We start from the raw sequence: 115343 nt of genomic DNA, 5'->3' as shown, positions 1-115343 counted from the left end.
TGTTCCGGCGGCTCCGGATGCCCGGAAAAACCAGTTGGCCGTTTCCTGTCCGGCTCCGATTTCCGCAAAGGTGCCGTAAATGGTGGAAGCCAGGTTGAGTTGGAGGGCTTTGTCCTGTGTTTGCGCTAGTGCTTTGGAACTCATGGAAAGCGGGAACCGATTCTTGATTTTCAATTATTGGGGGGGAAGAAGCCTGCGGGTGGCGTCGCTCATCCAGCCGGAGTGCAGAAGCTGGTCAATAATAACGGCCCGGTTGCCGGGCAGGTCTTCCGGATAGCGGATGAGCACGCAGGTGCGCACGGGGCCGTTGTAAAGCAGCCTGGTCAGTTCCAGGGCCAGCGGGGAATACCTGTCCACGTACGCATTCAGGCGTTCCCCGTTGGGGAACTCAAGGGTGAAGTTGAGATATGACGTGTTGCGGTAGCTTTCCGCGGAGGATTCCTCCAGGAAAGGGGGCTGATAAATGCCGGACATGCTTAGGATGATTCTGACGGGAACGGGGGTGGAGGGCTTTTTGGCTTCCAGCTCCGCCGGAAGCATGGGGGAATAGCCCTCCCAGGCTTCCCAGTCCAGCTTCCATTTTCCTGAATTCCGGTCATACAGGAAAACCGCCGGGCGGATAGTGTTGTCGTCCATCAGCACGGTGATTTGGAGCAGGTCCCCGTTTTTGGAGCTTCTGCCCGCTTCCTGGGGCAGGTAGTCCTTGTATTGGCCGTAGGAGGCCCAAGAGGCCATTTTGGGAGCTACGGCTGCGGGATTCATCACGTAGTTGAGCCTCTCTTCATCCGATTCCGCCATGCAGTAAAGGGCCAGTTCATTCATGGCCGCCGTGATATGGGGGGAAATGGATTCCGCCTTCCGGTCTTCCTCCCTGCGGCTGTGGGCTATGAGCCGGTATTGCCGCTCCCTCTGCTGCAATTGCTCCAGCAGGTCTTTATTCACTTCCTGTGAAAAGAGCGCTTCATGATCCACGAACCGGTCTGAGATATTCAGAAGTTTGGAGTTTTCCGCTTCCATATCCCTCCCGCGCAGGAACATGAACACGCCCAGAAGGGAAAGAACCAGTCCCGCGACAAAAAGCCATATATGCCAAGTGGGCCGGCGTTCGCTGCGCATGGGGTCCGCGGCGGCAGTGCGGTATTCCGGTTCTTCCGGGGCCAGGGCGGCGCAGCGTGGCGCGGCAATGGCCGGAGCGGCGTTTCCCTCTTTCCTTTTACGGATTTTTGTCGTGGATTTATTGGGGCCCGGAGTGGTAGGCCCGTGAACGGAAATGGTCCGTCTGTCCGTCTTTTTCTTTGGTGCGAGCGGTGTATGCGGAGCGGAGTACGCGGAAGTGTGCGGAACACCGGCGGCAGATGACGGAATAGCCGGTTGTTTCGGATTTCCGGGCGCTTTCTTTGCAACTTCAGGCGTCCGGCCCGGGAATGTTGAAAGTGCTTCTTCCCGTTTGACGGCCGTGACGGTGGAGTGGCAGACGGGGCATTCCACACGGCTGCCTACGCAGGCGGCCCTGACGGCAAAGGGATTGCCGCAAACATGGCAGAGGCAGGGGGCGGCGTCCTGTTTTTCCGTTTCCGGCCTGGGCTTTGCTTCCTGCCTGGCTGTGACTGAAGCGGTGCAGATGGGGCATTTTACCTGGCGTCCCAGAAAAGACGCCTTCACGGCAAAGAGGTTGCCGCATGACGGGCAAGTGCAGGCTACCGTGTCCTGGGATGGGGAAGGCATGAGGTGAAGAAGTTACAGGTGGATGAATTCCGGCACGGGAATGGTGATGGGCCTGGGTGCCGGCAACGTAATGCTTGTATCCGTATGGTCTGAAGAAACGGGATCTGCGGAAAGGGCTTGCGCTTCCGGCACGTTTTCTCCTGCGCCCAGCAGTTCAAAGTTGCGGTTGGCCGGGACCTGGTTCAGCTCCGTATGGTAGGGATCGTCTCCCTGGAGGATGGGCCTGGTGGGCAGGATGGGCGGCAGGGGAAGAATGCGGTTCTGGGCAGTGAAGGTGGAGACGGGAGCAGAAATGTCCTCCCCGTGGAGGTCGCAGAAGGGCAGGCTGGAATCCCCCTTGCGGAGGTATTCGAATATGGTGTGGCGGCGGTATTTTTTATCCGACGGGTCAATGTCATAACAGCTGTGCGTGGCCCTCTTCCCGGTGGTCAGGCAGATTTCCACCCGCTCTACGCTGGGGGGAGGGGCCAGTTCTCCGGCAGGGAACTGCCGTTCCGCTTCCGTGATGGCGGCGCCCAGCACGGAAGCGCAGGTGTCTGACGAGAAGGCTCCGTGATAAATGGGCTTTTTGCCTTCCAGGAAACCTACCCAGATGCCGCAGGTAATGCGGCTGTCATAGCCAAACAGCCAGTTGTCCGCGAAGTCGTACGTGGTGCCTGTTTTCACGCCGCCCTTGAAGTTTTTCGGCAGATGCGGGGCAATGCGCTGGGCTGAACCGTTTTTCAGGGAGGAATTCAGGATATTGTGAAGCTGGAAGGCCGTCGCTGTGGATGTGGCCCCCTTCCGTACCTGGGCATTGTTCCGGGTTTCAATCGCCTGGGTGGATTCCCAGATCAGCTGCCCGTCTTCATCTTCTATCCTGTCCAGATAGTAAATATCCTGAGGGCGGGAACCCCCGTTCGGGATGGCGGTGTAGGCCAGCGTCATTTCCTTCAGGGAGGCAGGTTCCGTGCCCACGAAAATTTTGGGGCGGTAAACGGGGTTTACTTCCGTGCTGCCCGCTTCCCTCACGGGCTTGCGGATGCCGAAATCCGTCAGCTTCTTGACGAACGGGGCCGTGCCCATCTCCATCCCCATGCGCAGGGAGGCGGCGATTTTGGAGGCAGACAGGCCGCGATGGGCGGTAATCATGCCTTCATAACGGTTTTTGGAGTTTTCCGCCCCCCATTCCCCCAGGATTCCTTCCGAACCACCGATGCCCGTCAGGCGGTTGTCGATGGCATCGTCCAGAATGCGGGTGACGGGGCTTTTTCCCGTGTCAAAGGCTGTGGCGTACAGGAAAGGGAGGATGGCGGTGCCGGTGGGGCGGGCTCCGTCCCTGATGGCGTCATACTGGCGCTTGGTGTAATCCCTGCCTCCGTGGTAGGCCAGGACGGCGCCTGATTTGTTGTCCACCACCAGCAGCGCTCCTTCCAGATAGCGCGGCTTGTTCGCGGAACCGCTGTGGTAGTCTGCGGCCTTCTGATGACGGTAACCGGGTTGTTTTTCAATGTTTTCCAGAGCCTGTTCCAGGGCTTTTCCGGTAACTTCCTGGAGCTGCCTGTCAATGGTGGTGTAAATTTTAAGCCCGGCGGCATTGACGCGCTCCTCTCCCAGGTATGCGGTGATTTCTGAGGAAATGCGGTCGTAAATGTGGGAGACGCCGCGTTTCAGCGGCTTGGGATTCAGCCCCAGCTCCATGGCGGAGAGGCGTTCCGCTTCATCCGGCGTAATGTATTTCTCCTTGGCCATGCGGTTGAGAACGTGGTTGCGCCATTTCAGATTGCTAGCCGGATTATTCAGAGGGGAAAGTCCGTTCGGGTTTTTGATCAGGGCGGCGATGGAGGCGGCCTCCCGGGTGGTCAGGTCCGCCGGCTCTTTGCCGAAGTAGCCCAGGGAAGCGGCCCGGATGCCGTAAAACCCGCTGCCGAAGTAAACGCGGTTCAGGTAAAATTCCAGAACCTGGTCCTTGCTGTACCGTTCCGTAATGCGGCGCGCCAGCGCTATTTCCACGAATTTGCGGCCAAAGCTGCCCTCATTCCTGGCTTTGGCACGGTTTTTCAGGTCATACGCATTTCTGGCAAGCTGCTGGGTGATGGAGGAGGCGCCCTGGTTGGCGTCCCCGCTGTTGTGGATATACTCCCGGCCTGCCCGCAGAATCCCCAGGAAGTCATAGCCCGGATGTTCCCGGAAGCGGGAATCTTCCTGGGCAATCAGCGCGTTAATCATGGCGGGGGAGATTTTGTCCAGCGTGACGTAGCTGCGGTTCTCCACATAAATACGGCCTATTTCCTCCCCGTTCCGGTCATAAATAATGCTGGGTTTTTCCAGGTCATTGATGCGTTCCAGATCAAATTCCGCCGCCCAGTTGTTATAACGTTTCCAGGCCATCATGAATCCGAAGTATCCCACGGCCGCGCCGATAGCCGCCATCACCAGGCACCACAGGACAAGCTTTCGGATAAAGCTCCAGAATCGTTTCCTGGGCTTTGCCTTGGGATGCCGCCTTTTGTTGGCCTGCATGTGCCTGCGGGGAGCTTGTGAACTTAATTCAGCCATGAAGATGAAGCAGGATTGGTCCTGAGGAGTGGGGAAAACGTGCAAAAATCCTAACGGATTCCCGTTTGTTTAGCAATACCGTACATGGCGGACGGGCGAAAAAAGAAGGCATGCGCGCCCCCTGAGTATTCCTGGACGCCGCCAGGCGCCTGAGGCAGCCGTATCATCCTGCGGCCCGGGCTGCTCCGGCTTCAGGAAAAAACGCTCTCCGGCCCGTCCAGGGATACGTCATGGCGCAAATGGGGCGGCCTTTCATGCGGCTGTCAGCCTGGAACAGCGTTGAAAATATTGCCTGCCCTGGTAATGCCGTGTTCCATGGTGTACAGCACGGCGTCCTCCGCCTTGCCAAGCGTCACGTCCAGAAGCTCGCGTTCCTCCGGGCGGAATTTGCCCAGCACGTGCCCTATCATTTCCCCTTTGCCACGGGGCTGGCCGATGCCGAAACGGAGGCGCGGGAATTCCTGGGTGCCCATGTGGGCGATGAGGGATTTAATGCCGTTGTGGCCGCCTGCGGAGCCTTTTTCCCGCAGCTTGATCACGCCCAGGGGGAAATCCACTTCATCATGAATGACGAACACGCTGCGGGGATCCAGTTTGAAAAACCGCATCATGGGGCCCACGCACAGACCGGATTCATTCATGAACGTGGAGGGTTTCACCAGCAGGACGCCGGGGCCGGCGGCCACCTCGCACTTGCGCTGCCTGTCCGCCTTGAATACGGCCCCCCACCGGGCGGCCAGGCGGTCAAGCACCATGAACCCCGCGTTATGGCGGGTGTCTTCATAGGTTCTGCCCGGGTTGCCCAGGCCCACGATCATTTTAACGGGTGCATCCACAATGGAAAAAAGGGAAAGAGATGAAAAACAGACGCTTCCTGCAATCCGGGGAGCGTCTGGGTGCATCCTGCATCCGTTCCGCGGAGCAATCAACCGTTCCGTGAGACAGCCGGGCATTTATCCGGCCGCCTTCTTTTTCTGACGTCCCATCAGGAAGCCGGTCAGCACGTCTTCCAGGGAATCTCCGGTTCTGACCAGGCGGTAGTCCGCATTGATATCCGTGCAGATCCGGCGCGTTTCTTCCAGATAGCTGGCCACGATAGCCCGGTACTCGTCCGCGATAAGGTCCGGCTCCGTAATCAGGGAGCCGCCGCCTTCCATGTCCACGAAGCGGATGGGGCGGTCAAAGTCAAAATCTATTTCCAACTGGTCCACCAGATGGAATACGGCTATGTCATGCTTGCGGAAATGGAGGTGGCGGAGGGCGTTTTTAAGCTCCGCCGTATCTGTGAACAGGTCTGAGAAAATCAACACCAGGGCGCGGCGGCCGACGCGTTCCGCCAGTTCATGCAGGGTATCGGGAAGGACGGTCTCCCCCTGCGGAGAATGCGTGTCCATCTGGCTGATGAGCACGTTCAGGTGGGCGGGGCGGCGGGAGGCGGGGATGTGCAGCGCGGCGCCGTCCTTCGTCTGCCGGGCAAAACTCAGTCCCACCGCGTCTCCCTGCCGGATGGCAATGTAAGCCAGGTTGGCCGCCAGCCTGCACGCGCGCATATACTTGGTCTCCACCTGCTCCGGATGATAATTCATGGAGCCGGAAAGATCCATGACGATGTAGGCGCGCAGGTTGGTATCCGCTTCAAACTCCTTGATGTAATACCTGTCCGACCGTGCATACGCTTTCCAGTCCAGACGGCGTGTATCGTCTCCGGCCACGTATTTGCGGTATTCCGCAAATTCCACGGAGGAGCCGCGGCTGGCGCTTCTATGGCGGCCGGATACGTTCCCCGTCATGCTGTGGCGCGCTTCCAGGGGAAGGTTCCCCAGGCGGCTGAGCAGGTTGTGATTCAGGTATTTCATGGGGTAGGGAAAGGGGATTGATGATGCCGGGACGGCGGTCAGATTTCCGCCGCCAGGCGCGCCACGGCCTTACGGGGCGTGATGCCCTGGGATTCCGCGGCGAAGTTGGTGACCACGCGGTGCATCAGCACAGGTTCCACAATGGCGTCTATGTCTTCCCTGCGGACGATGTAGCTGCCCTGGAGAGCGGCGCGGGTCTTGGCCCCAAGAATCAGGAACTGGACGGCGCGGGGGCCTGCGCCCCAGGCTACATACTGCTTTACCCATTCCGGGGAAGTTTCCAGGGTGGGGCGGGTGGCGCGCACCAGTTTCACGGCATACTCGTAAATATGTTCCGGAACGGGAACGCGGCGCACCAGATCCTGGTAAAAGATGATTTCCTCCCCGGAGAGGATGTGCTTGAGTTCCTCGCTCCGGGTTCCGGTGGTTTCCCGGGCGATGCGCATTTCCTCCTCCTCCGTGGGGTAGTCCACTTCAATCAGGAACATGAAGCGGTCCAGCTGGGCTTCCGGCAGGGGGTAGGTGCCTTCCTGTTCAATGGGGTTTTGGGTGGCAAGCACGAAAAAGGGGGGGAGCAGGGTGAAGGTGCGGCCCATGACGGTGACGCGGCGCTCCTGCATGGCCTCCAGCAGGGCGGACTGGGTTTTGGCGGGGGCGCGGTTGATTTCGTCCGCCAGCACGATGTTGGCGAACACGGGCCCCCTGATGAACTCGAACTGGCGCTTGCCGCCGGCGGAATCATCCTGGATGATGTCCGTGCCGGTAATGTCCGCGGGCATCAGGTCCGGCGTGAACTGGATGCGGTTGAAACTAAGGTCCAGCGTTTTTGCCACGGAACTGACCAGCAGCGTCTTCGCCAGGCCCGGAACTCCCATCAGGAGGGCATGCCCGCGGGAAAACAGGGCGATGCTCAGCAGCTCCACGACGCGTTGCTGGCCAATGATCATTTTGCTCAATTCCGAGGAAAGCTCCTTGTAAATGGCGCCGAGCCGGTCAATGGCGGCTACGTCGTCGTCGGGCAGAGTGGGGGTGACGGGTTCCATATTGCAATTTCATAGCACTTTCCGGGCCGTTTTCCACCAAATAATCGCGCCGCGTTCATTTTCCCTGCTTGGAATGGGAAGGGAAACGGGGTAAGGAAGGGGCATGCCGAAAATTGCACTCATTCAACTGTCCGCAGATGCCCGGCCTTCCGTGAACAAGGAAAAGACGGAATCCGCCATCCGTGAAGCCGCCGCCAACGGCGCGCAGATTGTCTGCACCCAGGAACTTTTTACCACGGAATACTTTTGCAGGACGGAGGAATGCGATTTATTCGACTTGGCGGAACCTGTTCCCGGGGAATTGACGGAAGCCCACAGGAAACTGGCGGCGGAACTGGGCGTGGTGATTGTTGCCTCCGGCTTTGAAAAGCGCGCCACCGGGCTTTACCACAATACCGCCTGGGTGGTGGATGCGGACGGTTCGTTCCTGGGCATGTACCGCAAGATGCATATTCCGCAGGATCCCGGGTTTGAAGAAAAATTCTACTTCACCCCCGGCGACCTGGGCTATAAGGCGTTCGACACCAAATTCGGCCGCATCGGCGTGCTCATCTGCTGGGACCAGTGGTACCCGGAAGCCGCGCGCCTGACGGCCATGCAGGGGGCGGAAATCATTTTTTACCCCACGGCCATCGGCTGGCTGCCGGAGGAAAAGCCCCTGCTGGGGGAACAGCAGCACTGCGCGTGGGAAACCGTGCAGCGCGGCCATGCCGTGGCCAACGGCTGCTATGTCTGCGCCGTCAACCGGGTGGGGACGGAAGGGGAAAGCGAATTCTGGGGGCAGTCCTTTGTGGCGGACTACTATGGCCAGATTGTGGCGAAGGCTCCCGTCAGCGATGAAGCCATCCTGTACGCGGACCTTGACCTGGACGCATTGGAAGACCACCGCCGCATCTGGCCCTTTTTCCGTGACCGCCGCATTGACTCCTACGGCGGCATCACGGAACGGTGGGGAAAGTAATGTATCCTATATATTTTTATACAAAAATTTGGTATTTGGAAAATACTTGTTGACATTTTTTATTATCTGACCTTTCCTTGAAAGATATGGATGTGCAATCTTTTTTAGAAAACCCTTGGACCTCTGGGATAGGGGGAGGGATTATTAGCGGATTTATAGTATTTTATGTAACAAGATGGCTTTTGCAAAGGAAGGATAAGAGGAATTATATCAATTCAGTACATAGTGCTAATAAACAAGTTATTGATTTTTTAAAAGCATATGTGGTAGATAAAGGATTGCCGGATTATCAAATAGTTAACGCTATTATTTCTGCTGCAGCCCGTGAATTTTCTGTGAAAAAGGAGGAATTGTATGATGTGGTTGTGGTCTGTGAAGAATTAATAAAAGAAATAATAGGTAATGTTTATGTTTCTGGTGATCAAAAGCAGAAATATTTAGAAGATTTAAGTTTGTATATGGAAAAAGTGAAAAAGGCTCGATGTAGTATAAAATCATTAGATTTAAATGATTTAGAGGATCTATTGGATGAGTCTTTTCATTTGAATGTTAGCCTCATGTTAGGAGGAGTATCGGCTTTGTTTGGATTTATTATACCATTTTTACCTCGTTTGTTTAGATTTTTTAAAGAATCATACATTTTAACAATTACAGTGATTATGATTTGTTTGGTTCTTGTTATTTTTTATTTGATATTTTTAAATAAAGGGAAAAAGCAACATAAATAGAAAAATATTTTCCATGGATTATCTTATGGAGTTATTTTTTACTTATATATTTTTACTGCAATTACAAATGACGGCAATCTTGATGCCTTTCATCTGGACGTTGGTTTCCAGGGCTTCCGCGATTTCATCCAGCTTGAAGCGGTGGGAGATCAGCTTGGTCAGCGGCAGGCCGATGCCGTAGGCTCGCTTCAGAAAGTCGAATGTGGTCGGGTAGTCCTGCGGGGAGTACACCCAGGAGCCTACGGCGGTTACCTCCTTGTTGCAGAGGTCGTAATGGTGGTTGATAACGCTTTCCCCTCCATCCATGAAAAAGCCCACTTCGCACAGGCCGCCGCCGCGCTTCACGAACTTCCAGGCGTTGGCCCCGGCCTTGCCTACGCCCGTGCACTGAAAGACGAAGTCCGCCAGGCGGCCGCCGTTGTCCTTTTTCACGGCATCCAGCAGTTCGTTCAGATCCGCGTACCGGGTGAAGTTATACGTGCGGGAGGCTCCCATTTCCCTGGCCAGTTCCAGGCGGGAGTCATTGCCGTCCACAGCGATGATGGTTTCAATGCCCAGCGTGCGCAGCGTGGCGATTTGAAGAAGGCCGATGGGGCCGCAGCCCTGCACGAGAACCACAGAATTGAACTTGAGGAGCCCGGTGGACTTGGCGCGTTCCAGGGAATGGACCACCACTGCGGCGGGTTCCACCAGAATGCGCTGGTCCAGCGTCATGCCGGAAACATTGAAAAATGTGGAGCCCTTGCGGATGACGAGGTACTCCCCGAAGTAGCCGTTCAGATGCACGTCGTCGTCAGGCATCAGGCCATACACGCCCACATTTTCGCACAGGTTGGTGCGGGCCGGAGTATTCAGGCAGGCGTCACAGGTGCCGCAGGGAATGATGCAGGTGACGATCTTGTCCCCCAGCGCTACGGGATTTCCGGCGGTGTCTTTAGTGATATTCCTGCCCATGGCGACGATTTCCCCGGTGCCTTCATGGCCCAGGACCACGGGGCAGAGGCCGAAGGGGTCCCGGTTGTATTCGTGGCCGTCCGTTCCGCAAACGCCGCAGGCTTCCACCTTGATCAGCATTTCATCGTCTCCGATGGCGGGAATGGGATATTCACGGATTTCAAATGTCTTTGGTGCTGTCAGGACAGCGGCGCGTGCGGTTTGTTGCATGATGCCCTTACACTATCCTTTGCCGCCCGGATTCTTCAAGAACAAATAGTGATGAAAGGAACTCCGCCTGTTGGAACCGGGGGGAAGTTCCTTCCCGGTCCTTCCTGTAATGCACCCTGGCGCCGGATGTCCATGATTCCCGGAAACATGGAGAGTCCGGTCCTCCTGCTGTACGGTTTTCCTGAGAAGGAAAAAAATCATTGTCTGACACGGGAAAAACGGCAGTTTCCGGAAAGGGGCGGCATTCGGGAAAGCATGCCTCTGCGCGCAGCGTTTTTCCGTGAAAGGGTAACGTTTTTCCATGGAAGGCCGTTCATTTGGCTTGCGTGGCGGGGGGATGGAGTGCAAGCTGTGCGCGTTATGCTCGACATCCGTGTAATACGAGAAAATCCGGAAGAAGTGAAAGCGCGGCTAAAGCCCCGCAGCGGCGACGCGTGGAAGCTTGTTGATGACGTTCTGGCCTGCGATGAAGCGCGCCGCAATGCCGAGACGGAAAAGCAGGCCCTGCAGTCCGAGCGCAATGCCACCTCCAAGCAGATCGGCATGCTCAAGAAGAAAGGGGAAGACACTTCCTCCATTGAAGCGCGCGTGCGCGAAATCGGGGACCGCATCCGGGAACTGGACCGTGTCGCGGAGGAAAATGCAGCCCAGCTCACCTCCCTGCTGATGAACATTCCCAACCTGCCGCACCTGGAATGCCCCGTGGGTGCGGATGAAACGGCCAACCCGGAAATCAAGCTTTGGGGAGAAAAGCCCGCTATTGAAAACCCGAAGGACCATGTGGAACTGGCCGCGAATCTGGGCATGATTTCCTTTGAAGACGGAGCACGGATTACGGGCTCCGGTTTTGTGGTGTACCGTGGGGCGGGCGCCCGTCTGGAACGTGCCCTGATCAACTTCCTGCTGAATACGCAGACCGTGGAAAACGGTTATCAGGAAGTGGGCGTTCCTTTTGTGGTGAAAAGGGAGTGCATGGAAGGCACCGGCCAGCTTCCTAAATTTGAGGAAGACATGTACGGCACGGAAGACCAGCAGATGTTCCTGATTCCTACGGCGGAAGTGCCGGTCACCAACCTGTACCGGGATACCATTTTACAGGAAAGCGACCTGCCCATCAAGATGGCCGCGTACACGCCCTGCTTCCGCCGGGAAGCCGGAAGCGCCGGCCGCATCAACCGCGGTATGATCCGCGTCCACCAGTTTGACAAGGTGGAACTGGTGCAGATTTTAAAGCCGGAAGACTCCTTCCGGGAGCTGGAAGTGCTCCGCAGCCATGCGGAATCCATCCTTCAAAAACTGGGGCTGCATTACCGGGTGATTGAGCTCTGCACGGGAGACCTCGGTTTTTCCTCCGCCAAGACGTATGATATTGAAGTATGGGCTCCGGGACAGGGGCAGTATCTGGAAGTTTCTTCCTGTTCCTGCTTTACGGACTACCAGGCGCGCCGCATGCGCCTGCGTTACAAGGATGCCGACGGCAAGAACCAGTTCTGCCACACCCTGAACGGTTCCGGCACGGCTCTGCCGCGGCTGTATGTGGCCCTTCTGGAAACTTACCAGCAGCCGGACGGCTCCATCCGGATTCCGGAGGCGCTTGTGCCGTATTTCGGCGCGGACTGCATCCGTCCTGAACAGGCTTGAACCTGCGTTTTTCCCGTCCCAACCCTGAATCAGCCCATGCCTGACGAGGGCCCTCTGGAACATTACCTGACTGTTTCCCATGAGCCGGAACCGGACATTCCGGAACCGGCTCCGGAACGCAGTCCTGGACCGTGGCGAGAAAGGGGCATCATGCTGGGCCTGGGCTTTCTGCTGGGGTGCATCGGGGCTTATGCGCTGGTTTACTCGGAAATGTCCGGCGGCATGCGGTCGCTGAAGCAGTCGCTTTCAGAAGAACGCGACTTGAACGCGTCCCTGCAGAAAGAACGTGCCCATCTGCGGGAAACGTTGGAACAGGCACGCATGGACGCTCTGCTGGAGGAACGCTCCCCCCTTTCCGTGACGGTCGGCGGTATTCCCAAGACAAGCCGCAAGCCCGTTCCCCAGCCTCCGCCGCTTACGCCATTATCCTCCGGAGGACTGGCATCCCCGTCTTCCGCGCCGGTTCCCGGTTCTCTGGATGACCGTCTGGTCAATCCGGGGCCGGAGGACTGGAAGGAGCGTTACCAGTACGCCGCTTTGAAATATAACCAGGTGGTGGAGGATTACAACAGGCTGAAGAAACTTTACATGAACCTGGTGGGTCGGAGCGGTGCAGCCGGCGGGCTGGTGACGGGGGCCCAGTTTTACAAAGCTCTGCGGAAAGATACCCGTGCGGAGGCGCGCAAGCTGGATGAACGCTACATGAAGGGAGGGATGCGGGGCAGCGAGCTTCGGGAACTGGAACGCAGCCGGGACGAGATGAGGCACCGGGACTGGTGGTTGAAAAAAATGGCACGCCAGTTCCAAATTGATTAGATACGTGGGTGTTGCCGGCGTGAAGTATTGTTTTTGTGAAGCGCCCCTTGCTGAAATTCCTGTTGCATGGAATCTTTTTGCAGAGAGCCGTACGGTCACAAAAAGAAATCCCTTTCCCAAAGAGCCGGGATGAAAAAACAACATCCGAATACGCAGATACCGGTATCTTTTTTTTGCGGGATGCTCCTTGGATATTGAAAATCAGGGAACAAAGTAGCCCATGCCCGCTTATTCCAGTGTCCGGTTCGCACCGGATTCCGCAGACTGCTGATCTCTGAGGCGGAAAAACTATCCGTCAGCACAGTTCCGCTGCGATGGCGTCCACGAGCAGGCGTCCGCGGCCTTTCAGGATGAACCTTTGTTCCGGGGAAATGTCCGCCAAGCCCAGTTCCCGGTATTGTTCCAGCAGAGGACGGGATTCCGGCAGAATGTATTTCAGCGGCAATCCTTCATCCGTCCGGAGCATCAGGGCAATGCGTTCCAAGCGGTAGTCTTCCTCGGTGACGGGTTCCTGTTCGGAAAGGGGGAGGCCGTTTTCCAGCGTGCTGCGTATGTAGGCGTCCGTATCCCGCGTGTTGGAGTACCGTATGCCGTTGATGGTGCTGACCGCGCCAGGCCCTATGCCCACATAGTCCTCTCCCTTCCAGTAGGCCATGTTGTGGGGGGAGATGCAGCCCTCCCGGGCGTAGTTGGAGGTTTCATAGTGGCGCAAGCCTGCCGCCTCCAGCATGTGTTCCGCCAGTTCAAAAAAGGCGGCGTCTTCGTCCGGATCCTGCCTTTTCTCTCCCCTCAGCAGGCTCCGGAAGAATTCCGTGTCTTCTTCATAGGTGAGGTTGTAGGCGGAGATATGGTCCGTTCCGGCGCGGACAGCTTCCTTCAGGGTGGCTTCCCATATGGAGAGGGTTTGCCCCGGAATGGCGAACATGAGATCCATGTTGATATGGGGCATTCCCGCATTTTTCAGCATTTCCACGGAGTGCAGAGCCTGGGCCGGGGTATGTTCGCGCCCCAGCAGATGCAGGATGCCGGAATCCAGGGACTGCACGCCCAGGGAGACACGTGTCATGCCCAGGCTGCGCCAAAAGCGCACTTTTTTTTCCGTAAAGGTGGCGGGGTTGGCCTCAAAGGAGAATTCGTCCAGTTTGTCCACGGGCACGAGACGATCCAGGGTTTCCATAAAATGCCCCAGATGCGTGTCCGAGAGCATGGAGGGAGTACCCCCGCCAAAATAAAGCGTAGCCGTTTCCCCTCCGCGGTTTGTGGCCAGAGCGGCTGCGCGGGATTCCGCCTCCCTGCCCAGAGCACGGATGAATGATTTCATGTCCGTGGAGGCCGGCGTGTGCTTGAAGAAAGCGCAGTACGGGCAAATACGGTGGCAGAAAGGAATGTGGACGTAGAGGTGCACGGAAGCGGGGAATCAGCGTCTCCGGCGGCGTCCGGAGGACCCATTCCCATCGCCTTTCTTGTCCTGGGAAAGCTCCAGAATTCTGTCGGAAGCCTCTTTCATTTCCGACTTGACGCGGGATTTTTCCGAACCGTCAGCCAGAGACATGTAGTTTTTCGTCAGGGCGTCGTAGAAGGGGTGGATTTTCGTTTCCTTCTTATTTTTGGGCTTGTATTTGAACCCGTCCGGACAGGTGTCCAGCATGTTTTTCATCCAGGGGATCAGTTCTTCCTTGGGCAGGGCCTGGCACAGGGCGGCCAGGGAAAAGGACATTTCCTCCTGATCCACATCCTTGGGTTCCTTCAGGGCGTTGCTGTCGTCCCGGTAGAAATTGAGGGCTTTCTTGAATCCCCTGTCTACGGTTCTTTTGAGCCTGTCCGTGCCCTGGGCCTTGGCATACGCTATCTGATAGGCGGCCTGAGGCTCCGGGTAGGAGTTGCGTTTGGATTCAGACTTGAGCCAGGACATGAGTTCGGCCCACTGGAAGGTCTTATAGTCATATTCCTGTTTCAGGGCATTTTCCAGAATCACGGAGCAGAGCACATTGACGTATTCCCTGGCATGGTTGGCCAGCATGTCCTTGCCGTTTTTGTCGCCGCGGCCTACGGAGGAAACGTATTTGCGCGTTTTCCAGAGTTTTCTGATGCCCATGCCGTCCGGCAGGGCCTCCCTCACTTCATCCACCATCTTGGTGGCTCCCATGAGGTCCTGGGGTTCCTGCTTGAAGAGCGTGTACCAGGCTTCCGTGTAGAACGGGTTGGCCTTGAGCACGGTCCTCATGGCGGTCTGCGTGAATTCCTTGGGGAGCGTGGCGGAAGGGTCGGCCGTCTCTTCCGTGGAGGAGCCGGTGGCCGCCAGTTTGTAAATGTTCATGGCGAATCGGCTGTCGATGAACTTTTCATAGTCGATATTCATGGACAGGGCCAGTCCAGACTGGTATTCCGCATTGCCAGTGCGCGGTGCGTTGGAATCCCGGAAGTACCAGAATCCCGTGGTGGCTTTCAGGGTGTCCACACTTTGTCCCACGCTCAGCCAGCAGCCGTTGCCGGTGAAATGGGTGGTCATCAGGTTGCCGTGGCCAGGCTGCCCGGCGGGGGCGGCGGGAATGCCGCGCGCGATCTGGGAATTGCGGGAGATAAGGGACATGGTGCCGCACACGCCGCCTTCATGGAGCTTGCGTTCATTGGATTCCCTGGACCATTCCGGATCCGGGTCAAAGCTGAACAGGATGGGCGGTTCCTTATCGTCATCCGCCCGGTAGGGGCCGTACAGCCACAGGCGGGTCGGGCCCCGCTGGCCCATGTAGCGTTCCCACACGCTGTCGCACTCACGCAGAGGGCGCGTTTCCGAAAGGGCCATCATGGCCGGCCAGGGCGTTCCTTCCAGGGAGACGCCGGTCCATTCCACACGCTTGCGGTCCACGTCGCGCAAATCACCGCAATGTTCATATTTATCCACCAGGTAGGAAAAGAATTCCACCGGAGTGGGGAAGGGATCCCTCTTGCGCCTCAGCTGGCCGTGGCGGTACATGTATTCGTGCAGAAAGCCGGCCAGGTTGTCTTCCGTAATGGCGGAGTCCCCAATTTCCGAGACGGTGGGGTATTTCCTGAGCCAGGCCTGCTTGGGGGTAATTTTTTTGCGGTCCAGATAGGCTTCCACCTTTTTGTAGCATTCCTCATCCACGGTGCGGGGGGCGTTCCCATACCAGTTGACGGGCGGTTTCCCGGCGCAGTACAGGTCCGCTGGCGGAGGCATGACTCCGGAGGATCTCAGATCATTCAGCTTGCCCAGGGCATCAACGTAACGGCCCTGATGGGTAAGGTCGAAGGCTCCCATGCCGAATTCGCGGCGTCCTACTGCGAACGCCAGAACGAGCTGGTCATATTTTTCCGTTGTTTCCAGCCCCAGTTCATCAATCATGAAAGCCACATTGGTGGCGACGCTGGGGTCCGGCGGGAAGAACATGGCGAAGACTTCACGATTGTTTTTCGTGTTTTTCAGCCATTTTTCAAAATCCGGAGAAAAACTGCCTCCGCGTTTTTTCACGTAATCCCGTACGTAGGCTTCCGCGTAATGGGGATATTTATTCAACAGTTTTTCAGAAAATTTCCCTTTGGACGCGATAGCTTCCTCCCGTAAAGCCTTTTCCATGGCAATGACTTCCGGGGAGGGGGAAAGGTCGGGAGCAGGCGGCTCCGGTTCAGGCTCCGGTTCCGGTTCGGGAGCGACCACCACGGGTTCCGGTTCAGGAGTGACCACCACGGGCTCCGGTTTTGGCGGAGCGGGCTTGGGTTTGGGTTTGGGCGGAGCCGGTACGGGCACGGTAACGGCTTTAGCGACGGGTTCTTCTTTATCCTTGAGTATCTGGTAGCCCAGAAATCCGAAGAGGGCGAGCATCCCGGTCACAATGACCGGGATGACCGGAAACCCTCCGGAGTGCTTTACCCGCGGCAGCGGCGTTCCGGGGATGGCGGCGCCGACTACGGGTTTCCGCAGTTGCGGTTGCTGCGGTTTTTTTGCGGGGCGGAGAGCCTGGGCATGCGCTGCAGCCGGCTGGGGCTGCGCCGGAGAAAGCGGGTAAAGGAAGAGCACGGTGCCGAATCCCCTCAGCTTGCCTTCTGCATTGGCTGCGTATTGGGTTTCAAAAGCTTCCCGGGCCTGGGCGAATTGGGATTCATTTTCCGGAGAGACAGCCAGTTCTCCGCTGGCCAGGTCACGCGTAACGAGGCCCCGGGGGCAGAATTCGCGTATCAGGACGGCATGGCCTTCCGGGGAAAGAGCCTGGTACAGATGATAGTCCGGACCGCTTTCTACAAGCGCCGTGATTTTGTAGCCGCCTATGTTGAAATGGGGCGGCAGGGCAGGGGGAGGAGGGATTGTCATGACGAATCAAGAGGTCAAAGATCCCGTATATTCAAAAAGGTTCGGAGCCGTTTGTCAATGCCGGAGTGAGGAAGCTGCGCCATGAAACGGGAGCAGTTATCAGCACGGAACGCTTCCGGACGGCGGGAATACGAAACACGCCGGTTTCCGGAAAGTGTGGCATTTCTGCGGCGCAATGCCGCGCAGGAAACGGCTAACGGATGGTGACCTTGGTGCCGATGGGGGTGTGTTCAAAGAATGTCTTGGCCATGTCCTCCGGCAGGCGCACGCAGCCGTGGCTGACCGGATATCCGGTGACAAAACCCACATGCATGCCGTAGCCTCCCGTAATCCGCATCCAGTAAGGCATGGGGGCGGGGTCGAAGTAGGTTCCTGCCGGCGCTCCGCCAGCCCTGGCGTTGTAATCTCCGTTGACGACGGCTCCGGTGGATTTGCTGCGCAGAACGCCGTATGTGCCGGATTTGTAGTTGGCGTCTTTCTGGATGATTTTGTATGTTCCCCTGGGAGTGCCGTAGCCTTCCTTGCCGGAAGACATGGGGGAAACGCCCACGAGCGTGGTTCCCACGTAGTAGAAGACTTTCTGCTGCTTGAGGTCAATGATGATGTGCTTTTCCCCCTGGGTGCCCGCCGGCAGATCCCAATATCCCTGGCCCAGACGGGCTTCCGGAGGCAGATCCGTGTTGACGCCTGAGGTGGCGCCCACCCCGGACAGATAATCGTCCCGTCCGGACATTCCCTGAATTTTTCCGGTGATTTGGTCAAACAGCGGGGGCCTCTCGTACGATATGCAGGAAACAAGAGCGGAACTGATAGAAACTAACGCCAGTATGCCGGATTTCATGGGAACGGGAAAATGTCAGGCAGGTTATGGGGCCTGTCCTCCTTTTTGTCAAGATTTGCATGCTGTTATCCGTTGCTTATTCCGGGGGTATCTGTTATACACGGCGAACCATTTCATTCATCCCTATTTTCATGAGCGAACAATACGATCTTCTTAAAAGCATTCTTTTGGAAAAATCCGTGCGTACGGGAACTTTTACACTGGCTTCCGGCAAGGTGTCCGATTTGTATGTGGACTGCCGCATGACAGCCCTGGACCCCGTAGGAGCCACTCTGGTGGGCGCTCTGGGCTGGAAGCTGGTGAAGGAGGATATTTTGCCCCGTTTCCCGGAGGTGGCGGCCATCGGCGGCATGACCATGGGGGCGGACCCTATTTCCCTGGCCGTCGGCATGACCAGCGCTCTGGAAGGGGCGGAAAAGACGCTTCAGGTGTTCACCGTGCGCAAAGAACCGAAGGACCATGGCCGCGGCCGCCGTATTGAAGGCAATTTCCAGGCCGGGGATACCGTGGTCGTGGTGGATGACGTTATCACGACGGGAGGCTCTACGCTGAAGGCTATTGATGCCATTGAGGCGGAAGGGGGCAGGGTTGCCGCCGCCCTGGTGCTGCTGGACCGAGAGGAAGGCGGACGCCAGGCGATTGAGGAACGCGGCATTCCCGTTTACCCGCTGTACACCAGGACTTCCTTGTTGGGCCATTAATCTTTTTTCGTCCATGCTCCCTGCCCTGATCGGCATAAGCGGCCATGAAGTGGGCGCGGAGGAGGAGGCTGCCATCCGGCGTTTGCAGCCGGCCGGATTCATTCTGTTTTCCAGGAATATTGATTCCGTGGAGCAGGTGCGCGGTCTGACGGAGTCGCTGCGGAAACTTTGCCTCCACCATCCTGTCATTGCCGTGGATCAGGAGGGGGGGCGGGTGGTTCGCACCGCTTCCCTGGGCTTGAATTTGCCCTCCCCGGCTTCGCTGGCCCGGCTCGGTTCGGTTGGCGGCATCGTGGAACTGGGCGCGGTGACGGCTTTAGCTCTCCGCTACCTGGGGGTGAACCTGAATTTTGCCCCGGTGCTGGATATTTGCCATGATCCGTCCGCAGCCAACGCGCTGCCCGGCCGCTGCTGGGGAGACAATGCGCAGGACGTTATTTCACGCGGCGGCGTTTATGCCTCCAACCTGCGCCGGGGAGGCGTGCAGAGCTGCGGCAAACATTTTCCCGGCATGGGGCGTGCCCTGGCGGATCCCCATTTCAGCCTTCCCGTGATCGGCCTGGATGAACGGGAGCTGTTCAAGACGGATCTGCTGCCTTTTCTGGCTCTGTGTCCGGCATTGTCCTCCATCATGTCCGCCCATATCATGCTGCCTCAGATTGATCCCGATTATCCCGCCACCTTGTCTGAACGGGTGATCAGGGGGCTTCTGCGTGACCGCCTCGGTTTCCGGGGCGTGGTGTTTACGGATGATTTGTGCATGGGGGCGATTACGACGCAGTATTCACCGGATGACGCCGCCTTCCTGTCCCTGAAGGCCGGATGCGATCTTCCCCTGATTTGCCATGACCCTCTTCCCTGGCTGGATGGGTTGGCTTCCCGCCAGGAAAGTTTGAACGCCTATGACCGGTGGGATTCTTTCAAACGGGTGGAAAAGCTGAGCGACTCCCTGTGTTTCCCGTTTCCGGAAAAGGCTTCCCTGTGGGATTCCTGCCTCCGCCGTGCGGAGGCTCTATGCCGCCTGGAAGAGGACGGAAGAGAAAAACTGCCTTCATCCCCAGTCCAGAAATATTGAGGCAGGTGCCAATGACGGTTTTTGCCTGAGAATATGCCGGGAATGTCCCGGAAGATTTATTCCCGCGGCAGGGAGGAACAAAAGGAAAAGGTGTGTGGGCAATCAGTTTCTTTTGCGGCGAGCCGCCAGCAAGGCCATTCCCAACAGGCCCAGCGAAGCCACAGCGGGTTCCGGAACGAGGTGGTTGTAGATGCTTGAGGAATAGACTTTGACATAATCGATGTCGAATGCGGCTCCGGAATTGGCCAGCGTATTTTGGTCGATTCCCTTATTAACTCCTGCGTTTTCCACCCAGCTGCCTCCAATCTGCTGGTCGATGATCAGGTAGAATTCGTTTCCGTCCTTGTCAAAGGGCCAGTTTGCGTTATTGGGCTTTTTGAATGAACCGGTTGCTTTTCCATCCACATAAAAGGTGATGCCTTCTTCCGTCCATTCCATCCCGTAGGTATGCCAGTTTGCTTTTTCGGCACCATCGTTCCAACCGGGGGTGACCCCCTGGGAGTTATCCTGGTTGGGAACGCCGTTTTGCGACCAGTGGATTGTCTGGTAAACACGGCCTTCGTAATTCAGGTGTTCCATGATGTCAATTTCCCCTCCGACAGGCCAGCCGATGCTGTCGGATTTGGGCATCATCCAGATGGCCGGCCAGACGCCCTGCACACAGTCGAATCTGGCGCGGACTTCTACGTATCCATATTGGAAGGAGAAGGTTTTCAGGGAATATACCCCTCCGCAGGCGTATGTCCTGGCTGGGGCAGTCTGGTTGGTTTGGGTGGTGTAGTCCCCGTATTTTCCCCACAGGGTCATGGCGGAGTTGCCGTCCTTTTCCCGGAATTCCACAAGGCTTTCGTCCCGGGATTGGTACTTGCGCCAGTCCGGGGCATTATAGCCTACGTAATCAATGCGGCTCCAGTTGTGTGCGTTCAGCGATGAGCCGTCAAAATTGTCTTCAAAAACGAGTTCCCAGTTCCTGTCAGAAACCCAAGGGGTTGCCGCCATGACGGAGGATCCTGAAAGTGAGAGAAAAAGAATAGGAAAAAGGAGCGTTGTCCTGATGAACATAATAAGGAAATATAGGGGAGGCGCGGCTTGGTGTCAATAGACAAGAAGTTGGCTGGCCGCCCCGGCATGGAGCAGGGAATTTCCTCCCTCCTTAAAAATGGTATGTCCGGTTTTTCCAGCAGGGACACGGCGATTGGCGCCCCTGCCGGGATTTCCTCATCACAAGTTTTTTTTGTTATTCCAGGCCGCAGGTGAAAGCCGTTTAAGACTGGAGAGCCATATTTCTGACGGCGTTTGCCTTGTACACGTGCAGTTCCGCAAGGCGGACTTTTCCGCCCTTCTGGAAGAGCTTGATGCGCAGCCTGTTGGTGGTGACAGGGTCAAACGTCCGCATGCATTTGATAAATCCATTGCCCGGAAGCTGGAGCATGCGCAGTACTTCCGGTTCATTCGCGTACATGGCTTTCTGAGCATCGCTGACGCCGGCAGTAGAGGCCCCCAGGGAGCCCCAGTGAATAGGAATCCACTTGCCGCCTTTGTTGGCTTCAATGACTAAACGGTTGTTGCCCTTTTCAATCTTGATGTCCACGGCGCGCAGGGCGGCAGGGGATTTCAGGGTGAGTTCCAGCACCAGGGGCTCGTCTTCCGAGGGGGACGCGTCCAGTTCTTCAACGGTGGTAGCGTCCCTGTCCAGTAGTTTGGCCGTATCCACACGGCCTCCGGTAGAGGCTTTCAGCTTATAGTCCGCGACTTCCTCCGTGGAACTGCCCAGCAGTTTCAGTTCACGCACGCGGCATTCCAGGCCGTGCCAGTCCGTAGAAACGCGGAACAGGCAACGGGAACCTTGAGTCAGGCAGGAGTCATTCGGGGAAACCCAGGTTGTTTCCTTCTTTTTGTCCGTTTTGTCGTACACCTCTATCTGGTTGCCCTGGGAGGCCGCGGAAATGTAGGTTCCGTCCGGCAGATGGAAGGAGCATCCCCAGTTGCCGTGGTCCCGGATCAGGATGCCCGGCACCCACAGATGGTTGCAGTTGGTGACTGAAAGGGCTTTTTCCGGGCATCCCACTTCAAAGCCGCCCACGGCGATGGGGCGGTCGTATTCCACATCCAGGTCATTGACGCGCCATTTGATTTTGGCGTTCATTTTCTGCACGCCCGGCTGGGTGGGACCGCTGAGTTCCTTTTTATAGGAGTAAACGTTCCACTGTCCGCCGAATTTGGAATTGGGCGTCCAGGAAATGGTTTCCATGGGGGAGAAGGTGGTCGTGTCGCTGAATTGCACCGTGCCGGCAAAGTCATATTTGTAGGCGGAATTGGCTTTTCCTTCCAGTTCCTTGTCGCGGTGAAGCCCCAGGGCGCGGCCGCCCAGCGGCTGCTGGACATCCACGGTTAAAGAATATTCCCCGGGTTGGGGGTTATCGTCCTTGCGCTTGGGTTCAAAGAAAATGCGCACATCCATGCCCAGAACCATTTCCGCGCAGGTGGCCTTGGTGAGCTGGTCCACCCCGGGAATTTCCATGATAGCCTTGGCGATGGGGAGGGCGCGGTTGTTGACGACATTGATAAGCTTAAAGCGGCAGCCTTGTTCCACAGGAATGTTTTTCAGTTCCCGGATGGCGGATTTCAGGGAGGCGGGCGCCTTGGCCCCAAGCGCCGCATTTACCATGGACCAGTTGCGCACGTAGGTATTCAGGAAGCGGGATTCCGTATCGATGATAGGGGGCACCTTCCGGAATGTCTTTGCCTGAAATTCCGGCTTGCCCGTGATTGCCAGGTTCCGGCGTTCCGCGCAGAGGGCCGTGATCCAGATGCTGGTGCGGATGTAGGTGCCGATGACGGGATCCGCCGTCATCAGTTCCAGGCGGTTGGGGTTCTGCATCATGCCGCCGTCAAAGGGGCGCAACAGCGTCAGTTTCCATCGAAAAGCCTCCATGTTTTTGTAATATACTTCCGGATTGGTTCGCCAGTAGGCGGGAAGGGCCCACATGATGGAGAGCGTCTCGGAGGAGTGGCCCTGGTCACAGCCGCCGATGGGGCCTTCACCGTACATGATGCGGCTGTTTTTGGTGTACAGTTCCGGGCCGCCGCAGATGAGGGAAGCAATGTAGTACGGGCCATGGCGGCCGGAGTAGGTTCCCCCGCATTCGCGGTTGGGTTCAAAGGTGAAGGTTTCCGTCATGCGGCCGTAGGGCCCCATGCCGGTGGGGCAGATGGACTGGGCATGATCCATCATTTTGTCCAGCACATCGTCTTCCGTGCGCGCCGGGGTTTTGCTGGCCAGCGCCAGGAACAGGCACATGTGGGAGCCGCCAATGCTGACGCCTGTTCCCCGGTAGCCCGGGTGAATGCCGTGGCCGGTGACGAAGTCCCCGTAAAGGACTTCGTTTTTCATGCGCTGCACGCCGTTGCGGATGGCTGGGAGAACGGAGTTGTCCCGGTAGCGCAGCCAGTATTCACACAGAAAAATACCTGCGGATGCCTGGGGGACGGCCCACCAGCACTGGGAGCCGGAGAAGGCGATGTAGTGCGCCGCCTTTTTAATGACGGGGTCATATTTAGGGTTGCCCGTGGCCATCAGGGCCAGCCCGGCCCAGCCCGTATCATAATGGTTGCCGCAGTAGCCGCCCGGACGTTCCCAGGAACCGTCCTCGCGCTGCTGGGCCGCCAGCCATTCACTCATCATGTGGACAACCGCCTTGCTCTTGGCGCAGTTTTTGGGGAAGCCGAGGGCATAGGAGCCCAGCTGGGGTATTTTAAAGGTGACATTTTTTACGTATTTCTTCACGGCGTCCGGCAGAGTGGAGGAGCCTCCCACCTGTACGGTCACGCCAACGGAGGCAGACCACCTGGGGGTTCCTGTCCCTTTGAGTTCCCAGTCTCCCCTGGGGATGTCAAAAACCAGGGAAGAGACGGCGTGGGCCTGCCATACGCTGCTTTTGGGGTCATACTTGGCCTCCCCGTAACCTACGGTGTATTGCAGGGCCCGGGTCAGCGGAACGGTTCCGCCGGGACCTTCCAGCCTCAGGCCAGACCATTCAAAACCGTCGCTGCCAATGCCGTTGCCGCCGTCATCCACGCGCAGGCGCACCTGCTGGCCGCCCTTTACCGGAATGGAAAGGGAGACGGGCTTTTGGGCCCGTTCCTCCCGTAAAACTTCTTTCCAGAGAGGCTGGATGCCCTGGATTTTTTCCACGCTTTCCGCGGGAATAATATTCAGGGTTATTTTTCCGGCTCCTTCCGCCTTGTCCACCAGTAGGCCCGCGTGCATGTCCAGGCCGCGCCTGTTTTGGTGCTGATAAGGGCCGTAAAGCACGTCCAGGCTTTGAGACGTTTTGAAGGGGTGTCCGTCAATGCCCAGGATCAGATCTCCTTCCTTGATGTATTTTTCAGCGGGGGAACCCTCAATCACCTGGGTGACCGTGTAGAGGTTCGCCACGGGTTCCCCGTTGGGATCCAGCATGGTCTTGGGGAAGAAGCCGCGGAAGTTCGTGTCCGGCCAGGAGGCGTCCAAACCGCGGGCTCGGAATCCCAGGGGGCCGAAGGTGGTGATCCAGCCTTTGGCTACTTCCTCGGAATTGCCGAACCAGCTTGTGTACAGGTTGGCGTATTGCTTTTTCCACTGGTTCAGCGTCATGGGCTTGGCGAATTTCCTCACATAGGAGTTGACGTCTCCCATATTGGTGGTTTGCCTGGAGGCTTTTCCCCGTAGACGCGTTTCAAGAACAGGGGTGACGGCAGATTGTGCCGCCTGTGCTTCCTTCCGGTTGGCGGAATTTTCCGGTTCCGGCTGTTTTCCGTCTGCAGCGTCATGGGCCGGGACATCGGATTCTCCGGCAGTCTGAGCAGGGGAGGCGGCGGATTCATTCTTTAAAATGTCCGGGGCGTTTCCGTTCCTTTCTCCGGAGGAAATAGGCGGCGGTGTTTTTTTCGGCTGTTCCACGTCTCCGGACGGGGAGGCGGGCACGGCGTTTTTCTGTTCCGGAGGGGTTTCCGCCTTTACGGCGGGCAGTACGGCTTTCTTTTCCGGTTTGGCAGCTTTCTTCTTTTCCCTGCCGGATTGGGGGACGGCCGGTTCCTGCAGAGAGACGGATTTTTCCGAAGTTGTCTGGGTGTAATAATAAGTTCCGCATGCGCCTCCCAGCAGGAGCAGGGTAAGGAGCCATAGGCCAACGGAGTTTTTCTTTTTCCGAGGCTGGGGAAGGGAACCCGCATGGACGGGCGCCGCCCCGGTTCCGGGAGTGGACAGCGGCCGTTGATCGCTCCGGAGGGGCTCCGCCGGGGGGATGACCGGACCGGGAGGAGGCTCCGCTGCGGCATGGCTGCCGGGAATGGCATAAGCCAGGTACAGGGTGCCCAGGGCGGAAATTTCCCACAGGGAACCGGTTCGGAACTGGGCTTCGAAGTCATTTTTCAGCGGAAGAACTTCCCGTTCAATATCCGTGTTTTCCGGATAACGCAGTTTTCCGCTTTCCGGGTCGCGCACAGCGAGCCCCTGGGGGCAGAATTCGCGGAGCAGGTATGGAACATGGTTGGCATCCGAAACGTAATAAACATGGCAGAGAGGGGCCGTCTGTTTCAGGGATTGAATAAGATAGCCGTTGATATTAAATCCGGAAGGCAGGGGTGGAGTATGTTCCATGGTCACAGGCGGTTAATTATCGGCTACCTACTAGCATACCCGGGGGACTCTATCAATGTAAAAAGAGGTTTTCCTTTTCCGGAGCGTGTGACGCAATTAATTGATTATTTACTTGAATGCATGTCTGTTCTGTGGTGCAAGCAAGGCTCGATTTTCTGTTTTTTCATTACAATCATGAGTTCCGATATTAGATTAGATGCCTTGCAGTACCATTCCCAGCCCCGCCCCGGCAAGGTGGAAACGCTGCCCTGCAAGCCCTGCTTTTCACAACGGGATCTGACTCTTGCCTATTCCCCGGGCGTGGCCGAGCCCTGCCTCCGCATTAAAGAGGATCCTTCTCAAAGCGCCCTGTACACTGGTCGCTCCAATCTGGTGGGCGTAATCACCAACGGCACCGCCGTTCTGGGACTGGGCAATATCGGTCCGGATGCCTCCAAGCCGGTGATGGAGGGCAAGGGCGTTCTGTTCAAGGTGTTCGCGGATATTGACGTTTTTGACATTGAGCTGAACGTGAAGGAACCGGAAAAGCTGATTGAGACGATCAAGACCATGGAACCCACTTTCGGCGCCATCAATCTGGAGGACATCAAGGCTCCGGAATGCTTCATGGTGGAAGAACGCCTGCGGGAGGAGATGAATATTCCCGTGTTTCATGACGACCAGCATGGCACGGCCGTGATTTCCGGCGCCGCCCTGCTGAACGCCGCGGAGTTGACGGGCCGCAAGCTGGAGGATATGAAGGTTGTCGTCGTGGGGGCCGGCGCTGCCGGCATTTCCTGCGCCAAGTTCTACATGACGTTAGGGGTGCGTCGCGAACATATCTACATGTTTGATTCCAAGGGGCTGATTCATACCGGACGCATTGATCTTCATGCCACGAAAGCGCAGTTCTCCCAGTCGGAAGACTGCTCCCTGGAGGAGGCCCTTACCGGAGCGGACGTGTTCCTGGGGCTGTCCACCAAGGGACTGCTCACGCAGGACATGGTGAAGCTCATGGCTCCTTCCCCCATCATTTTCGCCTGTGCGAATCCGGACCCGGAAATTACGTATCAGGATGCTAAAAAAGCGCGGCCTGACTGCATTATGGGGTCCGGCCGTTCCGACTGGCCCAACCAGGTGAACAATGTTTCCTGTTTCCCCTTTATTTTCCGTGCCGCCCTGGATGTGCGCGCTTCCGTCATCAATGAACAGATGAAGATTGCCGCCGCCCGCGCCCTGGCCGATCTGGCGAAGGAGCCCGTCCCCCAGGAAGTGATTGACCTTTACGGGGGAGCCCCGCTCAGCTTCGGCATCGACTACGTGATTCCCAAGCCCATTGATCCCCGCATTATTGAATGGGAGTGCCCGGCGGTAGCCCAGGCGGCCATGATTTCCGGGGTGGCCCAGTCCCCCATCCGGGATATGGAAGCCTACACGCTGGAATTGCGCAAGCGCATTGCCGCGGCTCGTGAACGCGTCTCCGGCGTGGTGCGCAGCTATCTTTAACTGGTTTCCGGCGGAAGGCCGGCAACCTCATGCCGTGCAGGAACGTATTTAATGGCAAGGGGGGGAGACTGCGTCAAATGCCTCTGGAGGCGGAAAAAAGGGGAGGGCGGCCCGGTGCTTCCTGCCGTATGAATATTAAGGCGGACATGCTGTTTCATGGCACTGCCCTGTTGCATGCGGCTTTGGTTGTTTGTGCATCATTCGTCTGGGCTGTTTCCGCAGTCCCGGCGGACTTTCTGCCGATGAGAAAAAATGCCGGGAGAACGGTGGGAGGAGGCCGTTTCCCGGAAGTTGGAGGATTGCGACCGTGATCCGGCGGAGAACATCCTTTTCTGCAAATTAATGAGGATGTGGAGAAGGTGGAATTCTGATACCTGTTTTACGATAAGTCCGGCCACGGTTCTTCCCTGCTGGCATGCCGGGTTGGAGTTCTGGACAGAAAGAAGTCCTGTTTTTTCAACCGCGCTTGAATGCTGCGAGAGTGAATGAAAACGTACGCTGTGCCCACATGATAGGGAACACCGGGGGCTGAAGTTCCGTACCGGTTTGCAGCCCTATGCAAGGGAGGTCGAGGTTCGGAAGACGGTTGGGGCAGCCAGCTCTGCCAGGTGAAGGCCCTGAGCCTGCGTTGGGGGATGGGCGGAATGCCCAATGACTCGGTACGGCTTTTCCCTCCGCGCGAAAGGCAGTTGGGAAAATCGCAGAAGGCCGTAGCCGTACCGGATATTCCAGTAGTTTGGCGGTTCGAGGTTATCTTCTTCTGCGTGAGACGAGCAGGCCCGCGCACGACAGCGTGACAAGCAGGCATGAAGCCGGTTCGGGGACGCTTTCGGGGTCGGTGACGGTAACGATCATGTTCGGGAAGTACATGCTCGTTTCGTTGCCCGTATTGTAGTAGAGTATGACGGGAGCCCCGCTGTAAAAGGCTGTTGACTGCATGGAGGCGTAGGCAAATCCGTTGTCTACGCTGAATGGGGAGTCAGCTCCCTCTTCCGCCTGAAGGCTCGTGCCTATTGTCAGCCTGCCCAGCATGGCGGCGTCAGAAACGAAGGCGAAGACGTATTCCTGCGATGTGTTCAGAAGGAGGTTGCTGAAGGTAAATTCGACGTCGGTGTAGGAGCCGATATTCACGGAGAGGTTTTCTTCCGTGCGGGATTGCCCGACGACCGTCCAGTCCGCGCTGTCCGACGCCGGTTTGGTGAATACCACCATGGTAAGGCTGCCGGATGTGAAGTCCGCGGTAAACCGGTTGTCCGTCAGCTTGAGCTGTATGGAGTCGAGGTTCACGGCTCCGGGCAGGGCAGTATCAGAAGTAAAGCCCTGGTTCAGTTGCATGGAGATGCCTGTACCGCTGGCATTTACAGCTCCGGTTCCTCCTCCCGTAAGGATGTGGGCCGCATTTGCAGGAAGGGTTGAAATGGCCGCAAACAGGGCCGGCAGCAGTAATAGCAGTTGTTTTTTACTCATCATGTTTCGTATGGACTTTGTGTTGACGCACAGCCCATGCACCGGTTTCCAGAAAAAAGGCTTGCCATTGGCGGTTGCGAGACCGCCGGATGGGAAGGTTCCATTCATTCAGGGGGATACCGGAAACAGGAAAGTCCGGTTGAGACATGGAACCGGAAATAACAGAGGACGCCGTGAATGGGGCGCTCCTTATCCAAAGCGGATATGATTCTGGTGAACATGGTCTATCAAATGGTTTCCCGCCATATGCATAGGCATCCATCAGGCTGGTATTCTGGCTTATCTTCCTGTGGAAGAATTACAGTAGCGGAACTGCTCCGGATTCTAACCGGATTCCCCATCTATTTCCTGACGGCTCCCGCCGTCGTCCCAATGGAGATTCATTTTTCATGAATCGCCGTTAATGTAGTCTCTTCCCTTCGTCTGGCAAGAAAGAAATTTCCCTATGGTTAGATGCAGGAAATGTTATTTTTATCTGGCATTTTCAATCCATTTGGAAGGAATCGCAGGATATGGCCGGGCAAAAGGCCGGCTTCCTTTCGTTTTTGGTGAAGGCATGTTTACACCTGGGCGTTGGCCAGCCGGAGGCGGATCTGTTCCGTCTGCTCCCTGTCCGGGATGAGCTCTACAAGCGTCTGGCTGTTTTCCTCCAGGGAATCAAGCTGGTCGAAGTCCTCCGCCGTGCGGATGGTCAGGTAGCGCATTCCCCATTGTTCCGCAATGGCTTTGAAGGAATGGGCGTGGGGTTGTACAAGCAGCTTCCTCATGGTTTCCGGCTGGCCGTCTGCTCCCGGGAGGGTGCGGAAGATGCCCCCTCCGCCGTTGTTGATGACGCCGAGGACGCGGGTCCCCCTGTCCAGTTGGGGAAGGAGTGCCAGGGCATTGGAATCATACATGGCGGTCAGGTCGCCCACGAGAGCCCAGGAGCGGGAACACCGGGCGGAGACCCCCAGAAAACCGGAGATTTGCCCGTCAATGCCGTTGGTGCCCCGGTTGGCGCGGACGTTTTCCGTGGGGATGGACGTCTGGGCGAAGCTGTTCCAGTACCGCACGGGCATGGAGTTGCCCAGGTAAATGCAGTCTCCGTCCGCGGCAAAGCAGGAGAAGGAGCGCACCATGGCCTGTTCGCTTTCCGGGCAGGTGATGAGCAGTTCCTCCATCAGGGCTTTCCTGCGTTTGTTCATGGCGCGCAGGCCGTTGACGTCGCCCACGGTATCTATATCCCCCAGCGCATGCAGAATGGCTTCCAGGTCTCCGGTTACGACGGAGGAGGGGCGGGCCAGCCCGGAGAAGCCGGTGCGGGTGACGGAGAAGACTTCCGTGGCTGGAATGTCCTCCAGGTCGCGCCAGAAGCGGGCCACGGGCACGTCCCCTAATCTGAGCAGGACGGCGGGCGGGTGTTCCCTCAGCAGGGCGTCTGCGTCCGTCAGAGCCAGATGGGCCAGCTCTTCCCGGAGTCCGGAGGTGGCGTCCGCCACCACGGGGGCTTTCAGTTCGTTGGCCAGCCACCGGGCCGGGGCTTGTTCCGTGGGGTCCAGGCCGCCGATCATGACCACCAGCCCGCCGCGCGATTTGAAGCGCAGGGCCCGGGCCAGTTCTGCCAGGGAGCCCCGGAATCCGTTTTCCTCCGGAGGTTCCGCCGGGTAAAGGTCGCAGCTGCCGGGGTTCCAGGCAGGGTCCGGATCCGGCAGGCACACGTTGATATGGAGGGGTGAGGCGTAATCCCAGTCTTGCAGAATGTCTTCCGGCAGGCTTTCCGGCGTTTCCAGGTCAATCGTGGGTGCGTAAATGCCGAACAGATCCGCCTGTTCGATGGCCTGGGGAGCGGCGGAACCCCGGCAGGCCGCCGGACGGTCCGCCGTGAGCAGGAGCAGGGGGCGGCGCTGGTAGTAGGCCTCCACCACGGCGGGGAGCAGTTCCGCCGCCGCCGTTCCGGAGGTAGTGACCACGGCCACGGGCAGCCCTATATCCTGAATGCGGCCCAGCGCAAAGAAGGCGGCGGACCGTTCGTCAAAGTGAGTCCATTTCACCAGATCCTCCGCGGCAGCCAGCACCTGGAGCAGCGCCATGTTGCGCGCGCCGGGGCAGACCACCCACTCGCAAATGCCGCCCAGGCAGCATTGGGCCAGCAGGGATTTGACGAAGGATGCGGGGGAATTCACGGGAATCAGCCTTGTTTTTTTGCCGCCCTGGCCGCTTTTTCAGCCAGTTTGGCCTTTTCCTCTTCCGAAAGAATGCGGGGAAAAACGGGGGCGGGATCATTGATGCGGTGCCCTGCGGGGAGGATTCCCCACTTCAGCGCGGCCGGCGTAAGGCCCCGGAACAGATCCCCGGCGTTGAGCTGGCCCAGAATGCGGGCGGAGGCGTCAGGGAGGACGCAGCCGATGAGATAGCCCGTTTGGGCGCAGCATTCCAGCAAATGGCGCAGCACGCAGCGGAGGCGCGGGGCGGAGGCTTCATCCTTGGCCAGCTGCCAGGGCTGCTGCTGCTCAATGTACGCGTTACAGGCGGAAACCTGGGCGTTCAGGGCCGCCAGGGCATCGGAGGCCATGTTGTCGTCCATGTATTTGGAAAACAGGGTGACGGCCTGGTCCATGGTGGAGCGCAGGGCTTTGGAGGCTTCGTCATCATATGCCTCCGCTCCGGAGATAACGGAGTCGCAATAGCGGCGCGTCATGTTGATGGAGCGGTTGCACAGGTTGCCGAGGTCGTTGGCCAGCTCCGTATTGTACAGCATGACCAAGCGGTCCGCGTCAAAGTTGGCGTCCTTCCCGGTGGTGATGTCCCGCACCAGGTAATAGCGCACAGGTTCCGGGCCGAATTGTTCCGCCAGCAGGTTGGGGTCCACCACGTTGCCGATGGACTTGGACATTTTTTCCCCGTTGATGTTCCACCAGCCGTGCACGAGCAGGGTGGGCATTTCCTCGTCGGAAAAGCCCATGGCATGCAGCATGGCGGGCCAGTACACGCCGTGGGCGGGCACCAGGATGTCTTTGCCGATGACTTCGCAGTCTGCGGGCCAGAGTTTGGAGAATTCCGGCAGGCCGCTGTCCGGCTCCGCCAGGTAGCCGGCGAAGGAAATGTAGTTGATCAGGGCGTCAAACCAGACGTAGGTGACGAATTCGGGGTCGAACGGGAATTCGATTCCCCAGGAAAGGCGGCTCTTGGGGCGGGAAATGCAGAGGTCCGAGTCAAAGTCAATGGCGTTGAGCACTTCCGCCTTGCGGAAGGACGGAAGGACAAAATCACTGCTCTTTTCCACGAATTGCTTCATCCATTCCACATGGTCGGTCAGGCGGAAATACCAGTTTTCTTCCTCCAGTTCCACCACTTCCCCCCATTCCGGGCCGAAGTTGCCTTCCGCGTCCCGTTCCTTGTCCGTCAGGAACTGTTCCTGGCGCACGGAGTAGAATCCCTTGTAGGATTTTTTGTAAAGCTGCCCCTTGTCCTTCAGGTCCGTCAGGATTTTCTGCACGCAGGCCTTGTGGCGCGGATCCGTCGTGGAGGCCCATCCGTCATTGCTGATGCCCAGTCGGTCCCACAACGCCAGGAATTGCCCTGTGATATTGTTGACATGCTCCTGCGGCGTAATGCCCAGCTTTTCCGCCGTCTGCTGCACTTTCTGCCCATGCTGGTCCACCCCGGTCAGGAAATAGACTTCCTCCCCCTTCATCCGGTGCCAGCGCGCGAGGACGTCCGCCAGGACTTTTTCATAAGCGTGCCCGATGTGGGGCGGTCCGTTGGTGTAGTCAATGGCCGTGGTGATATAGTACATGCGGGGGACGATACTCCTTTCCTGCCGTTTTGCAAGCAAAGTCATGGCGGCATCTCGGGCGTGTTTTTCAGCATGGGATGGGAGAGTAAGGGGGGGCCGCGGGCGAAACGGCGGAAGGGGTTGTTCAGATATTCCCTTTCCACCGCGCCGCAGCGTTCTCCGCAAGGGACTCAACAGGAGAAAATACGGCGGGGCTGGATGTCTCCGGGAAAATTTCCCCAATACATGGTTCCGGAAATGAATTCCATTGCCGGGGAGCGTGATGCGTGTCTTTAATTTTGTGATTGTTGTTGCCGGAAGCCGCGGTTTTCATAGGCTTCCTCCAGCTGGCTGAGCGCCCGTTCCAGGATGGAGCGGGGACAGCCCGCGTTCAGGCGCATGAAGCCTTCCCCTTCCTTGCCGAAGATGGAACCGTCGTTGAGAGCCAGGCGCGCTCCGTCCACAAAAAATTCCACCAGTTCCTTCTGGGAAAGGTTCATTTCCCGGCAGTCCAGAAATACTAGGTAGGAGGCATCCGGCATGATGGTTTTAATTTTTGGCATGCGGCGGCGCAGTTCCGCGTCAATGAAGCGGATGTTTTCCTGAATGTAGTCCAGCGCCTGGGCCAGCCATTCCTCCCCTTCCGGGCCTGAATAGGCGCTGATGAGCCCGTCGTACGCGAAAACGTGCCCTTCCGCAAGCTCCCTGCCGCTGACAAAGTCCTGGTATTTCGCGAACAGGTCCGGATTCTGGCAAATCACGTAGGAACTGCCCAGGCCGGGCACGTTGAAGGTCTTGCTGGGCGCCATGTAGGTGACGGAGTTCATGCGGGCCTGTTCGGAAACAGTGGCGAATACGGTGTGCCTGTGGCCGGGAAGGGTCAGATCCGCATGGATTTCATCAGAAACGACCAGCGTGCCGTTTGCCGTACAGATTTCAGCCACGCGGCGCAATTCCTCCGGACTCCATACGCGGCCTCCGGGGTTGTGGGGATTGCACAGGATGAACATGCGGCAGCCACGCACGGCTTCCTGCATGTGGTTGAAGTCCATGCGGTAGCGGCCGTTTTCCAGAATGAGGGGATTGTTGACGATTTCCCGGCCGTTTTCCCGGATGATCATGGCAAAGGGGTGGTACACCGGAGGCTGGATCATGATTTTGTCCCCCGGTTCCGTAAAGCATTGGATGGCGCTGGAAATGCCGGGAACAATGCCCGGAGCGAAGCCTATTTCCGAGGCGTTCACCTTCCACCCGTGGCGTCGGTCCACCCAGTCCCTGATGGCTTCAAAGAAAGCGCGGGGCTTGACGGTATATCCCAGGATTTCGTGCTCGCAGCGGCGGCGGATAGCTTCCATGATGAAGGGGGGCGTCCTGAAGTCCATGTCCGCCACCCACAGGGGAATCAGGTCGTCCCGGCCCCAGCGGGGAAGCAGCGCTTCATATTTCAGGGCTCCGGTGCCGCGTCGCTCAATTACTTCGTCAAAATCGTACTGCATGGAAGGTTTGTCTGGCGGCCAATGGTCAGGAAAGAGGGGTAACGCCTTTTTTCAGGATGATGTTGCCGTATTTGGCCGTTTCCCCGGTAATGACGACGGCATAGGCCTTTTTGGCCCGTTCATAAAAAGCGTAGCGCTCCATTTGCTCAATTTCCCCGTCATAGTTCAGCGCCTTGCGGTATTTGGCTTCCACCGCAGGGTCCAGAGAGTCCCCCGGAACCGGGGCCATCATGATGACGGGCGTTGCGTAGGCATCCAGTTCGAAGAGGGGAATGACGGCAGCCAGCAGGGCATCCGCCCCCAGGCCGTCCGCCCTCAGCACCGTAGGGTTGAAGGTATGGCCGGGGAAGTGGGCGTCTGAAAAGACGATTTCGTCGCCATGCCCCATTTCCGCAAGAATTTTCAGCAGGGAAGGGCTGATGAGGGGAGAAATATTTTTTAACATGCCTCGCAGTATAGCACCAGCCCGCGTTCCGGTACTATCATAAAATTGGGGTAATGCCGGTCATGCCCTCTCAGCCGTTAACAGTCTGGAAGCATTTCCGGACGCATTCTTCCATTTCAGGCATTTGCTCTTCCATGCTTTCCACCAGCCTGAGCTGGGTGCGGGCACGGTGCAGATTGTGCCGTTCTTTTTTCGTTTTGAAATAAACGTCCCCTTCCAGGTAGTCCGTCAGGAAGCGGATTCCCGTTTCCAGCGTGATAAGCAGACCGGAAAAAGCGAGTTTGGAGACTTCCTGCGGCGTGATGAATTCTCTGGAGGCCTCCAGGTATCCCTTGACGACGGCCTCGAACATGGGCATGCGCAGGAAGGTTTTATCCAGATTTTCTTCATCTTCCGCCGCAGGGGAGGTCATGGTGCGCACCATGTCTCCGAAGTCGTACAGGACGCTCCCGGGCATGACGGTGTCCAGGTCAATGACGCAGACAGCCTTGTCCGTCTCCCTGTCCAGCATCACGTTGTTGATTTTCGTGTCGTTGTGGACGATTCTGACGGGGAGCTCCCCCCGTTCCTGGAGATCCAGCAGCACGTCCACATAACGTTCACGGCGGCGGATGAAGTCCAGCTCCTTGCGGCAGGTATTCAGACGTCCGTGGGAGTCTGCTGCCGCGGCTTTTTCCAAATGGTCAAAGCGCCTGCGGGTATGGTGGAAGAACGGAATGGTTTCATGGATGTCCTCCGGATTCATGTCACACAGGAGCTGTTGGAAAGCGCCGAAAGCGCGGGCTGCTTCGTAAGCCTGGCGGGGATGGTCCGCTACGTCGAACGTGTGGGTGTTTTCTATGCAGTTGTAGCAGCGCCAGAAGCCGGAACCGGGAATTTCCAGGTATTTGCGGCCGCCCCGCGCGGAGTACAGGTTCAGCGTCTGGCGGAAGGGCGTTTTCAGCACCCGGAACATTTTCCAGCGGATATGGTTGGTCACCTTTTCCACGTTGTGCATGACATCCCTGGGGCATGGGAACACGGCATCGTTCACGCGCTGGAAGATGTAGCGGCGGGTGGTGCCGTCCGGCTTCCTGTAGGTGGCCCGGAAGGTCATGTTGATATGGCCGCTGTTAATGACGTCGCAATGGAGGAATTCTCCTGCGATGGCGAATGCGTCGCTCAGGGCGGCCACTTGCTTCTGAAGGGAGGAAGTGTGGAAAACGGCGGACAGGGGCATGGGGAGTTAAGAAAAGCTCCGGCATGATTGATGGCACATGCCGGAGCTTGCGTTGGTTGAGTGAATGACAGTCAGATTGTTAGAAGGTGTAGGCAACTCCTACCCCGGCGACGAAGGTGAAATTGCGGTAAACCTTGGAGGGCTCCCTGTAGGGGAAACGGGCGGAAGCGCCGCGGTGGTTGGCCGCCAGGCCGCCGTTGCCGAGCCAGACCGTACCCACGAACGGAGTCACGGTCAGGTCTTTCGTGGCCTTGACAGGGGCGGAAACCGTCAGGGAAATGCCCTGGGTTCCATTGGCGTTCAGGGAATTGCTGTCAAAATAGCCGGCAGTGGCGTTCCAGGTGCCCGCCACGATGACGGAGGTGGATTTGTTGACGTCATACTTGTACCCCAGCGTATTGGTGAACCACCAGCCAGTCATCCAGCGGAACGTATATTGTACGCGGCAGTCCCAGAAGAAGTTTTCCAGCCCTTTGCCGAAGTCATGGTGAATGTCCAGAACGAAGCTGTGTTCTTCCGGCCTATTGTGGCTGAAAGCAGGGAAGCCGGAGTTGTTGCCTGTATTGTGGATGTTGAAACTTCCGGGGATACCGCCGTGGACAAACTGGTAACTCAGAGCCGCGACAGTGGATTTTCCGAATTTGCGGCTGACGCCTAAAATGGCCGAGCCTTCGTCGCAAATGCCGGAATCATTGTGTTCCAGACCATTATCCGTCATCCACTGATATTTTAATCCGCCTATCAGGGAATATTGATTGTTCAATTGATAGGCGCCGACGGCTTCCAGGGGAATGACATGATCACTTGCGGAATTCTGGAAAGCCAGACCGCGGCTGATGTATTTGGTAGCGTAGCCTGCTCCCAGCTGGGCGGAGAATGTCTTGCCGCCGTTATTGGCGTTTAAAACATCCAGGGGGAGCTGGATATCGGCAGTAGCCATGCCGGAAAAAGCGGCCATGGCCGCACATGTCGCAATAATGGTTTTATGTTGCATAATTAGAGGGGAAAATACAATAACAATATTTTTATTTTTAGCAAGTGTATCTTCAATACCAGAAAAGAAACGGAAAGATATGTTCAATGTATGACAAAAAGTGTTAAACATTTGGCGCATTATTCATCATGCAAGGGCATTTTTTTCCCAAAGAAAACTCTATAGCTTCCACAAAAGCCGGTTTTATTTAAATGTTTCCCTGCCGGAGCTGCGGCAGACGTGTTCACGGCTACGGATTTTATGAACCTGGTGATGCCGTGGATTCTTTTTGTAGCGCTTCCTTTAACTGGGGTTTCAGGTGCTGGAAGAGTTTGATGGAGCCTTTGCTGGACATGTGGTCGCTATCCTTGTACAGGATTTCCCCGTGTTCATAGGCGTTGAACGGCCTGTCTTCCGGTATATAGGGAAGTATGCGCAGGACGGTGCAGATCCCTTCCTGTTCAAGACGGTCAAGGATGGGAAGCACGGCGGCATGATCTTCCCTGTATTTTTGCCGCGTGCAGGTAAGGCTTTCCAGGCCTTTTCCCGTTTCCCCCCTGCGTATGAGGTTCCTGATGTATTTGGCCACATCATTTTGCTTGATGAGCGGAGTGGGGGCCAACAGGATGACTTGCTTGCCCATCGCCCGCAGTTCGGAGATAAACGCACGGAGAGAATCTGAATAGGCAGGTTCTCCGGAGGGAAGCGGCTTCAGCTTCCAGTCCATTACATTTTTACTGTCGTAACGGGTGCTCCAGTGCTGGGCTATCACCACATGGCTGATTTCCGGGTGGACGTTCAGCCATGCCATGAGGGCCTTTATTTTTTTCTCGTCGCAATAGTAGCTTGCATCAAACGGCAGCGCGGGCAATTCCCTGTTCCAGAACGGGGAAATGACGGAAGAAACGTAAATCCCGGAGATATCCAGTTCCCTGCATGCTGCGTCCAATCCGCAAAAGGCCGCAGAGGCGTGGCTGTCCCCCAGCAGGACTATGGATGGAGCTTCGGCAGGGGAACCCAGCTGCAGCAGGCCGGGTTCCGCACTTCCTTTGAAATCGGCTCTGCTGACGAAGGCAAAGATGTTGTTATTGAATTTGATGGCTTCCTTATCAAATCCCCGGGCGGCTTCAGGAGATTTGATTTCCGATGCGCCATGCAGCTGGGGGCTGGAAATGGAGTTGATTTCCTTGTTGATGTAGTTCCGGAATCCTTCCGTCTGCCTTCCTGCAACGCATAGAAGCAACGCGAAAAGGTACAAGGGGATAAACCATTTCATCTTCATGCGCTTTTTCTCTACTGCAAGGTACAGGAGACCTCCCAGGACTGCGGACGCCGCTCCGATGGCAAGCATTCCGGGCCATCCGGGAGCATGGAGAAACCACGAATGATAGAACGCGATGAGGGGCATATGCACCAGGTAAAGGGAGAACGAGATTCCTCCAATCCACAGCAGAAGTTTATTGTTGAACCAGTGGGCTAGCCTGCCGGATTCCGCATACCGGATCACCAGGCATGTCCCCAAAACTACGGCCGCCGAGCAGAGGGAGACATCCTTTCCGCGGGAAAGGGCAGGTACGAGGATGCATAACATTCCAAGGAGGAAGAGGAGAGCGTTTTTCTTGTTGTTTTCGCAACATGTTGAACTTAAGGGGGGGGGGTATATTGCTAACAAAATCCCCGCGCAAACCTCCCACAAACGGGGCAGCGTCATGTAATGGGAAGTGGGGCGGACCTGCTCCCAGACGGGCAGGCCGATTTCCTGCAACAGGTTGTGAATGGGATAGGAATAGGCCCAGAGAAAGGACCCGATGCCGGCGATCCAGAAAAGAGAGGCGGCCGCCCGTTTGGGAAGGTAACGGTACAGGACGCATCCCCCCGCGAACAAAAGATAAATCTGCACCGTCACCGCCAGGTACCACATGTGAAGGAACGGATTGCCGGAAGAATCCTGCGCGAAATAGTCGGACTGGATGACGGCCAGGAACCTGTTTGCGGCGCCTATCAGCGTATATCCGCCTGTGGAACTGGCTGTCGCCAGGTCCGTATAGTCCAGAAGGAACATGCCAGCCAGAAGAGTGAGCGGGACGATGACGGCAACCGGGGTAAAAAGTCTTAAGACTTTTTTACGGGCAAATTCCCCGAGACGGATTTGCATTTGCTGTTTCTGGAGGGACTTCATGAGCAGGTAGCCGGAAATCACCAGAAACACTTCAACGCCGAAGTAGCCGTAGGGGAAATGCTCCGGATTGAGGTGGAAAAGGATGATCAGAATAATCGCGAGGCCTCTGAGTGAAGTGATTTGCTTCATATTGATCAGGATTGCAGATAAATGAACGGAATTATGCGGAATAGCGTTGCTGTAAGATCCTCAAAAGATTCTGGCTTTTAATCTTCAACAAATCGCTCAGATGAAAGAGCTGGGAAAATGAAAATTACAGCGTAACCGGATAGAGGGAATTGTATGCTGTGAACACAGGTGAAATTACCGGTGTACGGTTAATATCCGGCTGACAGGTTTACGAGGCGAAGGCGCTAATCTGAAGTTTTCCGGGCAATCACCGCAGGCAAGAATGCAGATGATGCTTTCATGGTCGGGAATGGAAACCAGCTGCCTCAACCGGATATCCTGAAAGGGGGATACGGACCAGTTCAGGAGGCAGTGGGCTACCTTGTTGGCATGAAGGGCATAACAGAGATTCATCAGAAAGATGCCTGCGTTAGTGTACAGGTCGTTCCTTTCTTCCTCCCAGCGGATGTCGTGGAGATCCGCGGTAATAATGAGCAGCTTATCAGCCAAATGACCGAATCCCCTGTTTCCATTCTGGAGGGAAAGCACTTTTTTCCGGGTTTCCTTGTCACAGATGCAATGGACGCGGGCATGCTGCCTGTTGCAGGCGGATGGGGCATTGCGGGCAAGGGATACGGCCTGTTCTATTTGTTCCAGTGAAACCGGGCCATTGAAGTGACGCACGGAATGGCGGGATGCCGAAAATTCGGGAAAGGAGGATTCCAAATGGGCATAATATTGTTCCCTGGTCATTTCTATCTGACCGTCTTCCTTGACCGCAGGGGGGAAGTCCGCCAGCAGGCTGTCCAGCGCCTGCTGGAGATCCGGACGGAGGCTGAAGTTTTCTTTTCTGTGCATTTCGCGGTAAGCGTCCAAGACGGAGATGGCATGCAGGATTTGATCATTTTGAGGGAACTTTTCTGAATAATCCCTTATCAGACTGATGAGGTTCAGGACGGCATCATGTCCAAATCCCAGACGTCTTTCAGGCATGCTTAATCCTTTTTCCAATACATGGTAGGCCATGATGACAGATGCCAGTTTCTGTTCTTCTTCCTCATGGTGAAGGGAGCCTGCATGGCGGATAAATCTTTTACGGTCGTAGGAATAAAGATACCTTAGTTTATAACGGCTGGAACGCGTGTAACATATGGCATTGAGACGGTTGGAAATTTTTTTCAGGAGATTCAGCATATTCATGGATGTGGATTGCGGTTAATGGGAAGGAAGGTTTTTAAATCAGGAGTGGATAAGGGAGGTAATTCTTTTTTTAAGCTGTTGAAGAATCAGTATTTTTTCCTGGTTATTCAATCCTGTCAGGTAAGTGAGAAGGATGGACAAGAGAGACGTTGAAAGAAGAAAAATAATGCGTTTTCCATACATGTCAGGCAACAGCAGATAAATGGCGCAGTTGACAAGGCAGATCAGCAGGCTGGCGGAAACTGTTTTGAGAACCACCTGTTTAAGAAAGGAAAGTACGGAAAAGCGGAGCATTTTTTTCAGAAGCCAGAGCCTCATGATCAGCGCCATGATGGTCAGGACAATGGAGACGATCAGGAAGGAAACGGGAGGGAACCCCCATTGAAAGACCAGATAGCTTAACGGGACGTTCAACAGGAGAATTGTTCCCACGCTGGCCTGATAAAGGGCGATTTTCCCTGTAGCCAGGAGAACGGTGATCAAATAAGTGGAGTAGCTTTCCGCCAGCACGTTAGCCAGGAGAAGAATCACGAAGATATTGGTGTATGCGGGGATTTCCTTGAGCCAGAGAGAGAGGATGAAATCAATGTTGAAGCACAGGGGAAGCATGAAGACGGCCAGGAGAAAGAAACTGTAGCGCGTTCCGTTGAATACCAGTTTCCACATGTGTTCGTAGTCTCCCGCCGCGTAGCTTTTCGTGATTTGCGGCTGCATGGCGCTGGAAAAACTTCCCATCAGGGAGGTTACTCCGGATGAAACCTGGGACGCCACGGCCTGAGCGGCATTGATGAGTACGCCGAAAAAGAGGTTGATGACCACATTGATGCCGGCCCCCTTCAGCAGCCAGGCGATGGAGCCGAAAAGGTTCCACGAATAAAATGCTCCCATTTCCTTGAGAAAGGGCTTGTCCAGAATGGCCCGGTAGCGGCAGCTGGAGTAATGCCTGCTGCAGTAAAGGGCATAAAAGCCGCTTGAGGCCAGGGTGAGCAGAAAACAGTACCCGGCGAAATAAATCAGCCTGTCCATAGGTGCGTAATACAGCAGGATGACGCATATTACTTTGACTCCTGTCAACAGGATTTCTACTGTCGCCAGCACCCGGAAATTTTCATGCGCTGTCAGCGTTGCGGTGTACGCCACGTTGAGCAGGCTTACCAGGAATGTCATCAGGGAAATCTGATAGACCCAGTTGACGGCATTCATTCGGTCCGCGGGAAAAACCATGCGGCAATTAACCGCCCACAGCCCCACGGTTTCCCCCAGTATGAATATCACCAGGGCAAAAATAAAGAGGATGCTCAGGGAAGAGGAAAAAACCTTGTTCAGCCTTTGGTTATTGTTCCTTCCCAGTTCGTAAGTGATGAACCGGCTGATGGCCGTATTCAGACTGCCGTTGAACAGGCCGAAAAGAGCCACCAGGCTGCCGACGACGTTGTAAATCCCGTAATCCGCTATTCCCAGCGCGTCCAGGGTAAGGCGCGACGTGTACAGCCCGATGACCAGATTGACCAGCGAACGGGTGTAAAGCAGCATGGTGTTGCGGGCAATGCGCTTATTGCTGTTTTCTTCAGCCATGGCGGCAAATGCTTTGTTGAATGGCCTTTTCCAGAAATTCGGCAGAGTGGCCGCGAAGCTGTTCCAGCCTGTTTTCTACGGCTTCCCATTGGATCCTCTGTTCCATCTGTTCCCGCATGAGACCTCTCTCCGGCGCGTAAATCCTGTCTTCCAGCCCCAGGGATTTCAGGAGAGAGAAGAAACGCGTGTTTTGAATGGCCGTGTCTCCTGCCTGAAGAATGCTCAGAAACGGCTTGCGCATGATGATGGAAAAAACCGTACCATGAAAGGAATTGGTGATGATGTTTTTCGCTTCCTTGAAGGCCTGGATGAATTCATAAGGATCAGGGGTGATGATGCTGTCTTCCGGAATGCAGAGTTCCGTTCCCTGCAGGGGAATGATACGAAGAGGATTTCCCTTGAAGGAATCAAGAATCTGATTCCAGTAAATTTCAGTAAGGGCGTCCGTATTGAGGAAATACCCGAGAATGGAGTCAGGAGGAAGGTAGGCGGATTGTGCCGTGACTAGCGAGGTGTATTCTGAAGGATCCAGCAACAGGGTTGGGTCGAGAACGACTTCCACTTGCTCCATACCGGCTTTTTGGCATATTTCCCTGCCTTCAGTTTCCCTGACGGAGATTCCTGTAAAATAAGGCAGCTCCTTTCTGGCTTCAATAAACCATCGTTTGCTTTGTTTTCCCCAATTGGCGCTGGCCGCATAGGCGATTCGTTTTCCCGGAGGAGCAAAATTCAGCAGTTTGTCAAAATCATCAAGGGTCCATATTTGGTCGCTGCCCGCCAGGTAAACATCCGCTTCCGGCGGATGCTCGCGCAATGTAACGCGGTCATAGGTGATGGGGGTGGTGTTAAGGTGTTTGCTGATGAAAGATTCAAAGGGGCGCGGGTGCTCCCGGTTGAAGCGGGCAATCCTCTGTGCTTTTTCCTCAGCTTCCCGTGCTGGTTTTTGGAAAAGCCGGCGGAACAATTGGAGAGGATGAAGAAGATAAAACTTTATTTTCTCCCGGAAGGAAATGGGCTGGCTGATTTCTTCCTGTCTGATCAGGAATGGAAATAGGCCCATTTTTTCCAAGTAACGCTGGAGGGCAAAATTTTGTAGCAGTGAACCGTAGTTTGTTTTAATGAAATAGTAGTGGCTTGTAATAATGCCTGCTTTTGGAAGGTGTGCGTGTTGGTTCATAAGCGAGTCCTGGTGGTCAATGAGAGATTTTGCTTTCTGGAAATGTTTTGATTCCGGCTATTTGTTATTTAACAAAAACGGGAACGACCGAAATTGGGAACGGATAAGTTTTTTTTGATGAAATTTTGAAGCATGTTATTGATTCCACAATCGTCAGATGTTCCTTGCCTTCAGCAGAAGGTGGGCCAGCCGGTACCTGCGTGCCGCCAGCAGACGGCAGACAAGGTGGAAGTAGCGGCCGCACAGGGGAAGCTCCGCCTTGCGTGCGGCCAGTCCGCTGGTAAGGAAGTCCCGGAATACTTCCTTGCGCGCGGCATAGGGCTGCCGCTGGAGGGCATGGAAAATCACGCTGATTTTTTGCAGGATGTAGCCTTTGACAATGGGAATATCTTCCTGCGGGAGGGAAAGGGTGCTGGTCCAGGCCAGGAATTTGGTTGTGAGCGTGTCTATGTCCCGGACGAGATTGAAGCGGCTGCGCTTGGCCGCTCCGTTTTCCGTTTCCTGCGCGCGGTAATGGTAGAAGGCTTTTTTGAGCAGGATGATGTCCGGGGCGCAGACGGAAAGGTAGTCCAGGACAAACTGGAAGTCTTCAAATACGACGGCGGAGGTGTTGAAGAGGATGCCGTTTTTTTTCAGGAGTTCCGTGCGGAACAATTTGTTGCAGGAGGATTCCATGTCCAGGCTGGTCAGCAGGTAGCGCAGGAAAGCCCCCGTTTCCCCCGCGGGGATGTGCTGGTTCCGGCTTGGGAGGGTGGTTTCCGTGCGGATGAGCCGGGAACCCGCATGGAAGTCTTTGCTGATTCCGTAGCAGAGGAGGGCGGCTGCCTGCGCGCGGAGAGCTTCCTCATGGAGGCAGGCCAGCATGTCCGGCTCCACGGTATCGTCCCCGTCCACAAAGGCGGTCCAGTTTCCCTTCGCCAGGGAAAGCCCCGCATTGCGCGCGGCGCTTACGCCCCGGTTGTCCTGGTGGATGGCGGTGAAACGGGCGTCCTTCCGGGCGTATTCGTCCAGGATGGCTCCGCTGTCGTCCGGGGAGCCGTCATTGATGCAGATGCATTCCCAGTCCGTCAGGGTCTGGTTCCTGATGGAGTCCAGGCAGTCCCTGAGGAAAGGGCCGGAACGGTAAACGGGGATGATGATGGAAAAAAGCGGGGACATGGAGATAAAGCGGGGTAATGGGGTCAGCGTACCGTGTTGGCGGAGCCTTTTTTCTGTTTCTCGAATTGCCGGGCATCCACGAGGGTCCTGTACCACCATCCCTGCATGAAATGCCATAAAAATCCTTCCCTGCCATCCAGAAAACCCAGCTTCAGGAAGTAACGGTAGCAGAAGTAGGCGAAGGAACGCCAGAAGAGCGGCTGGCGGGCGTAGCGTTCCTTCATGGCGCGTTTTCTGCCTGCCTGGCCGTCGATGCCGGAGTCCGCCGCGGAGGAGGAGAGGATGTCTTCAATATCCGCCGCTTCCCGGGAGGAATAGTCCACGTGCTTATGCGCCCACCAGCCCAGGTCATTCAGGTTTTCATCCACGAAGTCATATTCGAATTCAACGGAGTGGCCCCGGCTGAGTTCCATGTGTTCGTCCATATGGCGCTGTTCGCATCTGGCCGCTCCGTAGCGGAACAGGCGCAGCAGCTTGACCGGGTAAACGCCGTGCTTCATCCACCGGCCCAGGAAAATATGCCGGCGCTTGTGGATGATTCCGGTGACGTCCGGGGGAAGGGCGGGCAGTTTTGCCTTCAGTTCTTCCAGGGCTTCCGGCATGAACCATTCGTCCGCATCCAGCCTCAGCACCCATTCTGCGGTGATGGGGCAGTTGTCCAGAGCCCAGTTGAACTGGAGGGCGTACAGGCCGGGCCATTCATGCTGGATGACCTGCACCCTGGGGTATTCCCGGCAGATGGCGGCGGTGTTGTCTGTGGAAAAACAGTCAATGACAAAGACTTCTTTAGCGACGGGAAGAATGTTTTCCAGACAGCGGCGGATATGGAGTTCCTCATTTCTGGCGAGGATGATAACGGAGAGGTCAAGCATGGTTTAGCGGAGCGTGCGTTGTTTGATGAATCGGGCCGGGTTCCCGCCCACAACCGTCCAGGGGGCCACATCCCTGAATACGGCGCTGCGGGCTCCTACCACGGCTCCCCGGCCAACCGTCACCCCCATGCCCACAAAGGCCTGCGCCGCCACCCATGCCTGGTCTTCCACAGTAATGGGGGCGGAGATGAGGGCGTGGGCGGGATCCGAGATGTCATGGGAGGCCGTGCAGAGGAAGGCCCCCTGGGAAATGACGGCGTGGTTTCCGATGGAGATGGGGGCCTTGTTGTAAATTTCTGTATCAGGGCCGATGCAGGCGTATTCCCCTACGGAGAGATTCCATGGCGCCCAGATATTGCTGCTGGGGTAAACGAGGGAGGCAAGCGGTATGTTTGCCCCGAACAGGCGGAGCAGCAGGTTCCGGGGGACTTTCATGGCGTTGGTGACCATGAGCCGGAAGAGCGTCCGGTTGACGATGTACCAGCCATACCGTTTGAGGCGGTGGCTGAGGGAGTAGTGTTCCTGGTAACGGGAAAGATCCATGGCTGGGGATGGGGGTGAGTGGTGAAAGAGGGGTTATGGCCGGGGTGTGGCGGCTGGTTCCGCGTCTGTTTTTATTCCGGTGGAAAAGGCGGCCAGCGGCCCTTCAGCGGATTGGCCCGCCTTCTGGAAATAGATGTTCCGGAAGGCTCCGCTTTCTCCGGCTCCCCAAAGGGGCGCGTTCCAGGGATGTTCCGGATGGTGGAGATGTCCCTTCCATTCCCGCTGCATGTTGGCGAGCCGCGCAGGCTTCGTCAAGGCGAGTGTGGGTGCGGCCTTGGCGAAGACGGAGAGGCTGGGGAGTGCGGCCAGGAGCAGATAACAGACGCACAGTTTGCGCCACCGGGGCGTTCCCACCCGTTCCACGAAGATGCGGGTGAATAGGAGAGCCAGGCAGAAAAAGCTGACGCTGGATGCCTTGTAGCAGAATTCATTGTAGCCGCCCACGGAACCTATGTAAATGAAGTAGGTGAGCGTGAGAATGACCAGGGCTGACCAGAGCAGGGTGTCTTTTTTGAAGCGGCGGAACAGAAGCGCCGCCGGAACGCCGACCGTCAGCAGCCAGGAGCCGGCCATGGCGCCCCAGAATTTCCAGTTGCCGTACTGGAGCAGGTCAAAGGGGGAGTCCTGCCACGTCAGGCGGATGCGGTTGTTTCCGTTGCTGCTTGTAAAATAGATGCCGGCCAGCAGCACCAGCGCGGCGCCCGCCAGCACCGTCCAGGAGGAGAAGTATTGCCTGACGGGAGTACGGTGGACCAGCGTGCGGACGGCGATGAAGACCAGAAGGCCCAGCGAGCCGATGGGAGAGGCGAGCAGGCACAGGGCGGCCAGGAAGAGCTGGTATTTGGGCGGAATGTTCCAGGAGACCGCCATGGCCAGGAACAGCCACAGCAGCGTGGTGTGATGAAAGGTGTAATGAAGCTGCATGGTGGGGGGCACGCCTCCGAAGAAAGCCAGTACCGTCAGGTAGAGTTCGTGGGCCAGGGGCCCCTGCAAATTGAGCAAATGAAGCCCCCACCTGACGATGCCGTCCAGCGGGCCCTGGAAGATGAGCAGGAGCAGGAAGAGCAGGGTGGCCGAGCGGAATCTGCTCCAGAGGACCGTGAGGGTCAGCGCCAGGCCCAACCCCGTCCAGGCGGTCAGGACATAGTTAATGATGAATATGTCCGAACAGGAGAAACATTTGCACGCCAGAGCCGGTGGCAGCCAGAAGGCGAGGTAGTAAATGAAGTGGCTGTCTCCCGCGTCCACCAGCGGCCAGTCGCAACGGATGAGGGTTTCATAAATGGGGTTGCGGACCACAAAGTCCGCGTGCTGGGAAGTGATTCCCGTCATTCCGCCCGCCAGAAGCCACAGGAGGGAAAGGGCGAGGGCACAGAGGTAAATGGCCAGCTGCCGTCTGGTCAGGTGAAGCGTGGGGGCCGGGATTGTTGCGCTCAGCAGGACGGAGGCCGCGGCTACGGCCGCAGCGGCCGGAATGGAAAACAGGGGCCTGACCCATCCCAGCAGGAAAAGGAGGGTGGGGAGCGCCATATAGGCCACGGTGCAGGATGCGGCAAACCTCCCGCTGATGGTTAATGCGATGTCCGTTTGTTTCCGGGTCTGTTCCATGTAGAGAGAAAGGGGGAAGGCGTGTTCAGGAGGCGTCTGGGAGGAAAGCTTTTTCCCACTGGGGAATGATATGTTCCCGCGTGAATTTCCGGCTTTTGGCTATGGCGTTCCTCGCCATGGCGCGCAGGGCGGCCGGTTCCCGCATCAGCCCTGCGGCCATTTCCGCCATCCGATGCGCCTGGAAACCGCCGGCCGCGGGCAGGATGCAGCCGTCTTTTCCGTGGTCCACCAGGTCATAGGCGGCGGAGAAGCTTCCGTAAACAATGGGGGAGACGCCGAAGGACATAGCTTCCACCATAGCGAGAGGAAGTCCTTCATATTCCGAGGTTAAAAAGAGCAGGGAGGCCTGTTCGTAATACGGGGCAGGATTTTGGAAGCCTTCAAAGGAGACGTGCTTCAGGCGGTGTTCCTCGCAGAATTCCTGAAGGGAGCGTTTTTCCGGCCCGTCACCCACCAGGCGGAGAGTCCAGTCCGGGAAGCAGGGTTCCAGCAGCGCCCACGTTTCCAGCACGCGGGAGACCCGTTTCTGGTTGGGTTCCAGCCGTCCGACAAAAAGAACCTCCTTTTTCTTGAGGCCCGGTTCATAGCGGAATTCCGGGTTTTCCACGGTAATGGGGTTGGGAATCGTCAGAAGTTTTCCGGTGTCTTTCAGTCCGGTGATGTTCCGGAAGGCCTGGTGGAAACTGTCTGAAAGGAGGATGTAACGGTCGCTGTGGGCGTAAACGTAACGCAGGCTGGCCCCGGTAGCCATGGCGCAGCCTTTCAGCAGAAGGCGCAGGGACGCCCTGTTCACCGGGTTTCCCGTCCGGGCCATGCGCATCCTGAGGCCTTCCAGCCGTGCGTTGCAGTCCGGGGCGTTATGGTGGACGGCCAGCAGGCGGCAGGGCAGGCCCCTCATGGCTTTCCGGCACAGCCTGGTGACGTGGAAGGGCAGGCACCACTGGTTGATGATGACGTCAATGCGGCAGGTGGCCAGGATGTCCCGCAGGGCATTCCGGTTGGACCGGCTGGAAACGGGGTAGCTCAGCCGGTGCAGCGTGACCCGTTCGTCCAGCGCTGGGGAGGGCTTTTCCGTTACCTGTTCAAAGGAAACCACATGAACCGCATGGCCCCGGGCGGAGAATTCATTCGCCAAAATGGCGGTGACGGTTTCCACGCCGCCTATGGAAGGGAATTTTCCGAGCAAAAAGAGGATGTTCATGGGAGATAGACAAATTCCGGTTTGGCTTCCTGCCCCAGCAGATACCGGTACAGGCGTTTCATGCGGTCGGCCGCGTGGGGGGCGGCGCAGGTTTCCATGACGAGGGAGCGTCCGCGGTCTCCCATGGCGAGCCTTTCCTGCGGGGAGAGGTTGAAGGCGTTTTCCAGGGCTGCGGCCAGGGAAGAGGAATCGTTGCCGCACCACCAGCCGCACCGGCGGGTGTTCAGCGCTTCCCACGGCGTTCCCCGGCTGGCGATGACGGGCGTTCCCGCCAGCAGGGCCTCCGCAATGCTCATTCCAAAGTTTTCCTGGTGGCTGGGGGCGCACAGGACGTCCAGGGAAGAGAGCATTTCATATTTCCGCCTTCCGGAAACAAAGCCCGTGAAGGAGATATTGGAAATGTTTTCCTCCCGGACCAGTTCTTCCAGCCGGGCCTTGTATTCCGGGTCTCCGTCACCGATGAGCAGAAGCTCCGCGTTCGGGAGGCGCAGCTGACCCCAGGCCGTGATCAGGGCCTCCAGATTTTTGATGGGATGGAGTCTGCCCAGGAATCCGGCCCGGAAGCCCTCGTGCCCGGGGCGCCTGATATCCGCAAGATATTCCGGGATCCGCACCGGATTGGGGATGACGGCCACGGGGTTGGAAAAGCCCATGTCCCTGTAGTATTCCATTTCCTTTTCGCAGGTGACGTGGACGCAGGCGGCTCCGGAGATGTCTTTCCGGTGTCCCAGGGCGAGCATGAGTTTCTTTTTCCAGCCGCCGCGCTCCAGCGCCTGGGGGTACAGCATGCCGTGCAGGGAAACGACGCAGGGGGCATCCGTTTTGCGCGCGTGCGCGCATGTGGCGTGGTTGACGTCCAGCCACAGGCCGTTGGTGTGGTAGAGGCGGTACCGGGAGCCGGCCAGAAAGCGGCGTATGTTCCGGGAGACGGCGAGAGGGGTGCGGGCGTCAAACGGGCAGGCATGGATAAAGCTGTCTTCTCCCACCATCCGTTCTTGTGGGGAGCCGGGCTGGAGGGTGAGGATGTCCGTGGGCATGCCGGAAGCGTTCAGGGCTTTGACCAGGTCATAAGTGCAGGTGCTGGTGCCGCCCGAACGGGAGTCAAGGGACGCGATGGTTTGTAATATGGGAGCCATTAATCTAAAAGGGAGGTGTATGCCTTGAGCTGCGTTTCCACGCGGCTGTTCCAGTTGATGTCCGCGACGCGGCGCGCCATGGTTTCATAATTCTTTTCAACTTCATGAATGGCGTTGCTCAGGCCGTCCGGCGCGGACAGGGAAAAGACGGCGCCCGTTTCCAGAGCGGCAACCATGTCGGCCGCGCTGCCCACCTTGTCGCTGGCGATGACGGGCAGCCCCCGGAAGAGGGCCTCTTCCACGACCAGCCCCCACGGCTCATAGCGGGAGGGGAGGATGAACACGTCATGCCGTCCGTATATTTCCGGGAGTCTGTCGTTGGGAACGTGGCCCAGAAAGCGGATATTATCCTTGGCCATGTTTTTGAGAAGTTCTTTTTGAGGGCCGTCCCCCACGATGGACAGAGGCCGCCCATTGGAGTTGAATTCCCTGATGAGCAGTTCCAGATTCTTTTCCGGCGCGAGACGCCCGACGTAAATGTAGTTCAGGGGAGCGGACGGGGAATGGCGGAGGGCACGGCGGCCTTCCATGTTAAAGATGCCTACGCTGCCCGTGACATGGATGTCTCCCGGATAACGAATATGCTCAAACAGGGCGCGGTGGGGGGAACCGGAAGGCAGCGCCGCGCTCATGCGGCGTATGACGGCTTTTTTAAGCAGGCTTTTCCAGCCGCTCATGCCGGAATCAATGGCTGACGATTCGCAAATGACGGCATTGCGGCGCCTGGGGGAAAAAAAGCTGTATATGTTGTATTCCGGCGCCATCCAGCCGGAGAACAGCACTCTGCGGGCCCGAACCCGGGCCATCAGCTTCAGGAGCCTGAGCAGGACAAGAGCCTTGTTTCTTTTTCCCGCATCTCCCTCATGCAGAAAGAAGTAGTCAAAGCCTCCCTCATTGCCGGAGAGCTGGGTATTGACCGCTTCCGCCCCATAGCCGTAAAGAACCAGGAGAACGGAGTGTTTTTTCGCCAGTTCCTCACAAAGCCTTACTTTGTAAAAGGAAGGCGTATTGGTCAGGTAGATGAAGTCATATTGCTTGTTCATAGTTAAAGCAGCGCCTTGAATTCATCCGGAATGCGGGTGCTGTCCCCCAGAACGGCTTCCGGAACGCTGTTCCGGTATACCCGCTTGAAATGCCTTTTGTTGAACAGGATGGGGCGTTCCCCTATGAACGCTCCCCAGGCGGAGAATGTGGAATCCGAAGCAATGACCCATTTGCACCTGCTGATGGCGTACATATCCGCGTAGGCGTTGCCGTAAAACGCGCGCCTGACGTTGGGGAGGGCCAGCAGTTCCCGAAGCTCTTCGTCCGAGCCGTCGGAAAAGATGAGGAATTGCTGGGACGGCTTGATGGACAGGATTTCCCTGACGAGATTCACGTACCAGAGGATATCCACCCGCATCTCCGGAGAATAGTCTCCCAGCCGCACGTGAATGGCGATGCAGTCCTTCAGGGCTTCCGGACGCACGTTTTCAATGATTTCCTTCCTGGTGATTTTTTCTATGAATTCATGCACCAGATCCATGTGTTCATTGAGGTCGTCAAAGTATTCCCCCATGCCGCGGATTTGCTTCACCTTCCCGGAACCGGGGCGCAATTTTTCCGCAAGCAGCAGTTGGACTTTTTTTAATCCTTTGATTCCCAGCTCATTGAAAATTTTGAAATAAACTCTTTTATCTTTCTCCCGGCGAAGGAATGTCCCCGGGCTGAGTTTGGTCCAGGTGGGGGAAATGTAGCCTGCGTTTTCCCGTCTGCTGAGTATGTAGGCGCGAGCCGCCACAAACATGCAGTTGGCAAGCCCCGGTCCTGATAAACGGAACCAGCCGAAGTCATAATCCGAGAGGACAGGGTAGAAATATGTTTTTTCAGATTCCATGTTTAAGGTCTGTCATGCGTTTTTGCAATACGGCGAAGGAGGTGAACAACAGGGTGGTGACCACCTGGTTGATTCCCCATAGATATGATTCGAAGTTGGCGGCGATTAGAACGGAGATGATGACGAACAGGTGTATCCTGTCATAATCGCAGGCGGATTTGTGGAATTTCCGCCAGACGGAGCAGGTATAATACGCCATGAACGCAAACAGGAAAACAGAGTAGGGAATGCCTATCATTTTCATGATGTCAAGATAGCCGTTGTGGGACCCCAGGCCGCTTACCGCCTTGGCTTTTTCGCTCTGTTCCACGTCAAAGCCGTTTCCCAGGATGGGGGATTCGGCGATCATGATGAGAGTCGCTTTCCGTTCGCCTTCCCGGGAGGATGAGAAATCCATATTTTCCACGGATTCCGTGAACCGGTTCAGGCCGGTGGAAGAGATTCCCGCCATGGGCAGGATGATTTGCCAGGCGAGCACTCCGGCCAGGAGTACTGCCAGAAATTTGGCGTTCAGACCGTATTTGATGACGAAGGTCAAACAGAGGATGCCTATGGAAGCCCGGCTTCCGGAGAGGAAGGTGGCCAGGACGCATAGAAGGATGATGGCGATTTTTTTCTTTGAGCGGTCGGAAGAATCCAGAATCATGGCTCCTGCGCATAATGAGGAGATGGCTCCCAGCCCATTCGCGTTGCAGAATCCCAGGGTGTGGCGGCCCTCAAAAATAACGTCGTTGTGAACAAAACCGAGAAGGATGAGCAGGCTGGTGACTACCGACAGAATCGGCATGAGGCGCTGTAAATAGAATGACAGGTCCTTCTGGACGGAAAGCGCAATCATCAGGCAGCAGACGACCTTGGCAATCAGATAAATTCCCGTTTTCTCATTAAGGTCAAAAATACCGAATGTGAATTGATACAGGATGAAAATGAAGACGAAGGAATAAATGAAAGGAGATGATGAGACCGTCTTCCGGTCAAATACGCGTCCGGAGTTGATCAGCAGCAACAGAGCTCCCAGCCCCAGAAGAAGAAAAGACCCCATGGAGCCAATGCCGTTTAAGAGCATGTGCTGCTGGCCAAGCTGGCAGAGAATGAAGGCGAAAGCCCAGTATTTGCAGAGTGCGGCCATGTCCGGATTCGCTGGTTTTGAGTGAAACTGAAAAAGATTGTTACTGCATATATCCCAGTTGGCGCAATTGTGGAAGGAGACGGGTCATTCTTGTCTCCCATGATGCGTTTTCCCGGGCGGCGGCCAGGTTTTTGTCCGCCAGTTCCTGATAGGTGGCGATGTTGTCCAGAATCTGGGAGAGCCGGTTGCCGATGTCCCCGTCTGTCTGGAGTTCAATGACGGGATTGTACCCCAGCAGATCAACCAGTTCTTTGGGGGCTTGGCCGACGATGAGCGTTCCGGAGAGCATGCATTCCCAGTAGCGCTGCGTCAGCGTTTCCACATCGCCCGCCATTTCCGGGTGGGTTCGGCAGCGAGGATAGCAGATGACGATTTTTGTGGAAGCCAGCCCTTCGCACAGCGAAGGAAAATCCGGAAAGACAAGGCGGCCCGGTTCTTCCGGGTAAAGATAGCTGAGGTGTGGCGCCTCCTGCCGCATTTGAAGGATGGCCTCGTGTACAGGCTGCATCAGGCGCCCGATCTGGAGAATGTCCGTCCGGCGCCCCTCCAGGGCTCCTCCGTCCCTATAGCCGGTGGGGTCTATGCCTTCCGGAACGTGAACCGTGTGAATATGCGGAAGTTTTTCAGCCACGTATTCGCAAACCTGGGATGACGTGCACAACAATGTTTGCACATGGTGGCGTTTCAGGGAAGAGATGAGACGCGGCCAGTACCGGGGCCAGACGTCCCACAGCATGGGCACGATTTCATTGGTATAGCCGAACGGCCACGCGAATGAGTCCGGGTATCCGGCCCCCGGAACCAGCAACGCCTTGCGTGAGCTGGTGAACAGGGGGAAATTCCTTGAGAGTCGGGATTTGGCGATCAGCAGACGCAAATTCCATGGGGCGCGAATTCCCCTGACCGTTTTTCCCCCGCTGGCTGCCCATGCGTCCGCGAACCATTGCATGAAGAATTGGTAATTGCCTTCTTTCCTGATAGGTTCCAGTAATGTTAAATGTTTCATGATTTTACTGCGTTGAACATGTTTTCCCATTCAGAGACAGTCTGCTCCAGATTGAACAGAGGCGCCGCGGCCAGGCCGTTTGCCGCATAGGATGAGAGGTCTGAGGCCGTCATTTCACGCATGGCCCGGCACAGGTCTTCCGGATTGTCCGACTCAAAAAGGATGCCGGCGTGATGTTTTTCCACTATTTCCCGACAGATCGGTATATCCGCCGCCAGAATAGGCAGCCCGCAGCACATGGCTTCCACCTGGACGAGTCCGAAGCCTTCGCAGCGGGAGGGAAAGAGCAGGATGGAATGGCGGGGAAATTCTTCCTCCATATTTCCGCAGGGCCCGTGCAGAATGATTCTGTGGTGCAAACCGTTGGAGGATACATATTCTTCAATCCATCCTTTCAGCGGGCCTTCCCCATAGATGTGGAGATTCCATTCCTGATCCGTTTCAATGAATTTGTGGAACGCGCGGACGGCCAGATCAGTCCCTTTCTGGTGGGAGAGAGCCCCGACGTAAACGAACGTTTTGCTGGTAAGGGTCGATTTTCTGGCCGGGTTCATCGTGTTGGGGTTGTAGATTCGACGGGCGGGGAGATGGTGTTTTTCTCTGAATTCTTTTTCGTCCCCGTCAGACAGGACGATGATTTCATCGAAACGATGGTAATATGCCTTGATGGCTTCCTTCATGTACCGGGAGAAGAAGGAACCCATGTTGGTGAAATAGTTGTCATAGGAAGCATGGGACCACGTCAGTATTCTCATGCTGGGCAGGAGCTTGTTTTTGGTGAGGGCGAGAAGCAGGGAGTCTTCAAAGCCGGAACCGAAAATGACCACATCATATTGATGTTTATTGAGATGGTTCGTCAGCGCCTTTTTGAAGCCTGACGTGTAGCGCGCGGCCGCGTATAGCCGGCAGCCAAGGGCGGAGCTGAACAGAGGGGTTTTGCAGACGAGAATGTCCGCCGCGGAGCGGCGAATTTTCTCATATAAATTCATTTCCCTGCAGTAAATATGAATTTGTTCCCGGTTGATTCCTTGGATGCCTGACGGCGGAAGGTTTTTCAGGGAGTAGAGGCTTACGTCATGTTTGCGTGACAAGGCATCCATCAGGCAGGTCAGAACTCTTGGGACGCCTCCTATTCCGAAATCAGACCATGCGACAAAACAAATTTTCATTTTTACAAATGGTTTGATGAAGTTTTTTTGATTTTACAGAATGGCGGCCCACCTGGCCGCCAGGTTTGAGGAGCTGAAGTTTCTGGATGTGACGAGGCTGTGCCGGCTGAATTTTTCCAGTTCGCCGGGATTGTTGATAAGGGATGTGAGGGCGTTCGAGTAAATTTCTTCCTGAAAGGGGGGAACGAGGATGCCGTTTTCCCCGTGGGAGATAATATCCCGGACGGCAGGGTAGCTGTCAAAGGCAACAGGAACGCACCCGTGCTGCATGGCCTCTACAAGAACAAGGCCGAACCCTTCAAACGTGGAAGTCATGCAGAATACGGAGGCTCTGGAATAGTAAGGCTCCGGATTCTGGAAGCCGTGAAAGGCAATTCGGGAAAGCCCCAGTTTTTGGGCGGAATCCTTAAGCATATCTGCATCCGGTCCGTCGCCCACAATGTCCAGATGCCATTCCGGACATGTTTTTTCCACTTTTTCCCATATGCGCAGAAGCCTGTCCACTCCTTTTGAGGGGTTGTCCAGCCTGCCGACAAACAGGCAGCGCGGTTCTTTTCTCTCTTCCTTGGAGAGAACGGCCGGTTCCACGATATTGGGAATGCAGACGAGCTTGTTCCCGGGGACGGAGGGGCACAGTTTTTTGAATTCTTCAATGCCCCCTTTCGAAAGCGTCACTATCCGGTCATAGTCTGAAGCCAGTTCCCGGAACAGGCTGCGCTGAAGCAAAATTGCCCTGTATTTTTTTAATGCCAGTATAAGCGTATGATAGAAAAATGAACATGCCTTGCCGATGAGGCCGCGTCCGGAGGGCCTCCGGTTGACGGTCCGGTAATGTTTCAGATAGGTATATTGGGAACTGTGCTGTACGGCAATGAGTTTGACGGAAACCCCGTTCATGTGCCCGCGATGCCGGAAGATTCCCCACCGCCCCACAATCCCGCCTTCCGTCTGGTCAATGATGCTCTCAATTTCTCTTTCCCGGATAAGGTTAAGCAGGAAATTCTGTTCTTCCTTCCGGCTGAGGGCTGCGGGAATGAACACGAGATCCGTCGGAGGCACGTATTCTTCCCCCAGCCTGTTTTTGTTTCTGCAGAGGAGCGTTACCCGGTGGCCTTCACCGGCAAGCATGGCGGCCAGCTGATGAGTGGCCCGTTCCATGCCTCCCTGTTTGCCCAGGGATTCATTGGGAAGATAGATGACGATGTTGCTCATGGCTGGTCCTGCAGGCATTCCATCCACAGGGGAATGACCTTTTCCGGGTGATAGTTCGTTAATACTTTGGTGCAGGGCGGGATGTAGGGGCCGCTCATCAGTTCATCCAGTTCCCGCGCGAAGAGGCGCAAGCTGAAGGGCGGGATGAGACGTCCCGTCTCCCGGTTCGGCAGCATGTCTTCAGCAGCGTGGAAACTGTTGAAAACTACAGGAAAACAGCCGTAGGAGAGAGCTTCGTTAATTACCATGGGCATGCCTTCGTGGGTGGAGGTGAGGCAGAGTATTCTGGCCTTGCGGTAATAGGGCGCGGGTTCCTGAACTCCCTCAAAATGGACGTTTTCCAGTTTCAGGCGCGCCGCCATCCGCTCCAGATTGCCGCGTTCCGGGCCGTCCCCCACCAGGTACAGATGCCAGTCCGGATGAAGCGGCTGCACTTTCTTCCAGACATTCAGCAGGCGATCCACCTTTTTGGGAGAGTCCGCCATCCGTCCCACATAAAGAACGGCGTTTTCCTTCCCGGAAAGGTCAGGCTGGACGGGATCATAAGTCAGCAGGTTGGGAATGGCGTACAGCCGGGCCCTTTCCGGGGGGCCCGCCAGCTGGAGGGCGTCTTCCGTATACCGGGGGGAGAGAAAGACCACCTTGTCCGACCCGCGGAACATATCCCTGTATTTCCTCCTCTTGTTGCTGACGGCCGCGTGTTTTTTACAGGGTAGCAGCGCATGGCGCAACAGCGTTTTCATGGTATTGCCCCAGGTGGAGAAATCCTTCCGGAGCAGGCAGGAGAAATAATCCAGCCCTGTGCGGACGTCAAAGGAAATCCAGGAAATGATGGAAGCCCGGATGTCAAGGTGTTCATGGCTGAAGAAAAAGGAGTCATCCTGATTGGCCCCGCAGTTGATGATGCCGTCCGTCTTTTGTGCGGAGCATAGATTTTCCACATATTCCCTGTTTTCCCTGCAGAAGAGCGTGTCCTGCCGCGGAAGGGTGAAATAAGGCAGTCCGCCGGGAGGAACATCCGCCTGTTGGAGAGACAGAAAGGAAATACGGTGGCCGTGCCGCGACAGGGCTTGCGCCAGAAGATATGCCGCCCGTTCCGTTCCTCCCGCATGGGGCAGGATGGGTTGGTCAAAATAGAAAATCAGGTTCATGACGGCGTGACGGAAAGGAATGGGAACAGAAAATTTAACGGGTTTTGAACAGATAAAGGATGGGATTGCGCATACTGCCAGCCTTGGCCAGCAGCCGGGTTACTCCGTAATGCCACGGGTAAGGGATGCCGTTTTTTTTGAATGCCTGCTTGTTCTGGCGCGTATTCCTCAGAATGGCTCTCAAGCCCGCCGTACTGGAGCCTCCGGTGCGCATGAATACCATGTCGCGGTCGATATAGGCGGTGGAAATGCTGTTTTTTTCTATAAAGCGCATCATCAGCTCAAAGTCCGCCGCGCTGCCTATAGCAGGATCAAAGCCGCCGTAACGGGTAAAGCAGTCCTTTTTACAATAGAACGTGGGGTGCGCCGGGTTCCAGCCGCGCTGGAAGGAACCGGGAGTGTACTCCGTTCCGCGCCATGTGCGTACGATTTCCCTTGCTCCGTTGATGTAGTGCAGATTGCCGTGCACAGCGTCCGTCCCATGCCGGGCAAACGCTTCGGCGATGGCTTCCAGCACGTTTCCGTCCTGGTAATAGTCATCCGCATTCAGAAAGCCGATGACATCTCCCGTGGCCATGCCTATCCCCTTGTTCATGGCATCATAAATTCCCTTGTCCGGCTCGGATAGCCATTTCATGCGGCCGGAAAATTGATGACTGTATTTTTCAATCAATTCCACGGTTCCATCCTTGCTGGCCCCGTCCACCACAATGCTTTCCACGTCCGGGTAGGTTTGCCGCAGAATGCTTTCCAGCGTGTCTTGCAGCGTTGCAATGCTGTTATAACAAACCGTAATGACTGAAATTTTCATTTTTGGCGGGGGGAGTGGAGGATTTTTATTGGACGCTTTTCTGACGGCTCCTCATGATAAGCTGGGTATTTGCCCTAAGGCCTTTGGTCGGCAGGTCTTTGGGGGTCAAGGGATGGTCGGGTACGCTCAAGGATGGGACGGGTTCTTTTCGGATACTTCTTAAGATGAGTTGCGTATTTTCTTTTAATCCGTAGGTCATCAAATCCCTGGGCTTCAGTACACGGGCCGGTGTGCTCAGGGCATCCGGTCGCTGTTGAATGCCTTCTCTCTCGACAACCTTGAGGAAGGTGTAAAAAAGGATATTCAGGTCGTACCGAAAGGTCAGGTGGCGTTGGTAGCTCAGGTCATAACATACCCGCTGGCGGAAGGTGAGGTTGTTGCGCCCGCGAATCTGGGCCAGCCCCGTGATGCCCGGGCGCAGGGACATTCTTTTTTTCCGGGTGGAAGGGGTAAAAATGGCCATTTGATCGGGAATCCAGGGGCGTGGGCCGATAAAGCTCATGTCCCCCAGCAGAACGTTGATGAGTTCAGGCAGTTCGTCCAGGGAGGTGCTGCGCAGCAGGGAGCCCAGGACTGTTGTGCGTTCTTCGTCCGGGAGCAGGTTCCCTTCCTTGTCCCTGGTGTCTTTCATGGTTTTGAATTTGATGATATGAAAGGGTTTGAGGCCGTGCCCGATGCGCTTTTGCAGGAAGAAGGGAGATGTCCGCTGGACGATGGCCAGCAGAATAGCCAGAATGGCTAATACCGGAAACAGGCATATAAGGCCGAAGAGTGCACCCGTGAAATCCAGGGCGCGTTTTCCGTAGCGTCTGTAAAAATTATGATTACGATACAGCGGGTTGCTGAAGGGGATATTAGTTATAGGGGCTGACATGGGTGTAGTACGAGAGGTTGTTGATAGGGTAGGCGGAGTTAGTTTTTCAGAGGCATGCGTTTGGCCATGGCGATGTTGTGGCTGTCTGTCCCCCACCATTCGTAAAGTTGACGGGTGTGGAACGTTTGTGCCAGGGCTGCGGCGGATTTGCCGTAAAATCCTTTCAGGGAGCCGACATTGCCCTGATATTTGACGCCTTCCTGCCGGGCCAGTTGGAGGAAATCTTCCTGTTGCAGGAGGCGGCCATAGCGTTCAGGGTGCGCCAGGACAGGGACGTATCCCATGTCCCGAACGGAGCTGATCATGTCCTTCCAGGCGCCGGGAAGGTAGTACTGGGGCAGTTCCACCAGCAGGTGGATTCCGTCGTAGGTCAGGGGAGTGTATCGGCGCAGCTGCTCATGGAACTGGTTGTCCAGCATGTATTCCGCCGCGAGCCGAAGCTGGAATTGTTCTTCCCTGGTGTCGGCAAGCAGCTGGTCGAAACGGCGGCGCAGGAAATCGGGCGTATTATCCGGGTAGCGCGCCATGATATGGGGGGTGCAGTAAGCTCCTTTGAGTCCCATGGCCTTGAGTCGGCGAATGATGCCCAGGCTTTCTTCAAGGCAGGCGGCTCCGTCGTCCACCCCCCATAGAATATGGGTGTGCATGTCCATGCCGTCCGGAAAAAGGCTGGATGTCGCATACCGGGGGGTGAACAGGTTGCCGAACATGATTGCTGCCGAAAAGAGTAAAAAGCAGGGAAGAAAGCCTGGGCTTATGTATGGCCTGCGCCTTATTTATCTTGTTTCCTGCTGGTTTGCTGCGGTTCTTTGGTCCCGTAGCCATACTGGTAGCCGTAGCCATAGCCATAGTAGCTGTAGCTGGCGGACTTGAAGTTGACGCCGTTGATGATGTACGCCATATTGGGCAGTTTTCCCTGATCGGCCAGTTGCTGGATTTGGAGCAGATACCGTTTGTCGATTTTTCCGCTGCGCACGGCGTACAGGGTAATATCGCTCAGGGATGCCAGAATGGCGGTGTCTGCCAGAATGCCGTAGGGCGGAGCGTCGATGATGACGGCATCATACTGTTTTTTCAGGATGCCGAGGATATGGCCCAACAGGGGATGGCTGAGCAGGGTGACCGGATTGGGCACCATGGGGCCGGTGTAAAGGATATCCATGCCGCGGGAGTTTTCTCCCAGGGGGCGAATGATGCCGGTGGTGTCGGTGGTCTGTTGGAGCAGGATGGAAGTGAGTCCTTTGCGTCCGGAACCGCCGAGACGCCGGGTCAGGGAGGATTTGCGGAAATCCCCGTCAATAAGCAGTACTTTTTTGCCGGCATAGGCGAAAGCGGCGGCCAGATTGGCGGAGGTGAAGGTTTTCCCTTCTCCGGGGAGGGTGGAGGTGACCAGAATGACGTGTCCTCCCTGTTCCGGCCTGGGGAGCATGGAATCTACGTTATTGCGCAGAATGTGGAAGCATTCCGCGATGACGGAATGTTCGTCCTGAATGAAAAGCTTGGTGTTTTTGCTTTCTTTTTTGCTCATTTGAGGCAGTTCGGCAATGACCGGCTGCCTGTTTGCAGCGGGGAGGTCATGCTTGTTGTTGACCTTATTGTTCAACATGGCCGCTCCCATGAAGGCCAGGATACTGAGCAGGGCTCCGCCTGCCGTTCCTCCGGCGACGTATTTAATGGTTTTAGGAGAGATAGGGAGGTTGGAGCCATGGGCGGTTTCCAGTACCCGGGCATTGGATTCCGTTACCGCCATGGCCAGGGCGTTTTCCTGTTCCTTGCTCAACAGCATCAGGTACAGTTCTTCCTTAACCTTGTGTTCACGGATAAGCGGAATGATTTCCTGTTCCTTGATGGCAGTTTCCGTCAGGCGTTCAGTCAGGGAATTCCTTTTGTTAATAAGCTGGTTAAGTTTGAGATCCAGATTGCTGCGGTAGTTGGAGAGAGCTTTGTTAGCCGCCGCTCTGGTGGAATTCATCCTGTCCCTCAAGCTCACGGCAATCGGGTTTTGGGAGCCGGCGCTTCCGGCGATTTTCTGATATTCCAGATAAGCCTCATTGTAATGTTCTATCTGCCGGGCGATGCCGGAATCGGGAAGACCGGTTTCTACGGAGATCAGCCCATGTTTGCGTTCGCTTTCCTTGAGATTGTCAGCAAGGGTGGACGCCAGTTTGATTTGGGTTTCAAGATCAAAGATTTCCTTTTCCAGCGCCTGGGAGGTGCTGAAGTCCGCGCTCATGGTTGTGTCCGCATCTTTGACGATGTCACTCTTCGTTTTAAATTCGGTAAGTTTTTTGTCCACGTCGCTCAGGGAGGCTCCAAGTTCTTTTAGTCGATCCCTAATGAAGATTTTCGTTTTAAGGGACGCCTTGTTCCGTTCGTCCTTGGAAATTTGGTTGTAAACCTGGATAAGGTGGTTGAGCGTGTCTTCGGCTTTCTGGGGATTGCTGGATGTCAGAGTCATCTCCAGAAGGCTGGATTCCTTGGAGTCTGGACGGGTAATTGTCAGGCCACGGAGCAGGGCGTTGGCGGTTTCAAGAACGGGAGAGTGTCTTACGATGACGGTTTTTCCGTTCCATGCGTCGGTCATCAGGGAGGTGGGATGGACGGAAATGGTGGCAAAGGGAAGCGTAAGCGGTTTTCCGTAAAAACCTTCCAGCAGGATGAGTTCCCCCTGATCATTGGGATGGCCAAGCATGAAGCGTTTTTCATCCAGCGGCGTGATGTTCAGGGTGCAGGCTCGTTGTTTGTCGATCTGTTCAAAGTGCACCAATAAGGGGGTGGCATGGTAAAGATCAAGCTCCCTGAAGTCTTTTTTTTGCCAATAGGATGTGTTGAGGCTGAGGTCTTCCACCACTTTGTTCATTAATGCGGTGGATTTGAGAACGAGGCTTTCATTGGCCAGATTAGCGGCGTTGGGGTCTATGTTCAATTCCGCCATGATGCGTTCGGAAGAGGCGTCGCTGCCTGTTTTGGCATCGCGCATCAGGACGCTGGCCGTTTTTTGGTAAATATAATTCTGTTTGCCGGCCAGGTAATAGGCCGCCGTGCCTCCGGCGAGAGCTGCCAGAATGATGATGAACCAGTAACGGCGCAGGATCGTCAGCACCGTGTCCAGGGAAAGAGCTGTTTCTTCTGTGTTTTCCGTAACAGGCGGAGTGGGAGCGGTATTATTTGTCATGGAGGAAAGAGGGTGGAATGTTGTGTGGAAATACTGAACCCCTGGGGAAGCGGTCCGATGCAATCGGACCGTCCCTATATTTCCGTTCACAGGTATGATTAAGCCGGACGAGAAAGAGGCGGAATGTCCGTTACAGGCACAGGGCGATCACGGCCAGAGTGACACCAAGCCCGGAGAGACCCCAGCCGTACCATTGAGCAGCGTCGCTGCGCGTGTTGACCTTGCGGTCTGAGGGTGTCACGTAAATGATGTCGTTTTGCTGGATGTAATAATAAGGAGAAGTGAACAAATCCTTGCTGCGCAGGTCGATGCTGGCGATTTGACGGGTTCCGTTGGTTTCCCTGATTAACGTGACGTCCCGGTTGCCGTCAATATTAAGGTCTCCGGCCCGGCTGATGGCCTCAAGAATGGTTACGCGCTGGCCTTCAATAGTGTAGGTTCCGGGAGCATTGACTTCGCCCAGAACGGAAAATTTGAAGTTCATGATCTGAACATTGACGGAGGCATCCCGGATGTAGTCATTGCTCTTGAGAGTCGCGGCAATGTCGGAGGCCAGCTGGGAGCAGGTTTTGCCCGCAGCCTTCATTTTGCCGATGACGGGCAGGACGATGCAGCCCTGGGCATCCACCAGATATCCTTTGGGTTTGTTGCTGGAGGTGCCGCTGGCGGAACCGATTTCAGACATGGCAAAGGGGGCGGTGAGCTCCGGCTGCTTGCTGCTGACCGCGATATAGAGCTGGTCATCCTTCTGGATGGTTGTCTGGTAGTTTGCCTTGATGGTTTCTCTGGAGTTTCCGGAAACATCCTGGATATAGAGGACTTCCTTGGGGCTGACGCAGGAAGGCAGGAGAGCGGCTCCGGCCATGGCCAGGGAGCACAGAATGGCTTTATTGATGAGGTTGTTTGTATTCATTTGGTGAGGAAGGAGGAAACGTTGCTTTTAGGAGGAAAGATGATGCTAAAAACAGGGAAAGAGGCCATTCCGGCTCAAAGGATTTTCTTCCTTGCCCCGGAAGCACCACGGGAATGGCGTGATGCCTTCCATGCTTTCAATCTTCCGGAAGTTTGAAAGAAAAAGGCCGCTCTATGTTCAGTCATCATTTTAAATTTGATGATTTTGATTTTTTTTGTTTGAAATAAGAAAGTATTTGAAAAAGGCAGGTATATTTCCCCTCAGATGAAAAAGCAGGGAAATGATCAGCAATAATAAGGGGAGGCTGTCAAGATTGGTTCCGACAGGTAGGCTGGGGAGAGATTGACTGACGCTCCTGCACATAAGGGCCGTATCTGTTTAACAGATTGTAATTGCTGTATCATGGGAAGAGGTTTCTAATTAGCGGATTTCAAATCCTATTAAAAAAATAGGAATATTGTAGTTTAATATAATTAACTAATTGTTAACAACTTAATAAGATTAAACACATAATTTCTACAAAATTCTCCTCTTATCGTTATATCCATAAATAATAATAAACAGTTTTTTTTAAGGGATTACTATTGACACCGAATTTGAAATCCGCCGGATGTTTCATGAAGCATAAAAAATGTCGAACGATACATTTTTTTGTAATAAAAATTTATGCTAATAATAAATAATCAAATAGATATGAAAAATAAGTATTGAAATTGCTTCGGTTTTATTGATTTGGAGATGCGGGACCAGTATTTTCTCAGGTAGGGAAAGGGCTTTTTTCAGAGATGCTCTCCTAGGGAGGAAAAAGTACATAAAGACCGTATTTCCGAGCCGGAAGTTGGCGCTTTCAGGCTTGCGGGAAGTTGATTCGAGCAATTCCTCTTCTTTCCGGTTTGGCCTTGAGTTTGGGGCGGAGAGTTGCTAGGATAGGAACAGGTATGGCATTGGATATGCAGGAGCATCATGCATTTGAGCATGAAGAGGGGCGTTCCCCTGTTTGGATTGGAATGGTATGGGGCGTCGTGTCTTTGTTGGGGGGGGCGGCTCTTCTGGCTGCTATGCTGACATTTGATGTGCGGGAAATAGGCTGGAGTTATTTAAATGGTTCCGGGCAGGTAATTCCGGGTACCTCCAATGTGCTGGGAACGGTAGGATTGTATGGTGCGGGGATTTTTTATTGGACGCTGGGAGGCATGGCTTGGATGCTGGTTGTTCTGTTGGAGTGGTGGGGGCTTTACCGTCTGCTCCACTATGGAAGACTGCCCCGCAGCGTGGTTTACGGCGGTTTGTTCCTGCTGTTGTTCGGATGCCTGTTTCTGGCAGCCGGGCATGTGCCGGGAAATGAGTGGGTGGCTCGCCACCAGGTCCAGGGGGCCGGGGGGCTGGTGGGTCATTTGCTGGGAACTGGTTTGTTTTTTCCGTTGGCCGGCAGATCCGCTGTGCTGGCGTTTTCCGGGCTGGGCTATTTGCTGGCCTTGGTTTATGCCGCCGGGATGCGTCCCCGGCCGTTTTGCCGGGCCATGCTGCGGGAATGGCGTGCCTGGCGTATGAACAGGAAGGAAAAAAGACTGGCGCGACAGACCGCTCTGCTTGCCAGGGAAGCTGCCCGCGTGAGGGCCAGCATGGAAGATGCCGCTTTGTCCGCTCCCAGACCGGTTAGAAAGGGCCGGGCTTCCGTTCCCCGTCTGCAGCGCACCGGGGACGATCTGGAAAGTTTGTATCATGAAGCAGCGGCGGTTGCTCCGTCCAAGCCGGAGGATTCTGTTCCGCCTCCCAGCGCCCCGCGAACCCAGGGCCGCCTTCCCCTGGCTCCGCGCCCCAGGATTACCGTTGCGGAACCGGCGGAAATGAAGCCCGCGCCCAAAGAACAGCCTTTTTCCAAATTGTCCACTCCGCCCACGGAGGAATTCCGCGAGTATGAGCTGCCTCCATTTGAACTGCTGCATTATGAAGAAAAGCCGGAAGGCCCTACGGCAGAGGACAAGGAAGAAATGCTGGAAATACAGCAGAAGATTATTGATACTCTGACGACATTCCGCGTGGACGTGACGCCTGGGGATATTACCCGAGGCCCGACCATCACCCGTTATGAAGTGTATCCCGCGCGCGGCGTGCGCGTAAATACTTTTGACCAGTATGCGAAGGATATTGCGCTGGCGACCAAGGCGGAAAGCGTGAACATCGTGGCCCCCATTCCGGGCAAGGATACGGTAGGTATTGAAATCGTCAACCGGAAGAAGGTGGCCGTTCCCCTGCGGGAACTTTTGCAGGATCCCGCTTTTTGTTCCCCCAAGAAAAAGATTCCGCTGGCGCTGGGGAAGGACGTGTATGGACGTACCGTGATCGGGGACTTGGCGTCCATGCCGCACCTGTTGGTGGCCGGCGCCACCGGATCCGGAAAATCCGTGTGCATTAACAGCATTATTTCCTCCATGCTCCTGAAATTCCGCCCGGATGAACTGAGGCTTATTCTGGTGGATCCGAAAGTGGTGGAAATGCAGCCTTATTCCAAGCTGCCGCATCTGATTGTTCCGGTGGTGACGGATCCCAAGAAAGTTCCCAATGCCCTGCGTTGGTGCGTGAATGAAATGGAGCACCGCTATCATTGCTTTGCCAAGGTGGGTGTGCGAAACTTTGAAGCTTTCAACAAGCGCCCGCCGGATGTTCCTGCGCAAGAGACGGAGGAACCGGAAGACGGGCAGGTGGATGAAGCTTTGGCGGAATCCATTGCCAGAGACCTGGAATCCCAGGGGGAATGGCCTGTGGAAGAAGATGATGAACTGGATCTGGAGGACGACGGAGTTATTCCTGAACGCTTCCCCTACATCGTCATTATTATTGACGAACTTGCGGACCTGATGCAGACAGTAGGAGCGGACATAGAAACGAATATTGGACGTCTTACCCAAAAGGCCCGTGCCGCAGGCATCCACCTTATTGTGGCGACGCAGACGCCAAGAAGGCAGGTGGTGACGGGGACGATCAAGGCCAATATCCCGACGCGCATCGCTTTCCAGGTGGCGAGCGGTACGGATAGCCGTGTGATTTTGGACAGGCAGGGGGCGGAAAAACTGGTGGGCAAGGGAGACCTTCTGTATTTGCCGCCGGGTTCCGCCCAGGTGGAGCGGGCGCAGGGAGCCTTTATCTCTGACGATGAAGTGGAAGCCCTGGTGGCCCACTGTGCTTCCCAGGCCAAGCAGAAATTCCATGAAGAGGTTCAGAAGTCTCTGGACGAGCCTTCCCGCGGAGGTGCGGACAGTCCGCTGGATGACGCGGAAGAGGAATGCTATGCCAAGTGCCTGGAAGTGGCTGTTGTGGAACGTAAGGTAAGCACCTCTCTGCTGCAGCGGCGTTTGAGCATTGGATACGGCCGTGCAGCGCGCATGATGGATTTGCTGGAATCCCGCGGCATTATTGCCCCGGCGGATAATACCAACCGTCCACGCAAGGTGCTGGTGGAATGAAACGATGAAAAAACTCCCCATGAGACGAATTGTTTCCCTGCCTGTTCTGGCGGCGTTTGTGGTGCTGGGGGCCTCCTGTTCCCAGCAGGTGCAGCAGCCCGTTAAGAAAGCAGCCCCTCCCCCCGTATATGTGGGCAAGGTGGAGCAGGTGTATCCTAATCATCATTATGTGCTGATTGCTCTGGCCGGGAATGTTTATGAACCGGGAACCGTGCTTATCTCCCAATCTCCGGGCCGGGAAGAAAAATGCAGAGTCGCCAACCTGATTGTGACGGAGGAGCGAATGGGGCGTGCGCGCATTCCTGCGGATATCCGCAGCGGCGCTGTGGAGGCGGGGGACCTGGTGTTCCTGTATCGGAACCTGGCTGTTCCGGAAAGTACCGGAAAGATGGATGAGCAGAAGCCGGTCAGCCCTGAACCGGAAACGGATGAAGACAGCAAGGTTGTTGCTCCTCCGATTGCCCCGGACGGCGGCAGGATGGCGGACGGGCTGATGCCTCTGCCCGGGGAGCAGCCTGTTCCGGCCTCTGCGGATCAGGAGCGGATTTCCCGGGAGCGGGAGAAAATACTCCGGGAGTTGGAAAGCGTCCCGGACAGGCTGGAAGAACCGTGGAGCGGGACTTTCTCCGGAAAACCGGTGGAAAGATAACCGGATGCGGAGGTATCCGCCATGTTTCCCAGGGCGGGAAGGAGCTCCTGAAGATGAAGCCGGGTATTGGGAATTCAGATATCAGTTTCTTTGAAACGGACGGATGACCTGTTCCAGTATTCCTGATAAACCCGATCCTCCTGTCCATCCAGATTCAACTGGTACAGGCGGAAAGTGACCGGAATATTTTTGGGTTGCCACAGCTCTTCATAGGAATATTGGTAGCGCATGCCCAGCTGTTTCATGACGCCTCCGCTGCGGGGATTCCTGATATCGTGTGTGGCCGTGATGTAGGGCATGCCGTCTTTCTTCAACCGGGCGACAACAGCCCTGGTCGCCTCCGTGGCAAAGCCTCTGTGCCAGAACTCCTGAAGCAATCCGTAGCCGAGGTCATGGCTGTCGTCCGTGCCTGCGTGGATATACCCTGCCGGGAGGTTGCTGTTTTTCGGGCAGATGGCGTAATGATACCCGTAAGGCCGTTTGTACACTTCCCGGTACTTTTCTTTGAACAGGGCCGCCGCTTCTTCCAGGGAAGTTAATGGAAACCACGGCAAATACGTGTTTACCTCTTCATTGCTGTAAATGTTGAACAGGGCCTCCAGATCATTTTCCGTGAATTTTCTCAGTATTAATCTCTCGGTTTCCAATAAGGGGGTATTGGCGGAATTCATGGGTGGAGCTTAAGGTTTTTTTTCGTTTAATTTTACTGTTTGCACAGGGGGTGTCAAATGATCCGGTTCATGCTTAGGCCTGATGCTGCGGTACGGGTTCCTGCCTGTTTCCCAGGATGCCGTTTTGCTGCCGGCGCGTATGGGGGACAGCAGAAGCGTGTATGGCGACAGTTTTCCCAAATGGGGAAACTGCCGTATGTTTTTCCGGATATGCACATTTTTTAGATTCATTCAATATTTGCTTGTTTTTTCACGGCGTCTTATTAGGATGCTTTCGTTTACGCAACCAGATGACTAATTTATGAAATCCATCAAAGGAACAGAAACAGAAAAGAATCTTCTCAAGGCTTTTGCCGGGGAGTCAGAAGCGCGCAACCGCTACACCTACTTTGCCGGCGTAGCCAAGAAGGCCGGTTACGAACAGATTGCCGCTATCTTTCTGGAAACGGCCGACAATGAGAAGGAACATGCCAAGGTATTTTTCAAATTGCTGAAAGACGCTTGCATTGAAGTAACGCACGCCGTCTGCACGGCTCCCCTGGAATCTACGGAGGATTGTCTGCTGGCCGCCGCCGCCGGTGAACATGACGAATGGTCCGACATGTATCCTGCATTTGCCGAAGTAGCGGACAGGGAAGGCTTCCCCGCCATTGCGGAAACTTTCCGCAAGATTGCCTCCGTGGAGCAGCACCATGAAGCCCGCTATCTCAAGCTGGCTGAAAATGTGCGCGAAGGCAGGGTTTTTGCCAAGGAAAAGGAAATCCAGTGGAAGTGCCGCAACTGCGGTTATGTACATACCGGTTCCACTGCCCCCAAGGTATGTCCGGCCTGTGCGCATCCCCAGGCATTCTTTGAAGAACTGGCGGATAACTTTTAATAACCTTTTCTCCAGGAATATGATTGGGGCCGGTTTCACGAGTTGATCGTGCAATCGGCCCTCTTTTTGGACTACGGACGCCTTACGCTGATGGACAGGGAACGAACGGATGCGGTATGGAAAAAATATGGACGCAGCCTCTGGAATTTTGCCGGAAGCTACGGCTTAGGCATTGCCCTGATGCTGATCCTTCTGGTGCTGACCTTTGCCGGGACGCTGCACCAGGTGCGGTTGTCTTCTGCCATGGGGTCGGAGGCTGCCATAGAGTCTTTTTTCGGGGCGGCTTATGTGCTGATACCGCTGGGCGGGGAGAACTCCCTGATTTCCCTGCCTTTGCCCGGCATGGGCATTACTTGTGTCCTGCTGTTCGCCAACCTGCTCATAGGCGGGGTATTCCGTATCCGGTGGACCTGGAGGCACGCAGGCGTGCTGGTGGCTCATGGGGGAATTTTGCTGCTGCTGGCCGGCATCATGCTGGGCAACAAAATGACGGTGGCTGTGGAACAGGTGGAACTGCCCCAGGGGGACCGGGTGCACGAGTATTCCCTTCCGTTTGATTTGCGCCTGAACCGCTTTGTGCCGGAGTTTTATCCGGGGACTTCCAAGCCTAAATCCTATGAATCCCAGATAACCGTTTTTCCGGAATCCGGCGGTCAGTATGACGCCGTTATCCGCATGAATGAGCCTCTGCGCCTTTCCGGCTGGACGCTGTACCAGATGAGCTGGGGCCAGGATTCCCTGCATCCGGGCAGGCTTATCTCCATTCTCCGTGCTTCCCATAATCCCCTGGAGCAAATGCCCAAATGGTCCTCCTACATCATCGCTGTAGGGCTGCTGTGGCATTTTGCCTGTGTTTTTGGCAGATACCTGCGCCGCAAACCCGGTCTGGCATCTGCCGGAACGGCGGCGACGGATGAACTGCAGGCCGTTTCCGCCCCCGGCGGAAAAAAACGTCTGCGCCTGGCTGGCATTTGCCTGCTGGTAGCGGCCATCTTCGGCATCGGCATGCTGGCGGCGCGGCCTGACGTCCATCCGGTTCTGGTGGAACATTATGTGCCCTGGTCTCCCTTTTTGGTGGAGCGGGCCGGGGCCATGGCCGTCCAGGACGGCGGCCGCCTGAAGCCTGTTTCTACTTATGCGGGCTTCCATCTGCTCCGGACACTGGGCAAAAGAAGCTTTGTTGTTGATACGCCGGAAGGGAAAAGGAAGCTCTCCCCGGTGGAATGGATGCTGGACTGCATGTTCCGTCCGGAACTGGCGGAACAATACCCTGTTTTTCTGGTCAATCGGGAAGAGGTGGTCAGGCGCCTGCACCTGCCGGACCAGAAAGACAAGCGTAAAAAATACTCCTACGCGCAGCTTGCGGAACGCTGGGAGGAAATGACCCGTGCCGTCCGGGAAATCCGTTTGCTGGGAGAAACTAATCTGACAGAAGCCCAGAAGGAAATTTTGTCCCTTGCCCGCAACTTTGATGTGATGCGGGGCTGGATGCTTGTCTCCCGGATCATGCTGGAAAACCCTGCCGCCATGGAACGGATGGAATTCCCACGCTGGTTTCCTTCTGCCGGCCGCGATGGAGAACGCCTGTGGACGGCTTCCCCGGATAAAGCTGCCGGAGCCTTTTTGGCAATGGCGTCCCTGCTGGAACGCAAAGCTATCGGCATGGCAGGGGCGGAGGCTTCCGCACTGCGGATGAAAGCGGAAGGACTGCTGCTGGAAAAGCTGGCGCAACCCAATGAAGCCGCCTCCGCCGGAGAGCGGCACAGCCTGGAAAGAGAAATTTTCTACTACCGTCTGGATCCGCTTTATGTTTCCCTGGCCGTTTTTGTGGCGGCGTTCGTGTGTCTGCTGCTCTGCGCACTTTTCCGCCCAGCCGCCAACGCTCCCCTCTGGCGGCGTTTTCTCCGGCCCGGAGGTTTCAGCCTGGCGTGGCTGACAGGCGCGGGCGGAGCCGGAGTGCTGGTTGCGGCGCTGGTCATCCGCGTGCTCATCACCATGAGGTCCCCGGTGGGCAACACGTATGAAACCATCGCCTTTATCGCCTGCATGGGAGTTCTCTGCGCTCTTGTGGTGGAACTTTTCAGTAAAAAGGGAATTGTACTGGCGGCCGGGCTTTTGCTTGGGGCTTTCTCCTGTCAGATGGGTATTTTGTATGAATCCTCCCAGGCTGTGGACCATATGGATCCCCTGGTGGCCATCCTGCGCTCCAACTTCCTGCTTTCCACCCATGTCATTACCATTGTGCTGGGGTACGCGGCCGGGTTGCTGGCGGCGGTGCTCTCCCATATATACCTGCTGGCTTCCCCCTTGCGCCTGATTGGCGGAAAAACGGAACAATCCCTGGACCGCATGGCTTACGGCATCTTGTGTTTTTCCCTGGTGTTTACGCTGGTGGGAACGGTTTTTGGGGGGATTTGGGGCAATGAATCCTGGGGGCGCTTCTGGGGCTGGGATCCCAAGGAAAACGGAGCGTTGATGATTGTACTGTGGCAATTGACCGTATTGCATGCCCGGAAAGCCGGATGGCTGTCTTCCTGGCTGCTCCACTTCAGCAATGTAGTGGGCGGCGTTATCATTGCCTTTGCCTGGTGGGGCGTCAATATGCTGGGAGTGGGGCTGCACTCCTACGGTTTCACTTCCGGTCGGGATGCGTTAGACATGTTCTATTGGTCCGAAGCTGTATTGTGCGTCCTCTTCATTATCCTGCATTACCGCGCGCTCCGGCGCGTAGATGTCAGGTAGGGAAACAGGTTTCGGAAATAATACGGAAACATATTCCCGGAAAGGAACAGGAAATCTTTGTCTGCCTTCTTTCCTTTTTCTGTAATTTGCGGTGTCCGGATTTTACAGGCATGGAGAACAGAGAAATGAGGACGCATTTTTTTCATTTTCTCCTTGCCGGTCCTGCTTTCCCGGTATATATTCCCTCCACCTCACGCACGGATAGCTCAGTGGTAGAGCGGCTGTCTTACACACAGTTGGTCGGGGGTTCGAATCCCTCTCCGTGTACCAAAAGCTTTCTTTTTGAATAAAAAGCCCGCACAATGAAAGTGCGGGCTTTTTCGTTGTTTTTTAGAGGGTTAATTAATAAATAGTTTGTTAGGTGACAGGGTATGACGGGATATGAATAGTTGCTTTTTGATGCTAGTTATGATGCTATAACTCCTCGGATTTTTTAATAAAAACGGCTGCCGCGCCTTTCGACGGGGCAGCCTGTATTGGGAAGCGGTTCCTGAATAAGGAACGAATCTAGGCGCCGAAATCAAGGGTTTTAGGCTCGCGGCTCCAGACGCGGTGCTGTTTCATGGCCGTGATGAAGGAGGGCATCAGGGATTTGGTGTCCTTCGGCATGAGCAGTCCGGCATCATCCATATCCTGGGGCAGGGAGGCTGCCTCAAGCATGGCTTTGGCGTTGCCGGGCAGTCCGATGGCTTTCAGGTGCCTGTAGGCCTGGCGCAAATGGTACTTGGCATCTCCGTCTTTCAGGAGCGCTGCGATGCTTTGTTCTCCTTCCGGGACGATGACGGAGTCAAACAGGACGGAAGGAGTGCCGGACAGAGTCCCGTTAACAGGCAGATCTTCCCCTTCTTCCGTTGTTACGCTTCCCATGTGCGGGGCAATGATTTGGGGGTGGATGCCTTCTTCATGCAGGGCCTCGCAGATTTCTTTCACGGATTTCAGGCTGACGCCGTCCGCTGCCAGTAAAGAGACGCGGAGGCCTTTGAGGTTGCCGTCCGTATGGGCATACAGGCTCAATGACGGATCTTGTTCCAGGCCGCAGACGGGCCTGGGAAGTTCCCTGCTGAGCTGTTCCCTGGTGAGTTGAATTCCCAGGTTGCGGGCCACTCCGCTTGCCAGGTCCGGATCAATGCGTGTCAGAAGGTCCACCACGCGTTCCCGAATATAGGGGCGCGTCACCTTGCCCAGCTCAAAGCTGAACGCGTTGATAATGTGCTCCTGTTCCACCGGAGTTTGACTCATCCAGAACAACCGGGGGTGGGAATAGTATTCCGCGAAGGAGGGGTTCCGCAGACGTTCCTTGACACCGCTTACCGTCTGGGGGCTGGTGGTGAAGCCGCCTTTCTCCGGGGGCGTTTCTCTCGGCCAGTTGTTCCCGATGGAATTGGGATCATAGTTGGCCGGAGAGGCGTCTATCTGCATACGGTGGAAGCCGTCCCTCTGGTTGTTGTGGAAGGGGCAAATGGGGCGGTTGATGGGAATTTCCGTGAAATTGGCTCCTCCCAGCCGGTGCCGCTGGGTATCGCTGTAAGAGAAAATACGGCCCTGGAGCAGCGGATCGTCTGAAAAATCAATGCCCGGCACGATATTGGCGGGGCAGAAGGCTACCTGTTCCGTTTCCGCAAAAAAGTTGTCCGGGTTGCGGTTCAGCACCATTTTCCCGACGATTTCCACGGGAACCAGAGCTTCCGGAATGAGCTTGGTAGCGTCCAGAATATCGAAGTCGAGCTGGTCTGCGTCTTCTTCCGGGATGAGCTGCAGACCCAGCTCGTATTCCGGATAATCTCCGGCTTCAATGGATTGCCAGAGATCCTTGCGGTGGAAGTCAGGATCGCGTCCTGTCAATACCTGGGCTTCATCCCACACCAGGGATTTTTTCCCGTACACCGGTTTCCAGTGGAAACGGACGAAAGTGCTTTTTCCTTCTTCATTGACCAGTTTGTACGTATGGATGCCGAACCCTTCCATCGTACGGAAGCTTCTGGGGATGCCGCGGTCCGACATGGCCCACATGACGTTATGCAGAGTTTCCGGCTGCAGGGAGACGTAGTCCCAGAAAGAGTCATGGGCCGTCTGCCCCTGGGGCATTTCATTGTGGGGTTCCGGTTTGACGGCATGAACGAAATCCGGAAATTTGATGGCATCCTGAATGAAGAAGACGGGCGTGTTATTGCCTACCAGATCATAGTTGCCTTCCTTGGTATAGAATTTGGTAGCCCAACCGCGGATATCCCTTACTGTATCCGGAGATCCTCTGAAGCCCTGCACGGTGGAAAAACGCACAAAGACCGGGGTTTTTTCTCCCGGATCCTGCAAAAAAGCCGCTTTGGTGTACTTGGAAAGGGATTTGTACACCTGAAAATAACCATGTGCCCCGGAACCTCTTGCGTGAACCACGCGTTCCGGTATCCGCTCCTGGTCAAAATGAGCCATTTTCTCCAGAAAGTGGAAGTCTTCAAGCAGAGAGGGGCCTCTGCTTCCTGCTTTAAGTGTGTTTTGATCATCGGATATTTTAACTCCCAGGTTGCTTGTGAGGGCCTGTCCCATGCCGTTGGAGCGCATGGCATCCAGCTCCCTGATTTTTTCCGTAGCGTTATCCGGCATCTTCATGGAACCGGGCGCGGAAGGTTCCGCATTGGGCGGCGTAGGTTTTGGAGTGGGTTTGATCAATTCCGGATCAATTGTATCCGTATAATGGGGAGCAGCTTCTTTTCCATTGGGAAAAGGGGCGGCGCTGTCTTCCATGGGCGGTTTCTTTTTTTTCATTGGCTTGTTCATGAGGGACCGGATTTTTCTATGTGGGTAATAGTTCGACTTCCCTTTTTCCGGGGATGTTCCGTCCTGTTTTGTCATCAGTATTTCTCCGGAGCTGATGAAAATTTTTTTATAGAAACTGTTATTTAAGATTTTATGTAATAAAGAACGGGCTGTGCGGAGATGCCTTTTTGATTGGCATGGCTGTGGATGTCTGTATTCCATGTTTCATTGGCGGCAGGGAGAAGCGGAGATAACCGGGGTACGGCCGCGGGCAGGCAGAAAACAGTCGCCTCCTTTCTGAGCGGTGTTTCCTGCATCTGGTTCCGAAGGAGGAACGGAACCGTGTTGCCGGAAGGCAGGGCAGGGACGGTATTGCGTACATGATATGGAACGGAGCTTCCACAAATTTTCATAGACGAGGGGAATAAATAGGTTATGATTTTTATGTCAATCGGGTATTGGAGAAAAGGCTCGCACCGTCCGGCGCGAGGCGGTTTTCCGGTATGGAACCCTTTTCCTATTAATTTAAAGTAATGACGGTGCAAGAAATAGCTGAACAGAGTTTGAAGAGCCTTCTGGCTTCGCTGGGGTTTTCTGCGGATATCGAAGTAACGGAAACGGACGGCATCGTGTGCCTGAATATTTCCTCCCCGGATTCACAGTATATCATTGGAGGGGACGGGGACAGGCTGGATGACCTTCAGTATCTGGTCAACCGCATGATTCAGCGCAAGATGGAAGATGCTCCCCGCGTGAAGGTGGATTGCGACCATTACCGGGAGCGCAACGAAGCCCGTTTGCTGGAAAAGGCCCGTTCCCTGGCCGAACGCGTCCAGGAGAGCGGCAAGCCGATGAAGATGCCTCCGTTGAATGCCTACCACCGCCGCCTGGTGCATAATGCCCTTCAGTCCATGGAAGGAATTGTGACGGAGTCCGAAGAAGGGGACAGCCGTTACAAGCGCATTACCATCAGAAAGGGCTGATGGATGGCAGTTTATTCATGAGGGCTTTAGCGGTCATTGCGTTTTTGGCGCTGGCGTTTCCGGGACGTGCGGAAATGGATGCCCTTTCCGTCTCCTGTTCTGCGGCTCCCTCCCTTCCCTCCCCTGTTCTGGTTGTGTACGGTTCAGAGGAACCCGGTTCAGCGGAAGCCCGTTGGTTGAAAGCTCTCCAGCCGGGCACGGAAGAACGCCGCGCGCTGGATGAATATGTGCGTGACGTGCAGTTTGTCACGGTTCCCAGACATCCTTCCGTGAAGGATTGGGAAGAAGACGGCAGCCTGTCCCGTGCGGTGATGCATGGTGTGCGCATGCTGCCTTCCGTGGTTTTTCTTGACTCCAAGGGACGTGTATTCGACCTGGTGGAAGGAGGGGCCTCTGCAGCTTCCCTACGGGAAAAAGTGTCCCTGCTTGCGGAAAAAGCGCAGCGCGTGCGGCCGGTGACGCGGGTGAATGATATTCCGAAGGGCGGGGACCCTGCGGCAGAAGCCTCCGCCATTTGCCGGGAGCTGGAACAGGTGCCTCCGGAAGCCTGGTTCCGGGATTATCCTGGCACCATGAAGCGTCTGGAAAAATTGAACTGTACGGTTCCGGCTTTTCTGAACGCCCGGGAGGCGGCCCTTCGTCTGGAGAAAAACAGGAAAACGGCTGAATTGCTTGGCGAGTCTTTCCGGGCCAGCAAAGCTTCTTCCATACGAACATGCCTGGAAGCATGGCGTACCTGCGCGGATGACCCCTCGTTATCCGTGGAGGAGCGCCAGTTAATTCTGCTCTCCATGGTGCATCCCCTCTGGGTGCGGCTGGAAAAGGTTCTGTACCGGGAAGCCCACACTCCGGAAAGCGAGGATGCCTTCAACCAGGCGGTTGCGGTTTTGGAAGAGGTCCGGGACATGAACCGTTCCAGCGTTTGCGGCAGACGGGCGCACCAGCTCAGGGAAGAGCTGAGAAGAGCCCGTCTGGCGGCTGCGCGGTATGATTGATGTGTCTTTCCTGAGTTGCCGGAAATGGACAGGAAGGCCCCCCTGCTTCCGTCACGGAATCAAGGGATGCGTTTTCCTCCGTGATTCCTCTTTCCACAGGAAGGACCGGGCAAATTGGCTTGATTTTGCCCCTGTCCGGGGCTAGTCTTCGAACCGTTATGACAGATTCATCCATCCCGGACATGATGGCGGAGGCTCGCCGAGGCCAATGGACTGACCAGCAACTGGCCGCCAAGGCTGTGGAACTGGCGGAGTCCATTTTAAAGCAGTCGAATGCCGGGATGAGAGGGAAAGAGAAGAGGCAGGCGCAGCAAATGGAGCGCATGATGAATGATCCGGCGGGCAAGGCGTTTACGCTGGCACTGGCGGATCGTGTGTTCCGTCCTTCTTCTCCGGTGCGGGGTGCTGAGTTGTTCCGCTATCTTTTGGACGGATATGGCGTTCCCCGTTATTTGTCTGCGGCGGACCGTTTCGCCATAAAAATGGGGGGGAGGTTTTCCGCTCAATTTCCGGGTGTGGTCATGCCCGTGATTACCAGCCAGTTGAGAAAGGAGAGCTCCAATGTAATTCTTCCTGCCGAGGATGGAAAACTGCGCCCCCACCTGCGCCGCAGGCGCAAGGGCGGCATCCGGATGAATATCAACCAGCTGGGAGAGGCCATTCTGGGTGAAAGCGAGGCGCACCACCGTCTTCAGCAGGTCGTGGACCGGCTGACAGACAAGGACTGTGACTATATTTCCGTCAAGATTTCAGCCATTTTCAGCCAGATTCATCTGGTAGCCTTTGAAGAAACCGTCAAATTGATTCAGGAGCGCCTGCGCATCCTGTACCGGGCGGCCATTACCAATGCGGTAACGTTGCCGGACGGTTCCAGAAAGCCCAAGTTCGTGAATCTGGATATGGAGGAATACCGTGATCTTCATCTGACGGCGGAAGCGTTCAAACGTACGTTGATGGAGGATGAATTCATGCAGCTGGAGGCGGGGATTGTGCTCCAGGCCTATTTGCCGGATTCCTGGGAGGAGCAGATGAAGCTGTGCGCCTGGGCGAAGGAACGCGTGGAGCAGGGGGGGGCGCGCATCAAAATACGCCTGGTGAAAGGCGCCAACCTGGCGATGGAGAAGGTGGAGGCCTCCATGCATGGCTGGGCGCAGGCCCCGTATGGCACGAAAGCCCAGGTGGATGCCAATTACAAGAGAATGCTCCATTACGGCTGCATGCCGGATAATGCCAGATATGTGCAGTTCGGCGTAGCTTCCCACAACCTGTTTGATTTGTGTTATGCCATGCTGCTGCGTGAGCGGGAAGGCGTGCGTGACCAGGTGGAATTCGAAATGCTGGAAGGGATGGCGAACCATCAGGCGCGGGTCATCCGCCAGGCGGCGGACGGTCTGCTCCTTTATGCCCCTGTGGTTTTGAAGGAAGATTTTCACAGCGCTATTGCCTACCTGGTCCGGAGACTGGATGAAAATACCAGTGAGGAGAACTTCCTGCATGATCTCTTCGGTATGACACCGGGGTCCCGGAGCTGGGAGGTCCAGAAAAAGAGGTTTTTGAAGGCTTGTCAGGAAAAGGATGAGGTGAAGTACGGCCCCAACCGCACGCAGAACCGCGCTGCGGATCCCATCCAGCCCTCACATTACCGGGACGCCTTTGCCAACGAGCGGGATACGGACTGGTCCCTGCGGCAGAATGCGGAATGGATCAACGGGCTGATTGCCGCGGAGAAGGAAAAATCCGGCGAGGAAATCCCTCTGGTTATAGATGGTGAGGAAATTACGACTAATCTATGGGGCGTGGGGCGCGATCCGTCCCGCCATAATGAAGTTTCCTATAAATTCGCTTATGCGGATTTTGACCAGGTTGAACATGCCTTGGTCACGGCAGACAGGGTCCGCTCCTCCTGGGCGTCCAAAAGCATTGGCGAACGCGCTGAAATCCTGCACCGGGCGGCGCAGGAGCTGTCCAGAATCAGGGGGGAAGCCATTGCTGCCATGGTGAGGGATGCCGGGAAAGCTCCCACGGAGGCTGATGTGGAGGTGAGCGAGGCCATAGACTTCTGCCGCTATTACGCGGAAGGCTTGGACCGCGACGGAATGAACGACGGCGTGGAAATGTCCCCGCTGGGTATCATTTGCGTGATGTCTCCCTGGAATTTCCCCTTCGCCATTCCGACGGGCGGTGTAGCTGCCGCCCTGATGGCGGGAAATGCCGTGGTGTTCAAACCGTCCGAACTGGCCGTTTATACGGCTTGGCAGATTGTCCAGGCGTTCTGGCGTGCCGGTGTGCCTAAAAACGTCCTTCAATTCGTGCCGATGCCGCGCAATGAAATTTCCTGCAAGTTTCTGATGGATCCCCGTTTGAACGGTGTGATCATGACGGGATCCTACCGCACCGGAAAAATGCTGCGCGAACTGCGGCCTGACCTGCATGTGCTGGCTGAAACCAGCGGAAAGGATGCCATGATCATCACTGCTACGGCTGATCCGGACCAGGCTGTAAAGGATTTGGTGAAAAGCGCTTTCGGTCATTCCGGACAGAAGTGTTCCGCCGCCAGCGTGGCTATTGTGGAGGCTTCCGTTTATGACAATCCCGCCTTTTTGCGTCAGTTGAAGGATGCCGCCGCCAGCCTGAAGGTAGGCGGATCCTGGGAAGTCAACTCCGTGGTGACGCCGCTCATCAGGGAGCCGGAAGGGAATCTGCTCCGTGCGCTGACGCAGCTGGAACCCGGGGAGGAATGGCTGCTCAAGCCGGAACCTTCGGAAGACAACCCGTGCCTCTGGTCTCCCGGCATCCGGCTGGGGGTGAAACCGGGAAGCTGGTTCCATCAGACGGAATGCTTCGGTCCGGTATTGGGAATCATCCGTGCGGAAAACCTGGAGGAAGCCATTGACATCCAAAACGACTCCGAATTTGGCCTTACCGGCGGCCTTCAGTCCCTGGATGAACGGGAAATTGCCTTGTGGAAAACTAAAGTGCAGGTGGGCAACGCGTACATCAACCGTGTCATCACCGGCGCCATTGTCCGCCGCCAGCCGTTCGGCGGGTGGAACCATTCCTCCATGGGGCCTGGAGCCAAGGCCGGAGGTCCCAACTACCTTACCATGCTGGGAAGTTGGGAGGAAAAGGCGCTGCCCCAAAAGCTGCGCACGCCGGGTGAACGTATCTCCGGACTGGTGGAAAAACTGTGTTCCGAGCTGCCGGACTGCGCCAAGCGCATCCGTTCCGCAGCTGGTTCCCAGGCCAAGTGGTGGATGGAGGAATTCGGCGTGGATCATGATCCCTCCCGTGTTTACGGAGAAAATAATACCTTCCGCTATATCCCGGTGAAGGGAATTCTGGCCCGTGTGGAAAACATGTCCGACGATGACGTCGCCATTCTGCTGCTGGGGGCGAAACTGTGCGGGGTACTCCTGCACCTGAGCATAGGGACGAGCCGCCCCTGGATTCAGAAAATGCATGGTTATTATGCTTCCCTGACGGTGGAAACGGAAGCGGAATTGATCGGACGGATGCCGGAAGCCCTTCCAGGCATACGGTTCCTGCGTGGAACAGATATTTCCGAGACTCTGGCCAATGCCGCCCGTGCCCGGGATGTGGAAGTACTGGACCGTCCCGTGCTTGCCAATGGACGGTTGGAACTGCTGGGGTATTTCCGGGAACAGTCTGTTTCCGAAACCGTTCACCGCTATGGCAATCTCATCCCGCCACCAGGCAGTTTTAAAACAGACAGCGTGTGAAGGGTAGGGAAGGCCTGAATCCCGGCTTCCGGGTATCTTAGCCATAAAAATGAAGGGAAATCCTCCTGCCGGTCCAAAAGGAAAACATGGGTGTTGAGTGTGTTCCCCTTCCGTTTCGGAATAGCTCTTCACTGAAAGGAGGAAAAAAATTTTTCTTTGCAAGGAGGGAAGAGGAGTATCCTGTTGAATGAAATATGAACTTCGCCGAATGAGAAAACTTTCACCAGGCCTCACGGTGAACAATTCCGGTGGTGTAGGAAAAGGTTCCGTGATTCTTATGGGGGAAGAGGCGTGGAAGCCTGCAGGAAGCGCAGGCTTTCCCGAAGAGTTTTCCCCTGTTGCCGGGAGGGAGGGATTGGGGGCTTTTTGTTTCTTTTCTCCATTTGATGATAGAACGTTTCCGGGAAACGGGTATATTATCAGGAACGTTTGCGATGACGCGGCGCTTTTTTTCCCACGTAACCATGAACACCAACCAATCATTGAACTCCCGCGGCGGCCACATCGCCTGGGTGGACTTTCTGCGTATTCTGGCCTGCTTCCTCGTTGTCCTAGCCCATTGCTGTGATCCGTTCGTTGGAAGTTTTGACGGTTCCTTCAACTTTAAATCCGCTGTCTTCTGGGGAAGTCTGGTACGGCCGTGCGTGCCTTTGTTTGTCATGATCTCCGGAGTGTTGCTTTTTCCCGTCACCTTGGAAATGGGCGCTTTTTACTCCAGGCGCCTCAAGAGGGTGCTGGTTCCGCTCATTGTCTGGTCACTGGCGCTTCCCTTGCTCTACTTCGGATACTTTGCCGCAGGCGTTCAAACGGCCAGCCCCAACATCGTGATGGACACTTATACTTGGAGTGCCACCGTCGGCAAGCTGTATACCTTCTTCTTCAACTTCAACTATGATACCACGCCCCTGTGGTATGTATACATGCTGGTAGGCCTGTACCTCTTCATGCCCATCATGAGCGCGTGGCTGACGCAAGCCAGAAGGAAAGATGTGAAAATCTTCCTGGGCATCTGGATATTCAGCATGACTCTCCCCTACATCCAGATGCTTGCTCCGGCACTGGGTTATGAGGGCAATTACGGCAACATGGGTATTCTGGGTGTTTGCGATTGGAATCCGTACGGTATGTTTTATAACTTTTCCGGATTCCTGGGATACATGGTGCTGGCGCATTACCTGACCAAATACCCACTGGCCTGGAGCTGGAAAAAAACGCTGTCCATTACTATTCCCCTCTTTTTGATTGGTTTTGCCGTTACGTTCTTCGGCTTTCTGGAAACACAGAAGCACTTCCCCGGCCAGTATTCCAAGCTGGAAGTGCTCTGGTATTTCTCCGGAATCAATGTATTCCTGATGACCTTTGCCATCTTTGCCGTCGTCAGCCGGCTCAGAATCAAGGCTGGTCCAGTGCTGAGCAAGGTGGCGGCGCTTACTTTCGGCGTGTATCTGTGCCACTTCTTCTTTGTCCAGTGCTCCTATGACTTCGTGAACTTCATCGGGCTGGGAGGGCTGCCCTCCGCCGTGAAAATTCCGTTGATGGCCTGTCTGGCCTCCGCTGTCTCCGCGGCGTTGGTATGGCTGTTGAGCCTGAACAGGTGGACGCGCAAAAGCATCATGTAAACCGCGGATATTTTCCGCAGGGCGCTTCGGGACCACGGCTATCCCGGGGTGCCTCTTCTTTTGTGGAAAACAGAATAAAACGGTTTCCGGGGAGAGTCCTACAAAATTCTGGACGGGAAAGAGGGAACAGGCTAGGATGTTTCCGCATCGTGCACAGGCCTTGGTTGCCGGAGATGCGGGCTTTTTAACGTATGAAAAGCTCCTCTCCCGGTCTTCCTTCCGCCGACCCCAAGCTCACAGGAAATTTCCGGAATACCGGCGATTTTCGTAATCCGTTGGGGTTCTGATCTTGACAACTATCATCTCTTTTTACGACCTGGAATCTTTGTACCTCCCATGGGAGGTTGGCGCAAAACGCCCGTTGCACTGTTGATAATCAGTGCCATAGACGCCCAGGAGTCGCACTCTCATGAGTGCGTGGATTGAAACCCCCATATATTATCAGCTACAATGGTCATATTATGTCGCACTCCGCAAGGAGTGCGTGGATTGAAACCTGTACCCCGGATTCCGGAGGATAAAAACAATAGAAAGTCGCACTCCGCAAGGAGTGCGTGGATTGAAACTATTGCTCGTTGCTTGTCTGGCCGTCACAACATCCGTCGCACTCCGTAAGGAGTGCGTGGATTGAAAAAGAAAAAGCTCTTCGAGCTTGTTTGGTCTAGAGAGCTTTTTTTGTTCCATCATCTTGTTAAGTTGTCAGGAAGAGGGGTGATTATTGAGATTGAGTTCTGCCGGGGGGAGGGACTGGAGCAGATCCAGGATGGGGTCCTGTGGTGCAGCGCCCATTTCCCGCTGGCGTTTGAATTCCTCCTCTTCCTGCTGAAGGGCTGCCAGTTTGGTGTCTTCCACCAGCGCCTTGAATTTGTCCGCCTGAGAGTATTCCCCGTCCTCGTCCCGGAAAACACGGGCCAACCAGCGGCGTTTTTCTTCCGTACTGAGCAGAGGATTTTTCATGTGCCGGGGAATGTATTTTTATCCAGCAGGTTTCCGGCAAGCTGTTCTCCATCCGCAGTGGGCCGGTAAACATAAGGGCGACCGTCTCCAATACGGTTGACATATCCCTGCGCAATAAGATCCTGCAGGATATTGGTGACGGTATTAGGGTGCAGGCGTGTGGCTTCCGTAATGGTGCTGTGGCGCCTGTATCCGGCAATGACGGCCAGGATGACCTGGGCACTGCTGAGGCGGAAGTCCAGCCTGCGGACGTTGGAGGCAAATATCTGTATGAAATCCAGTGCTTTCATGAGCATGTATTCACAACTTATTATTATGTTATTTGCTTATTATTCTCATGTTATTCACATTCTTCCGTGCAAGAGGGCGATTTGGTTTTTCTCAGCAAATCCAGCAGCGGGTGGGAATCATTGGAAAAGCACTGCACCGCATTGACGGTAGCCGCCTGCGGAAGAATGATTTTATGGAATTCCTGGTTAAGATTCTGGCGCAGGCTTTGGTTGCCCGTCAGGGGCATGGCCAGTTTTTCTGCCAGCCGGGTGGCCAGTGCGTCCATGAAGAGGGGATCGAATTGGTCGGTGTTTTCAATATCGGCAATGTAGCTTAGGGGCAGCGGGGCGCAGGAAGCATGAATGCGGCGTCCCTGCATTTTCCATTCCGAGCATTCCACATCCAGCACGCGCAGGCAGTCTGCGGGCAGCGTGAATTGATAGGGGGTCAGGGAATTGGGCGCCTGTGCGGAAACGGAGTCCAGAGTGGTTTGCGTGGCGGCGAATGTCCAGCGCGCCATGCAAAGGGTTTCCCTGCGGGCCGGATGGTAATGAAGAACGCAAAGGCGGGATGCCGTGGATTCATTGGCAATCAGCGCGTCCAGAGGTGCCTCCCCTATTTTGGAGAGGGCCGCGTTGCAGATGTCCAGCGCGGATGGCGTATCCGGCTGAAGTAAGGATTCATTGATCATAGCGCCCTATGTTTTGGAGGAAACGGATGCGGAATGCATCACGTTTGGAGGCGACCTCTTTGATGCCACCAATGGCATGTATGCGTCCGGTTTTTCCTCAGGTGCATTTTTTGCCGATTTGTTTATTTGATAAATGCAAGCACTTGCCCGGATTGTTCGGGCAGGTGGAGAGAGCTCCCTTTCCTTCCATGGGAAAAGAACGCTCCCGCCGCATGGATTGTCTGTGAGGCGGGCGTCCGGCATCCTCTGGAGCCTTATATCCGGCAGAAGGGAAGGGGAATCAGTATCAACCATGAATAGAAAGCAAAAGAAATTATGGGATTTATGAAACCGTCCACACCTTCCGCTTCTGCTCCAGAGCAGACCATCCCGGTCAAGGCGGAGAGCGTGGAACAAGAAGTAGGGGAAGATTATCAGGCCCGGGAACGGCAGAGGCAGGGAATGATTTCCACCATTCTGGCGCGCCGTCATTCTTCCTCCGGGCAGGGGGAGGTTAATCCGCGGACTCTGCTTAGGAAAACTCTGGGATAGGCGCTGCCATGGAAGAAAGAACTGCGGAATTGAATTCCGTGTACAAGTCCCTGGCCGCCCAGCGCGCGCCATGGGAAACGTGGTGGGACCGTCTGAGGGATTACGTGCTGCCTCGCCGCCTGAATCGGGAAGGGGAGGTTTCCCTACCCAACAGGGACGCCATGGACCGCATGACGGATACTACTGCCGTGGAGGCATGCCAGAAGCTGGCCAGCGGCCATATGTCCTATATTACGCCCAGCCATGACGTATGGTTCAAGTGGTCGGCTCCGGATGACCGGGGAGGCGACGAGGCGGAGGCCTGGTATAACCAGTGTTCGGAAATTGCCCTGAAAGAATTGTCCGTTTCCAATTTTTATACGGAGATTCATGAGTGTTTTCTGGACCGGGTGGCTTTGGGGACCGGAAGCCTGTTTACGGGCACATCCTCGGACGGAAGGCTGTTGTTTACCAATATTCCGTGCGGACAGTTCGCCTGTGCGGAGAATGCGGAAGGCCGGGTGGATACCTACGTCAGGGAGTTTACCTACACGGCTCATCAGGCACGCTCCATGTTCGGGGTGAAAGCTCTGGGGCCCAAGGCTCGGGAAGTTCTGGAGCGCGGAGGCAATCCGTATGCCACAACTCTGAGGTTTCTGCATGTGGTGCGCCCGCGCACCCGGCGCAGCCGCCGCAGGGAGCAGGCCTCCCACATGCCGTTTGAAAGCGTTTACCTGTCTCTGGACGACCAGGTGATCGTGGAGGAAGGGGGATACATGGAGTTCCCTTATCTGGTAACCCGCTTTTTGAAGTGGGGCAGCGGCCCGTACGGTCTGGCTCCCGGCAGGCTGGTGTTTCCCGCCATCCAGCAGGTGCAGTTCCTGAACCGTATTCTGGACACTCTTGGCGAGGTGGCCGCCTTTCCCCGTATTCTGGAGCTCGCCAACCAGATTGGGGAAGTGGATTTGCGGGCCGGCGGCAGGACCGTCATTACCCCGGAGGCCGCTTCCCTTCACCTTCCCCGGGAATGGGCTACGCAGGGCAAGTATGATGTTGGGATGGACCGTCTGGCACAGAAGCAGGATGCGATACGCCGTGCCTATTATCTGCCCATGCTGGAGCTTTGGAGCGGGCACCGCGGCAATATGACTGCCACGGAGGTCATGGCGCGGGAGAATGAGCGCGTCTTGATGTTTTCTCCTTCCTTCACGCTGTTTGTGAGTGATCTGTATTCCACAATGACACGCATTTTTTCCCTGCTGTTCCGGATGGGCAAGTTTCCCAGGCCACCCCGTGCGGTATTGAGGGTAGGGAGGGACGGCTCCGTTGCCGTGGGAGAACCCAGGGTTGTCTATCAGTCAAAGATTGCCCTGGTGCTCAGGCGCTTGCAGAGTGAAGGGATGGACCGCAGCCTTCAGCGGCTGAATATGATGATGCAGGCTGCCCCGGATTTGGCGGATCATGTGGACTGGGACCACTGTTTCCGCCTGTCCGCCCGTGTGGACGGTGCCCCGGAGAGCATGCTGAGGCCCTGGGCCGATGTCCGTGCCATGCGGAAGGAACGGGAGGACCTCCAGCAGGGAGCCTCCCTGGCTCCGGCGGAAGAGGATCCTTATGCTTCCCTCAATCCCTTGCTTGACCAGTTAACCGCGATTCAGAAATGAACCAGGATACGACATTGCAGCAGGAGGCCTCCGTCCGGGAGGCCCGTTTCAAAAGGCGCCAGCTTCTCCGGGTGTTTGACACCCCGGACGGGCGTGAGACTCTTTCCTTTCTGGAAGCCCGTTTCCAGACTGATTTGCCCGTTTTTCAAGGAAGTCCGGGGAATTACGATCCTCTGGACGCCATGAGAAGGGATGCCTACAGGGAGATCTTTCTGTACATCCGCCGCCAGCTCCAATTAGCCATTAAAGAAACCACAGAAGAAGAGAAAAATGATTGATTCCATTGATAACAGCATGGCCGCTCCTTTCAGGGATGCGGTGGGTTCCGGGGCCGTTTCCCCGGAGACGGACGCGCTGTCCGAAACCGCAGTTCAAACTGAACCTTTTCCTCCCCTTCTGGGTGAGGACGGAGGTTTTGCTCCGGATTGGTACGCCCGGTTTGATGAGTTGAAAGGGATGGAGAAATCTCTTTCCAAGTTTAAGACGCCGGAGGCTCTGGCGAAGAGTTACGCGGAGCTGGAACGCCTGCGACGTTATCCCGGTGTGGAGAATGAAGAACAGATGGCGCGGTTCCGCCGGCTGGCCGGATTGCCGGAGTCGGAGGAAGAATACCGTCTGGAACGTCCTGAATCCACGCCGGAAAGCGAATGGAATGCCGGGCTGGCAGAGCGTATGGCCCGCACGGCCTATCGTTACGGAGTACCGCCGGAGGCAATGAATGCTCTTCAGGAGACAATGGCCCAGGCATATGACGAGGCCCGTGAGCACATGGAAGATGCCCGGATGGAGATGGAAATGCAGGCGGAACAATCCCTTCAGCAGGAATGGGGCGCCAATTATGAACGCAACATGGGCAGGGCTGCCGCCGTTCTTCGGCGGCTTGCCTCTGAAACAGGGGTGGATGCGGATGCTTTACTGGATAATCCGGGACTCGGTTCCAATCCGGATGCAATCCGCCTGTTGTACCAGGCATCACGCCTGCTTGATGAAGCTCCTCTCCATCATACAGGAAATGCGGCGCCTTCCCCTGCGGAGGAAGCCATGCGGATGGAATCGGATCCATCCCATCCTCTTTATGAGGCGTATATGAATGTGAACCATCCCAATCATAAATATGCCAATGAGTTATATGATCGTTTGACTACCCGTTAATTTCCCGGACGTTTTAACCGGCGGAGTCTCATAAAAAGCAAGCCCGGCGGAATGCTTTCCGCCGGGCTTTTAATAGTCATTGTTTCATCAGGGAAGGAGGGGGTAAGGGCTGGGGCCTTAAGCTGCCCTCCTACCATTAGCGTCCCGGGAAGGGGCTTGTGTTCAAAAAAAGTTGGAAAAACATTTTTCCCTGTATGGGAGACTAATGAGGTTAAATGCTCATCATATCTTTCACTGTAAGTGAGTAAAGAGGGAGATATCCGGTATTTTTTCTTATCAGCGCAAACTTCTGCATTAACCGTCTCTTTATGCCGGCATTTTTCAATTGAGCCTGTTACGGGGGAAGGCTGATGCTATGTCTATTGACTGGAGGGAGGCAATGAAAAACCCCGTCCGGAAAGGAACGGGGTTTTAAGAAAAATGGTACGCGGTATAGGATTTGAACCTACGACCTCCACCATGTCAAGGTGTTGCTCTACCACTGAGCTAACCGCGCATTTGTAAGTGCGGGCGGATTATTACCCGATTAAGGAGGAAAGAGCAATACTTTTTTTGAGAACGCCTCATTTTGGGGACGGGGGACGGAAGAGTTCCTTCGAGGAAAAAGACACTGATTTCTCTTCCTATACAAAGTATTTCTGCTAGTCTGAGAGGAACGTTTCACAGAGTATGATGAACAGACATTTTATTTTTGCATTGTGTACTGTGCTGGGGTTCAGCGTTTCCGGCATTTCCATGGCTCAAAGCGTTCCCACGGACAAGGAAGCCGCAGCCAAGGCTGCCAAGGCGGCGAAAGTGAAATTCCGCTGGGGCAAGAGCCTGAAAAGCGCTCAAAAGCAGGCGGAGGAAACCGGCCTTCCCATTGTTCTTCTTTTCACGGGAACGTCCTGGTGCGGCTTTTGTGTTAAGCTGGAGAAAGAAATCCTTTCCAAAAAGGACTTCAAACAAGGCATGGACGGCGTGGCCATTGGCGTCAAATTTGAGTTCGGCAGTTCGGATTTCAGCAAGTCCAAGGAAGCCAAGACGTATAACATTACCGGCGTGCCGGCCATGGTGGTGGTGGATGCGGATGGCAAGGAGCTGGGCCGCACGGGTTATGTTCCCGGCCGTACTCCCGCCCAGTACGTTGAATTTTTCAAGAAATACGCACCCAAGACTGCGGAAGGCAAGTAAGGCAGGTGCTCCGGAGAGGAGCTTGATTAACAGGAGCGGCGGACGAGAATCCGGCGCTCTTTTTTTGTTCCGGCAAGAGAGGCTGGAAATTTGTTCGCTGGACTGCTTTAAGGCCACCATCGTATAAAAGTTATGACAAAGCATATTGAATGAATGGGTTACGTATCAGGTCCCATCTGCATGCCTGAATTTACGAATGCATTTAGCGGCCTAAAGGAGGATCGGAAACTCACCCATGACGAATTGGTGAGAGCCATCCGGTTTATGATCGCAGCGGAATATGAATCCATCCAGCTTTATACCCAGCTTGCCGCCTCCATTGATGACAAGCTGGCTCAAGAGGTGCTTTGGGATATTTCCAATGAGGAAAAGGAACACGCGGGCGAATTTCTCCGCCTCCTCCAGGTGCTGGCCCCTGACGAGCAGGGCTTTTATGACGAGGGGATGGGGGAAACCAATGAAAAGATTGACAAGCTGAAGGCGTCCTGCCCGGACGGCGCATGCAGCAGTTCCGCCGCCCATTGACGGTGCTTTTCATCCTTTGCTGTAAAACGTCCGGTTTTCTTCAGGTGAAGCCGGGCGTTTTTCTGTTCCGGTCTTGCGGTATCTCTTTTCCTTATTACGTGCCAGTGGCGGGAATGTATTGTAAAAGCGAGCAGTATAAGTGAAACCCCGTGCTTCATCCGTATTCGGGATGATACTGGCCTTCTTAGACCATTGGTTATGAATAAAAATTCAAAGAATGTCGCTGAAAATATATGACAGGAACATTTTGAATGTATTCATTGCAGTCTGGGTCATATCTGCATGCCTGAATTTACAAATGCATTTAGCGGATTAAAGGAAAACCGGAAACTCACCCATGGCGAATTGGTGAGAGCCATCCGGTTCATGATTGCAGCGGAATATGAAGCTATCCAGCTTTATACCCAGCTTGCAGAATCCATAGACCATAAGCTGGCCCAGGAAGTTCTGCTGGATATTTCCAATGAGGAAAAGGAACACGCGGGCGAATTTCTCCGCCTCCTCCAGGTGCTGGCCCCTGACGAGCAGGGCTTTTATGACGAGGGGATGGGGGAAACGAATGAAAAGATAGACAAGCTGAAGGCGTCCTGCCCGGACGGCGCATGCAGCAGTTCCGCCTCTCATTGACGGCGCCTTGCGTATGGTTAAAGCGCCCGGTTCCCCTGCAAAGGGGGCCGGGTATTTTCATGATGCCGGGCTTTTGCTTCCAGCTCGGCCGCGCAGCGGGCGCAGAAGGCAATGCAGCGTTCACAGGGGCGGGAGGCGTAATAGGCGGCAGTCCTTTCTCCGGGGCGCGCCGTTTCCGCTGCCAGGCTCTCCGGAGACAGCCCCAGCAGTTCCCGGCAGTAAAGAGTGCCGAATTCCTGTTTGAAGGAGGCGGCCAGGGATTGGACCAGGGAAAAGATTTTTTCCTTTTCTCCAGTTTCCGGGGAACTGTTTCCGTACAGGCTCCCCGCCAGCATGCTCATTCCGCAAAAAGCGCCGCATACCTCCCGCATGCGTCCAATGCCTGCCCCCAGGGGAGAGGACAGTTTCAGGGCCGTTTCTTCCGTCAGGCCGCAGACATCTGCAAAAGCAGCAAAAACGGATTGGGAACAATTATATCCCTGGTGGAAATACTCCAGCGCCCGGGCTGCCCGGTCTTCCTTGGAAGGGATCATGGGAAAAAGGGGGGGTTACTGCTCTTTTTCTGCGGACGTGTCCGCTGCGGCTTTTTCCGGCTTGTTGCGGTCCGTCAGACGAAGCATGAGTATGTAACAGACGGCCAGAACCAGCACGGCCAGAATAAGGGGGAGACTTTCGCTCTTGACGGTGCGGATCAGCTCCTCCGGAGATTTGAGCAATTCCGGATGCCGTTCCCCGATGCGGTGCCCGTACCAGGCGAGCACCGTACACCAGGCAAACGAGCCGAGCACGGTGACCAGGGAGAAAATGCCGAATCCCATGCGGACAATGCCGGCGGGAATGGAAATGAGGTGGCGGATGACGGGCAGAAGGCGGGCGAAGAAGACACCGGAAACTTCGTACCGCTGAAGGAAGATTTCCGCTTTTTCCACCTTGTGGGGCGGCATGAAAAAGAATTTGCCCCAGCGCATGATGACCGGGCGGCCCACGATTCGGGCCACGGCATAGGTTATGGCAGAACCCAGCCAGGAGCCGAACGTTCCGGCAGCCACCACTCCCCAGAAGCTCATGGATGCTCCTTCCTGGGCGGACAGGATGGCCGCGGGCGGGATGACCACTTCGCTGGGAACGGGAAAGATGGAGCTTTCCATGGCCATCAGGACGATGACACCCGCATATCCCCAGTCCTGCACCCAGGACATCCAAAGTGAGATCAACTCATGCATAACGGCGCGTATCTTGCATTAAAATCCTTGAAAGGAAAGTCTTTTATTGCGTCCCGGGAACGGGGCTGGTAAGGTAGGGAGGCGTCCGGCGTGCGCCGATGCAGATAGTGATGAAGCTTTATATTATAGCAGGCGAAAAGAGCGGGGACATTCATGGCGCCCTGCTGTTGAAGAATCTGCTGCGCCTGATGCCCGGCATGGAGGTCGCAGGGTTGGGCGGCCAGGGCATGCACGCGTTATGTCCCGGCGTGGAAGACTGGGCGGATGAAGCCGCCGTTATCGGCGTGGTGGAGGTGCTCAAAAAATACGGATGGTTCAGAAGGCGTTTTCTCTCCATTCTGGAAAGGATACGGCAGGACCAGCCGGATTGCCTTGTTTTGATTGATTATCCGGGGTTTAATCTGCGGCTGGCGGAGAGGGTCCGCAAGTGCTGCCCCCGCACCAGAATCGTTTATTTTATCTCCCCGCAGGTGTGGGCATGGCATCGCGGGCGCATTCCCAAGATGGTGCGCATGCTGGATTTGATGATGTGCATCTTCCCTTTTGAGGCTCCCTTGTTCCAGGAAGCCGGACTGAGAACGGAGTTTGTGGGGCATCCCCTGGTAGATGAAATTGCTTCCATCCGTAAGGAGGGCGTCCGGGATCCGTCACTGGTCGGTCTTTTTCCCGGCAGCCGGAACCGTGAAATTGACAGGCATTTCCCGGTATTTATAGAGGTAGTGAACCGCCTTTCCCGGGAACGTCCGGAACTGTCTTTTGAAACCGCCGCTTCCACGGAGGCTCTGGCGGAAAGAATGCGCGGCATGGTGCGGAAGGCCGGCATGCCTCCGGAACTGTTCCACATTGCGGTGGGAAAATATCATGAGCTGATGGACCGCGCCGCCGTGGGAATTGTGGCTTCCGGCACCGCCACGATGGAAGCCGCCTTGCACCGTCTGCCGTACATGCTGGTGTACAAGGTTCCCCTGCTGACGTACTGGATGGCCCGCATGCTCATCAAAATACGCTTCATCGGCATGGTGAATATCCTGGCGCAGAAACCCGTGGTGAAGGAGCTGGTTCAGTTTGATTTTACACCGGACAAGGTGATTGATGAAATAGAACGCCTGCTTGTTCCGGAAAACAGGGATGTCCTGCTGGAGGAAATGAAACAGGCCTCCGACAAGTTGGGGCAGGGAGGGGCGGCGGAACATGCGGCTCAGGCCGTCTGCCGCCTGTTAAATGAATAACAGTGCCTTTTAAAAATCGGAGCCGGGGAAGCGTTTTTCCGGTTCTTGATGCAGGAACATGAAGAAGGGGAAGAGAATGGCCCTTCAAATTCCGGAGACAGGTCATCTGGCTCGTTTTTGACCGCCCAGTCCAACTCGGAGGGTGCATACCCGGAGACTGCCGTGGTGCAGCAGACAAAGTCCCTGCAGCCGGGAAAAAGTCCTGAGGGTTGCCGGGAGGCTTTTGAAGTCCTTCCGCCGTCATGTCTGGCTCATACAGGAAAAAGGAACTTCCGGAGTGGAGACGTTTCCGCAGAAAAGAGAAGCGCCGGGCGAACCCGGCGCTTCTGGTGTGTTTTACATTGGCAGCAAGTATGTCGGCCGGGGTCAGACTACCCCCTGGTCGATCATGGAATCCGCCACTTTCACGAAGCCGGCGATGTTGGCGCCGGTGACGTAGTTGGTGAAGGATTTGTCGGAGGAGTATTCACGGGCGTGGGCCACGGCGTTTGCGTGGATGTTGGCCATGATGGTCTTCAGCTTGTGGTCCACTTCTTCACGCGTCCAGGAGAGGCGCTGGCTGTTCTGGGACATTTCCAGGCCGGAGGTGGCCACACCGCCGGCATTGGCGGCCTTGGCCGGGCCGTACAGGATTTTGGCGGCCAGGTAGGTTTCAATGCCTTCCAGATCCGTAGGCATGTTGGCGCCTTCCGCTACCAGGGTGCAGCCGTTCTTGATGAGGGTGCGGGCGTCTTCCCCGTTGATTTCATTCTGCGTGGCGGAGGGGAAGGCGCAGTCGCACGGAACGCTCCAGGGACGCTGGCCTTCAAAGTACTGGGCTTTCGGGAATTGCTTCACGTATTCCGCAATGCGTCCGCGGCGCTTGTTCTTGAGTTCCATGACCCAGGCCAGCTTTTCCGGGGAAATGCCGTCCGGATCGTAAATATAGCCGTTGGAGTCGGACATCGTGACCGCTTTCGCGCCCAGTTCGTTAAGTTTTTCCACGGTGTACTGGGCCACATTGCCGGAACCGGACACCAGGCAGACTTTGCCCTGCAAGTCGTCGTTGCGGGTGGCGAGCATGTTCTGGGCGAAGTATACGCAACCGTAGCCGGTGGCTTCCGGGCGGATGAGGGAGCCGCCCCAGTTCAGGCTCTTGCCGGTGAGAACGCCGGTGAATTCGTTGCGGATTCTCTTGTATTGTCCGAACAGGTAGCCGATTTCACGGCCGCCCACGCCGATGTCCCCCGCGGGAACGTCCGTATCCGCGCCGATGTGGCGCTGAAGCTCCGTCATGAAACTCTGGCAGAAGCGCATCACTTCATTATCGCTCTTGCCCTTGGGGTCGAAGTCGGAACCGCCCTTGCCGCCGCCCATGGGGAGGGTGGTGAGGGAGTTTTTGAAAACCTGTTCAAAACCCAGAAACTTCAGGATGCCGAGGTTGACGCTGGGATGGAAGCGGAGGCCGCCCTTGTATGGTCCGATGGCGCTGTTGAATTCCACACGGTATCCGCGGTTCACCTGAACCTTGCCCTGGTCATCGATCCACGGCACGCGGAACAGGATGGTTCTTTCCGGTTCCACGATCCGTTCCAGAATCGCGTGGTCTTCATACTTGGAATTCGCGGCCAAAACCGGTTCGATCGTGCTGAGCACTTCCTGAACGGCCTGGATGAATTCTTTTTCGTGGCTATGCTTGGCCTTAACCAAGTCGAGCACGCGCTGGGAATATGTCTGTGCCATCTTTTCTGTTGTTGTATTTGGGTTGACGCTTTACGCGCAGTTTTTCGCACGCGCCTTCCGTTTATCATTCCGCGAAGCGGACTGGCAATCATTTTTTTCCCTGGCGGACTTCAGGGGTCAGTAAGAAAATAGAAAATATGTTTATATGTTGTGATTTGTAAACTGACCCTATTCTTGCTGATTGATGCTTGCCAGAACTGCGTATTCCGGATGCCGGGACATGGAGTTTGTATGCGGTTATTCGGGTTCCTGTTTCCGTAAGGCGGATTTTGAATCCGGTGTCCATGAAGAATGGGTGACAAAGGAAAAAATTATCAGGAACAGCCAAGGCGGCAGAGATGGAATGTTACAAACAACAAGCTGACCTGGTCAGGTGGGTGGGAGCCATCTTGATTTCCGCATTGGTGGCAGAAGGCCGGAATTGCCTCCATGGCTTTTTCAGTAGTTCCGGAACCGGCTGCGGCATCCGTGGGATTACTTGGGCTGGCCTGCATGATGATGCGCCGGAGAAGGGGCTAACCTTGAGTGCTTCCTGCCGCGGGAGGACGGTTTCATGCCCGGCGCATCCTTGTGTCGGGAGGAAAGTTTTTCCAAATTATTCCGTGGGAGGAACGGAGGTCAGGAGCTCAGGCGCTCGATCCACGCCCTCGTTTTCAAATCCGTTTCCGCCATTTTTTTTGCCCGGTGGAGCAAGGTTCCCATGGATTTGGGAATGCCCATGTGCAGCCGGTTGCTGATCCAGGCATACGGTACCAGCGTGCTTTGCCGGACGGCCAGGGCGATGATGAGCTTGGACGGGTGGCTGTAAGGCGTGACAAGCAGCTCCTCCTCCGAGAGGCCGAAGGCCTTCAGACCGTTTTTTACAATAATTTCCGCCTGGTACTCCCCAATTTCCGACGCTCGCATGCCCGTCGTGACGGGCTTTCTGCGCGCCAGACGGGGAAGTTCCCCCACCAGCCTGGCACGGAAGGCGCTGGAGCCATAGCACCAGCCCCGCTGGACGGTGCCGGGGCCAACGTGGCCGGCGGGCAGCAGGGAGCGTTCATCCATGCGTTCCGCTTCAAAACGGCCCATCAGATGGTTGAGGTATTTTTGGCGGCCGTCTTCCGTGTCGTCGCAGCCGAAGCAGACGAGGCCGCGTTCCGGATGAATCCATTTGGGCCTTTTGGCGGGAGAGGCCAGCCACGCGGGCAGGCTCGTCCATTTGCAGCCGGAAAGGAACGTGTGGCGTCGCGCCAAGCCGGACCGGGCCGGATTCAGGTGGATGTAGTCAATGATGGTTGAAAAATAGTGGGCGTTATCCGCTTCCACCACCATGGAGTGGTATCTGCCCGCAAACAGATGACCCCGCATTCGGTGGCGTGCGTTAAAACGCTGGGTATAGGCAGTCTGGAGCCATTTCATGCCATCCACCAGGTTGGCGCGCGCGGTTTGGAAAAGAATGTGGTAGTGATTGGCCATCAGGGCGTAGGCGTACACAGTCCAGCCGCTTCTGCGGGCTGCCTCCTGAAACGTTCGCAAAAAGGTTTCCCTGTCTTCGTCATCCAGGTAAATGGCATCTCCGCGGTTGCCCTCGCTCTGCACGTGATAGACTGCTCCGGGGTATTCTATTCTCAGGGTGCGGCTCATGCCGGAAGCGTACCGGAAAAGGTCTGAAATGCAAGTCTGTTGTTATTTTTAACCTGACCCCTATTGTGAAAAAAGAGGGTGAAAAAAATGCATTTCCAGGCTTGTCCGCGTTTCCTGGAAGGAGCAAATTTTTCCGGAGGACTTCCGGGCAGAGGATTGCGGAAGAAGCCGGATTCACGTTCCGGGACGGCGGCAGGGCAATTTGCCGGGGAATGCATGCCTTTGCCCCGTGTTTTCTCATGAACGGAGCCCCGGATGCGTCGTTCCCCGGAGGTCATGCCCGGATTAGGGCGTGAAAGGAAGGCTGGACGCTGCAGACACGAAGAATGGGGAAATTGCCTTTTGGACGGGAAGGGTGTTCGGCCTTGAACGGGCATTTCCCGCAAACCGCGGAAGGGAGCGGCGTTTTTTCCGGTATTTCAACGGATACAGCACGGCAAGGCAGATTTTATTGCAGTTTTTCCCTGCGCATGATTTCAGAGAGCACTAGGTAGAGGTCCGTCTTGTTGACTACGCCCAGCAGCAGATTGTTGTTCGGGTTCACAAGGGCCAGGGATTCCGCGCAGTGGGGGCGGGAGAAAATACCCAGGGCTTCCGGGAGGTGCATGTCCGCGGGAAGCGTAGGCATGTCGCTGCGCAGTACATCCATGGCCAGTACGGCCTGGGCCAGCTCCTTGTTGCGGGCAAAGGCCGCCACGTCTTCCGCCACCACGCTTCCCAGGTATTTGCCGGCCGGGGAAGTGACGAAGATGGGCTGGGCCGGGTTTTTAATGAGCATGGCGGCAATGGTGCCGAATTTGTCCAGGGGATGCACCACGGGCGGATCCTTGCGCGCTACATCCTGAAGCTGTACCTGGGCCAGGGGTTTGTCAAAGGTGCTTCTGGGGCCGAAGGCCAGGGAATCATGGTACATGGACTGGGCTTTGGTGAGCCTGGCCATTCCATAGGAAACCAGCACGCCGATGATCAGGGGGAACATCATTTGCCCGGCCATGGTGAATTCCACCACCAGCACCAGGGAGGTGATCGGGGCGTTCGCAGCTGTAGTGAAAAAGGCGGCCATGCCCACCAGGGAATAGGCGATGGCATGGTCCCCGGGCACCCCCAGCTGGGTAAGAGCCGCGCTGAACAGGAAGCCGCAGACGCTCCCGATAGTCAGACTGGGGGTCAGGGCGCCCCCCACGGTTCCCACGCCGAAGACGATGGCGACGGTGAATATTTTCAGGAACAGCAGGACGGCGGCTCTCGCGGCGTCGAATTCATAATGAATGAGGGAGGTGATGATATTTTTGCCGTTCCCTACGATTTCCGGGTAAAAGATGGCGATGGCTCCCACCAGCACGCCTGCCGCCGTCAGGCGCACGGGCAGCCATTGGCGCTTGCCGTTCAGGTACCGGCGCGATTTTTTGAGGATGAGGAGCCAGAAACTGGCGACCAGGGAGGCCAGGGCTCCCAGCAGCACGCACCAGAGCACATGCTGATTGCCCGCCAGAGAAACTTCCTGCTGGAGCTGGTAGATGGGGGCGGGTTCATGGAACAGGCCCATAGTAAAGTACCCCGCGCAGCTGGCAACCAGCAGGGGAGCCAGGAAATCAATAGTCAGCGCGCCCAGAACGATTTCACTTACGAACAGACCGCCCGCCAGGGGCGTATGGAAGGCGGAGGACATGCCGGAGGCGGCGGCGCAGGCCACTACCAGGCGCAGACGAGGAGCTGAGAGGTGGAAGAAACGCCCCAGGGCGGAGCCCGCTACGGCGGCGGCCTGCACCAGCGGGCCTTCACGGCCGATGGATGCGCCGGAACCTACGGAGAAAACGGCGGACAGGGAACGCAGAAGGCTGGGCTTGGGAGGCACGTATCCATTGCCCAGCGCCACGGCTTCCATGTATTCCGTCGCCTTGGCCGGCACAAAGCGGTGGGTGAAGAGAAGCGTAAGCCCCGCCAAAAGGCCGCCCGCCGCCGGAACGAAGATGCACCAGGCCGGGTCCTGGTTGGCCATTTCCTGAAAGACCTGAATTTGCCTGTAGCTGGTCCGCCCCGTCAGGACGTCCTGCACCAGTTCCACGCCCATTTCAAAGACAAGGGCCATCAGGGCACCCAGCGCTCCGACGACGACCGCCCAGATGAAGATGACCTGCTTGTCCCCCAGCTTGATTTTTTCACGCAGGCTCAACGCCATGCGCAGCCATGACCAGGAAAGGCGCGTCTTTTCCGCAGGCTGGTTTTTCTTGTCCGTCATTGCAGGGCTTGTTGAAGGGACGCCAGGAGACTGGCTTCATCTCCCGTCCATTCCCCATTGGGGCCCAGGGGGGCGTTTTTATGCCACCGCAGCAATTTCTGCATGGTGGTCAGGTAGCCGGTCACCATGGCGGCGGGCACGCCCAGCATCACAATGAGATGAGCGTTGCGGGAATCGTCCGGCCAGAGGACGCCCTCTGGGCTGATGCCTACGGTGACCTGCATGGAATCCAGCGCGCTGGTGCGTCCGTGGGGGACGGCCAGGCCGTGATCCAGATAGGTGGTCTGCGTTTCCTCACGCAGAAGAACCGCATTCTTGATGTGTCTTAGCTGTCGGTCGTCAAGGACTTCCGCCATGGAATCCGTCAGGGTTTCCAGAGCCTGTGCCTGAGTGGTTGAGGGCTGGAACGTGCGTACGTGAATTTGAAGATTGTCTGCCACCGGGTCTTCTGAAGGCTTTTGGTTTTTCATTCTATGAAGGGAGGCATGATTATCAAGGAAATTCTGGCCTGCATACGGGGGAAGGAGGCTTTCCCCCGTGAATGGGAGGCGGGAAAAAGGGGGGAAGAGACCTTTCCGGAGGGGCTTTTTTGACACAATGGCGGCGGAAGAGCCTGCTTTTAGGCTTTTTCTTCAGCGGGAATGAAGATACCCTGCCGCCATGATGCAGGATTCAGAAGTCATCAAACTCGTCAAGCCCGTACCTTCCGACCGCCTGGCAACCCAGGTGCTGGTGGCATGGTACCATGCGGTGCGCCCCAGGTGGAAAAAGCCGCTGGACCTGGCCATTACGGCCTTTTTTGTATTGATGTCGCTGTATTCCTTTTCCCTGCGCCCACTGCCCTTATTCGCCTGGCTGTCCCTGGCCGGGGCGCTGATGGCGATTATCCTGTCCTGGTTTTACGTCCCCTTTCTGGCAAAGGCCGCTCTGGCCGCCAATAAAAAGGTGCCCATGTACCATCAGGAAAAGGATTACGTTTTTCATGAGGATTACCTGACGTTCTCCAGCAAGGGCGTTGCCCCCATGAATATTCCCTACGACCGTTTTTCCACGTTGTGCAGGACGCGCCACGCGCTGCTGTTCCTGTTCGGCAAGAAGCTGGTGCTGTGGCTGCCGCTCCATCTCATGGATGTGGAACAGCTGGAAAGCATCATGCGCAGGTTCCGGAATCATGGCGTGGAAGTGAAGGATGTCTCCTGATGCGGAGGGGCAGCCCGCGCCTTCCTGAAGGAAGGGGCAAATTTGCCGTTTCAGCGCCTTTTTTGTTGAGCGCGGGATGAAAACGGGTAGGGTGTTTCCATGTCACGTTACCATGGAGAACAGGTTCTGGTGGTTCCCCGCGCCGCCTTTGAGGAAGCGGGTTATTTCCAGGGACACCGGGAAGGCGGGGATCATTATCTGAATGCGTTCATGAAGCCGGGCGTCGCCTCGTTCATGGACCGGGAGGCTGCGGAAAATGATCCTTCCCACAAACAGATCATCGCCTATGCCATTTTCTGCCACCAGGGCCGCATTCTGCATTACACGCGCGGAGGCTCCGGCGGCGAGGCCCGCCTGCATGACAAGGGCTCCATTGGCATCGGAGGCCATATCAATCCGGTGGACCGCCAATCCGGCCATGACGACGTTTCCACCTATCTGGCCGGAGTGGAGCGCGAAATCCGCGAGGAACTGGTTATTGACGGGAACTGCACCCAGCGGGTTCTCGGCGTGATTAATGACGATACCAATGACGTGGGGGCCGTGCATCTGGGCATTGTCCACCTGTTTGAGCTGGATACGGATCGTGTGCGCGCGAATGAAGCGGCTCTGGCCAATCTCCGTTTTGTTTCTCCGGAGGAATTGTCCGGGGAAATGTTTGAGAAACTGGAGACCTGGTCCCAGCTTGCACTGGAACTGTTTAAAAACAGAGGGGCCTGATCCCCCCGTTCCATGAAAAACGCCCGGGGAGGGGTGGATGCTTTTCCTTTTCTTCTCCGCCGTTTTTCCGCATGGGAAGCCCCCGCCGGCGTTGCGCCGGCGGGGGCTTCTTTTGTCCATCAGGGCCTGAAGAAAACGAAGGGCCTCAATGGGACATTTTTCTGCGCCTCCTCCACAGGAGGGGGGCCAGTCCTGCCAGGGCCAGGGCGGCGCTTCCGGGTTCCGGCACCTGGGCGAAAAGCATGGCGGAATTGGCCTGAAGATCCATGGACATGGCCGCGTCGTACAGAACGCCGTCGTTCAGGAATTTGATATTGTCCAGGCTGGCAGGTATCTCTGTCAGGGAGAGTGTGTAATTGGTTGTTCCCGTAATGTCCACGATGACCGCATCTGCGGTGAGCCCCTGAAGCGTCAGGGAGGCGTGTTCCCCCAGAATAAGCGTGGTCAGGTCAGAGGTTCCGTTCAGGATAAGGCTGCTTCCCGCCTCAATGGTTACGGTGAGCGCCTCGCCCAGGGAATCCAGCGAGGTGCGGGTCTGGTTGACGGCGGAGATATGGGTGAAGTCACTCAGGGAAGCCAGGAGGCTGTCCACGGTTACATGGTCCAGCACCAGGCTCCTGTCTCCGCTTACGTTGGTTCCTCCGCTGATGTTTCCGGCGTATTTGTCAAAGCCGTAGGCCGTCGTTCCTGAGGAAAGATTCTGGATGCGTACGGTGGAGTTTCCCTCCACCGTTCCGCCGGAACCGCCGCCGGAGATGCTGCCCCAGGAGCTCCCGTTATAAAGCGTGGCCGTGTTTCCGGTGATGGTGACGGACGTGTCCCCCTGAATGGAACCCGCCTTGCCTCCGGCGTAGACGTCCCCTTTAACCAGGCCTCCTGTCAAGCAAACCGAGCTTCCTGCCAGGATGGAGCCGCCCTGGCCCGCGCCGTAAACGGAACCGCTGATAACGCCGCCTGTGACGGTGACGTTGGCGCCGCCGGAAATGGAGCCTGTCAGGCCGCCGCCCATAACATTTCCGGTGACGGAGCCGCCGTTGATGTAAACATGCGTGTTTCCTCCAATGGTGGTGGTTCCGGTCCTGGCATTTGCGAAGATGCCGCCCATGATTTGATGGTTGAAGGTGCCGGAGTTGACCACAATGTCCACATTCCCCTGGATATCCGTGGCATAGGAGCCGACCACAGAGGAGGAATTACTGCTGGTAAAGGTGCCGAAGGAGGCGTTTTCCGCAGAGAATTCCAGATAAACGTTTCCGGTGACGCCGGCGGCGTTCACGGCTCCGAAGACCGTGCTTCCGCCTGTGGCGGCATCCGTGAAACGGAGGAAGGCGTTCCCGTTGAGCGTGCCGGAAGCTCCGTGAGCTCCGTACCAGGCGGAGGCCTGTCCCTCCTTGGAGATGGTCAGCCAGACGTCTCCCGTGTAGTTGCCGCTGTTCGCATAAATATGAGTGGCGTTTCCGGAGGTAATGGAGACGTTTACGGAATTCCCCGTTCCCCCTGCGGAGGAATCCGCCTGGGAGCGGGCATTAAAGGTACCGGAGCTGGCCAGATTATCAGCGGTTTTGGTGAATCCCTCCGTTTTCCACTCAATATTGCCTTCCGGTGTTCCACCCTGGGTGAAGGAGCCGGAAGAAATAAAAGACTTTTCCGCGTTAAGCATTCCGGAAGTGGCAGGGGCATAGGAACCCGTGCCGTCCAGGGCCAGGTCGTGCAGAACAGCGGTTCCGCTGCCGTTGTATTGAATGGTGAGGCCGTTGCAGCCGGAGCCGGAGGTAACGGAAAGCGCTTCCCCAATCAGCATGTCTCCCAGCCAGACGTAATAACCGCCTTTCAGTCCTTCCATATCATTGCCGCAGATATATGCCATACGCAGGTTTTCCGCATTGGCGGACATGTCCAGGGAATACAGAATGGCATCGCCCCATTTGATGTAGGCCTCATTAATATTGAGCGTGCCGTAAAAGGAGCTGTTCCCCAGGCTGATGCTGAAATCGGAGGCAGTATCCCATCCGTCTGCTGCGCCGTTTCCCAGAACCAGGTTGCAATCAAAGGTGAAGCCGTTTTGCAGCTCCGTCCCTTCCGCCCAGGAATAGGAAATGGAGCTTTCCCCGGATTGCCCCAGGCTGATGCCGTTCTCGTCCACAGTAACGTTGGCGAGGGAAAACCCTTTATTTTCCAACTGGCTGTTCGAGCTCCATGCGGGGGATTGCCCGCCCTGGTGAAAATTGATGGCCAGGCCGCCAGCGTCTTTTCTTTCCTGTCCGGCGGTGCGCCCCGCATAGCCCATGGCCCTGGCGATATTGCCGGCCATAAGCAGATCTCCCTGGGCATTGGGATGGAGGCCGTCGCTGCCGGGGTTGTTGAACATGGAGCTCACGCCGTAGAACGGCGTGGAGGATGTTACGTCAATGAGGCCGGCATTGATGTCAATGACCGTGACGTTCTGCCTGCCATTCCCCCATGTTTTCAGACGATCATTGTAATCAGCCACGGCCTGGTGGGTGGCGTCCGAATTGCCGTTGGAATGCCGGGTCCAGCAGGGAATGGTAAGGATGATGACATTTGCATGTTCATTGGCCTGGAACATGGCCTCCACGATGGTGTCCATATCGTTCAGGAGGTTTTGGGAAACGGAGTCAAGGCGGTCCGCCAGCGTGGCGTTGTTTCCGTCGGAAAGGAGATCGTTGGTGCCGATCATCATGAAAAAGGTATCCGGCGTATTGTCCCCGGTGAATGTCTGGCCTGAATAGGCGTTTCCGTTTGCCTTGGTGCCGGAAAGCCCCAGCCAGTTGTAAATGTTGGAGCCGTCAAACCTGCTTCCGCTGTTCCTGCCGGATATTTCCCAGGCCCTGGCGCTTGCCTGGGAGGAATGTTCATTGTTGAATATCTGGCCCCCGTAGGAGGTCCCCGCAGTAACGCCCCCGGAATAATTGCCGGTTTTGACTCCTTCCGCCTGGTAGGAAATACCGTTGTCTGTAAATATTTTATGGAGGGCCCAGCGGTAGGAGGCGCTGTTGACCCCGTGGGTGATGGAGTCCCCTACGTACATGACGTTTCCCAGTTCCGTGCCCGCCGGGGCGGCGGTTGCTGCGGGAAATGCCGCCGCCAGGGCAGCCAGGAGGGGGAGAGGGAGCCGGATTTTCATCAGAGCGTCAAGGAAAAATGAAAAGGATATTTGAAAAAGAGTTAAGAAAACGTCCATCCCTGAACGGAGCAGGAATGGACGCGATAAGGAAAAAGTCAGGCCCTGCGGCGGCGCATCAGAAAGATACCCAGCCCCAGCAGGCCGAGAGAGGCCGCAGCCGGTTCCGGAACGGCGCTCAGGGCATATTCCCTCATCTGGTCTTCTGTCAAAACGGCCGTGTACAGGTCAAAATTATTCAAGGTGTATTCTCCCGTGATTCCGTTCGGAGCGCTCCATGTGTTTCCGGAGGCGTCTTTGGCGGAAAAATTGATCTGGGTCATGTTTTGGTTGCTGAAGGAAGCGCCGCTGCTCAATGTGGTCAGCGTGGTCAGTGTGGATGTGTCGTTGCCCAGCATGGCGGAGATAGAGACATTCCCTGCATTGAATGTGTAAAACAGGGTCAGAGGCTTGCTGGTGGAATAATCGGAAAACGTTTGTGCTTTCCAGGGGGAGGAATTAGAGCCTCCGTTGTAAGCAAAACCTCCGGCGCACAGGGTGAGATCTCCTGACTCCGAAAGTTGAAACCCCAACCCTTCCAGATTTTTGTAAGAGCCGGTATTATAGGTAAACAGCAATCCTACATTTGACTCTGAAGTGCTTCCCAGACCGGAAATCGTGAAAGCCATTGTCCAGTGGGCGGTGTTGTTTACGCCAATAGTCGTGGGGGAGGATACAGTCAACGCATCGCCGGAGGTTCCGTCATAGACGGTGGAATCTTTTGAATAAGCCGCGTCCAGGCCGTCGATGGAAGCCCCGAAGGACAGGCTGCTTCCCATGGCGGCGATCAGGAGGGCAAGATATTTAGTCTTCATGTCAATTGGTAGAAAAGCCCTTGCATAAAGGGATTCCGCTTTTTATCGGATTCCTAATCCGCCAACAATTAAAAATATTGATGATAAGTGTGTTATTTGATGTAATGCATTAACTTTCATTAGTATTGCCGGGTGCTGGTCTTTTCCGGTCCATTTCTTTTGCCATGATTTTCCTGCCTTGACTCCTGTTGGAAGGGCAGGATGCCGCAAACGGATTAGGAATCCGGCAGGAGGTTGAACATCAGGGATAAAAAAGCAGGAGATGCCTTGCCTTATTGGAAATGATGGAATATCGGGAGCAACGGTCATTCATTCCTGAAAAACGAAATGAAATTGTTCCGCGGCCTGTTGACCGTGAGTGGGCGGAAATTGAATCGATTCCGACAAGGCCTCCGTTTCTGCGGGGAAAGAAGAGAGGGGGACAGCTGGAGACCTTGCACTTTCCGGATGTGAGGAAGAACAGGAGAAAGGGCCTCTCCGTTGGGAATTCCGTTCCCGGCCCGCGGTTCCTGCGGCCGGGTGAAGGAGGCCCGCAGTCTCCGGACAGGACGGGGAGGCAGTTGGAGAACCGGCGTTTTCCCCATGGCCGGAAAACAAATCCTCCGGCAAGCCGTACTTGCCGGAGGATGAAAAAACAGTCAGGAAAATTCCCTGTTTTAAGGGGCGCGTTTTACTGCCTGGCAGGGCCGTCCATGATAGCCTTGTGGCTCATGTTCCAGCCGCCGCCCAGGGCCGTGTACAGGGAAACCAGCGTGCTGGCGTGCTGGTAATAATACTGTGAAAGCTGAATCTGAGCGGGGTACAGGTTCTGCTGGGCGTACAATACTTCAATGTAATTGGAAAGGCCCGTGCGGTAGCGTTCAAAGGAGAGTTTCACCGCCGTGTGGTAGGCTTCCACGGCCTCGGACTGGGTGGCGGTGATGCTGCGCAGCTTGTCCCTCTGGATAAGCGTGCTGGAAACTTCCGCCAGGGCATTGAGAACCGTTTGTTCATAATCGTTTCTGGCCGCCAGGAATTCGGCCTTGGCCGCCTTTTCGGAAGCCGTCAGCTTGCCCGCCTGGAAGAGGGGGCCGGTCAGATTGGCTCCCAGGCCCCAGCCGCCGCGGCGCCCCTGCACGTGGCGCAGATCCGCGGAGGCGAGGCCGCCCGCCGCCGTCAGGGAGATGGTCGGGAAGTAATTGGCAATGGCCACGCCCACTTCCGCATTGGCGGCGCGCAGCTGGTATTCGCTCTGGCGGACGTCAGGCCTTCTGGAAAGGATGTAGGCCGGAATGCCGGCGGGAACCTTGACGTTATAGGCGATGTCCCGGGTGCTGCCGGAACGGCGGATATGGCCGGGAGCGCGTCCGGCCAGGACGGAGACTGCATTTTCCAGATTGGCAATTTGCACCTGAATGGCGGGAATCTGGGCCTGGGAGGAGGCCAGAGCCGCCTTGGCGGAAGCCACCTGAAGCCTGTCGCCTACCTGGCCTTCAAGCTGTTCGTCAAACAGGCGCAGGCTTTCGGAATAGGATTCCACGGATTTCTGCACGATGGCAAGCTGTTCGTCCAGCTGGAGGAGCTGGAGGTAGGAGTCCGCCACCTGGCGGAGCAGGGAAAGCATGAGCGCGCGCTGGCCTTCGTCGGAAGCCAGATAATCCGCGCGGGCCGCTTCCGTCATCCGGCGCGTTTTGCCCCAGATATCCAGTTCCCAGGAAATGCCGGCATCAATCGCTCCAGGCGTCAGTGTGGTTCCGGTAGTCTGGGCGATGCTGCCGCCGGTATAGTTGGAGCCTTTGCTGACGGAGCCGGAATAATCCGCCCACGGGAAGAGCGGGGCCTCCGTGATGGTGATGTACTGGCGTGCCTTTTCCACGCGCGCCATGGTAGCTTTCAAATCGCGGTTGTTATTGTAGGTGTCCGTCAGGAGGTCCTGAAGGTCCTTGTTTTTGAAAACTTTCCACCAGGGAAGGTCCGCAATGGATTCCGTCGCTGCAGGGGCTCCCCTGAATGCCGCAGGCATGGGCATGTCCACCGGTTTGAAGTCGGGGCCCATCATGCAGGAGGAGGCGGCAAAAGCCGTTCCCAGCAGGATGGCGCGTGTGATGTATGGGTTTGTTCGCATATGCGTTTAGTCTGTTTTTAGATGGTTGCAGGGGCGGTTTTACCCTTTTAATGATTCATGGGCTTCGTGGAACAGGTGTTTGCGGGCGATGATTTCGTCCGGGTCTTCCGTTTCCACCGTCTTCCGGGCGATGCGTACGCGGAAGAGCTTCATGATGAAGTAGAAGGAGCACGGAATCAGGAAAATGCCCACGACCGTCGCCATCGTCATCCCGGCAATGACCACGATTCCGATGATATTGCGGGAATAAGCGCCGGAACCGGAGGCCAGCGCCAGCGGAACGCAGCCCAGAATGAAAGCGAAGGATGTCATCAGGATGGGGCGCAGGCGGATTCTTGCGGCGGAAAGCGTCGCTTCCATCAGCGTTTTGCCGCGTTCCATTTCAATGACGGCGAATTCCACAATCAGAATGGCATTCTTGGCCGCCAGGCCGATGAGCATCACCAGGCCGATTTGCGCGTACAGGTTCAATTCATAACCGAACCAGTACAGGCCCAGGAACGCGCCGAGGGCAGCGATGGGCACCGTCATGAAGATGCTGAGGGGCAGGGACCACCGTTCATACAGGGCCGCCAGAATCAGGAAGACAAAGACGGAGGAGAGCAGGAAAATCTGCACGATGCCGATACCGTTCTGGATTTTTTGTTCCTGGTAGCTCATGTCCGCATAGCTGTAGCCCATGTCGGAAGGCATGCTGGCTTCAAAGGTTTTTTCCAGCGCCTCCATGGCCTGGGAGTTGGAGTAGCCCTGGGCGGGCGTGACCATGAGCTTGGATGAGTTGTACAGGTTTTGGCGCAGCAGGAATTCCGGCCCTTTGATATCCGTGATTTTCACGAGGGTGGAGAGGGGGACGGAGCTTCCCGTGTTGTTCTTCACGTAGAAGTTTTTGAGCATGTCCGTTCCGGTGCGGTCACTGCCCTGCGCCTGGATGTACACTTGCCACTGCTGGCCGTAAAGGGTGATGTAGTTGATGAACAGGGAACCCATGTAGGCCTGGAGCAGGCTGTTGGCTTCACTGATGCTGACGCCCAGCGTGGCGCATTTTTCTTCATCCAGCCGCACATCTTTCTGTTCCACGGCGAAGGACATCACGCTGCGCACGCCGCCGTTGTTGTTCGGGTCGAATATCGGAAGCTTGTTCGCTTCCTTCACAAAGATGTCCGTTTGTTCCGCCAGGTATTCCGTGCCCTTGCCGTCGCGGTCTTCCAGCATGAAGGTGACGCCGTTGGCGGAACCTACCCCCGCAATGGCCGGAGGCTGGAAGCACATGGTGATGCCTTCGGAAACTTTCGTGGTCAGCAGGGCGTTCAGCTGGGCGGTGACCGCCTGGGCGCTCTGGTCCGGATTGGGGCGTTCCTCCCAGGGCTTGAGCATGACGAAGAAGAAGGCGTTGTTCGTGCTCTGCACGCCCGTCAGCAGGCTGAAGCCGGAGATGGCAATCACGTCTTTTACGTTCGGGTTCTGGCGGATGAGTTCGGAAACTTTGTCCGCGGCGGCCGTAGTCAGCTGGAGGGAACGGGCTTCCGGCATGATCAGGGCCGCGAACAGGTAGCCCTGGTCTTCGTCCGGCAGGAAGCCGTTGGGGATTTTCTTGGCTACGGGGACAATCGCGTAGGCGATCAGAGCCAGCAGCGGAATGGAGATGATGAGCTTGCGGGTCAGGAAGTGGCACACTTTGGTGTAGCCACTGGCCGTGGCGTCATAACTGCGGTTGAAAACGCGGTAGAAGAATTTCAGCGGGCCGCCCTTGGTCGGGTCCTTGGGTTTGAGCAGAATGGCGGACAGCGCCGGGGAGAGCGTCAGCGCGTTGAACGCGGAAATGAGCATGGAAATGGCGATGGTCACGGCAAACTGCTGGAAGAGCGTGCCTGTAATGCCCGGCAGCAGCAGGGAGGGCAGGAACACCGCCGCCAGCACCAGGGCGATGGCGATGACGGGGCCGGATACTTCCTCCATGGCGGCGAAGGCCGCCTGGCGGGGCGTGAGGCCGCGCTCCATGTGGGATTCCACGGCTTCCACCACCACAATGGCGTCATCCACCACCAGGCCGATGGCCAGCACCATGCCCATGAGGCAGATGGTATTCAACGTGAAGCCCAGGAGCGGAAACAGCGCGAAGGTGGCGATGATGGAAACCGGAACGGCGATGGCCGGAATCAGCGTGGCGCGCCAGCCTTGCAGGAAGACGAACACCACCAGAACCACCAGCAGGAGGGCTTCCAGCAGCGTGTGCTCAATTTCCTCAATGGAGGCGCGCACGGCCAGCGTGGTGTCCAGCGTCAGGTTGTATTCCATTCCGGCGGGGAAGCTGCGGGAGCGGTCTTCAAAGAGCTTGACCAGGGCGTCCACTGTGTTGATGGCGTTGGAGCCGGGAGCGGCGTACACGGCGATGGCGCCGGAATCCCTGCCGTTGTATTTACTGGATACGTTATAAGTCTGGGAACCCAGCTCCACCTTGGCGATGTCTTTCAGGTAAAGAAGCTTGTTCCCGTCCGCACGGATGATGATGTTGCCGAATTCTTCAGCCGTCTGAAGGCGTCCCTTGGTCTGGATGCTGTATGTGAATTCCGTTCCGGGAGGGGCCGGCTCCGCGCCGATCTGGCCGCCGGGAATCACGGTGTTCTGCGCCTGGATGGCGGATTGGACTTCTCCCACGGAGATGTTCTGAGCGGCCATTTTGGTGGTGTCCAGCCAGATGCGCATGGCGTAGCGGCCTGCGCCGAACACCTGCACGTCGCCCACGCCGGGAACGCGTTTCACGGGGTCCACCAGGCTCACGTAGGCATAGTTGCTCAGGAAGATGGCGTTCAGGCTGTCATCCGGAGAATACAGGTTGATTACGGCCAGCGGGCTGCCTGTGGACTGCGTGATGGTGATGCCCATCTGGGAGACCTCCGCGGGAATCTGGGCGGTGGCCTGCCCGTAGCGCATGTAGGCCAGAGTCTGGTCCATGTTGGGGTCCGTGCCAACTTCAAAGACGATGCTCAGGGAGCAAATGCCGTTGTTGGCGTTGGTGGAAGTCATGTAATCCATCCCCACGACGCCGGAAATGGACTGCTCAATGGGGGAGGCTACGGAATTGGCCACCGTCTCCGCATTCGCGCCCGGGTAGGTCGCCTGCATCTTGATGGTGGGCGGGACGATGTTCGGATACTGCTCAATGGGCAGCCCCATCAGGGACAGGCCGCCGAGCAGGATCATCACGATCGAGATGACGATGGCAATGGTCGGGTGTTTGATGAAGAAGCTGGACATGGCGTTAAATCATGAAAATGCGCGGGAAAAGGGAAGATGGTGGGTCTCCGGATAAGGGAGGTTACTTGGCGGACGGCTGGGCTTCTCCATCCTTCATGCCTTCTGGCGTCCTGGCCTTTTCAAAGGACTGGGCCCCTATGGAGGGCATGACGGGCTGGGAAACTACGGGCTTGTAGGGAAGCGGCTTGACGGGGGCTTGTCCCTGCACCTTGGCCGCCTGCATGATTCCCTCCACCACGATGGGGCTGTCCTTCGTGAAGGTGGAGTGCGGCATGGGAATGATGTTGATTACCTGCATGCCGTCAACAACGGGGCCGAGGTTGACGACCTGCATGTGGGGAATGTTCTTGTCATCCAGGTAAATGATGAATTTGGCGCTCTGGGCGGACAGAATGGCGCGCGGAGGCACCAGCGCGGCGTTTTCCAGCGTTTTCACCGTGGCGCGGACGCGGACGAACATGCCGGGCCGCAGCGTCAGGTTCGGATTGGGAATATGCCCGACGATGTTGATGGTACCGGTCTGGGCATCCACATTCCTGTCAATGGCCACGGGTTCGCCCTGCATGGGATATTCCGTGCCGTTGGCAAGAATCACGTCAAATTTGAGGTGCTTCTGCCTGGTCAGATTATTGTCCATGGAGTTCAGGAAGTCCCGTTCGCTTACGGAGAAATCCACCCGAATGGGGTCAATGGAGGAAATGGTGGTCAGCGGCGTGGGGCTGGAGGGCGTCAGCAGGTTGCCGATGGAAGGGGTTGCCAGGCCGGCCAGGCCGGAAATGGGGGCTGTAATGGTGGTGAATTTAAGATTGATTTTTGCTTCATCCACCTGGGCCTTTGCCGTGGCGATGGCGGCTTCCGTTTCCTGGACCTGCTGCAGGGCGTCGTCCAGCTGCTTGCGGCTGACGGAGCCGGTTTTCACCAGCGGGGTATAGCGTTCCACGTCCAGCTTGTATTTTTTCAGCGTGGCTTCATATTGTTCCAGTCTCCCCTGGGCCTGGTCCAGCGTTGCCTGGAACGGGCGGGGATCAATCTGGAAAAGCACCTGGCCCTTCTTGACATAAGCGCCGTCCCGGTAATCCTTGGAAAGAAGGTATCCCGTCACCTGGGAGCGGATTTCGGCATCTTCCGTGCCGCGCAGGGTGCCCACCCATTCCTGCCTGATGGGAACATCCTTCGTGACCAGTTTGGTCACCTGCACTTCGGGAACGAGCGCCGGCGCCTGGGCTGCGGAATCCTTTTCCCCTTCGCAGGAAGTTAATATCATCACCGGGGAGCAAAGGAGCAGGGTTGTTGCGGCAAACGTCAAAGGCTTATTATACATAAATGAATGCGGTTGGTTGCGGCTGGTGCCGGAAGATGCGGCAAAGCGGAAGAATTTTCTCTTCTTTTTCTTGCAAAGTCAACGCAAAGATGTGTTCTGAATTCTGCAAAATATCTGTAACCTTTGCATAATGAAGGGATAATTTAATTAAACAAATGTATAATATGTGACTTGCCTCTGTGCCGCGCGGAAGAGGCTGCTGCGGTTTGGGGCTCCTTTATTTCAGGATGCCAGCCGCCTCTTGCGGAGCATGGCGTCCATGCGCGGCTTTCTTCCCATGAAATCCATGAACTGCCGCATGGGCGGGACAGCATAGCCTTTTTCCAGAATGGTTTTCCGGAATTTTCCTGCCGTTTCCCTGTCCTGGCCTCCGGCCCGTTCAAAGGCTTCAAAAATATCTTTGTCCAAAACTTCCGCCCATTGGTAGGAGAAATAAAAGGAGGCATAGCCCGCAGGAGAGGAAAACAAGTGACGCGCCGTGCGCAGCTTGCCGGCTCTTTTGAAATCTTTGAAATAATCCATATCTCCCGCTACGGCGGAATCCACATCATCAAGAGAGCCGGCGGAGAAGCGTTCCGGTTCCGAATGCACGGCCAGGTCCATCTTTGCGTACAGGAGCTGCCCGGCCAGCGCGAGGGCAGGCGTATTGCCGCGGGAGGCGTCCAGAGAGTTCAGCATTTCCTCCGGAATGGGGAGTCCCGTTCGTTCATGGCGCGCAAAGCTTTTCAGCACGTCCGGCCGCCAGCACCAGTTTTCCATGAATTGGGAGGGGACTTCCACAAAATCCCGCGGCACGCTGGTCCCCGCCAGGGAAGGAATGGAAACCCTGGTAAACATCAGGTGCAGCAAGTGGCCGAACTCATGGAATAAAGTCCTGACTTCCCGGTGGGACAGTATCACCGTGTCTCCTGCCGCGGGGGGATGGATATTGAGGCAGACCATGCCCAGGCGCGGCTTGCCCGGGGTCTCCGGCGTGGACGGGCTGCCCGTATCCAGGGTGTTCATCCACGCTCCGGCCCGTTTATTGCTACGGGAGAAAAGATCCAGGTAAAAGGAACCCAGTTGGTTGCCGTTGCCGTCGTCAATCGTGAAAAAGCGTACGTCCGGATGCCATACTTCCACGGTTCCGGCGGATTCGCCTGCCGGGATGCCGGAGAGGGACTGCCGCGCCGGAACTTCCTTCACGCGGATGCCGTACAGCCGCTCCGCCAGGGAAAACAGGCCGTCCAGCACGCGGGGAAGGGGAAAGTGGCGGCGCAGCTCCTCCTGGTCCAGCCGGAAATGTTCTTCTGCCCGGAGATTGGCGTAATATGCCACGTCCCAGGGATTCAGGCGGGCGTTTTCCTGCCCCGTAAGGCGGGCCTTCAGGCTGCGGAGCGTTTCCATTTCACGGAAAAAGGGGGCCTTGATCTTGTCCAGCAGCTCATTGACGAACTTTATGGCGTTTTCCCCGTTTTCCGCCATGCTCTCGCGCAGGGCGTAATCCGGGTATTCCTTATATCCGCACAAATGCGCCTTTTCACGGCGCAGGGAGAGGATTTCCCTGATGACGGGTTCCGTGTCGCATGTTCCCGTAGCCAGAGACTGGCGGTGTTCCCATAAATCTTTCCGGCATTCTTCCCTCCGGGCTTTTTCCATGACCCGGGCGGAAGCCGCGGAATCAAGCGTGAACGTCCAGCCCGGACCGGACTGGCCGGGCTGGCGCTTCAGAAATTCTTCACGCGCCTGCTGCAGGGCGCTTCCGTCTATCCCTTCCAGAAGGGCGGCGTTCCGCACCGTCCAGGTCCAGGATTTCCTGGCATCCATATACAAATTGTTGAAACGCTGGGAGGCGAGCGTCAGTTCCCTGTCAATGGACTCAAGCCGTGCGCGCTTGTCCGGCGGCAGATCAGCGCCGTTATCCCGGAAGCTCTGCATGCTTAGCTCCATGTACCGTTCCTGTTCGGGGTTCAGGTGAGTTTGCCGCAGGCGTTCCTCCGCGGTTTTCAGGACTTTCCACAGGGCCTGGTCTTTCGTGACGGAGGAAAGGAAGGCGGACACGCGGGGAGCGACCGAATCCATGGCCTTGCGAAGTTCCCCGCTGTCGCACAGGCTTTTCAGGACATAAGCCTTGCACATGCCTTCCGTAAGGAGGTCATTGCTTTTCTCCAGCGCGCCGAACGTATTTTCATACGTCATTTCTTCCGGACGGAGGCGGCTGATTTCCTCTATGGCTGTCCGGGTGAGGCGCATGGCTTCCTGAATATCCGGTTCCAGCTTGTCCTGGGTCAGCCGGCTCCAGCGGATGGGACGCTCCCTGTCCAGGAAAGGGTGGGCGGAAGTGGCCGCCGGGGAGGGAAGGGCCACGGAGAGGAAGAGGAAAAAGAGATGAAGAGACTGCCTGAGTAAACTCATGGCGGCCATCCTACCGGAAGCAGGTTTCTCCTTCAAGCCTTGCGCTTTTCGTGTCTGCATCAGGGGAAAAGCCGGGGCCCGGTCTTGAACGGCTTCCCGTTTGCATGTATGAATCAAGGGGATGTCCACCAAAATCTTTCTCTATGATACTACGTTGCGGGACGGCGCGCAGAGTGAAGACGTCAATTTGAGCGCGACGGACAAGGTCCGCATCGCCCGCCAGCTGGATTATCTGGGCATGGATTACATTGAGGGCGGCTGGCCCGGCGCCAATCCGGTGGAAACGGAATTTTTCAACGCCATGAGAGGTGTCGGACTAAGGAATGCAAAGCTGGCCGCCTTTGGAAGCACGCACCATCCTTCCCATACTCCGGAGACGGACCCCACGCTGACCGCCCTGATATCCAGCGGTGCGCGGGTGGCCGCGGTTTTTGGGAAATCCTGCCCCCGCCATGTGGAAGTGGCCCTGGGCATTTCCCGGGAACGCAATCTGGAAATCATCGGCAATTCCATTTCCTTCCTTAAGAAAAATATGGAAGAAGCCTTTTTTGACGCAGAACACTTTTTTGACGGCTTCAAGCGGGATCAGGAATACGCCCTGGCTGTGCTCCGGACAGCCTGGGAACATGGAGCGGACTGCCTGGTGCTGTGCGATACCAACGGAGGCACCATGCCGGAGGAAATCAGCTCCATTATCAGGACGGTCAGGGAACGCCTGCCGCATGCCCTTCTGGGCATCCACGCCCACAATGACTGTGAACTGGCCGTCGCCAACAGCCTGGCCGCGGTAAACAGCGGAGCCATCCAGGTGCAGGGGACCGTGAACGGCATCGGGGAGCGTTGCGGAAATGCCAATCTTTGTTCCGTCATCCCCAACCTCCAGGTGAAGATGAAAGGCTTTTCCTGCCTCAGCGGCGCCTCCCTGACGCGGCTCAAATCCACTGCCGCCTTTGTCTCGGAAGTATCCAATCTGGCGCCTTTCCGGCGGCAGCCCTTCGTGGGGAACGCCGCGTTCGCCCATAAGGGCGGAGTGCATGTCAGCGCGATCATGAAGGAAGCCGCTTTGTACGAGCACATCGACCCCTCCCTGGTGGGGAACGCCCAGCGCGTGCTGATGACGGAGCAGGGCGGCAGGAGCAACATCCTTTCCCTGTCCCGCACCCTGGGTTTTGAACTGGAAAAGGGAGACCCCCTTCTGGACGTGCTTTCCGCCGCCGTGAAGAAAAATGCCGCGCTGGGGTATGATTACGTGGCCGCCCCGGCCAGCGCGGAGCTGCTCTTCCTGCGGCACATGCCGGACAATGCCTTGAAACCGTATTTCAACATCCTGCGCACTGTGGTGCTGACCTCACGCCATGAAATGGACCCGGACATGATGGTGGAAGCCTCCCTCAAGCTGGATGTCCACGGCAATGTGGAGCACACCGCCGCCGGGGGCTTTGGCCCCGTGCATGCGCTGGACAGGGCTCTGCGCCGCGCCCTGACGCGCTGGTATCCGGAATTGGAGCAGATGCACCTCATCGACTACAAGGTGCGCGTGCTTTCCCCCACCCGGACGAACATTCCGGAGGCGGAGGATGAAAACGGAACCGGCTCCAATGTCCGCGTGCTTATTGAGTCCTCGGACGGCGTCGCCACCTGGACCACTGTGGGCGTTTCCTACAACATTATTGAGGCCAGCCTGGAAGCCCTGGCGGACGCCGTCACGTACAAGCTCTACAAGACGGAACAGGCCAGATGGCGTGCGGAATGCTGATGGGCGGCGCTCCTTTCCGGGGGACGTGGGCGGTTCTCATGGCTTTTCCATTTTCTTCCCGTTCCCTTGCGTGGGGCGGGCCGGAAGCTGAAGGGCGGAAAAAGCTCCTCCTGCCGGTTGGATGGCTCAAAATGAACAGGAAGAGGATCAATGAGCTTCGTGAACAGGCCCGGGCGACAGTGTTCTTTTTTGAGACGGCTCCTGTGTTCTTTCCTGTTCTCCATTCATGTTGGTCAATCACGTTGCCGCAGTTAACGCCGGGACGCCGGATTGCTGCCAGTTTGCCCGAAGAACGGATGCCCTGCCGGAAAAATACCGTTATTTTTCCGGTTTTTGCTTCCCGGCCGCATCTGCCGGGGTAAATAAAACATTGACCCGCCAGCGGGGAAGCTTTATCCTGAAATCCTCATTCAACCAGAGGTAGATTACAGCCGTGGAGGACGATATTATTTGTACAGAAAAAATCATTGCGGAACGCAAGACGTTCTTTCTTGATCTCAAACAGAATGCGCGCGGCAAAGTGGTGCGTATTACGGAAAAGGTGAGCTCCAACCGGGACCGGATTATGGTGCCTGCGGAAATTTTGGATGATTTCATCGCCGCTCTCCAGGATATCCGGGAGACACTGAAGCAGCAGGGGGAATAAATTTTCCCCCTCCCTCCTGTTTTTTATTTCACCAATAGCGGGGCTGCGGCCGTCCCGCCATTTCTTAGTATCCGGGTCATTGCAAATCCGGCGGGCAAAAAGCCGTTTTGTCTGAATTAGGCGTTGTCAAAAATAAAAAAGGGAGTATTTTTACTTCCCGGTTTTGCCGTCCCCTTTTTTCATATTCCGGAGCATTCTGCATGCCGGAGGCACGGGGCCGGAATGTTGATGCAACCATGAATATTTCAGATATATGACGACACAACAGGAATTGACTCCGGAATTGATACGGGCTGCGCTGACCACGGTAAAATTTCCGGGGTTCAGCCGTGATATCGTATCTTTCGGGCTGGTGAAAAAGATTGACATTGACGCTGAAAACAACGTCACGATTGATTTAGTGATTGAGAGCAAGAATGCGGATATTCCCCGTTACATTTTTGAAGGCGTTCACGGCGTGATGAAACATTTGCCCGGCGTGAAGCATTGTGACGTCAATATCGAGCATAAGGCTCCGGAAGCCAGGAAGGGAATCAATGACGACCCCTCTACCTGGAAATCCTCCGTTCCCGGAGCCAAGCATGTCATTGCCGTGGCTTCCGGCAAGGGCGGCGTGGGCAAATCCACCGTTTCCGCGAACCTGGCGGTGGCTCTGAGCAAGCTGGGGTATTCCGTCGGTCTGGTGGACCTGGATATTTACGGCCCTTCCATGTCCCTGATGTTCGGCACCAAGGAACGCCCCGGAGCCAATGAGAATGACGAATTTATCCCGGTAACGGCCCATGGCGTGAAACTTCTTTCCATGGGGCTGCTGATTAATGAATCCGATCCTGTGGCGGTGCGCGGTCCCCTGGCGACACGCTACGTCCAGCAGTTCCTGCGCAACGTGGCATGGGGGGATGTGGATTTTCTGATTCTGGACCTGCCTCCCGGCACCGGAGACATTCAGCTGACTATTGTCCAGACGGCCGAACTGGACGGCGTGGTGGTGGTGACCACCCCGCAGGAAGTGGCGCTGATTGATGCCCGCAAGGCGATCGGTCTCTTTGAACGGGTGGAAACCCCCATTCTGGGCATAATTGAAAACATGAGTTATTTCCAGTGCCCCTCTGACGGCAAGATTTACCATATCTTTGGCGAAGGAGGCGGCGAACGGGAAGCGGCTAAGCTGGGAGTGCCCCTGCTCGGCAAGATTCCGCTGGATATTTCCACCCGCTCCGGCGGGGACGAAGGCCGCCCCGTGGCCCTGGAAGAGCCCGGGCAGAATCCGGTTTCCGCCGCGTTCCGCCAGGTGGCTGAACAATGCGCTCGTGTGGTGCTTGACCGCTGAATGCCCGGACGGGGCGGGAGGCCCGGTACGGTTGGCAACCTTTAACTTTAAAGCCGGATTGGAGCCTGCCGCTCTGGTCCGGCTTGTTTGCCGGCATGTTCCGGCTTTTTGAGTGAGGATGCATGGAAGGGAATAAAAAAATGAATAAGACGTGGAATTTGAAGGAAATGAAAAAGTTGATACCGCTGGCCCTTCCGGTGCTGGTGGTCAACCTCTCCATTGTGGGCATGGGGGCGGTGGACGCTATTGTGGCCGGGCGCGCCGGCGTGACGGACATGGCCGCCGTGGCCCTGGGGTCTTCCGTGTACCTGCCCGTGGCTCTCTTCGCCTGCGGCGTGTTGATGATCATCGGCCCCGTAATTGCCAACATGCGGGGGAAAAGCCATGAAAGCCGCGTGGGCTACATGACCAACCACGGCCTGTGGCTGGCGTTCATGCTCAGTCTGGTTTCCATGCCGGTCATTTATGTGTTGAGAAATGTGTTCGGCTGGATTTCCGATGACGCCGCCATGTGCCAGATGGCCTCCGCCTACATGTTCGCCATTAT

General features: G+C 56.2%; 87 protein-coding genes, 2 tRNA genes and 1 riboswitch (2 of these 90 only partly in view). Of the genes, 30 read left to right on the top strand and 59 right to left on the bottom strand.

The features are described from left to right. The 6 genes from AMUC_RS11335 to AMUC_RS11310 form a co-directional block, all read right to left on the bottom strand. Nucleotides 1-144: the 5' end (the start) of a P-loop NTPase family protein gene (locus AMUC_RS11335; RefSeq protein WP_012421147.1), read on the bottom strand. Its footprint begins 1245 nt before the window's first position; only the first 144 of its 1389 coding nucleotides appear in the window; the start codon lies at nt 142-144; its stop codon lies off the left edge, out of view. A gap of 30 nt (nt 145-174) precedes the next feature. Further along, nucleotides 175-1725 (bottom strand): hypothetical protein, encoded by a 1551-nt coding sequence (locus AMUC_RS11330; RefSeq protein ID WP_012421146.1) that lies wholly within the window; start codon nt 1723-1725, stop codon nt 175-177. A 12-nt stretch (nt 1726-1737) separates the two neighbouring features. Continuing rightward, on the bottom strand, nt 1738-4263 hold the full coding sequence (locus AMUC_RS11325; protein WP_094137922.1) for a transglycosylase domain-containing protein: 2526 nt from the start codon (nt 4261-4263) through the stop codon (nt 1738-1740). 263 nt (nt 4264-4526) lie between these two features. Next, nucleotides 4527-5165, bottom strand: coding sequence for an aminoacyl-tRNA hydrolase (gene pth / locus AMUC_RS11320; protein WP_233420550.1), 639 nt, complete (start codon nt 5163-5165; stop codon nt 4527-4529). A gap of 51 nt (nt 5166-5216) precedes the next feature. Continuing rightward, nucleotides 5217-6119, bottom strand: a complete 903-nt coding sequence (locus AMUC_RS11315; protein WP_012421143.1) for a DUF58 domain-containing protein — start codon at nt 6117-6119, stop codon at nt 5217-5219. 38 nt (nt 6120-6157) lie between these two features. After that, nucleotides 6158-7162 (bottom strand): AAA family ATPase, encoded by a 1005-nt coding sequence (locus AMUC_RS11310; protein WP_012421142.1) that lies wholly within the window; start codon nt 7160-7162, stop codon nt 6158-6160. A gap of 103 nt (nt 7163-7265) precedes the next feature. On the opposite strand from AMUC_RS11310, the gene AMUC_RS11305 reads away from it, so the two are divergent. Beyond that, nucleotides 7266-8123, top strand: a complete 858-nt coding sequence (locus tag AMUC_RS11305; RefSeq protein ID WP_012421141.1) for a carbon-nitrogen hydrolase — start codon at nt 7266-7268, stop codon at nt 8121-8123. 86 nt (nt 8124-8209) lie between these two features. Then, entirely contained in the window at nt 8210-8851 is a 642-nt protein-coding gene (locus AMUC_RS11300; RefSeq protein ID WP_012421140.1) for a hypothetical protein, read from the top strand. A 42-nt stretch (nt 8852-8893) separates the two neighbouring features. On the opposite strand, the gene AMUC_RS11295 is transcribed toward AMUC_RS11300, so the two are convergent. After that, the gene (locus AMUC_RS11295) at nt 8894-10015 is read right to left on the bottom strand and encodes a zinc-dependent alcohol dehydrogenase (RefSeq protein ID WP_012421139.1); all 1122 of its coding nucleotides are present in this window, start codon (nt 10013-10015) and stop codon (nt 8894-8896) included. A gap of 360 nt (nt 10016-10375) precedes the next feature. On the opposite strand from AMUC_RS11295, the gene serS reads away from it, so the two are divergent. Beyond that, the gene (gene serS, locus AMUC_RS11290; protein WP_012421138.1) at nt 10376-11656 is read left to right on the top strand and encodes a serine--tRNA ligase; all 1281 of its coding nucleotides are present in this window, start codon (nt 10376-10378) and stop codon (nt 11654-11656) included. 36 nt (nt 11657-11692) lie between these two features. After that, a complete protein-coding gene (locus tag AMUC_RS11285; RefSeq protein ID WP_012421137.1) occupies nt 11693-12472 on the top strand; it encodes a hypothetical protein in 780 nt (259 codons plus the stop codon). A 295-nt stretch (nt 12473-12767) separates the two neighbouring features. On the opposite strand, the gene hemW is transcribed toward AMUC_RS11285, so the two are convergent. The 3 genes from hemW to AMUC_RS11270 all read right to left on the bottom strand — a co-directional run bounded on the left by hemW (nt 12768) and on the right by AMUC_RS11270 (nt 17640). Beyond that, nucleotides 12768-13877 carry a radical SAM family heme chaperone HemW gene (gene hemW, locus AMUC_RS11280; RefSeq protein WP_012421136.1) on the bottom strand — a complete coding sequence of 370 codons (1110 nt, stop codon included), beginning with the start codon at nt 13875-13877 and terminating at the stop codon, nt 12768-12770. 12 nt (nt 13878-13889) lie between these two features. Continuing rightward, nucleotides 13890-16799, bottom strand: a complete 2910-nt coding sequence (locus AMUC_RS12845) for a hypothetical protein (protein ID WP_012421135.1) — start codon at nt 16797-16799, stop codon at nt 13890-13892. Between the two features lie 193 nt (nt 16800-16992). Next, entirely contained in the window at nt 16993-17640 is a 648-nt protein-coding gene (locus AMUC_RS11270) for a L,D-transpeptidase (protein ID WP_012421134.1), read from the bottom strand. Nucleotides 17641-17771: 131 nt separating this feature from the next. Between AMUC_RS11270 and pyrE the strand changes: the two genes are divergently transcribed. Both pyrE and nagZ read left to right on the top strand, forming a co-directional pair. Then, entirely contained in the window at nt 17772-18341 is a 570-nt protein-coding gene (pyrE, locus tag AMUC_RS11265) for an orotate phosphoribosyltransferase (protein WP_012421133.1), read from the top strand. A gap of 13 nt (nt 18342-18354) precedes the next feature. Next, nucleotides 18355-19416, top strand: coding sequence for a beta-N-acetylhexosaminidase (gene nagZ / locus AMUC_RS11260; RefSeq protein ID WP_012421132.1), 1062 nt, complete (start codon nt 18355-18357; stop codon nt 19414-19416). Nucleotides 19417-19518: 102 nt separating this feature from the next. On the opposite strand, the gene AMUC_RS12245 is transcribed toward nagZ, so the two are convergent. Both AMUC_RS12245 and AMUC_RS11250 read right to left on the bottom strand, forming a co-directional pair. Continuing rightward, entirely contained in the window at nt 19519-20415 is an 897-nt protein-coding gene (locus AMUC_RS12245; RefSeq protein ID WP_157738293.1) for a glycoside hydrolase family 16 protein, read from the bottom strand. 265 nt (nt 20416-20680) lie between these two features. Further along, nucleotides 20681-25057 (bottom strand): DUF6288 domain-containing protein, encoded by a 4377-nt coding sequence (locus AMUC_RS11250; RefSeq protein WP_012421130.1) that lies wholly within the window; start codon nt 25055-25057, stop codon nt 20681-20683. A 174-nt stretch (nt 25058-25231) separates the two neighbouring features. Here AMUC_RS11250 and AMUC_RS11245 point away from each other — a divergent pair, with 174 nt between their 5' ends. Beyond that, the gene (locus tag AMUC_RS11245; protein WP_012421129.1) at nt 25232-26542 is read left to right on the top strand and encodes a malic enzyme-like NAD(P)-binding protein; all 1311 of its coding nucleotides are present in this window, start codon (nt 25232-25234) and stop codon (nt 26540-26542) included. A 750-nt stretch (nt 26543-27292) separates the two neighbouring features. Here the strand turns inward: AMUC_RS11245 and AMUC_RS11230 are convergent. From AMUC_RS11230 to AMUC_RS11090, 29 genes are all read right to left on the bottom strand, one after another. Continuing rightward, on the bottom strand, nt 27293-28012 hold the full coding sequence (locus tag AMUC_RS11230; RefSeq protein WP_042448446.1) for a PEP-CTERM sorting domain-containing protein: 720 nt from the start codon (nt 28010-28012) through the stop codon (nt 27293-27295). A 244-nt stretch (nt 28013-28256) separates the two neighbouring features. Beyond that, nucleotides 28257-28397, bottom strand: a riboswitch (cobalamin riboswitch). A gap of 172 nt (nt 28398-28569) precedes the next feature. Continuing rightward, the gene (gene menD, locus AMUC_RS11225; RefSeq protein WP_012421127.1) at nt 28570-30171 is read right to left on the bottom strand and encodes a 2-succinyl-5-enolpyruvyl-6-hydroxy-3-cyclohexene-1-carboxylic-acid synthase; all 1602 of its coding nucleotides are present in this window, start codon (nt 30169-30171) and stop codon (nt 28570-28572) included. A 5-nt stretch (nt 30172-30176) separates the two neighbouring features. After that, complete coding sequence (gene metG, locus AMUC_RS11220) at nt 30177-31829, bottom strand: methionine--tRNA ligase (protein WP_012421126.1); 1653 nt, start codon at nt 31827-31829, stop codon at nt 30177-30179. A 227-nt stretch (nt 31830-32056) separates the two neighbouring features. Beyond that, on the bottom strand, nt 32057-33259 hold the full coding sequence (locus tag AMUC_RS11215) for a MalY/PatB family protein (RefSeq protein WP_012421125.1): 1203 nt from the start codon (nt 33257-33259) through the stop codon (nt 32057-32059). A 25-nt stretch (nt 33260-33284) separates the two neighbouring features. Beyond that, nucleotides 33285-33704, bottom strand: a complete 420-nt coding sequence (gene fucU, locus AMUC_RS11210; RefSeq protein WP_012421124.1) for an L-fucose mutarotase — start codon at nt 33702-33704, stop codon at nt 33285-33287. Nucleotides 33705-33774: 70 nt separating this feature from the next. Continuing rightward, entirely contained in the window at nt 33775-34923 is a 1149-nt protein-coding gene (locus AMUC_RS11205) for a phosphotransferase enzyme family protein (RefSeq protein ID WP_012421123.1), read from the bottom strand. Between the two features lie 79 nt (nt 34924-35002). Next, a complete protein-coding gene (locus AMUC_RS11200; RefSeq protein WP_012421122.1) occupies nt 35003-35917 on the bottom strand; it encodes a hypothetical protein in 915 nt (304 codons plus the stop codon). A 238-nt stretch (nt 35918-36155) separates the two neighbouring features. Next, a complete protein-coding gene (locus AMUC_RS11195) occupies nt 36156-38204 on the bottom strand; it encodes an acyltransferase family protein (RefSeq protein ID WP_012421121.1) in 2049 nt (682 codons plus the stop codon). Between the two features lie 174 nt (nt 38205-38378). Then, nucleotides 38379-39383, bottom strand: coding sequence for a nitroreductase family protein (locus AMUC_RS12240; RefSeq protein WP_012421120.1), 1005 nt, complete (start codon nt 39381-39383; stop codon nt 38379-38381). A 39-nt stretch (nt 39384-39422) separates the two neighbouring features. Then, a complete protein-coding gene (locus tag AMUC_RS11185) occupies nt 39423-40958 on the bottom strand; it encodes an MATE family efflux transporter (RefSeq protein WP_012421119.1) in 1536 nt (511 codons plus the stop codon). Beyond that, on the bottom strand, nt 40951-42135 hold the full coding sequence (locus AMUC_RS11180) for a polysaccharide pyruvyl transferase family protein (protein ID WP_012421118.1): 1185 nt from the start codon (nt 42133-42135) through the stop codon (nt 40951-40953). Before AMUC_RS11180 ends, AMUC_RS11185 begins: the two co-directional genes overlap by 8 nt. Nucleotides 42136-42288: 153 nt before the next feature. Next, nucleotides 42289-43293 (bottom strand): glycosyltransferase family 2 protein, encoded by a 1005-nt coding sequence (locus AMUC_RS12235; RefSeq protein WP_012421117.1) that lies wholly within the window; start codon nt 43291-43293, stop codon nt 42289-42291. Between the two features lie 23 nt (nt 43294-43316). Beyond that, nucleotides 43317-44165 (bottom strand): glycosyltransferase family 2 protein, encoded by an 849-nt coding sequence (locus AMUC_RS11170; protein ID WP_012421116.1) that lies wholly within the window; start codon nt 44163-44165, stop codon nt 43317-43319. A gap of 3 nt (nt 44166-44168) precedes the next feature. Next, the gene (locus AMUC_RS11165) at nt 44169-44708 is read right to left on the bottom strand and encodes an LbetaH domain-containing protein (protein WP_012421115.1); all 540 of its coding nucleotides are present in this window, start codon (nt 44706-44708) and stop codon (nt 44169-44171) included. A gap of 33 nt (nt 44709-44741) precedes the next feature. Beyond that, nucleotides 44742-46316 (bottom strand): hypothetical protein, encoded by a 1575-nt coding sequence (locus tag AMUC_RS11160; protein ID WP_012421114.1) that lies wholly within the window; start codon nt 46314-46316, stop codon nt 44742-44744. Between the two features lie 25 nt (nt 46317-46341). After that, on the bottom strand, nt 46342-47517 hold the full coding sequence (locus AMUC_RS11155; protein WP_012421113.1) for a glycosyltransferase: 1176 nt from the start codon (nt 47515-47517) through the stop codon (nt 46342-46344). Continuing rightward, on the bottom strand, nt 47514-48653 hold the full coding sequence (locus tag AMUC_RS11150) for a glycosyltransferase (protein ID WP_012421112.1): 1140 nt from the start codon (nt 48651-48653) through the stop codon (nt 47514-47516). The genes AMUC_RS11155 and AMUC_RS11150 overlap by 4 nt, the downstream gene beginning before the upstream one ends. Continuing rightward, nucleotides 48653-49696: a glycosyltransferase gene (locus AMUC_RS11145; protein ID WP_012421111.1), complete on the bottom strand. Its 1044-nt coding sequence runs from the start codon at nt 49694-49696 to the stop codon at nt 48653-48655. Before AMUC_RS11145 ends, AMUC_RS11150 begins: the two co-directional genes overlap by 1 nt. A 2-nt stretch (nt 49697-49698) precedes the next feature. Then, nucleotides 49699-50529, bottom strand: coding sequence for an alpha-1,2-fucosyltransferase (locus AMUC_RS11140; protein WP_012421110.1), 831 nt, complete (start codon nt 50527-50529; stop codon nt 49699-49701). Further along, a complete protein-coding gene (locus tag AMUC_RS11135; RefSeq protein ID WP_012421109.1) occupies nt 50519-51658 on the bottom strand; it encodes an O-antigen ligase family protein in 1140 nt (379 codons plus the stop codon). The genes AMUC_RS11140 and AMUC_RS11135 overlap by 11 nt, the downstream gene beginning before the upstream one ends. Before the next feature lie 40 nt (nt 51659-51698). After that, nucleotides 51699-52664, bottom strand: a complete 966-nt coding sequence (locus tag AMUC_RS11130) for a hypothetical protein (protein ID WP_012421108.1) — start codon at nt 52662-52664, stop codon at nt 51699-51701. Further along, nucleotides 52661-53833 (bottom strand): glycosyltransferase, encoded by a 1173-nt coding sequence (locus AMUC_RS11125; protein WP_012421107.1) that lies wholly within the window; start codon nt 53831-53833, stop codon nt 52661-52663. The genes AMUC_RS11130 and AMUC_RS11125 overlap by 4 nt, the downstream gene beginning before the upstream one ends. Nucleotides 53834-53866: 33 nt before the next feature. Beyond that, nucleotides 53867-55063 (bottom strand): glycosyltransferase, encoded by a 1197-nt coding sequence (locus tag AMUC_RS12230; RefSeq protein ID WP_081429237.1) that lies wholly within the window; start codon nt 55061-55063, stop codon nt 53867-53869. Continuing rightward, entirely contained in the window at nt 55042-56196 is a 1155-nt protein-coding gene (locus AMUC_RS12225; protein WP_012421105.1) for a glycosyltransferase, read from the bottom strand. The genes AMUC_RS12230 and AMUC_RS12225 overlap by 22 nt, the downstream gene beginning before the upstream one ends. Nucleotides 56197-56230: 34 nt before the next feature. Continuing rightward, nucleotides 56231-57007 (bottom strand): glycosyltransferase family 2 protein, encoded by a 777-nt coding sequence (locus tag AMUC_RS11110; protein WP_012421104.1) that lies wholly within the window; start codon nt 57005-57007, stop codon nt 56231-56233. 25 nt (nt 57008-57032) lie between these two features. Next, the gene (locus AMUC_RS11105) at nt 57033-57881 is read right to left on the bottom strand and encodes a sugar transferase (RefSeq protein ID WP_012421103.1); all 849 of its coding nucleotides are present in this window, start codon (nt 57879-57881) and stop codon (nt 57033-57035) included. A gap of 38 nt (nt 57882-57919) precedes the next feature. Then, nucleotides 57920-58591: a CpsB/CapC family capsule biosynthesis tyrosine phosphatase gene (locus AMUC_RS11100; RefSeq protein ID WP_012421102.1), complete on the bottom strand. Its 672-nt coding sequence runs from the start codon at nt 58589-58591 to the stop codon at nt 57920-57922. A 62-nt stretch (nt 58592-58653) separates the two neighbouring features. Then, complete coding sequence (locus tag AMUC_RS11095; protein ID WP_012421101.1) at nt 58654-61056, bottom strand: GumC family protein; 2403 nt, start codon at nt 61054-61056, stop codon at nt 58654-58656. A 130-nt stretch (nt 61057-61186) separates the two neighbouring features. Then, nucleotides 61187-61969 (bottom strand): polysaccharide biosynthesis/export family protein, encoded by a 783-nt coding sequence (locus tag AMUC_RS11090; RefSeq protein WP_012421100.1) that lies wholly within the window; start codon nt 61967-61969, stop codon nt 61187-61189. A gap of 938 nt (nt 61970-62907) precedes the next feature. On the opposite strand from AMUC_RS11090, the gene AMUC_RS11085 reads away from it, so the two are divergent. Both AMUC_RS11085 and AMUC_RS11080 read left to right on the top strand, forming a co-directional pair. After that, nucleotides 62908-65433: an FtsK/SpoIIIE family DNA translocase gene (locus AMUC_RS11085; RefSeq protein WP_042448431.1), complete on the top strand. Its 2526-nt coding sequence runs from the start codon at nt 62908-62910 to the stop codon at nt 65431-65433. 19 nt (nt 65434-65452) lie between these two features. Beyond that, nucleotides 65453-66082, top strand: a complete 630-nt coding sequence (locus AMUC_RS11080; protein ID WP_143245882.1) for a hypothetical protein — start codon at nt 65453-65455, stop codon at nt 66080-66082. 74 nt (nt 66083-66156) lie between these two features. On the opposite strand, the gene AMUC_RS11075 is transcribed toward AMUC_RS11080, so the two are convergent. Then, entirely contained in the window at nt 66157-66753 is a 597-nt protein-coding gene (locus AMUC_RS11075) for a GNAT family N-acetyltransferase (protein ID WP_012421097.1), read from the bottom strand. Nucleotides 66754-67054: 301 nt separating this feature from the next. Here AMUC_RS11075 and rbr point away from each other — a divergent pair, with 301 nt between their 5' ends. The 3 genes from rbr to AMUC_RS11060 all read left to right on the top strand — a co-directional run bounded on the left by rbr (nt 67055) and on the right by AMUC_RS11060 (nt 70642). Then, nucleotides 67055-67630 (top strand): rubrerythrin, encoded by a 576-nt coding sequence (gene rbr, locus AMUC_RS11070; protein ID WP_012421095.1) that lies wholly within the window; start codon nt 67055-67057, stop codon nt 67628-67630. A gap of 48 nt (nt 67631-67678) precedes the next feature. Beyond that, the gene (locus tag AMUC_RS11065; RefSeq protein ID WP_143245883.1) at nt 67679-70372 is read left to right on the top strand and encodes a cytochrome c biogenesis protein CcsA; all 2694 of its coding nucleotides are present in this window, start codon (nt 67679-67681) and stop codon (nt 70370-70372) included. A gap of 195 nt (nt 70373-70567) precedes the next feature. Then, nucleotides 70568-70642 (top strand) — tRNA-Val (locus AMUC_RS11060). A 237-nt stretch (nt 70643-70879) separates the two neighbouring features. Here the strand turns inward: AMUC_RS11060 and katE are convergent. Beyond that, a complete protein-coding gene (gene katE, locus AMUC_RS11055) occupies nt 70880-73135 on the bottom strand; it encodes a catalase HPII (RefSeq protein ID WP_012421093.1) in 2256 nt (751 codons plus the stop codon). A gap of 524 nt (nt 73136-73659) precedes the next feature. Between katE and AMUC_RS11045 the strand changes: the two genes are divergently transcribed. From AMUC_RS11045 to AMUC_RS11025, 4 genes are all read left to right on the top strand, one after another. After that, nucleotides 73660-74109 (top strand): Jag family protein, encoded by a 450-nt coding sequence (locus AMUC_RS11045; protein WP_031931498.1) that lies wholly within the window; start codon nt 73660-73662, stop codon nt 74107-74109. Further along, nucleotides 74109-75104, top strand: coding sequence for a hypothetical protein (locus AMUC_RS11040; protein ID WP_012421091.1), 996 nt, complete (start codon nt 74109-74111; stop codon nt 75102-75104). The genes AMUC_RS11045 and AMUC_RS11040 overlap by 1 nt, the downstream gene beginning before the upstream one ends. A 158-nt stretch (nt 75105-75262) precedes the next feature. After that, nucleotides 75263-78844 (top strand): bifunctional proline dehydrogenase/L-glutamate gamma-semialdehyde dehydrogenase, encoded by a 3582-nt coding sequence (locus AMUC_RS11035; protein ID WP_012421090.1) that lies wholly within the window; start codon nt 75263-75265, stop codon nt 78842-78844. 464 nt (nt 78845-79308) lie between these two features. Further along, nucleotides 79309-80463: an acyltransferase gene (locus AMUC_RS11025; RefSeq protein ID WP_012421089.1), complete on the top strand. Its 1155-nt coding sequence runs from the start codon at nt 79309-79311 to the stop codon at nt 80461-80463. Nucleotides 80464-81162: 699 nt separating this feature from the next. Here AMUC_RS11025 and AMUC_RS11020 read toward each other — a convergent pair. Genes AMUC_RS11020 through AMUC_RS11010 form a run of 3 tightly spaced genes read right to left on the bottom strand, consistent with a single transcriptional unit; the run spans nt 81163 to nt 82381 of the window. After that, nucleotides 81163-81420, bottom strand: a complete 258-nt coding sequence (locus tag AMUC_RS11020; protein WP_012421088.1) for a hypothetical protein — start codon at nt 81418-81420, stop codon at nt 81163-81165. After that, a complete protein-coding gene (locus tag AMUC_RS11015) occupies nt 81417-81710 on the bottom strand; it encodes a BlaI/MecI/CopY family transcriptional regulator (protein WP_031931492.1) in 294 nt (97 codons plus the stop codon). The genes AMUC_RS11020 and AMUC_RS11015 overlap by 4 nt, the downstream gene beginning before the upstream one ends. Nucleotides 81711-81760: 50 nt before the next feature. Then, nucleotides 81761-82381 carry a phage connector family protein gene (locus tag AMUC_RS11010; protein WP_012421086.1) on the bottom strand — a complete coding sequence of 207 codons (621 nt, stop codon included), beginning with the start codon at nt 82379-82381 and terminating at the stop codon, nt 81761-81763. Between the two features lie 324 nt (nt 82382-82705). Here AMUC_RS11010 and AMUC_RS11005 point away from each other — a divergent pair, with 324 nt between their 5' ends. Genes AMUC_RS11005 through AMUC_RS10990 form a run of 4 tightly spaced genes read left to right on the top strand, consistent with a single transcriptional unit; the run spans nt 82706 to nt 85707 of the window. Then, nucleotides 82706-82912 (top strand): hypothetical protein, encoded by a 207-nt coding sequence (locus tag AMUC_RS11005; RefSeq protein ID WP_143245884.1) that lies wholly within the window; start codon nt 82706-82708, stop codon nt 82910-82912. 8 nt (nt 82913-82920) lie between these two features. After that, nucleotides 82921-84555, top strand: a complete 1635-nt coding sequence (locus tag AMUC_RS11000) for a portal protein (protein ID WP_012421084.1) — start codon at nt 82921-82923, stop codon at nt 84553-84555. After that, entirely contained in the window at nt 84552-84833 is a 282-nt protein-coding gene (locus AMUC_RS10995; protein ID WP_012421083.1) for a Bbp19 family protein, read from the top strand. The genes AMUC_RS11000 and AMUC_RS10995 overlap by 4 nt, the downstream gene beginning before the upstream one ends. Next, the gene (locus AMUC_RS10990; protein WP_012421082.1) at nt 84826-85707 is read left to right on the top strand and encodes a hypothetical protein; all 882 of its coding nucleotides are present in this window, start codon (nt 84826-84828) and stop codon (nt 85705-85707) included. The genes AMUC_RS10995 and AMUC_RS10990 overlap by 8 nt, the downstream gene beginning before the upstream one ends. Nucleotides 85708-86128: 421 nt before the next feature. Here the strand turns inward: AMUC_RS10990 and AMUC_RS10985 are convergent. Continuing rightward, nucleotides 86129-86203: transfer RNA gene (locus tag AMUC_RS10985), tRNA-Val, on the bottom strand. A 173-nt stretch (nt 86204-86376) separates the two neighbouring features. Between AMUC_RS10985 and AMUC_RS10980 the strand changes: the two genes are divergently transcribed. The 3 genes from AMUC_RS10980 (at nt 86377) to AMUC_RS10970 (ending at nt 88032) form a co-directional block, all read left to right on the top strand. Continuing rightward, a complete protein-coding gene (locus AMUC_RS10980; protein ID WP_012421081.1) occupies nt 86377-86880 on the top strand; it encodes a thioredoxin family protein in 504 nt (167 codons plus the stop codon). Nucleotides 86881-87060: 180 nt separating this feature from the next. Then, nucleotides 87061-87405, top strand: coding sequence for a ferritin family protein (locus AMUC_RS10975; protein WP_042448418.1), 345 nt, complete (start codon nt 87061-87063; stop codon nt 87403-87405). A 282-nt stretch (nt 87406-87687) separates the two neighbouring features. Continuing rightward, nucleotides 87688-88032, top strand: a complete 345-nt coding sequence (locus tag AMUC_RS10970; protein ID WP_012421079.1) for a ferritin family protein — start codon at nt 87688-87690, stop codon at nt 88030-88032. Nucleotides 88033-88049: 17 nt separating this feature from the next. Here AMUC_RS10970 and AMUC_RS10965 read toward each other — a convergent pair whose 3' ends face one another. Next, entirely contained in the window at nt 88050-88565 is a 516-nt protein-coding gene (locus AMUC_RS10965; protein WP_012421078.1) for a C-GCAxxG-C-C family protein, read from the bottom strand. Between the two features lie 15 nt (nt 88566-88580). Then, on the bottom strand, nt 88581-89255 hold the full coding sequence (locus AMUC_RS10960) for a DedA family protein (RefSeq protein WP_031931484.1): 675 nt from the start codon (nt 89253-89255) through the stop codon (nt 88581-88583). Between the two features lie 110 nt (nt 89256-89365). Here AMUC_RS10960 and lpxB point away from each other — a divergent pair, with 110 nt between their 5' ends. Then, nucleotides 89366-90484: a lipid-A-disaccharide synthase gene (gene lpxB, locus AMUC_RS10955; protein WP_042448415.1), complete on the top strand. Its 1119-nt coding sequence runs from the start codon at nt 89366-89368 to the stop codon at nt 90482-90484. A 366-nt stretch (nt 90485-90850) separates the two neighbouring features. Here lpxB and gdhA read toward each other — a convergent pair whose 3' ends face one another. The 4 genes from gdhA to AMUC_RS12210 form a co-directional block, all read right to left on the bottom strand. After that, nucleotides 90851-92206, bottom strand: coding sequence for an NADP-specific glutamate dehydrogenase (gdhA, locus tag AMUC_RS10950; RefSeq protein WP_012421075.1), 1356 nt, complete (start codon nt 92204-92206; stop codon nt 90851-90853). A 618-nt stretch (nt 92207-92824) separates the two neighbouring features. After that, nucleotides 92825-93835: a transposase gene (locus tag AMUC_RS12215; RefSeq protein ID WP_012421074.1), complete on the bottom strand. Its 1011-nt coding sequence runs from the start codon at nt 93833-93835 to the stop codon at nt 92825-92827. 448 nt (nt 93836-94283) lie between these two features. Continuing rightward, the gene (locus AMUC_RS10930; RefSeq protein WP_012421073.1) at nt 94284-96074 is read right to left on the bottom strand and encodes a chloride channel protein; all 1791 of its coding nucleotides are present in this window, start codon (nt 96072-96074) and stop codon (nt 94284-94286) included. Then, nucleotides 96071-96544: a PTS sugar transporter subunit IIA gene (locus tag AMUC_RS12210; protein WP_012421072.1), complete on the bottom strand. Its 474-nt coding sequence runs from the start codon at nt 96542-96544 to the stop codon at nt 96071-96073. Before AMUC_RS12210 ends, AMUC_RS10930 begins: the two co-directional genes overlap by 4 nt. A gap of 190 nt (nt 96545-96734) precedes the next feature. On the opposite strand from AMUC_RS12210, the gene AMUC_RS10920 reads away from it, so the two are divergent. Both AMUC_RS10920 and AMUC_RS10915 read left to right on the top strand, forming a co-directional pair. Then, nucleotides 96735-97274, top strand: coding sequence for a hypothetical protein (locus tag AMUC_RS10920; RefSeq protein WP_012421071.1), 540 nt, complete (start codon nt 96735-96737; stop codon nt 97272-97274). A 99-nt stretch (nt 97275-97373) separates the two neighbouring features. Then, nucleotides 97374-97994, top strand: a complete 621-nt coding sequence (locus tag AMUC_RS10915) for a hypothetical protein (RefSeq protein WP_012421070.1) — start codon at nt 97374-97376, stop codon at nt 97992-97994. Between the two features lie 145 nt (nt 97995-98139). Here the strand turns inward: AMUC_RS10915 and AMUC_RS10910 are convergent, their stop codons facing one another. The 6 genes from AMUC_RS10910 to AMUC_RS10885 all read right to left on the bottom strand — a co-directional run bounded on the left by AMUC_RS10910 (nt 98140) and on the right by AMUC_RS10885 (nt 111064). Then, on the bottom strand, nt 98140-101139 hold the full coding sequence (locus tag AMUC_RS10910) for a GDSL-type esterase/lipase family protein (protein ID WP_157738292.1): 3000 nt from the start codon (nt 101137-101139) through the stop codon (nt 98140-98142). Nucleotides 101140-101234: 95 nt separating this feature from the next. Continuing rightward, entirely contained in the window at nt 101235-101990 is a 756-nt protein-coding gene (locus AMUC_RS10905) for a PEP-CTERM sorting domain-containing protein (RefSeq protein WP_012421068.1), read from the bottom strand. 670 nt (nt 101991-102660) lie between these two features. After that, nucleotides 102661-104094 carry an efflux transporter outer membrane subunit gene (locus AMUC_RS10900; RefSeq protein ID WP_012421067.1) on the bottom strand — a complete coding sequence of 478 codons (1434 nt, stop codon included), beginning with the start codon at nt 104092-104094 and terminating at the stop codon, nt 102661-102663. 39 nt (nt 104095-104133) lie between these two features. After that, nucleotides 104134-107349 (bottom strand): efflux RND transporter permease subunit, encoded by a 3216-nt coding sequence (locus AMUC_RS10895; RefSeq protein WP_012421066.1) that lies wholly within the window; start codon nt 107347-107349, stop codon nt 104134-104136. Between the two features lie 61 nt (nt 107350-107410). After that, a complete protein-coding gene (locus AMUC_RS10890) occupies nt 107411-108670 on the bottom strand; it encodes an efflux RND transporter periplasmic adaptor subunit (RefSeq protein ID WP_012421065.1) in 1260 nt (419 codons plus the stop codon). A gap of 222 nt (nt 108671-108892) precedes the next feature. After that, nucleotides 108893-111064, bottom strand: a complete 2172-nt coding sequence (locus AMUC_RS10885) for a M3 family metallopeptidase (RefSeq protein WP_157738291.1) — start codon at nt 111062-111064, stop codon at nt 108893-108895. A 121-nt stretch (nt 111065-111185) separates the two neighbouring features. Between AMUC_RS10885 and cimA the strand changes: the two genes are divergently transcribed. From cimA to AMUC_RS10860, 4 genes are all read left to right on the top strand, one after another. Further along, entirely contained in the window at nt 111186-112820 is a 1635-nt protein-coding gene (gene cimA / locus AMUC_RS10880; RefSeq protein ID WP_012421063.1) for a citramalate synthase, read from the top strand. A gap of 433 nt (nt 112821-113253) precedes the next feature. Then, complete coding sequence (locus AMUC_RS10870) at nt 113254-113466, top strand: DNA/RNA-binding protein (RefSeq protein ID WP_012421062.1); 213 nt, start codon at nt 113254-113256, stop codon at nt 113464-113466. Nucleotides 113467-113719: 253 nt separating this feature from the next. Then, nucleotides 113720-114796, top strand: a complete 1077-nt coding sequence (locus tag AMUC_RS10865) for an Mrp/NBP35 family ATP-binding protein (RefSeq protein WP_012421061.1) — start codon at nt 113720-113722, stop codon at nt 114794-114796. Between the two features lie 140 nt (nt 114797-114936). Then, nucleotides 114937-115343, top strand: partial view of an MATE family efflux transporter gene (locus AMUC_RS10860; RefSeq protein WP_042449312.1) — the beginning only. It continues 970 nt past the right edge of the window; 407 of the gene's 1377 nt are visible here — the first part of the coding sequence; it begins with the start codon at nt 114937-114939; the stop codon falls past the right edge of the window.

Source organism: Akkermansia muciniphila ATCC BAA-835 (genome assembly GCF_000020225.1).
Classification (GTDB): Bacteria; Verrucomicrobiota; Verrucomicrobiia; order Verrucomicrobiales; family Akkermansiaceae; genus Akkermansia; species Akkermansia muciniphila.
This window is presented reverse-complemented; position numbering and strand designations above follow the sequence as displayed.

Excerpts from the sequence above, each read along its gene's own strand:
- AMUC_RS11330 (WP_012421146.1), bottom strand. The coding sequence starts at position 1,725 with ATGCCTTCCCCATCCCAGGACACGGTAGCCTGCACTTGCCCGTCATGC.
- AMUC_RS11325 (WP_094137922.1), bottom strand. The coding sequence starts at position 4,263 with ATGGCTGAATTAAGTTCACAAGCTCCCCGCAGGCACATGCAGGCCAAC.
- pth (WP_233420550.1), bottom strand. The coding sequence starts at position 5,165 with ATGCACCCAGACGCTCCCCGGATTGCAGGAAGCGTCTGTTTTTCATCT.
- AMUC_RS11315 (WP_012421143.1), bottom strand. The coding sequence starts at position 6,119 with ATGAAATACCTGAATCACAACCTGCTCAGCCGCCTGGGGAACCTTCCC.
- AMUC_RS11310 (WP_012421142.1), bottom strand. The coding sequence starts at position 7,162 with ATGGAACCCGTCACCCCCACTCTGCCCGACGACGACGTAGCCGCCATT.
- AMUC_RS11305 (WP_012421141.1), top strand. The coding sequence starts at position 7,266 with ATGCCGAAAATTGCACTCATTCAACTGTCCGCAGATGCCCGGCCTTCC.
- AMUC_RS11300 (WP_012421140.1), top strand. The coding sequence starts at position 8,210 with ATGGATGTGCAATCTTTTTTAGAAAACCCTTGGACCTCTGGGATAGGG.
- AMUC_RS11295 (WP_012421139.1), bottom strand. The coding sequence starts at position 10,015 with ATGCAACAAACCGCACGCGCCGCTGTCCTGACAGCACCAAAGACATTT.
- serS (WP_012421138.1), top strand. The coding sequence starts at position 10,376 with ATGCTCGACATCCGTGTAATACGAGAAAATCCGGAAGAAGTGAAAGCG.
- AMUC_RS11285 (WP_012421137.1), top strand. The coding sequence starts at position 11,693 with ATGCCTGACGAGGGCCCTCTGGAACATTACCTGACTGTTTCCCATGAG.
- AMUC_RS12845 (WP_012421135.1), bottom strand. The coding sequence starts at position 16,799 with ATGACAATCCCTCCTCCCCCTGCCCTGCCGCCCCATTTCAACATAGGC.
- AMUC_RS11270 (WP_012421134.1), bottom strand. The coding sequence starts at position 17,640 with ATGAAATCCGGCATACTGGCGTTAGTTTCTATCAGTTCCGCTCTTGTT.
- pyrE (WP_012421133.1), top strand. The coding sequence starts at position 17,772 with ATGAGCGAACAATACGATCTTCTTAAAAGCATTCTTTTGGAAAAATCC.
- nagZ (WP_012421132.1), top strand. The coding sequence starts at position 18,355 with ATGCTCCCTGCCCTGATCGGCATAAGCGGCCATGAAGTGGGCGCGGAG.
- AMUC_RS12245 (WP_157738293.1), bottom strand. The coding sequence starts at position 20,415 with ATGGCGGCAACCCCTTGGGTTTCTGACAGGAACTGGGAACTCGTTTTT.
- AMUC_RS11250 (WP_012421130.1), bottom strand. The coding sequence starts at position 25,057 with ATGGAACATACTCCACCCCTGCCTTCCGGATTTAATATCAACGGCTAT.
- AMUC_RS11245 (WP_012421129.1), top strand. The coding sequence starts at position 25,232 with ATGAGTTCCGATATTAGATTAGATGCCTTGCAGTACCATTCCCAGCCC.
- AMUC_RS11230 (WP_042448446.1), bottom strand. The coding sequence starts at position 28,012 with ATGATGAGTAAAAAACAACTGCTATTACTGCTGCCGGCCCTGTTTGCG.
- metG (WP_012421126.1), bottom strand. The coding sequence starts at position 31,829 with ATGACTTTGCTTGCAAAACGGCAGGAAAGGAGTATCGTCCCCCGCATG.
- AMUC_RS11215 (WP_012421125.1), bottom strand. The coding sequence starts at position 33,259 with ATGCAGTACGATTTTGACGAAGTAATTGAGCGACGCGGCACCGGAGCC.
- fucU (WP_012421124.1), bottom strand. The coding sequence starts at position 33,704 with ATGTTAAAAAATATTTCTCCCCTCATCAGCCCTTCCCTGCTGAAAATT.
- AMUC_RS11205 (WP_012421123.1), bottom strand. The coding sequence starts at position 34,923 with ATGCCCCTGTCCGCCGTTTTCCACACTTCCTCCCTTCAGAAGCAAGTG.
- AMUC_RS11200 (WP_012421122.1), bottom strand. The coding sequence starts at position 35,917 with ATGCAACATAAAACCATTATTGCGACATGTGCGGCCATGGCCGCTTTT.
- AMUC_RS11195 (WP_012421121.1), bottom strand. The coding sequence starts at position 38,204 with ATGAAGCAAATCACTTCACTCAGAGGCCTCGCGATTATTCTGATCATC.
- AMUC_RS12240 (WP_012421120.1), bottom strand. The coding sequence starts at position 39,383 with ATGAATATGCTGAATCTCCTGAAAAAAATTTCCAACCGTCTCAATGCC.
- AMUC_RS11185 (WP_012421119.1), bottom strand. The coding sequence starts at position 40,958 with ATGGCTGAAGAAAACAGCAATAAGCGCATTGCCCGCAACACCATGCTG.
- AMUC_RS11180 (WP_012421118.1), bottom strand. The coding sequence starts at position 42,135 with ATGAACCAACACGCACACCTTCCAAAAGCAGGCATTATTACAAGCCAC.
- AMUC_RS12235 (WP_012421117.1), bottom strand. The coding sequence starts at position 43,293 with ATGTCCCCGCTTTTTTCCATCATCATCCCCGTTTACCGTTCCGGCCCT.
- AMUC_RS11170 (WP_012421116.1), bottom strand. The coding sequence starts at position 44,165 with ATGCTTGACCTCTCCGTTATCATCCTCGCCAGAAATGAGGAACTCCAT.
- AMUC_RS11165 (WP_012421115.1), bottom strand. The coding sequence starts at position 44,708 with ATGGATCTTTCCCGTTACCAGGAACACTACTCCCTCAGCCACCGCCTC.
- AMUC_RS11160 (WP_012421114.1), bottom strand. The coding sequence starts at position 46,316 with ATGGAACAGACCCGGAAACAAACGGACATCGCATTAACCATCAGCGGG.
- AMUC_RS11155 (WP_012421113.1), bottom strand. The coding sequence starts at position 47,517 with ATGAACATCCTCTTTTTGCTCGGAAAATTCCCTTCCATAGGCGGCGTG.
- AMUC_RS11150 (WP_012421112.1), bottom strand. The coding sequence starts at position 48,653 with ATGGCTCCCATATTACAAACCATCGCGTCCCTTGACTCCCGTTCGGGC.
- AMUC_RS11145 (WP_012421111.1), bottom strand. The coding sequence starts at position 49,696 with ATGAACAAGCAATATGACTTCATCTACCTGACCAATACGCCTTCCTTT.
- AMUC_RS11140 (WP_012421110.1), bottom strand. The coding sequence starts at position 50,529 with ATGGAATCTGAAAAAACATATTTCTACCCTGTCCTCTCGGATTATGAC.
- AMUC_RS11135 (WP_012421109.1), bottom strand. The coding sequence starts at position 51,658 with ATGGCCGCACTCTGCAAATACTGGGCTTTCGCCTTCATTCTCTGCCAG.
- AMUC_RS11130 (WP_012421108.1), bottom strand. The coding sequence starts at position 52,664 with ATGAAACATTTAACATTACTGGAACCTATCAGGAAAGAAGGCAATTAC.
- AMUC_RS11125 (WP_012421107.1), bottom strand. The coding sequence starts at position 53,833 with ATGAAAATTTGTTTTGTCGCATGGTCTGATTTCGGAATAGGAGGCGTC.
- AMUC_RS12230 (WP_081429237.1), bottom strand. The coding sequence starts at position 55,063 with ATGCCTGCAGGACCAGCCATGAGCAACATCGTCATCTATCTTCCCAAT.
- AMUC_RS12225 (WP_012421105.1), bottom strand. The coding sequence starts at position 56,196 with ATGAACCTGATTTTCTATTTTGACCAACCCATCCTGCCCCATGCGGGA.
- AMUC_RS11110 (WP_012421104.1), bottom strand. The coding sequence starts at position 57,007 with ATGAAAATTTCAGTCATTACGGTTTGTTATAACAGCATTGCAACGCTG.
- AMUC_RS11105 (WP_012421103.1), bottom strand. The coding sequence starts at position 57,881 with ATGTCAGCCCCTATAACTAATATCCCCTTCAGCAACCCGCTGTATCGT.
- AMUC_RS11100 (WP_012421102.1), bottom strand. The coding sequence starts at position 58,591 with ATGTTCGGCAACCTGTTCACCCCCCGGTATGCGACATCCAGCCTTTTT.
- AMUC_RS11095 (WP_012421101.1), bottom strand. The coding sequence starts at position 61,056 with ATGACAAATAATACCGCTCCCACTCCGCCTGTTACGGAAAACACAGAA.
- AMUC_RS11090 (WP_012421100.1), bottom strand. The coding sequence starts at position 61,969 with ATGAATACAAACAACCTCATCAATAAAGCCATTCTGTGCTCCCTGGCC.
- AMUC_RS11085 (WP_042448431.1), top strand. The coding sequence starts at position 62,908 with ATGGCATTGGATATGCAGGAGCATCATGCATTTGAGCATGAAGAGGGG.
- AMUC_RS11080 (WP_143245882.1), top strand. The coding sequence starts at position 65,453 with ATGAGACGAATTGTTTCCCTGCCTGTTCTGGCGGCGTTTGTGGTGCTG.
- AMUC_RS11075 (WP_012421097.1), bottom strand. The coding sequence starts at position 66,753 with ATGAATTCCGCCAATACCCCCTTATTGGAAACCGAGAGATTAATACTG.
- rbr (WP_012421095.1), top strand. The coding sequence starts at position 67,055 with ATGAAATCCATCAAAGGAACAGAAACAGAAAAGAATCTTCTCAAGGCT.
- katE (WP_012421093.1), bottom strand. The coding sequence starts at position 73,135 with ATGAAAAAAAAGAAACCGCCCATGGAAGACAGCGCCGCCCCTTTTCCC.
- AMUC_RS11045 (WP_031931498.1), top strand. The coding sequence starts at position 73,660 with ATGACGGTGCAAGAAATAGCTGAACAGAGTTTGAAGAGCCTTCTGGCT.
- AMUC_RS11040 (WP_012421091.1), top strand. The coding sequence starts at position 74,109 with ATGGATGGCAGTTTATTCATGAGGGCTTTAGCGGTCATTGCGTTTTTG.
- AMUC_RS11035 (WP_012421090.1), top strand. The coding sequence starts at position 75,263 with ATGACAGATTCATCCATCCCGGACATGATGGCGGAGGCTCGCCGAGGC.
- AMUC_RS11025 (WP_012421089.1), top strand. The coding sequence starts at position 79,309 with ATGAACACCAACCAATCATTGAACTCCCGCGGCGGCCACATCGCCTGG.
- AMUC_RS11020 (WP_012421088.1), bottom strand. The coding sequence starts at position 81,420 with ATGAAAAATCCTCTGCTCAGTACGGAAGAAAAACGCCGCTGGTTGGCC.
- AMUC_RS11015 (WP_031931492.1), bottom strand. The coding sequence starts at position 81,710 with ATGAAAGCACTGGATTTCATACAGATATTTGCCTCCAACGTCCGCAGG.
- AMUC_RS11010 (WP_012421086.1), bottom strand. The coding sequence starts at position 82,381 with ATGATCAATGAATCCTTACTTCAGCCGGATACGCCATCCGCGCTGGAC.
- AMUC_RS11005 (WP_143245884.1), top strand. The coding sequence starts at position 82,706 with ATGAAACCGTCCACACCTTCCGCTTCTGCTCCAGAGCAGACCATCCCG.
- AMUC_RS11000 (WP_012421084.1), top strand. The coding sequence starts at position 82,921 with ATGGAAGAAAGAACTGCGGAATTGAATTCCGTGTACAAGTCCCTGGCC.
- AMUC_RS10995 (WP_012421083.1), top strand. The coding sequence starts at position 84,552 with ATGAACCAGGATACGACATTGCAGCAGGAGGCCTCCGTCCGGGAGGCC.
- AMUC_RS10990 (WP_012421082.1), top strand. The coding sequence starts at position 84,826 with ATGATTGATTCCATTGATAACAGCATGGCCGCTCCTTTCAGGGATGCG.
- AMUC_RS10980 (WP_012421081.1), top strand. The coding sequence starts at position 86,377 with ATGATGAACAGACATTTTATTTTTGCATTGTGTACTGTGCTGGGGTTC.
- AMUC_RS10975 (WP_042448418.1), top strand. The coding sequence starts at position 87,061 with ATGCCTGAATTTACGAATGCATTTAGCGGCCTAAAGGAGGATCGGAAA.
- AMUC_RS10970 (WP_012421079.1), top strand. The coding sequence starts at position 87,688 with ATGCCTGAATTTACAAATGCATTTAGCGGATTAAAGGAAAACCGGAAA.
- AMUC_RS10965 (WP_012421078.1), bottom strand. The coding sequence starts at position 88,565 with ATGATCCCTTCCAAGGAAGACCGGGCAGCCCGGGCGCTGGAGTATTTC.
- AMUC_RS10960 (WP_031931484.1), bottom strand. The coding sequence starts at position 89,255 with ATGCATGAGTTGATCTCACTTTGGATGTCCTGGGTGCAGGACTGGGGA.
- lpxB (WP_042448415.1), top strand. The coding sequence starts at position 89,366 with ATGAAGCTTTATATTATAGCAGGCGAAAAGAGCGGGGACATTCATGGC.
- gdhA (WP_012421075.1), bottom strand. The coding sequence starts at position 92,206 with ATGGCACAGACATATTCCCAGCGCGTGCTCGACTTGGTTAAGGCCAAG.
- AMUC_RS12215 (WP_012421074.1), bottom strand. The coding sequence starts at position 93,835 with ATGAGCCGCACCCTGAGAATAGAATACCCCGGAGCAGTCTATCACGTG.
- AMUC_RS10930 (WP_012421073.1), bottom strand. The coding sequence starts at position 96,074 with ATGACGGACAAGAAAAACCAGCCTGCGGAAAAGACGCGCCTTTCCTGG.
- AMUC_RS12210 (WP_012421072.1), bottom strand. The coding sequence starts at position 96,544 with ATGAAAAACCAAAAGCCTTCAGAAGACCCGGTGGCAGACAATCTTCAA.
- AMUC_RS10920 (WP_012421071.1), top strand. The coding sequence starts at position 96,735 with ATGATGCAGGATTCAGAAGTCATCAAACTCGTCAAGCCCGTACCTTCC.
- AMUC_RS10915 (WP_012421070.1), top strand. The coding sequence starts at position 97,374 with ATGTCACGTTACCATGGAGAACAGGTTCTGGTGGTTCCCCGCGCCGCC.
- AMUC_RS10910 (WP_157738292.1), bottom strand. The coding sequence starts at position 101,139 with ATGAAAATCCGGCTCCCTCTCCCCCTCCTGGCTGCCCTGGCGGCGGCA.
- AMUC_RS10905 (WP_012421068.1), bottom strand. The coding sequence starts at position 101,990 with ATGAAGACTAAATATCTTGCCCTCCTGATCGCCGCCATGGGAAGCAGC.
- AMUC_RS10900 (WP_012421067.1), bottom strand. The coding sequence starts at position 104,094 with ATGCGAACAAACCCATACATCACACGCGCCATCCTGCTGGGAACGGCT.
- AMUC_RS10895 (WP_012421066.1), bottom strand. The coding sequence starts at position 107,349 with ATGTCCAGCTTCTTCATCAAACACCCGACCATTGCCATCGTCATCTCG.
- AMUC_RS10890 (WP_012421065.1), bottom strand. The coding sequence starts at position 108,670 with ATGTATAATAAGCCTTTGACGTTTGCCGCAACAACCCTGCTCCTTTGC.
- AMUC_RS10885 (WP_157738291.1), bottom strand. The coding sequence starts at position 111,064 with ATGAGTTTACTCAGGCAGTCTCTTCATCTCTTTTTCCTCTTCCTCTCC.
- cimA (WP_012421063.1), top strand. The coding sequence starts at position 111,186 with ATGTCCACCAAAATCTTTCTCTATGATACTACGTTGCGGGACGGCGCG.
- AMUC_RS10865 (WP_012421061.1), top strand. The coding sequence starts at position 113,720 with ATGACGACACAACAGGAATTGACTCCGGAATTGATACGGGCTGCGCTG.